The 115,343-nt window shown below is 46.0% G+C and carries 111 protein-coding genes, 1 pseudogene and 1 riboswitch (2 of these 113 cut by a window edge); of the genes and pseudogenes, 77 read left to right on the forward strand and 35 right to left on the reverse strand.

Annotation, left to right across the window (positions count from 1 at the left end):
* The 4 genes in view from FQV26_RS03300 to mbcS are tightly spaced (at most 24 nt apart) and all read left to right on the forward strand, a layout consistent with a single transcriptional unit that may run on beyond the window.
* Positions 1 to 131: the 3' portion of a hypothetical protein gene (locus FQV26_RS03300; RefSeq protein WP_146555944.1), read on the forward strand. The gene continues 139 nt to the left of window position 1, outside the view; 131 of the gene's 270 nt are visible here — the last part of the coding sequence; its start codon lies beyond the left edge, outside the window; its stop codon occupies positions 129 to 131.
* Positions 132 to 134: 3 nt separating this feature from the next.
* On the forward strand, positions 135 to 1,784 hold the full coding sequence (locus FQV26_RS03305) for a solute symporter family protein (protein WP_146557753.1): 1,650 nt from the start codon (positions 135 to 137) through the stop codon (positions 1,782 to 1,784).
* Between the two features lie 3 nt (positions 1,785 to 1,787).
* A complete protein-coding gene (locus FQV26_RS03310) occupies positions 1,788 to 2,354 on the forward strand; it encodes a YIP1 family protein (protein WP_146555945.1) in 567 nt (188 codons plus the stop codon).
* 24 nt (positions 2,355 to 2,378) lie between these two features.
* Positions 2,379 to 3,956 (forward strand): acyl-CoA synthetase MbcS, encoded by a 1,578-nt coding sequence (gene mbcS, locus FQV26_RS03315; protein ID WP_146555946.1) that lies wholly within the window; start codon positions 2,379 to 2,381, stop codon positions 3,954 to 3,956.
* 449 nt (positions 3,957 to 4,405) lie between these two features.
* Here the strand turns inward: mbcS and FQV26_RS03320 are convergent, their stop codons facing one another.
* From FQV26_RS03320 to FQV26_RS03340, 5 genes are all read right to left on the reverse strand, one after another.
* Positions 4,406 to 5,041: a response regulator transcription factor gene (locus FQV26_RS03320; RefSeq protein ID WP_146555947.1), complete on the reverse strand. Its 636-nt coding sequence runs from the start codon at positions 5,039 to 5,041 to the stop codon at positions 4,406 to 4,408.
* Positions 5,016 to 6,062, reverse strand: a complete 1,047-nt coding sequence (locus tag FQV26_RS03325; RefSeq protein WP_146555948.1) for a sensor histidine kinase — start codon at positions 6,060 to 6,062, stop codon at positions 5,016 to 5,018. Before FQV26_RS03325 ends, FQV26_RS03320 begins: the two co-directional genes overlap by 26 nt.
* Complete coding sequence (liaF, locus tag FQV26_RS03330; protein ID WP_146555949.1) at positions 6,059 to 6,757, reverse strand: cell wall-active antibiotics response protein LiaF; 699 nt, start codon at positions 6,755 to 6,757, stop codon at positions 6,059 to 6,061. The genes FQV26_RS03325 and liaF overlap by 4 nt, the downstream gene beginning before the upstream one ends.
* A gap of 64 nt (positions 6,758 to 6,821) precedes the next feature.
* Entirely contained in the window at positions 6,822 to 7,460 is a 639-nt protein-coding gene (locus FQV26_RS03335; protein WP_146555950.1) for a PspA/IM30 family protein, read from the reverse strand.
* Positions 7,461 to 7,473: 13 nt separating this feature from the next.
* On the reverse strand, positions 7,474 to 7,821 hold the full coding sequence (locus tag FQV26_RS03340) for a lmo0954 family membrane protein (RefSeq protein WP_146555951.1): 348 nt from the start codon (positions 7,819 to 7,821) through the stop codon (positions 7,474 to 7,476).
* 245 nt (positions 7,822 to 8,066) lie between these two features.
* Here FQV26_RS03340 and FQV26_RS03345 point away from each other — a divergent pair, with 245 nt between their 5' ends.
* From FQV26_RS03345 to trhO, 4 genes are all read left to right on the forward strand, one after another.
* Entirely contained in the window at positions 8,067 to 9,155 is a 1,089-nt protein-coding gene (locus tag FQV26_RS03345) for a metallophosphoesterase (protein ID WP_146555952.1), read from the forward strand.
* Between the two features lie 13 nt (positions 9,156 to 9,168).
* Complete coding sequence (locus FQV26_RS03350; RefSeq protein WP_146555953.1) at positions 9,169 to 9,780, forward strand: DedA family protein; 612 nt, start codon at positions 9,169 to 9,171, stop codon at positions 9,778 to 9,780.
* A gap of 204 nt (positions 9,781 to 9,984) precedes the next feature.
* A complete protein-coding gene (locus FQV26_RS03355) occupies positions 9,985 to 10,935 on the forward strand; it encodes a 2-hydroxyacid dehydrogenase (protein ID WP_146555954.1) in 951 nt (316 codons plus the stop codon).
* Positions 10,936 to 11,177: 242 nt separating this feature from the next.
* Positions 11,178 to 12,140, forward strand: a complete 963-nt coding sequence (gene trhO / locus FQV26_RS03360) for an oxygen-dependent tRNA uridine(34) hydroxylase TrhO (RefSeq protein ID WP_146555955.1) — start codon at positions 11,178 to 11,180, stop codon at positions 12,138 to 12,140.
* 59 nt (positions 12,141 to 12,199) lie between these two features.
* On the opposite strand, the gene FQV26_RS03365 is transcribed toward trhO, so the two are convergent.
* The 7 genes from FQV26_RS03365 to FQV26_RS03390 all read right to left on the reverse strand — a co-directional run bounded on the left by FQV26_RS03365 (position 12,200) and on the right by FQV26_RS03390 (position 18,771).
* The gene (locus FQV26_RS03365; protein WP_146555956.1) at positions 12,200 to 13,726 is read right to left on the reverse strand and encodes a tripartite tricarboxylate transporter permease; all 1,527 of its coding nucleotides are present in this window, start codon (positions 13,724 to 13,726) and stop codon (positions 12,200 to 12,202) included.
* A gap of 18 nt (positions 13,727 to 13,744) precedes the next feature.
* Complete coding sequence (locus tag FQV26_RS03370) at positions 13,745 to 14,194, reverse strand: tripartite tricarboxylate transporter TctB family protein (protein WP_146555957.1); 450 nt, start codon at positions 14,192 to 14,194, stop codon at positions 13,745 to 13,747.
* Between the two features lie 49 nt (positions 14,195 to 14,243).
* Positions 14,244 to 15,263: a Bug family tripartite tricarboxylate transporter substrate binding protein gene (locus FQV26_RS03375; RefSeq protein WP_146555958.1), complete on the reverse strand. Its 1,020-nt coding sequence runs from the start codon at positions 15,261 to 15,263 to the stop codon at positions 14,244 to 14,246.
* A 136-nt stretch (positions 15,264 to 15,399) separates the two neighbouring features.
* Entirely contained in the window at positions 15,400 to 16,077 is a 678-nt protein-coding gene (locus tag FQV26_RS03380) for a response regulator (RefSeq protein WP_146555959.1), read from the reverse strand.
* Positions 16,070 to 17,620, reverse strand: a complete 1,551-nt coding sequence (locus FQV26_RS03385; RefSeq protein WP_261384255.1) for an ATP-binding protein — start codon at positions 17,618 to 17,620, stop codon at positions 16,070 to 16,072. Before FQV26_RS03385 ends, FQV26_RS03380 begins: the two co-directional genes overlap by 8 nt.
* A 148-nt stretch (positions 17,621 to 17,768) precedes the next feature.
* Positions 17,769 to 17,909, reverse strand: coding sequence for a hypothetical protein (locus tag FQV26_RS18675; RefSeq protein WP_186759607.1), 141 nt, complete (start codon positions 17,907 to 17,909; stop codon positions 17,769 to 17,771).
* Positions 17,902 to 18,771, reverse strand: coding sequence for a MerR family transcriptional regulator (locus FQV26_RS03390; protein WP_146555961.1), 870 nt, complete (start codon positions 18,769 to 18,771; stop codon positions 17,902 to 17,904). Before FQV26_RS03390 ends, FQV26_RS18675 begins: the two co-directional genes overlap by 8 nt.
* 288 nt (positions 18,772 to 19,059) lie before the next feature.
* Between FQV26_RS03390 and FQV26_RS03395 the strand changes: the two genes are divergently transcribed.
* Together FQV26_RS03395 and FQV26_RS03400 are read left to right on the forward strand one after the other, a co-directional pair.
* Positions 19,060 to 20,541, forward strand: a complete 1,482-nt coding sequence (locus FQV26_RS03395; protein ID WP_146555962.1) for an aldehyde dehydrogenase family protein — start codon at positions 19,060 to 19,062, stop codon at positions 20,539 to 20,541.
* 21 nt (positions 20,542 to 20,562) lie between these two features.
* Complete coding sequence (locus FQV26_RS03400; protein ID WP_146557754.1) at positions 20,563 to 21,729, forward strand: saccharopine dehydrogenase family protein; 1,167 nt, start codon at positions 20,563 to 20,565, stop codon at positions 21,727 to 21,729.
* 84 nt (positions 21,730 to 21,813) lie between these two features.
* Here the strand turns inward: FQV26_RS03400 and FQV26_RS03405 are convergent, their stop codons facing one another.
* Positions 21,814 to 22,725, reverse strand: coding sequence for a diacylglycerol/lipid kinase family protein (locus FQV26_RS03405; protein WP_146555963.1), 912 nt, complete (start codon positions 22,723 to 22,725; stop codon positions 21,814 to 21,816).
* A 102-nt stretch (positions 22,726 to 22,827) separates the two neighbouring features.
* On the opposite strand from FQV26_RS03405, the gene FQV26_RS03410 reads away from it, so the two are divergent.
* The 5 genes from FQV26_RS03410 to FQV26_RS03430 all read left to right on the forward strand — a co-directional run bounded on the left by FQV26_RS03410 (position 22,828) and on the right by FQV26_RS03430 (position 28,834).
* A complete protein-coding gene (locus tag FQV26_RS03410; RefSeq protein ID WP_146555964.1) occupies positions 22,828 to 24,009 on the forward strand; it encodes an alanyl-tRNA editing protein in 1,182 nt (393 codons plus the stop codon).
* 68 nt (positions 24,010 to 24,077) lie between these two features.
* Positions 24,078 to 26,237, forward strand: coding sequence for a beta-propeller domain-containing protein (locus FQV26_RS03415; RefSeq protein ID WP_146555965.1), 2,160 nt, complete (start codon positions 24,078 to 24,080; stop codon positions 26,235 to 26,237).
* Positions 26,238 to 26,342: 105 nt separating this feature from the next.
* Complete coding sequence (locus FQV26_RS03420; protein ID WP_146555966.1) at positions 26,343 to 27,482, forward strand: zinc-dependent alcohol dehydrogenase; 1,140 nt, start codon at positions 26,343 to 26,345, stop codon at positions 27,480 to 27,482.
* A gap of 116 nt (positions 27,483 to 27,598) precedes the next feature.
* Entirely contained in the window at positions 27,599 to 28,354 is a 756-nt protein-coding gene (locus FQV26_RS03425) for a threonine/serine exporter family protein (RefSeq protein WP_146555967.1), read from the forward strand.
* Between the two features lie 12 nt (positions 28,355 to 28,366).
* Entirely contained in the window at positions 28,367 to 28,834 is a 468-nt protein-coding gene (locus FQV26_RS03430; protein ID WP_146555968.1) for a threonine/serine exporter family protein, read from the forward strand.
* Positions 28,835 to 28,884: 50 nt separating this feature from the next.
* On the opposite strand, the gene FQV26_RS03435 is transcribed toward FQV26_RS03430, so the two are convergent.
* Together FQV26_RS03435 and FQV26_RS03440 are read right to left on the reverse strand one after the other, a co-directional pair.
* Positions 28,885 to 29,115 (reverse strand): hypothetical protein, encoded by a 231-nt coding sequence (locus tag FQV26_RS03435; protein WP_146555969.1) that lies wholly within the window; start codon positions 29,113 to 29,115, stop codon positions 28,885 to 28,887.
* Positions 29,103 to 31,109: a sensor domain-containing protein gene (locus tag FQV26_RS03440; protein WP_146555970.1), complete on the reverse strand. Its 2,007-nt coding sequence runs from the start codon at positions 31,107 to 31,109 to the stop codon at positions 29,103 to 29,105. Before FQV26_RS03440 ends, FQV26_RS03435 begins: the two co-directional genes overlap by 13 nt.
* A 166-nt stretch (positions 31,110 to 31,275) precedes the next feature.
* On the opposite strand from FQV26_RS03440, the gene FQV26_RS03445 reads away from it, so the two are divergent.
* From FQV26_RS03445 to FQV26_RS03470, 6 genes are all read left to right on the forward strand, one after another.
* A complete protein-coding gene (locus tag FQV26_RS03445; protein ID WP_146555971.1) occupies positions 31,276 to 31,821 on the forward strand; it encodes a copper resistance CopC family protein in 546 nt (181 codons plus the stop codon).
* Positions 31,818 to 32,879: a copper resistance D family protein gene (locus FQV26_RS03450; RefSeq protein WP_146555972.1), complete on the forward strand. Its 1,062-nt coding sequence runs from the start codon at positions 31,818 to 31,820 to the stop codon at positions 32,877 to 32,879. The genes FQV26_RS03445 and FQV26_RS03450 overlap by 4 nt, the downstream gene beginning before the upstream one ends.
* A 54-nt stretch (positions 32,880 to 32,933) precedes the next feature.
* The gene (locus FQV26_RS03455; protein ID WP_146555973.1) at positions 32,934 to 33,848 is read left to right on the forward strand and encodes a DMT family transporter; all 915 of its coding nucleotides are present in this window, start codon (positions 32,934 to 32,936) and stop codon (positions 33,846 to 33,848) included.
* Positions 33,849 to 34,054: 206 nt separating this feature from the next.
* The gene (locus FQV26_RS03460; RefSeq protein WP_146555974.1) at positions 34,055 to 35,782 is read left to right on the forward strand and encodes an ABC transporter ATP-binding protein; all 1,728 of its coding nucleotides are present in this window, start codon (positions 34,055 to 34,057) and stop codon (positions 35,780 to 35,782) included.
* On the forward strand, positions 35,775 to 37,598 hold the full coding sequence (locus FQV26_RS03465; protein WP_146555975.1) for an ABC transporter ATP-binding protein: 1,824 nt from the start codon (positions 35,775 to 35,777) through the stop codon (positions 37,596 to 37,598). The genes FQV26_RS03460 and FQV26_RS03465 overlap by 8 nt, the downstream gene beginning before the upstream one ends.
* Positions 37,599 to 38,034: 436 nt before the next feature.
* Complete coding sequence (locus FQV26_RS03470) at positions 38,035 to 38,883, forward strand: GNAT family N-acetyltransferase (RefSeq protein ID WP_146555976.1); 849 nt, start codon at positions 38,035 to 38,037, stop codon at positions 38,881 to 38,883.
* 165 nt (positions 38,884 to 39,048) lie between these two features.
* On the opposite strand, the gene FQV26_RS03475 is transcribed toward FQV26_RS03470, so the two are convergent.
* Entirely contained in the window at positions 39,049 to 39,567 is a 519-nt protein-coding gene (locus FQV26_RS03475; RefSeq protein ID WP_146555977.1) for a YusW family protein, read from the reverse strand.
* Between the two features lie 76 nt (positions 39,568 to 39,643).
* Here FQV26_RS03475 and FQV26_RS18960 point away from each other — a divergent pair.
* A pseudogene (locus FQV26_RS18960) lies at positions 39,644 to 39,742 on the forward strand (tryptophan 2,3-dioxygenase); the annotation flags it as partial.
* A gap of 10 nt (positions 39,743 to 39,752) precedes the next feature.
* The gene (locus tag FQV26_RS03485) at positions 39,753 to 40,466 is read left to right on the forward strand and encodes a glycerophosphodiester phosphodiesterase family protein (protein WP_146555978.1); all 714 of its coding nucleotides are present in this window, start codon (positions 39,753 to 39,755) and stop codon (positions 40,464 to 40,466) included.
* Between the two features lie 119 nt (positions 40,467 to 40,585).
* Here the strand turns inward: FQV26_RS03485 and FQV26_RS03490 are convergent, their stop codons facing one another.
* The 4 genes from FQV26_RS03490 to FQV26_RS03505 form a co-directional block, all read right to left on the reverse strand.
* On the reverse strand, positions 40,586 to 41,605 hold the full coding sequence (locus tag FQV26_RS03490) for a DUF2804 domain-containing protein (RefSeq protein ID WP_146555979.1): 1,020 nt from the start codon (positions 41,603 to 41,605) through the stop codon (positions 40,586 to 40,588).
* A 135-nt stretch (positions 41,606 to 41,740) separates the two neighbouring features.
* Positions 41,741 to 42,598 (reverse strand): DegV family protein, encoded by an 858-nt coding sequence (locus FQV26_RS03495; protein WP_146555980.1) that lies wholly within the window; start codon positions 42,596 to 42,598, stop codon positions 41,741 to 41,743.
* An 86-nt stretch (positions 42,599 to 42,684) separates the two neighbouring features.
* Positions 42,685 to 43,266 carry a glycerol-3-phosphate acyltransferase gene (locus FQV26_RS03500; protein WP_146555981.1) on the reverse strand — a complete coding sequence of 194 codons (582 nt, stop codon included), beginning with the start codon at positions 43,264 to 43,266 and terminating at the stop codon, positions 42,685 to 42,687.
* Positions 43,267 to 43,344: 78 nt separating this feature from the next.
* On the reverse strand, positions 43,345 to 44,721 hold the full coding sequence (locus tag FQV26_RS03505) for a dipeptidase (protein WP_146555982.1): 1,377 nt from the start codon (positions 44,719 to 44,721) through the stop codon (positions 43,345 to 43,347).
* Between the two features lie 149 nt (positions 44,722 to 44,870).
* Here FQV26_RS03505 and FQV26_RS03510 point away from each other — a divergent pair, with 149 nt between their 5' ends.
* The 3 genes from FQV26_RS03510 to FQV26_RS03520 all read left to right on the forward strand — a co-directional run bounded on the left by FQV26_RS03510 (position 44,871) and on the right by FQV26_RS03520 (position 48,467).
* Positions 44,871 to 46,115 carry a CNNM domain-containing protein gene (locus FQV26_RS03510; protein ID WP_146555983.1) on the forward strand — a complete coding sequence of 415 codons (1,245 nt, stop codon included), beginning with the start codon at positions 44,871 to 44,873 and terminating at the stop codon, positions 46,113 to 46,115.
* Positions 46,116 to 46,356: 241 nt separating this feature from the next.
* Positions 46,357 to 46,893 (forward strand): RNA polymerase sigma factor, encoded by a 537-nt coding sequence (locus FQV26_RS03515; RefSeq protein WP_146555984.1) that lies wholly within the window; start codon positions 46,357 to 46,359, stop codon positions 46,891 to 46,893.
* Positions 46,894 to 47,012: 119 nt separating this feature from the next.
* Entirely contained in the window at positions 47,013 to 48,467 is a 1,455-nt protein-coding gene (locus tag FQV26_RS03520) for a phospholipase D-like domain-containing protein (RefSeq protein ID WP_146555985.1), read from the forward strand.
* A 39-nt stretch (positions 48,468 to 48,506) separates the two neighbouring features.
* Here the strand turns inward: FQV26_RS03520 and FQV26_RS03525 are convergent, their stop codons facing one another.
* On the reverse strand, positions 48,507 to 50,075 hold the full coding sequence (locus FQV26_RS03525; protein ID WP_146555986.1) for an ABC-F family ATP-binding cassette domain-containing protein: 1,569 nt from the start codon (positions 50,073 to 50,075) through the stop codon (positions 48,507 to 48,509).
* 37 nt (positions 50,076 to 50,112) lie between these two features.
* The gene (locus tag FQV26_RS03530) at positions 50,113 to 50,295 is read right to left on the reverse strand and encodes an SE1832 family protein (protein ID WP_142827060.1); all 183 of its coding nucleotides are present in this window, start codon (positions 50,293 to 50,295) and stop codon (positions 50,113 to 50,115) included.
* 145 nt (positions 50,296 to 50,440) lie between these two features.
* Between FQV26_RS03530 and FQV26_RS03535 the strand changes: the two genes are divergently transcribed.
* Positions 50,441 to 52,264, forward strand: coding sequence for a cation:proton antiporter (locus FQV26_RS03535; RefSeq protein ID WP_146555987.1), 1,824 nt, complete (start codon positions 50,441 to 50,443; stop codon positions 52,262 to 52,264).
* 153 nt (positions 52,265 to 52,417) lie between these two features.
* Complete coding sequence (locus FQV26_RS03540) at positions 52,418 to 52,981, forward strand: NADPH-dependent FMN reductase (protein ID WP_146555988.1); 564 nt, start codon at positions 52,418 to 52,420, stop codon at positions 52,979 to 52,981.
* Between the two features lie 162 nt (positions 52,982 to 53,143).
* On the opposite strand, the gene FQV26_RS03545 is transcribed toward FQV26_RS03540, so the two are convergent.
* The gene (locus FQV26_RS03545; protein ID WP_146555989.1) at positions 53,144 to 54,109 is read right to left on the reverse strand and encodes a nuclease-related domain-containing protein; all 966 of its coding nucleotides are present in this window, start codon (positions 54,107 to 54,109) and stop codon (positions 53,144 to 53,146) included.
* Positions 54,110 to 54,375: 266 nt separating this feature from the next.
* Between FQV26_RS03545 and FQV26_RS03550 the strand changes: the two genes are divergently transcribed.
* The 9 genes from FQV26_RS03550 (at position 54,376) to FQV26_RS03590 (ending at position 64,730) form a co-directional block, all read left to right on the forward strand.
* Complete coding sequence (locus tag FQV26_RS03550; protein ID WP_146555990.1) at positions 54,376 to 56,535, forward strand: DNA topoisomerase III; 2,160 nt, start codon at positions 54,376 to 54,378, stop codon at positions 56,533 to 56,535.
* 57 nt (positions 56,536 to 56,592) lie between these two features.
* Positions 56,593 to 57,084: a Cys-tRNA(Pro) deacylase gene (gene ybaK, locus FQV26_RS03555; protein WP_146555991.1), complete on the forward strand. Its 492-nt coding sequence runs from the start codon at positions 56,593 to 56,595 to the stop codon at positions 57,082 to 57,084.
* A 67-nt stretch (positions 57,085 to 57,151) separates the two neighbouring features.
* Complete coding sequence (locus tag FQV26_RS03560) at positions 57,152 to 57,793, forward strand: YczE/YyaS/YitT family protein (RefSeq protein WP_146555992.1); 642 nt, start codon at positions 57,152 to 57,154, stop codon at positions 57,791 to 57,793.
* 137 nt (positions 57,794 to 57,930) lie between these two features.
* A complete protein-coding gene (locus tag FQV26_RS03565; RefSeq protein ID WP_146555993.1) occupies positions 57,931 to 58,566 on the forward strand; it encodes a class I SAM-dependent DNA methyltransferase in 636 nt (211 codons plus the stop codon).
* 12 nt (positions 58,567 to 58,578) lie between these two features.
* Positions 58,579 to 59,052 carry an S-ribosylhomocysteine lyase gene (locus tag FQV26_RS03570; protein ID WP_146555994.1) on the forward strand — a complete coding sequence of 158 codons (474 nt, stop codon included), beginning with the start codon at positions 58,579 to 58,581 and terminating at the stop codon, positions 59,050 to 59,052.
* A 12-nt stretch (positions 59,053 to 59,064) separates the two neighbouring features.
* Positions 59,065 to 59,997: a PLP-dependent cysteine synthase family protein gene (locus FQV26_RS03575; RefSeq protein WP_146555995.1), complete on the forward strand. Its 933-nt coding sequence runs from the start codon at positions 59,065 to 59,067 to the stop codon at positions 59,995 to 59,997.
* Positions 59,997 to 61,130, forward strand: a complete 1,134-nt coding sequence (locus tag FQV26_RS03580) for a bifunctional cystathionine gamma-lyase/homocysteine desulfhydrase (RefSeq protein ID WP_146555996.1) — start codon at positions 59,997 to 59,999, stop codon at positions 61,128 to 61,130. Before FQV26_RS03575 ends, FQV26_RS03580 begins: the two co-directional genes overlap by 1 nt.
* A 206-nt stretch (positions 61,131 to 61,336) precedes the next feature.
* Positions 61,337 to 63,445, forward strand: coding sequence for an immune inhibitor A domain-containing protein (locus FQV26_RS03585; protein WP_146555997.1), 2,109 nt, complete (start codon positions 61,337 to 61,339; stop codon positions 63,443 to 63,445).
* A 94-nt stretch (positions 63,446 to 63,539) separates the two neighbouring features.
* Positions 63,540 to 64,730, forward strand: a complete 1,191-nt coding sequence (locus FQV26_RS03590) for a glycine C-acetyltransferase (RefSeq protein ID WP_146555998.1) — start codon at positions 63,540 to 63,542, stop codon at positions 64,728 to 64,730.
* A gap of 118 nt (positions 64,731 to 64,848) precedes the next feature.
* On the opposite strand, the gene FQV26_RS03595 is transcribed toward FQV26_RS03590, so the two are convergent.
* A complete protein-coding gene (locus tag FQV26_RS03595; RefSeq protein ID WP_146555999.1) occupies positions 64,849 to 66,054 on the reverse strand; it encodes a M20 metallopeptidase family protein in 1,206 nt (401 codons plus the stop codon).
* A gap of 99 nt (positions 66,055 to 66,153) precedes the next feature.
* Here FQV26_RS03595 and FQV26_RS03600 point away from each other — a divergent pair, with 99 nt between their 5' ends.
* Positions 66,154 to 67,269 carry a mandelate racemase/muconate lactonizing enzyme family protein gene (locus FQV26_RS03600; RefSeq protein ID WP_146556000.1) on the forward strand — a complete coding sequence of 372 codons (1,116 nt, stop codon included), beginning with the start codon at positions 66,154 to 66,156 and terminating at the stop codon, positions 67,267 to 67,269.
* An 84-nt stretch (positions 67,270 to 67,353) separates the two neighbouring features.
* On the opposite strand, the gene FQV26_RS03605 is transcribed toward FQV26_RS03600, so the two are convergent.
* From FQV26_RS03605 to FQV26_RS03615, 3 genes are read right to left on the reverse strand one after another with little or no spacing between them, the layout of a single operon-like run.
* Complete coding sequence (locus FQV26_RS03605; protein ID WP_146556001.1) at positions 67,354 to 68,103, reverse strand: amino acid ABC transporter ATP-binding protein; 750 nt, start codon at positions 68,101 to 68,103, stop codon at positions 67,354 to 67,356.
* A 36-nt stretch (positions 68,104 to 68,139) separates the two neighbouring features.
* Positions 68,140 to 68,841 (reverse strand): amino acid ABC transporter permease, encoded by a 702-nt coding sequence (locus tag FQV26_RS03610; protein WP_146557755.1) that lies wholly within the window; start codon positions 68,839 to 68,841, stop codon positions 68,140 to 68,142.
* The gene (locus tag FQV26_RS03615; RefSeq protein WP_146556002.1) at positions 68,828 to 69,655 is read right to left on the reverse strand and encodes an amino acid ABC transporter substrate-binding protein; all 828 of its coding nucleotides are present in this window, start codon (positions 69,653 to 69,655) and stop codon (positions 68,828 to 68,830) included. The genes FQV26_RS03610 and FQV26_RS03615 overlap by 14 nt, the downstream gene beginning before the upstream one ends.
* Positions 69,656 to 70,118: 463 nt before the next feature.
* On the opposite strand from FQV26_RS03615, the gene FQV26_RS03620 reads away from it, so the two are divergent.
* Complete coding sequence (locus tag FQV26_RS03620) at positions 70,119 to 71,063, forward strand: L-threonine 3-dehydrogenase (RefSeq protein ID WP_146556003.1); 945 nt, start codon at positions 70,119 to 70,121, stop codon at positions 71,061 to 71,063.
* A 69-nt stretch (positions 71,064 to 71,132) separates the two neighbouring features.
* On the opposite strand, the gene FQV26_RS03625 is transcribed toward FQV26_RS03620, so the two are convergent.
* The 5 genes from FQV26_RS03625 to FQV26_RS03645 all read right to left on the reverse strand — a co-directional run bounded on the left by FQV26_RS03625 (position 71,133) and on the right by FQV26_RS03645 (position 75,002).
* Positions 71,133 to 72,485, reverse strand: a complete 1,353-nt coding sequence (locus tag FQV26_RS03625) for a YjiH family protein (RefSeq protein ID WP_146556004.1) — start codon at positions 72,483 to 72,485, stop codon at positions 71,133 to 71,135.
* Positions 72,486 to 72,641: 156 nt separating this feature from the next.
* Complete coding sequence (bshB2, locus tag FQV26_RS03630; protein ID WP_146556005.1) at positions 72,642 to 73,331, reverse strand: bacillithiol biosynthesis deacetylase BshB2; 690 nt, start codon at positions 73,329 to 73,331, stop codon at positions 72,642 to 72,644.
* Positions 73,332 to 73,345: 14 nt separating this feature from the next.
* A complete protein-coding gene (locus FQV26_RS03635) occupies positions 73,346 to 73,696 on the reverse strand; it encodes a YojF family protein (protein WP_146556006.1) in 351 nt (116 codons plus the stop codon).
* Positions 73,697 to 73,853: 157 nt separating this feature from the next.
* Entirely contained in the window at positions 73,854 to 74,687 is an 834-nt protein-coding gene (gene pdxK / locus FQV26_RS03640) for a pyridoxine/pyridoxal/pyridoxamine kinase (RefSeq protein WP_146556007.1), read from the reverse strand.
* A 60-nt stretch (positions 74,688 to 74,747) separates the two neighbouring features.
* Positions 74,748 to 75,002: a hypothetical protein gene (locus FQV26_RS03645; RefSeq protein ID WP_146556008.1), complete on the reverse strand. Its 255-nt coding sequence runs from the start codon at positions 75,000 to 75,002 to the stop codon at positions 74,748 to 74,750.
* Between the two features lie 70 nt (positions 75,003 to 75,072).
* Here FQV26_RS03645 and FQV26_RS03650 point away from each other — a divergent pair, with 70 nt between their 5' ends.
* The 4 genes from FQV26_RS03650 to FQV26_RS03665 are packed head-to-tail and all read left to right on the forward strand — an operon-like array spanning position 75,073 to position 77,196.
* Positions 75,073 to 75,792, forward strand: a complete 720-nt coding sequence (locus FQV26_RS03650; RefSeq protein ID WP_146556009.1) for a DUF4230 domain-containing protein — start codon at positions 75,073 to 75,075, stop codon at positions 75,790 to 75,792.
* A 5-nt stretch (positions 75,793 to 75,797) separates the two neighbouring features.
* The gene (locus FQV26_RS03655) at positions 75,798 to 76,472 is read left to right on the forward strand and encodes a uracil-DNA glycosylase (protein WP_146556010.1); all 675 of its coding nucleotides are present in this window, start codon (positions 75,798 to 75,800) and stop codon (positions 76,470 to 76,472) included.
* A gap of 59 nt (positions 76,473 to 76,531) precedes the next feature.
* A complete protein-coding gene (locus FQV26_RS03660; protein ID WP_146556011.1) occupies positions 76,532 to 76,798 on the forward strand; it encodes a YwdI family protein in 267 nt (88 codons plus the stop codon).
* A 20-nt stretch (positions 76,799 to 76,818) separates the two neighbouring features.
* Positions 76,819 to 77,196, forward strand: a complete 378-nt coding sequence (locus tag FQV26_RS03665; RefSeq protein WP_146556012.1) for a DUF423 domain-containing protein — start codon at positions 76,819 to 76,821, stop codon at positions 77,194 to 77,196.
* A gap of 266 nt (positions 77,197 to 77,462) precedes the next feature.
* Here the strand turns inward: FQV26_RS03665 and hemQ are convergent, their stop codons facing one another.
* Positions 77,463 to 78,212 (reverse strand): hydrogen peroxide-dependent heme synthase, encoded by a 750-nt coding sequence (gene hemQ / locus FQV26_RS03670; protein ID WP_146556013.1) that lies wholly within the window; start codon positions 78,210 to 78,212, stop codon positions 77,463 to 77,465.
* Between the two features lie 175 nt (positions 78,213 to 78,387).
* Here hemQ and lipL point away from each other — a divergent pair, with 175 nt between their 5' ends.
* Genes lipL through FQV26_RS03685 form a run of 3 tightly spaced genes read left to right on the forward strand, consistent with a single transcriptional unit; the run spans position 78,388 to position 81,063 of the window.
* Positions 78,388 to 79,209: an octanoyl-[GcvH]:protein N-octanoyltransferase gene (gene lipL / locus FQV26_RS03675; RefSeq protein WP_146556014.1), complete on the forward strand. Its 822-nt coding sequence runs from the start codon at positions 78,388 to 78,390 to the stop codon at positions 79,207 to 79,209.
* A 54-nt stretch (positions 79,210 to 79,263) separates the two neighbouring features.
* Positions 79,264 to 80,568, forward strand: coding sequence for an HD domain-containing protein (locus tag FQV26_RS03680; RefSeq protein WP_146556015.1), 1,305 nt, complete (start codon positions 79,264 to 79,266; stop codon positions 80,566 to 80,568).
* A complete protein-coding gene (locus tag FQV26_RS03685; RefSeq protein WP_146556016.1) occupies positions 80,569 to 81,063 on the forward strand; it encodes a YwgA family protein in 495 nt (164 codons plus the stop codon). It begins immediately after the preceding gene.
* Between the two features lie 52 nt (positions 81,064 to 81,115).
* Here FQV26_RS03685 and FQV26_RS03690 read toward each other — a convergent pair whose 3' ends face one another.
* The gene (locus tag FQV26_RS03690) at positions 81,116 to 81,301 is read right to left on the reverse strand and encodes a 2-hydroxymuconate tautomerase (RefSeq protein ID WP_038704761.1); all 186 of its coding nucleotides are present in this window, start codon (positions 81,299 to 81,301) and stop codon (positions 81,116 to 81,118) included.
* A gap of 61 nt (positions 81,302 to 81,362) precedes the next feature.
* Here FQV26_RS03690 and FQV26_RS03695 point away from each other — a divergent pair, with 61 nt between their 5' ends.
* The 30 genes from FQV26_RS03695 (at position 81,363) to FQV26_RS03835 (ending at position 114,680) form a co-directional block, all read left to right on the forward strand.
* The gene (locus FQV26_RS03695) at positions 81,363 to 81,881 is read left to right on the forward strand and encodes a YwhD family protein (protein ID WP_146556017.1); all 519 of its coding nucleotides are present in this window, start codon (positions 81,363 to 81,365) and stop codon (positions 81,879 to 81,881) included.
* A 428-nt stretch (positions 81,882 to 82,309) separates the two neighbouring features.
* Positions 82,310 to 83,143 carry a spermidine synthase gene (gene speE / locus FQV26_RS03700; RefSeq protein WP_065525486.1) on the forward strand — a complete coding sequence of 278 codons (834 nt, stop codon included), beginning with the start codon at positions 82,310 to 82,312 and terminating at the stop codon, positions 83,141 to 83,143.
* Between the two features lie 3 nt (positions 83,144 to 83,146).
* Entirely contained in the window at positions 83,147 to 84,019 is an 873-nt protein-coding gene (gene speB, locus FQV26_RS03705; protein ID WP_146556018.1) for an agmatinase, read from the forward strand.
* 436 nt (positions 84,020 to 84,455) lie between these two features.
* Positions 84,456 to 84,953 (forward strand): antibiotic biosynthesis monooxygenase family protein, encoded by a 498-nt coding sequence (locus FQV26_RS03710; protein WP_146556019.1) that lies wholly within the window; start codon positions 84,456 to 84,458, stop codon positions 84,951 to 84,953.
* Positions 84,954 to 85,257: 304 nt separating this feature from the next.
* Positions 85,258 to 86,481 carry a cation:proton antiporter gene (locus FQV26_RS03715; RefSeq protein ID WP_146556020.1) on the forward strand — a complete coding sequence of 408 codons (1,224 nt, stop codon included), beginning with the start codon at positions 85,258 to 85,260 and terminating at the stop codon, positions 86,479 to 86,481.
* A 221-nt stretch (positions 86,482 to 86,702) separates the two neighbouring features.
* Complete coding sequence (locus FQV26_RS03720) at positions 86,703 to 87,110, forward strand: YwiB family protein (RefSeq protein WP_146556021.1); 408 nt, start codon at positions 86,703 to 86,705, stop codon at positions 87,108 to 87,110.
* Positions 87,110 to 88,771 carry an arginine--tRNA ligase gene (gene argS / locus FQV26_RS03725; protein WP_146556022.1) on the forward strand — a complete coding sequence of 554 codons (1,662 nt, stop codon included), beginning with the start codon at positions 87,110 to 87,112 and terminating at the stop codon, positions 88,769 to 88,771. The genes FQV26_RS03720 and argS overlap by 1 nt, the downstream gene beginning before the upstream one ends.
* 46 nt (positions 88,772 to 88,817) lie before the next feature.
* Positions 88,818 to 89,004, forward strand: a riboswitch (cobalamin riboswitch).
* Positions 89,005 to 89,199: 195 nt separating this feature from the next.
* The gene (locus FQV26_RS03730; RefSeq protein ID WP_146556023.1) at positions 89,200 to 90,177 is read left to right on the forward strand and encodes an ABC transporter substrate-binding protein; all 978 of its coding nucleotides are present in this window, start codon (positions 89,200 to 89,202) and stop codon (positions 90,175 to 90,177) included.
* Between the two features lie 7 nt (positions 90,178 to 90,184).
* Positions 90,185 to 91,162 (forward strand): FecCD family ABC transporter permease, encoded by a 978-nt coding sequence (locus FQV26_RS03735; RefSeq protein WP_397431002.1) that lies wholly within the window; start codon positions 90,185 to 90,187, stop codon positions 91,160 to 91,162.
* 2 nt (positions 91,163 to 91,164) lie between these two features.
* Positions 91,165 to 92,631 carry an adenosylcobinamide amidohydrolase gene (locus FQV26_RS03740; protein WP_146556025.1) on the forward strand — a complete coding sequence of 489 codons (1,467 nt, stop codon included), beginning with the start codon at positions 91,165 to 91,167 and terminating at the stop codon, positions 92,629 to 92,631.
* A complete protein-coding gene (gene cbiB, locus FQV26_RS03745; protein WP_146557756.1) occupies positions 92,628 to 93,581 on the forward strand; it encodes an adenosylcobinamide-phosphate synthase CbiB in 954 nt (317 codons plus the stop codon). Before FQV26_RS03740 ends, cbiB begins: the two co-directional genes overlap by 4 nt.
* Positions 93,568 to 94,647 (forward strand): pyridoxal phosphate-dependent aminotransferase, encoded by a 1,080-nt coding sequence (locus tag FQV26_RS03750; RefSeq protein WP_146556026.1) that lies wholly within the window; start codon positions 93,568 to 93,570, stop codon positions 94,645 to 94,647. The genes cbiB and FQV26_RS03750 overlap by 14 nt, the downstream gene beginning before the upstream one ends.
* Positions 94,629 to 95,177 carry a bifunctional adenosylcobinamide kinase/adenosylcobinamide-phosphate guanylyltransferase gene (locus FQV26_RS03755; protein WP_146556027.1) on the forward strand — a complete coding sequence of 183 codons (549 nt, stop codon included), beginning with the start codon at positions 94,629 to 94,631 and terminating at the stop codon, positions 95,175 to 95,177. Before FQV26_RS03750 ends, FQV26_RS03755 begins: the two co-directional genes overlap by 19 nt.
* Before the next feature lie 4 nt (positions 95,178 to 95,181).
* Positions 95,182 to 96,639 carry a cobyric acid synthase gene (locus FQV26_RS03760; protein WP_146556028.1) on the forward strand — a complete coding sequence of 486 codons (1,458 nt, stop codon included), beginning with the start codon at positions 95,182 to 95,184 and terminating at the stop codon, positions 96,637 to 96,639.
* Positions 96,636 to 97,406 carry an adenosylcobinamide-GDP ribazoletransferase gene (gene cobS, locus FQV26_RS03765; protein WP_146556029.1) on the forward strand — a complete coding sequence of 257 codons (771 nt, stop codon included), beginning with the start codon at positions 96,636 to 96,638 and terminating at the stop codon, positions 97,404 to 97,406. Before FQV26_RS03760 ends, cobS begins: the two co-directional genes overlap by 4 nt.
* On the forward strand, positions 97,379 to 97,963 hold the full coding sequence (locus FQV26_RS03770) for a histidine phosphatase family protein (RefSeq protein WP_146556030.1): 585 nt from the start codon (positions 97,379 to 97,381) through the stop codon (positions 97,961 to 97,963). Before cobS ends, FQV26_RS03770 begins: the two co-directional genes overlap by 28 nt.
* The gene (locus tag FQV26_RS03775) at positions 97,915 to 98,307 is read left to right on the forward strand and encodes a bifunctional adenosylcobinamide kinase/adenosylcobinamide-phosphate guanylyltransferase (RefSeq protein ID WP_146556031.1); all 393 of its coding nucleotides are present in this window, start codon (positions 97,915 to 97,917) and stop codon (positions 98,305 to 98,307) included. The genes FQV26_RS03770 and FQV26_RS03775 overlap by 49 nt, the downstream gene beginning before the upstream one ends.
* Before the next feature lie 115 nt (positions 98,308 to 98,422).
* Positions 98,423 to 99,013, forward strand: coding sequence for a cob(I)yrinic acid a,c-diamide adenosyltransferase (locus FQV26_RS03780; RefSeq protein ID WP_146556032.1), 591 nt, complete (start codon positions 98,423 to 98,425; stop codon positions 99,011 to 99,013).
* Position 99,014: 1 nt separating this feature from the next.
* Positions 99,015 to 99,497, forward strand: a complete 483-nt coding sequence (locus tag FQV26_RS03785; protein WP_146556033.1) for an ECF transporter S component — start codon at positions 99,015 to 99,017, stop codon at positions 99,495 to 99,497.
* The gene (locus FQV26_RS03790; protein ID WP_146556034.1) at positions 99,487 to 100,164 is read left to right on the forward strand and encodes an alpha-ribazole-5-phosphate synthase; all 678 of its coding nucleotides are present in this window, start codon (positions 99,487 to 99,489) and stop codon (positions 100,162 to 100,164) included. The genes FQV26_RS03785 and FQV26_RS03790 overlap by 11 nt, the downstream gene beginning before the upstream one ends.
* Positions 100,165 to 100,428: 264 nt before the next feature.
* The gene (locus tag FQV26_RS03795; protein WP_146556035.1) at positions 100,429 to 102,564 is read left to right on the forward strand and encodes a (Fe-S)-binding protein; all 2,136 of its coding nucleotides are present in this window, start codon (positions 100,429 to 100,431) and stop codon (positions 102,562 to 102,564) included.
* Between the two features lie 262 nt (positions 102,565 to 102,826).
* Positions 102,827 to 104,020, forward strand: coding sequence for an acetyl-CoA C-acetyltransferase (locus FQV26_RS03800; RefSeq protein ID WP_146556036.1), 1,194 nt, complete (start codon positions 102,827 to 102,829; stop codon positions 104,018 to 104,020).
* Positions 104,021 to 104,022: 2 nt separating this feature from the next.
* The gene (locus FQV26_RS03805; RefSeq protein ID WP_146556037.1) at positions 104,023 to 104,874 is read left to right on the forward strand and encodes a 3-hydroxybutyryl-CoA dehydrogenase; all 852 of its coding nucleotides are present in this window, start codon (positions 104,023 to 104,025) and stop codon (positions 104,872 to 104,874) included.
* Between the two features lie 18 nt (positions 104,875 to 104,892).
* Positions 104,893 to 106,029 carry an acyl-CoA dehydrogenase gene (locus FQV26_RS03810; protein ID WP_146556038.1) on the forward strand — a complete coding sequence of 379 codons (1,137 nt, stop codon included), beginning with the start codon at positions 104,893 to 104,895 and terminating at the stop codon, positions 106,027 to 106,029.
* Between the two features lie 15 nt (positions 106,030 to 106,044).
* Positions 106,045 to 107,184 (forward strand): acyl-CoA dehydrogenase, encoded by a 1,140-nt coding sequence (locus FQV26_RS03815; protein ID WP_146556039.1) that lies wholly within the window; start codon positions 106,045 to 106,047, stop codon positions 107,182 to 107,184.
* Positions 107,185 to 107,199: 15 nt separating this feature from the next.
* On the forward strand, positions 107,200 to 107,841 hold the full coding sequence (locus FQV26_RS03820; protein WP_146556040.1) for a TetR/AcrR family transcriptional regulator: 642 nt from the start codon (positions 107,200 to 107,202) through the stop codon (positions 107,839 to 107,841).
* Between the two features lie 5 nt (positions 107,842 to 107,846).
* On the forward strand, positions 107,847 to 111,098 hold the full coding sequence (gene icmF / locus FQV26_RS03825; protein ID WP_146556041.1) for a fused isobutyryl-CoA mutase/GTPase IcmF: 3,252 nt from the start codon (positions 107,847 to 107,849) through the stop codon (positions 111,096 to 111,098).
* 1,031 nt (positions 111,099 to 112,129) lie between these two features.
* Entirely contained in the window at positions 112,130 to 112,291 is a 162-nt protein-coding gene (locus tag FQV26_RS18680; protein WP_186759608.1) for a hypothetical protein, read from the forward strand.
* Between the two features lie 62 nt (positions 112,292 to 112,353).
* Entirely contained in the window at positions 112,354 to 112,923 is a 570-nt protein-coding gene (gene rpoE / locus FQV26_RS03830; RefSeq protein WP_146556042.1) for a DNA-directed RNA polymerase subunit delta, read from the forward strand.
* A 158-nt stretch (positions 112,924 to 113,081) separates the two neighbouring features.
* Entirely contained in the window at positions 113,082 to 114,680 is a 1,599-nt protein-coding gene (locus FQV26_RS03835) for a CTP synthase (RefSeq protein ID WP_146556043.1), read from the forward strand.
* Between the two features lie 53 nt (positions 114,681 to 114,733).
* Here FQV26_RS03835 and FQV26_RS03840 read toward each other — a convergent pair whose 3' ends face one another.
* Positions 114,734 to 115,216: a DUF2529 family protein gene (locus FQV26_RS03840; RefSeq protein ID WP_146556044.1), complete on the reverse strand. Its 483-nt coding sequence runs from the start codon at positions 115,214 to 115,216 to the stop codon at positions 114,734 to 114,736.
* A 48-nt stretch (positions 115,217 to 115,264) separates the two neighbouring features.
* Between FQV26_RS03840 and FQV26_RS03845 the strand changes: the two genes are divergently transcribed.
* A protein-coding gene (locus FQV26_RS03845; protein ID WP_146556045.1) for a response regulator crosses the window boundary here: on the forward strand, positions 115,265 to 115,343 show its 5' end (the start). The gene runs 281 nt beyond the window's last position; only the first 79 of its 360 coding nucleotides appear in the window; its start codon is at positions 115,265 to 115,267; the stop codon falls past the right edge of the window.

The following is a 115,343-nucleotide window of genomic DNA, read 5'->3' on the forward strand; positions in this document are numbered from 1 at the left end:
CGATTCTTATGGGTTGGTTCGGGGTATTCTTTCTAACGATTGTAGCCGGCAAAATCGGCAATCGCATTGATGATGAAATTGATAGCGAAAACAGTGCGCTCGGAGTTTCCGACGAAGTAAAGGATGTGTAGATGATGGAAGCACAAAACTGGCAATTATCCAATCCAATTCTTGGTTTAGCAGTTGTAGGAGCGACTTTTTTATTGTTTTATATCGTTGGGTACATATCGAATCGGAAAAGTGCATCAGCTAAGGAACTTTACATAGGCGGAGGAAATGTTGGGGCTTTCACCAATGGTCTCGCGATGGCGGCAACTTATATGAGTTTGGCGACATTCCTTGGCATCACAGCGCTGATTCTTCAACTGCAAGTACCTTTCATCATGCTGTGGATTCAGCTGATTCTGGCAATTCCATTGATTACCATCATTTACGGAACAAGCCTTCGCAGAATGGGTGCTTTTTCTCCGACTCACTTTATTCGCGACAGGTATGGGGTGACGGCTTCCATCATTGCGGCTCTTTTCATGATTTTGGTTTCTATCATGTATGCATTGGGACAGATGATTGGAATCGCTATTACGTTTGAAACCTTATTGGGTATTCCTTATTTAACCGGACTTTTTGTATTCGGAATCCTTATTGTTGGATATATCACCATCGGTGGCATGGCGGGAGCGACGAACAATGCCGCGATTCAAATGGTCATTATCGCTTTGATGTTCATCATTCCGCTTGGCGCAATTATGAAAGCGGTTGGAGCGGAAGGCTGGTATTTCCCGCCTTTGTTCTATTCGGATATGGTTCCGGCGATGCTGGAGTCTTTGCCGACATTCTTTGATTACCAATTCTCGCCAAAATGGTATTTCTCCATTATTCCAGCTTTGACTATAGGCGCTTTGGGCCTTCCGCACTTAGCAATGCGCGTCTATACGGCTTCCAATTTGAAAAGTGCGCGTTCAGCAATGGTCTGGTTCGCCTTTATACTGGGATTGGTGTTTTCAGCGACCTATGCAATGGGCTTTGTCGGGGTCTATGCGACAGCTACGCAAGGGCTGACAATTTCAGAGGGCGATGCTGATAAATTAACTATTATCCTCAATCTAGTTTATAACCCTGAATGGGTGACGGCACTTGTTATCGCTGGAGCAATCTCAGCGGGACTTTCAACTTTAAGCGGAAATTTACTGGCGATCGGTGCATTGATTTCACAAGACATCATCGCTACCTTGAAGCCAAATATCCCTCAGCGCTTAAGCCTTCGTATCGGCTTTGTCGCTATCTTTGCAGGTGGACTGATCAGTATCCTTCTGGCCATTGAACCACCGGCATTCCTGGTTGTCAGTATTTTATGGGCATTCGGTTTAGCGGGAGTTACGAATGCACCGTTGATCATTGTCGGTGTCTGGTGGAAAGAAGCCAATAAATTTGGAGCCATCGCGGCTTCAGTCGTCGGTGGGGCGATCTACATCATCGTGTCGCCATTCGTGTTCCCAAGTATTGTCTTGACCGGCCATGGAGTTACTGATGGAATGGGCCTATCCGGTGCAATGCTCGCTGTACCGATCAGTTTTATTCTGCTGATTGTTGTTTCTTATATTACAAACCGTATGCCGGGCCTTGAGAAAAAATTGACTAAGCAATCGGATATAGAGTTAATTGAACGCATCCATGGATGGAAAGACATTAAATCATATCGCTATAACAGTACAGTAGGTGCCGGAGTTACGGTAATCGTTTCTGCTGCTATTGCCGTATGGGCTCTAATGCCTTGGGGGATGTAGGAAATGAAAGAAAGGGTGAGTAAAATGGTCGGAAAAATGGTTGCTTTGAATGATTCATCTTTTCGGTCATTTTTAGAGTTGCCGAAAACCCAATTGATGAGCAATCTAGTATTGCTCATCGTTGGTTTGGGCTATGGCGCGATTTCAATCGCGTCAAATGCCTCATACATAGCGAGTTTTGATTCGGCTTTGCTGCAGAACTTCATTGTTCCGGCAATCTTCATCCTATTTGGGCTGTTAATGGCTTTTATTACAAAAATCGGTTTGGCTTTACTGCTTTGGGCAGGTTCGAAGGGACTTGGTGGAAAAGGCCTGCTCAGGGACATCAATAGAGCAGCACCGGTTGCTTTATTGCCAGGTCTTCTGGGTGCGCCGTACCTGGCAGGTGCAGGAAATGGTCACCCGATGATTTATTTGTTGTTGGCAGCCGGGATTGTATGGATGTATCTGGTTTGCGTCAAAATCATTAAAACAACTCAAAACTTCACAGCTAAAAAAGCTTATTTGGCGGCGTTAATAGCATTCGTTTTCTTAGCGAGCGTTTATTACCTGATGACACCGCCAGCGTGAAGAAACTAGATTGGAGGCTATGTCATGGAATTTAAAGATTTAATTGCACCCGAACAGTACAATATCACTTCGGAGCTGGAAAAATATAAAGAAGAAAGCGACCGACTGGCGATTCGCTGGCTGGACAGCGAAGGCAACCGGGAAGATATGTCGTATAAAGAGCTGGTAGGAAAAATGAATCAGTACGCTCAAGCCTTGCTGAAATTAGGGATTGAAAAAGGTGATCGGATGCTGATCATTCTTCCTCGGATTCCGGAAGCTTATATTACTTACTTGGCTTGTCTGCGTGCAGGAATCGTCGCCATTCCATGTTCCGAGATGCTACGGAAAAAGGATTTGGTTTACCGGATGCATCATTCAGGCGCTAAAGGAATTGTAGCCCATTACAAAACCACAGCAGAAACCAATTCCATCGATGAAGACTTGGATGCATTGAAAAATAAGTTGATCATTGGTGGAACAGAAGAAGGCTGGCAGTCTTTCGAAGAGCTGGCAGAAAAAGAGGCGCCAGAATTTGAAGCGGTGCCGACCCATCGTGAAGATATGGCTTTTCTTTCCTATACATCGGGGACTACCGGCAATCCAAAAGGAGTAGTGCATGTCCATGGGTGGGGCTATGCGCACGTTCGGACAGCAGCGACGAAATGGCTGGGTGTCCAAAGCGGCGATATGGTGTGGGCAACCGCGGCTCCCGGCTGGCAAAAATGGATCTGGAGCCCGTTTCTCTCGACAATTACGCTTGGAGCGACAGCCTTTGTTTACAATGGGCCGTTTGACGCTTTGAAATATTTAGACTTATTGAAGGATGAAAATATCAGTGTCCTCTGCTGTACGCCGACTGAATACCGGATCATGGCGAAAGTGGAAAATCTGGCTTCCTATAAACTGCCGTCTTTAAGATCCGCAGTCTCTGCAGGAGAACCCTTAAATCGGCAGGTAATTGAAGCATTCCAGCAGGCATTTAACATCAATGTCCGGGATGGCTATGGTCAAACTGAAAATACCTTGCTCGTTGGGATTCTTCAAGACATGGAAGTGAAAGCTGGCTCGATGGGCAAACCGACGCCAGGCAACCCGGTTGATATTATCAACGATGAAGGAAAACCGGCAGCTGTCGGGGAAGTGGGGGATATTGCTGTACACCGCGAGTGTCCGGCATTGTTCAGGGAATATTACCGAGACCCAGAACGGACGAAAGCGGCGTTTCGGGGTGATTGGTATCTGACAGGCGACCAGGCAACGCGTGATGAAGAAGGTTATTTCTGGTTTGAAGGACGAAGTGATGACATCATCATCAGTTCAGGCTATACGATAGGGCCGTTCGAAGTCGAGGATGCACTGATGAAGCACGAAGCGATACAGGAATGTGCTGTCGTAGCCGCTCCGGATGAAATTCGCGGCAATATTGTTAAAGCCTATGTCGTGCTCCGCAATCCAGATGGGTTTGCTGACAAAGAATCTTTGGTGAAGCAGCTGCAGGATCATGTTAAAGGAATTACTGCTCCATACAAGTATCCACGCGTCATCGAGTTCTTGGACGAATTGCCAAAGACTGCGTCAGGCAAAATTCGCCGCGTAGAACTGCGGAAACTAAATGCGTAACAAGAAAAGCGGAAGCGCCCGGGTAGCTCTGCCGGGCATAAGACAGACCAGCGAAGCGGCGCTCTTTGCCGCATAGTTGGGTTGGCTTATGACCCAAAGAGCTGGGCGCTGGAGTCTGGACAACAAGAAAAGCGGAAGCGCCCGGGTAGCTCTGCCGGGCATAAGACAGACCAGCGAAGCGGCGCTCTTTGCCGCATAGCGCGAAAAGTGGAAGGGCCTGTCCAGCTCTGACAGGTGTAAGACGATCTGGCGAAGTGGCATGTTCTCAGCCACACAGTCAGAGTGGCTTACATCCCGAAGAGCTAGGCACTGCAACTGAACAGGGGTTGGCTTATGACCCAAAGAGCTGGGCGCTGGAGTCTGGACACTAAATGAAGAGCTGAAAAATTAATGCTTTCTTAAGTAAAAATGCTGGGCAGCATAAGAGCTGTCCAGCATTTTTTGTGCGTTCATTTAGGTGGGGAGATCAGTTTATGTTGAAATGCATAGATGACCGCCTGTGTCCGGTCATGGACTTCCAGCTTCGCCAGAATATTGCTGACATGCGTCTTGACTGTCTTCAAAGCGATGAACAACCGGTCGGCGATTTCCTGATTGGTCAAACCGCAGGCCAGCAGCAGCAGGATTTCCATTTCACGTTCGGTCAAATCGTCATGAAGAACTCGCTCGTGGCGCATCTGTTTCATCATTTTGCTCATTACTTCAGGTTCAAGAACGGGCGTGCCATTCATGGTTTCACGAATGGAGTCGGCAATCCGTGAAGCTTTCGAAGTCTTCAATATGTAACTGACAGCTCCCGCCTGAAGAGCGGGATAAACTTTGTCATCATCGAGAAAGCTGGTGACAATCATAATTTTGGCTTCCGGCCATTGGTCAATGATAGCTTTTGTCGCTTCTGCCCCATTCATGACAGGCATCACCATATCCATTAAGATCAAATCTGGACGAAGTTCCAAAGCCATTTGGACGGCCTCCTGACCATTTGCGGCTTCACCGGCAACCTCCATATCTTTTTGGGATTGAAGATAGGCTGAGACGCCAATGCGCACCATTTCATGGTCATCCACTAATAAGATTCGAATCATGGGTTATCTTCCTTTCGATCGGAACTTTTACTTCCACAATGGTGCCTTCTGAAGGCACGGAAACGATTTTGCTGGTTGCGCCAATTTCAATGGCGCGTTCTTCAATATGTTTTAAACCGTAGGAAGTCGATTTGGATTGCTCACTTTCAAAACCGACGCCGTTATCTTGAATGCGCAAAATTGCAAAATTGTCACGCTCAATAAACAGGATATGAACCTCGGTCGCTTTTGAGTGGCGCAGCGTATTCGATAAAGTTTCCTGGGCGATGCGGAACAAATGGTCTTCTGCTCCTTTTTGCAAAGGCACTTCCTCCAACTTATGTTCGATTGTAAAATAAACTTTTTCTTTCAACTCGCTGACCAATTCAAACAGACCTTGGCGCAAGCTCTTGTCATGCAAGGCAGCAGGGCGCAAATGCAGCAGCAATGCCCGCATTTCCAGTTGTGCCTGCTGCACCATCTTTTCAGTCTGCAGCAGTCCTGGCTGCACATTTCCATTTTCAGTCATGGAAGATAGCAGCATTGAAGCGGCGAATAATTGCTGAGACACGGAATCATGCAATTCCCGGGCCAGCCGCTGGCGTTCCATGATCAGGCGTTCCTGGATGATCTGATCCTGTGTTTCTGCCCGTTCGTTGGAAATGCGGGTTAAGCTTTTTCGCTGTGATTCCAAAAGTTTCTGCAATTTTAAAATGGAGCTGGATAAATTACGAGGCAGGGTCTTCATTTGAGCAGCCTGAACGACTGTATTGTCTTCATTTCGCAGAAGCGCCTGGAAAATCTCTTCGATTTCCTGTACTTTTGAACGTGACAAGGATTCGGTCCACCATGAAATGCCGACGGACAAAGTGAGCATTAGGACAACGAGCCATATGCCCAAAGGCAGGCCGGCGATAAAATCTTCCCACAGGACGGACCAGCTGTTGACTGTCGGCAAGCCGAGCAGCGCAAAAAGAATACTGAACACGATCAAGGCGAAAAGCAGAATGAAAAACAGGCTGCGCGGCAGAATTTGTCTCATCTGCGGATCACCTCGACATCTCCCATCCAGGTGGTAATGGACACAATCAATTCGGCTTTATTGCCTTCGTCCGAAGGATAACCGTCTTCAGCGTGAATAGTGCCATTAAGAATGCGTTGGCTGTCCCCATTGAAAAAACGGGCTTCTCCTAAAAGCGTCGAATAGAAGACGCGTACGGGAACTTCGTATGGCACCACAACCTGAACTTTGCCAAAGCCCTGCCGAATGGAAATCAGTGAAGTTTTTTTCGGTAAAACAGTGTGGGTGGTATCTATCAGGAGGTCGCCGATAAACCCTTGCACGTGAACGTCCTTCCATTCATAGGATTCGATTGGTGTACTTTGTGCGGCCATCACTTTGTTCTGGATCAGTCCTTTATCTACAGGAGCGTATAAAGGAGCAGTCTGCACCCATTCTGCCCCTTTCCATAAACGCAGCAGGAGGTAGAGGGCAAGGCCGAAAACCATCAGCCTCAGACTCCACATAGACAGAATGGAGACACCGATCAAAAAGACGCCAGTCCAGAAATAAGATCTCCGGTATTTGCTTTTATTTTTAAATGCATAGTAAATCGTTCCGATACCAAGAAGGATCAAAAACACACTGCCGTTTCCGAAAAAGGCAGCTTCCACAAATATCAATAATAAAGCGCTCAGCAGAAAAAATGCTTGTCTGTTGGTTGTAAAGTGCTGCATGGTTTTTGCCTCCTTCTTTGTATCGGAAAAAAATGAGAAGAAGAAAACTTCTTCTCATTCCAGTTTAAACAATTTCTTTTTGATTTGCGTTATTTTTTTCTAAAGATTCCAGCCGGCGTTCCATTGCCGACCGCTCATGCCGCTCTTCAACTTTAGCACCCAATGTTGTGATATAGGAAGCCATATCGTCAAATGAACCGATCCGTTCAGCGACGAGTTCAGGGCTCAGCACCTTGTCCATCTGGTGATGTGCGCGAGTCGCGTTTTCTTTGCCCATCAATTGCAGCTGCTTTACTTTCATATCTTTTACTTTATGCTTCATTTCTTCGTAGCGATGTTCCAGACCCGTGAGTTCAGCAATGTTTTCATCCAGGTTACTCTGCAGCGTTTTGACGCGGTCACTATAAGCCTGCACTTCCATTGCGGCAAAGTCCGCAAGATCGGCTTCGCCTGAAGTCTCTGCCAATTCCAATTGGTTTTGGCGTTTGTCGAGCATAGCGGAAGCCTCAGCCAATTCTTTCTCCAGTTTACCATTCAGTTGAGACTGGCGCTCAACCCATTTTCCTGTAGCGGTTGTTTGGTTTTCTGCTTCTGTGATGTAGCGGTTCAATAATGCGAGTGGATTTTTTTCCTCTTTTTTTGCAACGACGGCATCCAAATCGGTTGCGACGGCAAATTTGAAACGGTCCCATAAAGTTGTCATAGTCATTTCCTCCTTATTTGTTTAATTTGTTCCATTGCTGTTCAAAGTTCGTAAATGGATCGCTTTCTTTTACAGCTGCTACAGAAACGCTTTGGCCATTCCATTGGCGATAGATCATCCACAAAGCAGCAAGAGCGGCAACGCCGATCAAAGCCGGCACATTCGAGATGGCTGCGAGTCCCCCAAGGACTCCGACAAATGCCCACCAAACTTTTGCCAATGTCGAGATGCTTCTTAAGTAGTAATGCACCCCTGCGTATACGACTAGCAGGGATACTGCCAATCCAATGATGGGTCCCAGATTGGAAAGGGCGACGATTCCGGCAATGATGCCGAGGGTGATTAACCAAAATTTGTTCATCTTTTTTCCTCCTCTCAATTTCTAACCTAATCATACTAAGCCGGCACATTTTTCAATACGGTCTCTGACTGCATCTTTTACTAGGTCCTGAGGCGTAGAAACATCTAAACTTTTGGAGATGGGTTAGTTCAGGAGTTCTTCTGCGAAATAGTGACAGCTAAAATGCTATAATGTTTTTTGCCACATTGAAAATAATGAACTTATTACATACGGTCCATCTTATAAAGAAGAAAGAGGCGTTTTTTATGAAAATACTGACTGGCATCGGTGGTGCTTTATTTATATATACAGGGATTATCGGGTATCTTGGCTGGGCTGTCTATACTTGGCTAGATAGTTTCACAGATGGAATGAATCCTTGGATTTTCGCGATTTTTTGGGTGATTTTTGCTTATAGCTATATCATTGGGAGGCTCGGCCATAAATGGCTTGGCTTTACGATTCTCGGTTCTTATTGGTTTGCTTTTCTGCAGTATGCAATTCTTCTGATTCCTGCCGCAAATGTGATTGTGCTATTGGTGAACTTCACCAATGATGTGTTTATAATCGGTTCAGTAACAGCGGTTATTTTACTGCTGATCTTCATTGCTGGCACTTATTTAGCCTACAGTCCGGTCGTCCGAACTTTAGAGATTACGGTGGATGGAGAAGAGAAAGAGCCTCTTCATATGGTGGTCGGTTCTGATTTTCATTTAGGTGTTTTATCGGGGAAAAGACATTTGAAACGTTTTGTTGAAAAGGCCAATTCGCTCAATCCAGATGTCGTATTTTTAGCAGGAGACCTGGTGGATGATGATCCAATCTGGTATGCGCGATATGGCATGTCAGAGGTGATGGAACAATTGAATCCTTCCCTTGGGGTTTACGGCGTGTTAGGGAATCATGAGTATTATGGCAAGAAAATTCCGTTATTGGTTCGGATCATGGAAAAATCGGGAGTGAATATCCTGAGAGATGAAACTATTCTGGTGGCAAATCGTTTTTATTTGACGGGGCGTGAAGACCGGACAAACGGCAAACGGCATCCATTGTCTCAGCTCAAGCCAGATAAAGGAAGCCTGCCCTGGATTGTTATGGACCATACGCCGTCCGACTTGAAAGCACCGTCTCAATTAGGGGCAGATTTTCATATGTCAGGACACACCCATAAAGGCCAGATGTGGCCCAATCATTTATTAACGAAGAGGATTTTTGAACTGGATTACGGATACCGGTTAATAGAGAAGACACATTTTTTGGTATCTTCAGGATTCGGATTCTGGGGACCTCCTTTGCGTATCGGAAGCCGCTCAGAATTATGGTCGGTAACGATGAATTTCCGCCCAACTTCTTAAGAGGAGTGTTTAAATGGAAGAATGGATTACGTCGGTCATGTCGGATTACGGTTATTTCGGTATCTTTTTGCTTATTATGTTAGAGAATATTTTCCCTCCCATTCCATCTGAAGTAATTTTGACGGTCGGCGGCTTTATGACAACGACTACTGCAATGACTATACCAGGCGTGATTTTGGCATCGACTGCCGGTTCGGTTATTGGGGCGGTCTTGTTATATGGTGTCGGGTTGCTGCTGGATGTGGAGCGGCTGGAAAAAATAGTAGACAAGTACGGCAATTGGCTGCGTGTGAAAAGGGAAGATATACATAAAGCAGATGCCTGGTTCGATCGTTTCGGAATCTGGACGGTGTTTTTTGGCCGGCTGATTCCGGTGGTTCGCAGCTTGATCTCTATTCCGGCTGGCATGTCGAATATGAGGTTCTGGCTGTTCATTACTTTCACCACCATTGGCACACTTCTTTGGAATACGGTGTTGGTATTTGTAGGTGAAGCGGTGGGCGATAACCGAGAACAGATCATGCGCCAATTGGAGCTGTATTCCAATGTGGTTTATGCTTTAATCGGGATTGCGGTCATTGCCGCTGTCTGGTATTACATCAAAAAAATCCGAGCACGGAACTAACAGGAAACTGCTGGCAATTGCCCGCAGTTTTTTTAATTGTTATAATTATGGAATAATAAAGGAGAGCTTCAATTAGCGAAGAGTCTGTAGTCCTTCGCTAATTGAAAGTCGATCTAATCGGACTTTTGTGGTCAGTGGATTTTCCGTTTTCTAATAGCGGGGTCATACTGTTCATTAAAGCAAGATAAAGGATGGAGGATTCTAATGAAGCCAATCGTATTTATCACGCAAAAGTTACCGGATCAAGCAGTAGCCGGATTGGTAGAACAGTATGAAGTCCGGATGTGGCCGGAAGAAGAGACCCATGCACCGCGCGAGAAATTACTCGAAGAAGCGAAAGAGGCACACGCCCTTTGGACGATGTTGTCTGATCAGGTGGACAGTGAAGTGTTCGAAACGGCACCTAACCTGAAGATTGTCAGCAATCTGGCAGTCGGCTATAACAACATCGACTTGGAGGCAGCGAGGAAGCATGGAGTGACGATTACCAATACACCAGACGTTTTGACTGAATCCACTGCTGATCTGACATTTGCTTTATTGCTGGCAACAGCCCGCCGAATCATTGAAGCGGAAAAAACAGTACGCTCCGGCGAATGGAAATCATGGACGCCGATGGGAATGACTGGACAGAACGTAGGGGGCGCTATGCTTGGAATTATCGGGATGGGCCGAATCGGTGAAGCGGTGGCTCAGCGTGCCAAGGGCTTTGGTATGGATATCTTATACCACAACCGGACACGCAGAAGCCTGGAGGATGTTCGCTATGCCGAGTTTGAGGAATTATTGAAGGTCTCGGATTATGTAGTGATCATGACACCGCTGACTCCGGAAACCAAAGGGATGATTGGTGCAGATGAATTGGCATTGATGAAAGAGACGGCCTGTCTGATTAATGTAGCCAGAGGCGGAATCGTCGATGAGATGGCTTTATACGAAGCGCTGAAGGCGAAAAAAATCTGGGGAGCAGGCCTTGATGTATTCGAGCAGGAACCGGTGCCGTTGGACCATCCGTTGCTGACGCTGCCGAATGTGACAGTATTGCCGCATATTGGCAGTGCAACGGTTCAGACCCGGTTGGAAATGATGGCATTAAATGCCGAAGCGATTCAGGCCTGCCTGGAAAATCGATCAGTGAAAAATAGGGTCTGCTGATCAAAAGTATTAAGAAAGGCAGCTGCCATGCAGCTGTCTTTTTTTGAAACTCAGAAACGGATAGATGCAATACATAAGATGGGCTTGCAGAAAAATTCAATATTTGCAAAAGGCTGCTCGCAGCGGTCCTGCTTTTCTGATTCGGCAAAAGTTGAAGTTTGCCGTTATTTATTGTAAAATGATTGAGGTTTTTACTGCCTTTTTGGTACGAGAACAAATTGAAGAAATAGGAGGTATGATTCATGCAAAATCATACACACAACGTTCTGCTTTACTACTTATATACACCAATTGAAAATCCTGAGGCGTTTGCGGCTGAACATTTGGCAGCATGCAAAGAGCTTGAGTTGAAAGGCCGTATTCTCGTTTCTGAAGAAGGCATCAATGGCACATGTTCAGGAACAATTGAACAGACGGAAGCTTATATGGAACTGTTAAAAAACGACACGCGCTTCTCAGATATCGTTTTTAAAATCGATGCTGCTGAAGGACATGCGTTTAAAAAAATGCACGTCCGAGCGAAAAAAGAAATCGTTCATCTTGGACTGGAAGAAGACATCAACCCGAACGAACTGACGGGTACTTATTTGGAGCCAGTTGAATTCTATAAGCAAATGCAAGAACAGGATACCATCGTTTTGGATGCCCGCAATGATTACGAATACGATCTTGGCCATTTCCGCAACTCGGTCCGTCCGGATATCGAAAACTTCCGGGATCTGCCGGAATGGATCCGTGACAATAAAGAACAATTTGAAGGCAAGAAAATTTTGACGTATTGCACAGGCGGCATTCGCTGCGAAAAATTCTCGGGCTGGCTGAAAAAAGAAGGCTTCGAGGACGTTGCCCAGTTACACGGCGGCATCGTTACGTACGGCAAAGACCCTGAAGTAAAAGGGGATCTTTGGGACGGACAATTATACGTGTTTGATGAGCGTATCGCTGTGCCGGTAAACCAACTGGAACACACGATTGTTGGAAAAGATCATTTTACAGGCGAGCCTTGCGAACGCTACGTAAACTGCGCAAACCCGGATTGCAATGCGAAGATTTTGGCTTCTGAGGAAAATGAACATAAATACATGCGTTCATGTTCAGATGAATGCCGAGAGCATCCGCGCAACCGCTATGCTTTTGAACACGGCTTGACCGGGGAACAGGTACAGGCGCGTTTGGATGCATTGAAGGAAACCACAACCAGCTAATGCAAAAACGCCTCCATTTTCTAGGAGGCGTTTTTATATTGGCTAAAAGCTACTAACTATTAATCTTCTTCATTCAACACAATCGTGCGGCCTTTCAATTTAAGCATCAATGGAATCAGCAGCCAAGCGGCAGCCACAATAAGCAGAATTAAAGACAAGGGCTTAGTGAAGAAAATCATAAACTCGCCATTTGAAATAGTCAAAGCTCTGCGAAGATTATTTTCAATCATTGGTCCCAGCACTAGAGCCAAAACGAGAGGCGCCACAGGAAAATCATTCTTAACCAGCAAGTAGCCTAAAATTCCGCAAGCAAGCAAAAGTAAAAGATCGAATGTGGTGTATTGGACCGCATATACGCCAAAGAAAGAAATCGCGATAATGATCGGCAGTAAATATTTTTTGGGTGTTTCAATAATTTTGGCGAATACTTTGACAAGCGGCATGTTCAAGATCAACAGCATCAAGTTCCCGACAAACATACTGGCGATAAGGCCCCATGCCACTTCTGGGTGATCATCAAACAATAATGGGCCAGGTTGAATATTGTACATAATAAGTGCGCCCATTAAGATTGCAGTAGTCCCAGAACCAGGAATTCCCAATGTCAGAAGGGGAATCATAGCGCCGCCTGATGCAGCATTATTGGCTGATTCTGGACCTGCAACCCCGGCAATTGCGCCTGTTCCGAATTTTTCAGGTGTTTTGCTGAATTTTTTTTCAGCAATATACGAGAAGAAAGAGGCAAGAGTAGCGCCAGCGCCTGGAAGTACGCCAATAAAAAATCCAAGAAGAGAACCCCGCATGATCGGTTTAGCACTTTCTTTCAAGTCTTGTCTGGTAGGGAGGATCCGGCCGATCTTGGCAATAGTCCCATCTTCGTGTTCACGTTCTAAAATGGTTTTGAAAACCTCCCCCAATGCAAACAGTCCGACTGCGATTGTCAAAAATTCAAGACCGGAATACAGAATTGGCAGGTCGTAAGTAAATCGCGCAATTCCGGAAACAGCATCAATGCCGATTGTTCCAAGCATCAACCCGAACACGGTCATCATCAATGCCTTAGTCATGGACTTCCCGGCTAATCCGCTTACGGCAGCAAGACCGAGCAGCATAAGCGAGAAGTATTCGGCTGGACCGAACTGAAGTGCCACATTGGACAGCGGTTCTGCCAATAATACGAGACCGATCAAAGATACGATCCCCGCGGCAAATGAACCGATTGCGGCAATCGATAAAGCCGCTCCGGCTCGTCCCTGACGCGCCATCTGGTAGCCATCAAGGGTTGTCACAACGGAAGACGATTCTCCGGGTGTGTTCAACAGGATAGAGGTAGTTGAGCCGCCATACATAGCGCCATAGTAGACGCCAGCCAACAAGATGATGGAACTTGCAGCTGCAGCTTCTGTCGGCATGCCTGAAGTGATGGTTGCTGTTACGGGAATAAGGAGAGCAACACCGCTCATCGGCCCGATGCCCGGCAATACGCCGACCGCCGTTCCAATAAGCACGCCTACGAAGGCAAAAAGAATGTTTTGCCACTGGAATGCGATGCTGAACCCATCCATTAAAAATTGTAATGTACTCATGGCCATCCGCCTTTCGTTTTAAAATTCTGGGAATCCCGGGAGTGAACCGCCGAGAAACTCGGCAAAAAGATAATAGACACCGAATGAAAATGCAGTGGCAATGACCAATGTTTGAAGCCATTTTCCGCTTTCCATCGTTTGAAATGCGATGACCAAAAACAAGAATGTAGTAATAACATAGCCAAGCGGCTCTAAGAGGGCTGCATACAAAACAGCGCTAGAGAAAATGATGAAGAACTTTTTGTATTTAACCGGACCTTCATTTTTTGTACCGGCTTCATAACGAAAAGTTTCGTATAAGAGTCGAGCGCTTAAGAGAATCAATATAGAGCCTAACCCAATCGGAAAAATGTCCGGACCAACTTCTGAACCATAAGAACTTTCGGATATTCGCTGGCTCTCTATGACAAATAAAAGGCCAATCAGTAAAAAAATAATGCCGGCTGATCGATCAAAGGTTTTACTCATAGTCTTTCACTCCTTTTAAATTAGAAAACGGCCGAAGCCGTTTTTCTAATTATTTTTGCATGTCAAGTGCTGTCAACAGTTCAACAATCAGTTGTTCCTGATTTTTCAAATATTCTTCAAAGTCTTCGCCGTTTTTATATTCACTTTGCCAACCATTCCGTTCAAGCTCTTGCTTCCATTCCTCACTGTTAGACAGTTCTTCCAGCTTTTCTGACCAGTAGTTGTAAGCAGTGTCTGACATGTTCTTAGGGCCAAAAATGCCCCGCCAGATAGTGAATTCAGTATCGATGCCTTCTTCTTTGAACGTCGGGATTTCGCTAAGCTCGCCTTCTAAGCGTTCAGGAGCGCTCACTGCCAATACGCGAACATCGCCGGATTTCATGTATTCCCCAATTGTAGAGGCATCTGTTGCAATGACATCCGCGTTGTCTCCAAGCAATGCAGCAACAGCTTCCCCTCCGCCGTCATAAGAAACGTACTTTACTGATTTTGGGTCGATGCCGTATTCAAATGCCGGTAAAATACCCACCAGGTGATCCATTGAACCGGGAGCAGAACCGCCGGCAAATGTGACGGCTGTAGGATCCGCTTTTACAGCATCAAGCACATCAGTCAAGGTCTGAAATTCAGAATCTGCACGAACAACAATCGCGCCGTAATCGCGTGTCAATTGTGCAAGTGGGGTGGTGTCTTTATAGCCAAATGGGCTGTTTCCTTCAGCTTTATTGTTGTTGATGAGAATTGGTGGAGACTTTACTAGGAGCATGTGGTCATTATCGACTTCTTTTGTTGCGTATTCCGCCATATAAACAGCTCCGCCACCGCCAGGTTTGTTTTCGACCATAATCGGTTCTTCGATCAATCCTGTATTATTCATCGTTTTTGCAATTGCCCGTGCCGTTAAATCCCATCCGCCTCCAGCTCCAGAAGGTGCTACGATGGTTAATCCGCGTTCAGGGTAATCCGCTGCGGCAGTTTCACCAGCTTGCGAACTTTCTTCAGAAGAACAAGCAGCAAGACCCATCGCTAAAATCCCGGCAAGAGAAACAGAAATCCATTTTTTAAACATACAATTCATCCCCTTTTATGATAGTAAAAAGACAGCGCTTTCAGCGCTGTCTTAAACTTATCAGAATAGGTGCTAAATCCAATGTTTATAGTCATAAGGTGGATAATGCACATAATGTTAATACTGTTCATAAAACTCATGGGCTTGGGAAGTAGCGTCTTTCAGGTCGGCCAATTGTGCCATACAGCAATTCTACGCGTGCCATTTGGTCTGCAGTCAGGTGTTCCAAGTAACGTCGGGCAGTTGACCGGCTCATTCCGCAAGCAATTCCCATTTCTTCAGCAGTAATGCCAGTCAATGAATCATTCAGTTTTTCTTTTATTTTAATCATCGTGCTTCGGTCAATCCCTTTTGGTGTATTCAGTTGATCTGTAACTGCTTCATGACTTTTATTCCACAATTGCTCAATGGACTGCTCATTCAAAGATCCTGATTTTTCAAGGTAAACTCTTTTTAATTGATAGGCGAGAAGGCTGCTTTTAAAACGGTCAAAAGTTAAGGGCTTCAACATGTAGTCAGAAACCCCCGCTCTGAAGGCTTTTTTGACAACAGCAGTTTCAGAAGCGGCGGTAATAAAAATGATGTCGGATTCAGGACTTTCAAGCTTGATATAAGGCAAAAGGTCAGTACCTTTCATATCTGGAAGAAAGACGTCCAGTAAAATCAGCTGCGGTTTTAACAGCTGAATCCAGTCTTTTGCTTCTGCTCCGTTATGGGCGGCCCCCACCACTTGAAAACCTTCGATTTTTTCGATAAATCGTTTATGAATATCCGCAACTCGTTTATCATCTTCAATAATCAAGATTTCAATCATAATCATTTCCTCCAGTCGCTATAGAAACAATAAACAAAGCTCCACCCAAATCGCCGTTTTCCATAGTTATTTCTCCTTGTAAATCGTGAACATTCTCTCGAACTTTTACTAAGCCATACCCGCGATCATCGCCGTTTTTGGTGGAAATACGCTCTTTAAAAACAGTGGAAAGGATTGCAGAATCTACTCCTTTTCCAGTATCTTCGACTTCAATCAAGATTTCATAGCCAGTATCAACAAATAGGAGCCTAACCAAACGTTCATGCTCTGGAAGGTGTTCAACTGCCTCAAAAGCATTCGTTACTAAGTTGCCGATAATGGATATAAATAAACTTTTTTCAAGGTAAGAAGGCAGTTTTTCTAAGTAACTCTCCTCATCAAGAAGAAACTTTACTTTTAATTCCCGTGCTCGGTTAAAAAGGCCGATGACGATGCCGCCAAGCAGTGGATCTTGCAGTCTAGTGGCAACGAATTGAACAAGTGACTGCTGTTCTTTCGTTTCAGTATGGATCAGTTCCATTGCTTCATCGAGTGAATTTAATTGAATCAGTCCGGAAATCGTGTAGAGGAAGTTATGATTTTCATGGGTCTGCGAACGTAGTAAATCTGCATATTGCCTGATTTGGGTCAGCTCGTTACGCAAGCCATCCAAGTCTGACTGCAGTCGGAAGCTGGAAACTGCCCCCGCAATTTCATTATTGATAACAATCGGAATGCGATTGACTATTGTTTTTTTGCCGCGGATTGTCATGGGGCGGTCGAATTGCTGTTCGCCTGTGACCATTACTTGGGGAAGCAATGTATTGGGCAGCACTTCATCGATAAGTTTGCCAACCAGGTTGTTGCCTTTAGGCAATGAAAATACTTCGTAGGCTGCCGCATTGGCCATAGTAATTTCACCGCTTTTGTTGACCATGATGATGCCTTCTCTTACCGATTCGATCAAGGTGTTTCTTTCTATAAACAAACTGGCTATTTCAGCAGGTTCTAAACCGAATAATGTTTTTTTAATATTTTTGGAAAGGATCATTGAAGCAATTCCGCCAATGACAATCGCAATTAACACGATTGCAATGATCGAGTCTGCATATTGCATGAAAATAAACGTCATATCTGTTTTCAAAAAGCCGACTGAAATAACGCCGATTGTATTATTTTGCTCATCCACAATTGGCGCTTTTCCTCGCAGCGCAGGACCCAGCGAACCGACAGCTTCCGAAATATAGGATTCACCTTTTAAAACCGCCCGTTCGTTATCATCGCCTACCATTTTCTGGCCGATGCGGTCTTCTATAGGGTGAGTATAGCGAATGCCTTCCGCATTGCCGATTACGACATATTCAGCTCCTGTTTGCAGTTGAATTTCATCAGCAATCGGCTGAAGTGCTGCGTGTGGATCCTCAGCAGCAAAGCCCTGCAGTATATCGGGACGATCGGCAGTAGTGACAGCAATATTTAAAGCGCGTTTTCCTACTTGTTCTTCAACGGCTTCTGAAATCGTAAAATAAAATGATAATCCAGCCGATATCATAATAAAAGCCACGAATAGAGCCCCGTAAAAAAAAATCCTTTGTTGCAAAGGCATGCAGTTATCACTCGTTTCCTGTTCATTGTCATAGTTGATGGGCTAATTATATAGTCAATAATATGATAACTCTATATTTTTTAGAAAAAGAAAAGCGCAAAAGATTTTACTTTTGCGCCAGCTCTTCTTGTTGTTCTTCGCACTCAAAGCAGACCAGTTCCCCGTCCACATAGACGCCATCGAGAAAACCATCACGGCAATAGATGTCTTTGCCGCAATTGCTGCAAGGTCCGATGAGTTCACGCATCTTGTAAGCCTTCAGCATAGACATACATCGCTTCTTTTAAATATTTAGCCAAACCTTGTCCATGCTGATCAATATTATTCGCGAAACGGCTGTCCGATGCGTACAAGTCGCCGAGACCGCGGAACATTTTCGGTGAACAGTCATAGAAGCGGTTCAAAAGCGTGTAGTAAGCCTTCATCTCCTCTTGGACAGCATCCGTCTGTGGAGGCAGATGCATCAAATTAGCGACCGTGTTATAGATGCGGTCCCCTTCACGGTTGATTTCATCAAGATCTTCTTCTTCTTTTTGAGCTTGGACCGGTTCGCTGTATGTTTCTACAAATTCTTCAGATAAAGCTGTTTCAACTGGAGCGACTGCAACGGCAACGGCAGAATCCCCCTTGTCGTAACTAGGCACTGCTTGATAGACTTCCATCGGTGGCTCAATCTGCTCCAAGACAGGACCATCCACGTCAGGCTTTTGATATTTCTTGATTAAGTCTTCCTGTTTTTGGCTGGAGAAAGCCGAAAAACGTTCTTTATCCGTCAGGCTCTCCAGTCCCTGTAATTCCTGCTGTGTCAGTTGGGCATTCTGAATTAAGTTTTCAATACGCTGTTTTTTCTGTTCAAGCAATTCGATATGCTGTGCAAGTGCATATTCCCGGTCAAAGCCATCGGCCACAAGCTCTTGAATTTTCTTGAGTGAAAAATCCAGCTCTTTCAAGAATAAAATCTGTTGGAGTAATTTTAAATCTTCCCCATTGTAGTAGCGGTAACGGTTAGTTCCGATATTTGACGGTTTCAATAACCCGATGCTGTCGTAGTGATGGAGTGTCCGTACACTGACGCCCGCTATTTTTGCTACTTCTTGTACTTTGTACAATCTAATCACCTCTATCTCTAAAATACACTATAACGCACCGTCAGTGTCAATAGTTTGAAGAAAAAGAAGTAAAAATGTATTATTTCTGTCTTAAAACGATGAATATCTACTAAAACTTTGCTTATAGGGGCTGTATCCGTGAACCGGCACTTGAATAAGTTGTAAACACATTTTTATTTGCCTTAAATAAAAACAGATATTTCAGATATCTCCTAGGATTTACTGGATATCTATGGAATAATAAGGATGAAAGCGCTATCAATATTGGTTGTGGAAGGGGTAGTTGCAATGAGATTAACTAATTTTGTTAATGGCAAATGGCAGCAGACAGAGCAGGCAGAATTTAGACCTGTCTTGAATCCAGCGAACGGAGAAGAATTGGCTCAAGTCCGTATGTCTACCGCACAAGATGTTGACCTAGCTGTAAAAGCAGCACAGGCAGCGCAAAAAAAATGGGCGAAAGTACCGGCACCCAAACGTGCGGATTATTTGTATGAAATCGGCCGGTTAATGAAAGCGCGCAAAGAGCAGCTCGCTCAAGTGTTGACGAAAGAAATGGGGAAGGTCATCGAAGAAGGCCGTGGTGAAGTCCAGGAAGGAATCGATATGGCTTATTATATGGCTGGTGAAGGAAGACGGTTATTTGGTGAAACGACACCGTCAGAACTGGCTGACAAATTTGCCATGAGCATACGATCGCCGATTGGCGTAGTTGGGCTAATTACTCCGTGGAACTTTCCTGTAGCGATTGCGACCTGGAAGTCCTTCCCGGCAATAGTGGCCGGCAATACCTTTATCTGGAAGCCGGCAACTGAAACGCCTATGATGGCTTATGAAATGGCAAAAATTTTCGAAGAGGTTGGGCTTCCTGAAGGTGTAGCAAATATTGTCTTCGGATCCGGTTCAGATGTCGGAACAGCGCTCATTGAACATGATGGAGTTCGTGTTATTTCCTTTACCGGTTCAACAGAGACCGGCCGCAAAGTAGCGGAAGCAGGAGGACGCAACCTGAAAAAGGTGTCATTAGAAATGGGTGGAAAAAATGCTGTCATCGTTATGGATGACGCAGATTTAGACCTGGCCGTAGAAGGGATATTGTGGAGTGCATTCGGCACCGCAGGTCAGCGCTGCACAGCATGCAGCCGGGTGATTGTCCAGAAAGATGTCAAAGAGGATTTGCAGAAGCGCCTATTGTCGAAGATGGAAAAGTTAACCATTGGGGACGGAATGGATGAGTCCATCAAAGTAGGGCCGGTCATCAACAAAAAAGCACTTGAAAAAATCCATTCTTATATCGAGATTGGCCAACAGGAAGGAGCCACTCTGCTGGTAGGCGGGGAAGTTCTGACAGGCGGCATCTATGATAAAGGGAACTATTACGCTCCGACATTGTTTACAGATGTGACGGCGGATATGCGTATTGCGCAGGAAGAAATATTTGGTCCTGTCGTATCAATAATCGAAGTAACAAGTTTTGAAGAAGCGATTGAAGTGAACAATGGAGTGATTTATGGCTTGTCCAGTTCAATTTATACCGGGGACGTCAATCGGGCATTTAAAGCACAACGTGATCTGGATACCGGAATCGTCTATATTAATGCCGGAACGACAGGAGCGGAAATCCATCTGCCCTTCGGTGGGACAAAAGGGACAGGCAATGGACATCGGGATTCCGGTGTCGCGGCATTGGACGTTTTTACCGAGTGGAAAAGTGTCTATGTCGATTACAGCGGAAAATTGCAGCGTGCACAGATCGATAATGAAGTTTGATGAGGAAAGGGGATGAAGGAAATGAAAGTCGTCGTATTAGGAGCCGGATTGATGGGCAAGCAGGCGGCTCGTGACCTGGTTGCCGACGAAGCGGTGGAACGTGTATTTTTAGCAGACCGCAATATTGTTCAGGCAGAGTTTTTCAGCAAACAGCTGAACAGCAGCAAGCTGGAAATAGTGAAATTGGATGCCAGCGATGACGAGGCCCTGGCGGCTGCTATTTCAAAAGGTGATGTCGTGATCAATGCGCTGTTTTATACCTTCAATGAAAAAGTCGCTGCTACTGCGCTTAAATACGGCGTTCATTCCGTTGATTTGGGAGGGCATATCGGAGGAGCGACGAACGCAGTGTTAAATCTGCATGAGAAAGCCCAGCAAAAGGGCATTACACTGATTCCAGACTTGGGCGTCGCTCCCGGAATGATCAATATTCTAGCGGGCTATGGAGCGAGTAAACTGGACCAAGTATCGGATATCCGTCTTTTCGTCGGCGGAATTCCCGTGCATCCGGAACCTCCGCTCGAATACAATCATGTCTTTTCGCTTGAAGGAGTCTTTGATCATTACACAGACAAATCACTTGTCATCCGTGGGGGAGAATTACTGGAGGTTGAATCCCTATCCGAAATTGAACATATTGAATTTGAAGGGTTTGGGGAGTTGGAAGCTTTCCATACTTCAGGAGGCACATCAACCTTGACCGACACCTTCAGCGACGTCAATTCATTGGAGTATAAGACATTGCGCTATAAAGGCCATGCTGAGAAGTTCAAGCTTCTGGTTGATCTGGGTTTTACGGACCGGGAGAAAACTGTGGAAGTGGAAGGCTATAAAGTAAAGCTGCGCTCCGTCTTAAAAGCTGTACTCGAACCGATAACAGAACTTGGAGACAAGCAGGATGCCGTAGTTTTGCGGGTGCTGGTATCAGGTGTGAAAGAAAACGAAGAAATCAGCTATGAGTATAATATGGTGACGGTCAAAGATGCTGAAACGGGGGTTACCGCAATGGCCCGTGCAACCGCTTATACCATTTCAGTTGTGGCACAGATGATCGGCAAGGGCATAATTGATAGACGAGGTGCCTATCCTCCGGAAATGATTGTTCCAGGAGATGAATATATAGCAGAGATGGCAAAGCGCGGTGTTGGCATTAAAGAAACTGTCCATCGCTCGGCGTTTCAAAATTAGCTGATTTTAAACGCCTATTAAAGACGGACTTTTCATTAGAAAGAAAAAAAGGGTGGTTCCAACAGGACCATCCTTTTTTGTGGTTCAAATCAATTCTTCCGTTTTTTTAGGTACGAGCATTTTTAGGCTGCCTGGCTGAATTTCGATGTCTAAAGGCGTTTTCAAATAAATTTCCCCATCGGTATCGACATCCAGCTCTTCTTCAGTACGTATTGAAATGGATTGGCCTTGGTAATGTGCTATGTGTTCGAGTTCTTCTGTCACAACTTCAGGTTGGGCCAGGGAAAACCATTCACGCAAAGCCGCCAAAGAAGAAGTTTGGATGACAAAAAGGTCCAGAAGGCCGTCTGCGGGATCAATTGTGGCCATTGGAAAGTTGTGTGTGCCAATTGACTTGCCGTTCATCACAAGCACCAGCACGCCTTCCTCAGCATAGGTGATTCCATCAATCTTTAAATGAACCGAAAACGGCGTTGCCTGCCGCATCGATTGCAGAGCGCTCATAAAATAACTAATTTTACCGTAACGCTCTTTTAAATGAGGATCGATATTAGATGAAGCATCAGTGATCAAACCGATTCCTGCAAAGTTGAGGAAAGACCCGCCATTGATTTTGCCTATATCAATTTTGTTTATTTCCCCATTGACCAATTCTGAAGCCGCTAAATTCAAATCCAATGGAATATTCAGGGTGCGGGCAAAATCATTGCAGGTGCCACTCGGAATGATAGCCATTGGAGGTGGTGCAGGAAGACTGGATAATGCCCGGACAGCAGAATGGACAGTTCCATCGCCTCCGGCAATAAACAAAATATCTGCGTGGGTTGCAGCAGTCTGACAAGCATTTTCGAATTCTTCGGGAGATTCGGTCTGAATCAGCTCGAGCGATTTGGATGCCCCAGCCAAGTGAGGAACGGCCAATCTCAGCACGGAGTCTATCGTAGACGCTCCTGCATTGCCGTTATACAATAATACGGAACGATTGAACTTAGGCATTAGTGTGCCCTCCTGTAATCTATTTGCTTATATAATTCCACTAAGACAGATTCCCTAAACAAGTGAGCCAGAAAAAACAATTATAGAAAATGAGGTGGCGATATGACAGTGCAATTATACTATAGAGATTCAGAAATTGCCGAAGCAGGCGTACAGGTAATCGACAATGGGAAAGATGAAACCGGCTATTATGCCATTTTAGATCAAACCTGCTTTTATCCAGAAGGCGGAGGACAGCCAGCCGATATCGGAGAAATCGGCTCCGCCCAAGTAGTGGATGTTCAGAAGGTTAGAGGTGAAATCAGGCATTATACAGATATTAAGTTGCCGAAAGAAAATTTCTCCGCCAAAGTAGATTGGCAGAGAAGATGGGATCATATGCAGCAGCATGCAGGACAGCATCTATTGAGTGCTTTGTTTGAAGATATATATGGCTTGAAGACACAAAGTTTTCATTTGGGCAAAGAACGGGTGTCCATCGATCTGGATTTAGATACGGCTACTAAGGAACAGCTTAAGGACATTGAAAAAAAGGCCAATCAGCTTATCCGTCAGGGTATAAAGATTTCCACGCAGTGGGTCACTTCAGCGGAAGCAAAAGAACTGAAGCTGAGAAAGCCGCCAGCAGTGGAAGAAAATATTCGCTTGGTTGAAATAGAGGGCGTCGATATGAACGCCTGTGGAGGAACACATCCGAAAAATACGGGAGATATCGGCCTGTTGAAAATCATTTCTACAGAAAAAGCCAAAGGCGGAATGCGGGTTTATTTTTTGTGCGGCAACCGTGCTCTTCAGTATTTTGACTTTCTTATGAAGACCACTGATAAATTGGTCGCTCAACTGAATGCACCGGCTGCTGAATTGCCGGAAGCGGCAAAAGCCTTGCTGTCTGACAAAGCGGCAGCTGATAAAACGATAAAAAATCTTCAGGATCAGCTGTTGAATTTGGAAGCAGAAGCAATGCTGCCAGATAAAGATATTTTAGAAAAAGTCTTTGAAGGGCGTCCGGTCAAAGAGCTGCAGCAGCTTGCCCGCCTCGTGATCGGCAAGCACCCTTCGGCAACAGTTTTGTTCATTAGCAATTCGGAGAGCGAGGTTCGCTTTGTCTGTGCGAAAGGGGAGCAAGCACCCGGAGATATGAAAGAAGTACTGCAGCAGCTTTTGGCATTGACCAAAGGCAAGGGCGGGGGGAATGCACAATTTGCCCAAGGAGGCGGAAGTACAATTGAATCACCGGAAATCTTCAAAGCAGTTTTTCGAGCCGCTTTGAAAAATTTCAGTTGAAATGTGTAACTTTTCCAGTACTTCACTGTCTAATGGGGAAAGGACTATCTGAAAGGGCGTGAAGCGTCATGAAGAAGAAAAAGTTCTGGATCATTGCGGCTATTGCGGCTGCAGCGATTGGTCTGGTGTTTGTTTTTTTCGATGACAAAGTGTCGGTAAGCGCTACCCCTGTCGCATTAGCAGAACAGGGATGGAAAGCCAATTTCTCTTCATCGCTCCAGCAAGAAGCCATCGATAAGGGAGATATATACATTACAGATGCCCAAGGAGAACGTGTTGAGGTTGAAATGTTCATTCACAAAAATGGTAAGACACTCGAAGTCCCGGCGATACCTCCGGGTGAATATCAATTGCATGTTAAAAGAGCAGCATTGAAAAACAATTTCGTAAAAAGTTTTGTGAATCCGGAAATTTCGTTTGTTGTTCAGGAACAATTGGAGAATCTGGCTAATGAAGAAGAGCTGCGTAGTTATTTTGCGCAATTATTGGAAATGCAGCAGAATAATCAACGGTACGGCGGGGTTGTTGCAGAAAATGGGGAGGAAACAGCAGAATCCGCTGACTCTGCAGCTGGTGGAGAGTCAGGAACGGATGGCAGCCACTCAACTACGAACAACCAAGTAGAAGGTGTGGATGAAGCCGATTTGGTGAAAACGGATGGTTCTTATATCTATTCCATCAGTGAGTCGCGTGTTGTGATTTCGGATGTGCGAAATCCACAGGAAATGGTCGTCGCAGCGGAGCTGCCTTTCACAGAAGAGACGTATCCACAGCAACTGTTCTTATCGGGAGAGACGCTTGTCGTCATGGGCAGTCGTATTTCTGCCATGCCGATTGAGAATTTTCAACTGCCGAACAGCCAACGGCCGCATTTGGGCATAACTTCTGTTTACTTATACGATGTCAGTGATCCGGCATCTCCTGAGCTGATCCGTGAATTTGGAGCGGAAGGAAATTTAAACAGCGCAAGGCTGACCAACAATATCCTTTACTTTGTCACGAATGTTTATCCGGATTATTGGATTTTGGAAAAGCAGGACGAGCCTGAACTGCGTCCGCATCAGTATGATTCAAATGATGGCGGTGATCTTCAGCCACTGCCGTATGACAGCATCGCAGTGTTGCCGGGTACTATGGAAGGCAGTTACAGCGTCATCACGTCTGTTGATTTAACGGTGCCTGAAACCAATGAAATTTCGACAAAAGGATTTTTAGGAGGCAGTGAGCAGCTTTACATGAATGAAGATTATCTTTATTTGACTGCCCCTGCATACGTTCCTTTAGATGATGATGAAATGCGCAGCGGAAGCGAAACGGCAATTTGGATTCCCGAACAGGCCAACACTGAGATTTTCAAATTTGGTTTGAACGGTACAGTTGTTGAATTCCTGGCTTCCACTGAAATAACGGGCTCTTTGCTCAACCAGTTTTCAATGGATGAGTACAATGGTTATTTCCGGGCGGTGACGACAGAAGGAATTACATGGGATTTAAATTCACCGTCGAAAAATCATCTGTTTATTCTCGATGGGCAAATGAAGCAAGTAGGATCAGTGGAAGATCTGGCTCCTGGAGAGCGTATTTATTCGGCACGCTTTATGAAAGACAAGGCTTATATGGTGACATTTAAAGAAACGGATCCGCTTTTCGTCATCGATGTTTCGGCACCTTCTTCTCCGCAAGTGCTCGGAGAACTGAAAATCCCAGGTTTTTCAAATTATTTGCACCCATTAGATGACAATCATTTGATCGGCTTTGGCTATGACACCAAGCTGGTGCCTGTAAAGAATGGAGAGCCTCGTGTAGTCACAGGCGGCATGAAGATTTCTTTGTTTGATGTCAGTGACTTTACTGCTCCGGTGGAAAAAGACACCGAGATTATAGGCGGACCAGGAACCTATTCTGCACTTCAATATGATCACAAAGCTTTGTTTACGCATCAGGAAAGAAATCTGTTTGGATTTCCAGCTGCGTTATATGAAGAAACCACGGGTGAGTATGTGGAATTTAAAGGCGAAGGCGCGCTGATTTATACCATTACACCAGACGGGATTTCACAAGCTGCCAGCCTGGTTAAAGAATCAGACGAGCAGTATGAGAATTGGAACACCGCCACTCAGCGAATTCTCTATATTGGTGAAGAGCTGTACACGGTAGCAAACGGTGAAATCAAAAGCTATGGATTGGAAACGTTCGAGCCAATCAGCAGTTTACTATTCAATAAATAGCAGGAAGAGGTCAGTTTTCATTTGCCTCTTCTTTTTTAATGTTTTTAATTAGCAGAAAAAGGGAAGTTGAGAAGTATTCTAAAAACTACAACTGGAGGGATAAAGATGAAAGCAGTAACGTTTCAAGGAACAAAAGATATGCAGGTGAAAAATGTCAAAGATCCTGAAATCCAGAAAAAAGAAGATATCATTGTGAAAATAACTTCAACCGCTATCTGTGGTACAGATTTGCATATTTATCAAGGTGCATTGCCAACTACTAAAGACACGGTCATTGGCCATGAGCCAATGGGCATCGTTGAAGAAGTAGGGCCGGATGTCACTAAAGTGAAAAAAGGAGATCGCATTGTACTTCCTTTTAATGTAAGCTGTGGCCATTGTTTTTATTGCAGCAACGAATTGGAGAGCCAATGCGATAATTCAAATGGCAATCCTCACTTTGACACTGGCGGATATTTTGGTTTGACGGAACGTTATGGCGACTATTCAGGAGGACAAGCCGAGTATTTGCGCGTACCTTACGGCAACTTTATGCCTCTTGTTATTCCTGAATCCTCTGAATTGGAAGATGAATCGTTGCTATTCCTATCAGATGTCCTCCCGACTGCATGGTGGAGTGTAGAAAATGCCGGAGTCAAAAAAGGCGATACGGTTGTTGTTCTTGGATGTGGTCCTATTGGACTCATGACACAAAAGTTTGCCTGGATGCAAGGGGCCAGCCGTGTTATTGCGGTGGATGAAATCCCGTACCGGATGGAACTTGCAAAAAAAATGAACAACGTAGAAATTGTTGATTTCAGCAAACACGACAATACAGGTGCTTTAATTCATGAGATCACACAAGGTGGAGCAAATGTCGTGATTGATTGTGTTGGTATGGATGGCAAAAAGTCGCCGGCAGAAGCTGTTCAGCAAAAACTGATGCTGCAAGGCGGCACGCTCAGTGCAATTGATATTGCCAAAGATGCGGTCAGCAAATTCGGAACGATTCAATTGACAGGAGTTTATGGATTGACTTATAATCAGTTCCCACTCGGAAATATGTTCGAGCGTAATGTTACATTGAAGATGGGGCAGGCTCCGGTCATCCACTTGATGCCGATGCTGTACAAGAAAATTGAAAATGGTGAATTTGATCCGCGTGAAATCATTTCACACATTGTGCCATTGGAAAGTGCAAGCGACGCTTACCAAATCTTTAATGATCATCAGGACAATTGTACGAAAGTCGTATTGAAACCATAATTGCGAATGTGTTTAAAGTAAGGTATGTTAAACGTCCCGACTTGTCGGGACGTTTAATTTTTTGTCTATGTGAGTTATGATAAATAGAGAAATTGACTGCGAGAGGGGAGAAACAATTGACACAACTAGGAGAGACCAGGCGTGAACTCGCGTTGGATTGTTTTTTGCTGGCTGGCAGAATCATGATGGAGAGCGGAGCGGAAACCTATCGTGTCGAAGATACTATGATCCGAATGGCTGTTTCGCAAAATATGGTGAACTCCCATTGTTTTGTAACACCGACAGGAATCATGTTTTCCCCAAGCGAAGAACTCGCTACGCGATTTGTCCGTGTCAATAACCGAGGCACCGACCTGGAGCGGGTAGCTTTAATCAACTCCGTTTCACGAAAATTGGTGGCTGGTGAATATACCTTGCAGCAGGCTTACGATGAAATGCTGATTATTGATCAAACCAATTATCGATTTAATACATGGCTGCAGATTTTGGCGGCTTCAGTAGCAAGCGGCTGTTTTCTGATTTTGTTGGGAGGCAGTTGGATTGATCTGCCTTATGCATTCATATTCGGAGGAACCGGTTATATTATTGTGGAAACCATACTTGAAGAAACACGGGTAAAGATTTTTGCTGAATTCATTGGTGCTTTTATTATCGCGATATTGGCTTCTCTTGCGGTCTATGCTGGACTGGCGAAAAATTTGGATACACTGATTATTGGCTCTATCATGCCGCTGGTTCCGGGATTGCTGATCACCAATGCGGTACGGGATTTAATGGCAGGATATTTCGTATCCGGGTTGTCCAAAGGGGCAGAGGCTTTTTTAACAGCATTTGCAATTGGAGCCGGAGTGGCGGTCGTACTATCATTTTAAGGAGGAGATCAGATGAACTGGCCATTGGAAGCATTTCTTAGCTTTTTGGCTGCAGGTGCATTCGGCGTCATTTTCAATACCCCGCGCAGAACTTTGCTCAGCTGTGGCTTGGTCGGAATGAGCGGCTGGCTCATTTACCGTACATTCTTCCTGGCTTTCGATGATTCAGTTCAGGCTTCTTTTGCAGGGGCATTCGCTGTTTCGATCGTTGCGCATTTGCTGGCTAAGAAATTTCGGATGCCGATGATTATTTTCAGTATTGCTGGAATCATTCCACTGGTTCCGGGAAGCAAAGCATACAATGCCATGCGGAATATCGTTGAAAATAACTACCTGGAAGCTATTGCCTATGCATCCGAGGCATTGATGATCTCCGGAGCTGTTGCAATGGGGCTGGTTTTTGCGGAAGTGCTGATGCAGCTGTTCTTTAAGCGCCAGGCAAAAAGAATACAAAGAAAAATGGGCCTGACACAAGAGTGATTCTTGTGCGGACCCATTTTTATTTTTGTGAATTTATAGGTATAGGCGCTTCAGCTCTTCGGGTCATAAGCCAACCCGGCTGTGTGGCAAAGGACGCCACTTCGCCGGTCTGTCTTATGCCCGTCAGAGCTACACGGACGCTTGCGCTTTTCTTTGTGTCCAGCTCCAGCAGCCAGTCCCTCGAGTCGCTTCAGCCCTCCCAGCAATGGCTGAAGAGCGCCATTACCGGAAAGGCTTCCAGCGCTTGTCAAGACTAAACGACTGCTAATTAACCCAGCCATTTTTCGAGGTCTGCAGCTGTCATTGGGTGTCCGATGAGGTAGCCTTGCAGGCTGTCGCAGCCCATGGCGCGCAACAGTTCAAATTGCTCGTTTGTCTCGACGCCTTCCGCGGTTACTTGGAAATCAAGTGATTTGCCGAATTGAATCATACCATTGATTAATTTTTGTATTTTTTCTTGTTTCGTGATGGATTGTATGATCATTTGGTCTATTTTTAATGAAGATATTGGCAGCAAAAGCATATAGCGGAACGAAGCATAGCCAGTTCCGAAGTCATCTAATGCGAAGCTTATGCCTTCTTGATGAAGGGACTTCATCTGTGCCATGATTGAACGTTCAGCCTCGGCTTCAAGAGCAAACTTTTCGGTGATTTCGATCATTAGTGAACCCGCATCGCAATTATTGATTTTCAGTTGCTCAAGAAGCATCTTCGCCATGTCTTTATCTCTAAACTCACGGATGGATGAGTTGATGCTGATCTGCAAATCGATGTCTTTTGATTTCCAGTCTTTTAACTGCCGACAAGCTGTTTCAATGACAAAGCTGCCGATTTCATTAATCAAGCCATTCTCTTCAGCAATTGGTATCAATTCATCAGGTGTGACCACTCCGATTTCTGAATCGGTCCAACGCACTAAAGCTTCTACACGTTCGACTTTACCGTTGTTCAAGTTGACTTGAGGCTGATACAAAAGCTGTAGATTCTTACGGTCCAATGCATAAATCAGGCGTTTTTCGATAAGCGCTTTGCGGTTCAACCGTTCATGATCATCGGATGTCAGTGCAGCAATGGCGCTGCCTCCACGATCTTTCACTTTTTTAATTGTTGCATAGGAAGCTTTGATCAGATGCATGAAACTTTGCTGATCTTCAGGGTATCTGGTGATGGCTCCACTTACGGTTAGTGGCACCGCCGTACCATTCAAGTAAATTGGATGCTGCTGCAAGTAATGGAGAAATCCTTCGATAAACCAATTGCTTAATGGTGTCACTAAGGCAAATTCATGTAAGCCGGCGCGCGTAATGATGGAATCTGAAAAGTACATCCGCAGTCGCTTCGTAAATTCTATAAGCAACTCGTTTTCGGTATCGGTATTCGATACGTCACGCAAAGTATAAAAACGGTCAATGTCCAAGAATATGAAGGAGAAATGCCGATCTTCCTCTATGTATTCATTGACCATCTGTTCAAGTCGATGGCGGTTTGCTAATCCTGTTATAGGATCGATGAATGCGATTTCCTCAAGATGCTGCTGCGCTTTCTTGTTTTCTGTTATGTCTTTTTCCAGGAAGATATAATAAGTATCTTCACTGGAAAGCTGCATCGGAATCGCAGTCAGATCAACCCAGTAAATCTCACCATCTTTTTTCACTTTTTTCGCTTCGCCGTTCCAGACCTCTCCTTGCCTCAATGTCGCTAAGATGGAGTCGACAAATTGGACACCTTCTTCACCGTCTTCGAACATGTGCCAGACGGGCTTTCCTAAAATCCGTTTAGGTGTCCACTTGCTCAATTTTAAGAATAAAGGATTCGCATAAGTAATCAAAAATTCCTGGTCAAAATATAGCATCATGAACGAATCGTCCAAACCACTTCGTAAATGGTTCAATTCTTTAGGGGCTGATCCTTCTTCATCCGCTTCATTCAGTTCATAAATAGTCATAACGAACTGTTCGTTGTTGAAAGTGTAGGATTTGGCCACTACTGTCGTATATGCTTTTATTCCATCGCTCAATTCGATTTCCACATCTTCAAATCTAACCGGTTCCTCAGTATGTAATAGTTTCTCCCATGAATGCTTGCTTAATGCTGCTTTTTCGGGATTCATATAAGGAGAAAGCTGTCCTTTAACCGCTTCGGATTCTATTTGAAAAACGCGTTCAGCATGCTGGTTGCACCAAGCAATCGAACCGTCTTTATCGATAATGATGATGGGAAAAGGGATATGGTTAAAAACGAGGGTGTCGGCTAGTTTTCCTTGCAATTCACTCATTCTTTGACGCTCCTTAACCGTAGTTTAGTTTCATTATAGAGAAGAAAAGCTCTATCGTCATCCTTTTCAAAATAATCTCTGCAGGAAATTCACGGATTTTTCACTATCCTTTCCCAGTTAATCGTGAGAGAATAGGCATAAATCATATGAAAATAGAGGTAAGACAATGTATAAGAAATTTTTTGTATTATTATTCCTGATTTTAATTATACCTTTTTCGGTTCAAGCACATACAACTTTGTTGTCTTCTACTCCTGCTGAAGGAGAAAATGTGACAGAACCTTTAAAAGAAGTGGCACTGCTTTTTGGAACGAAAATTGAAGAAGGCAGCACGATGACCATTGAAGGAGAAAACGGTTCTTTTGAATTCGATACGATTGCCATTGAAGGAGACTCAATGGTTGGCACATTTACTGAGTCTTTAACAAATGGATCTTACCATATTCTTTGGAATATCATCGGAGAAGATGGACACCCGATTGAAGGAGTAATCGCATTCGGTGTCTCCATTGAAACTGAAGAAGAAGCAGCGGCAGTACCGGCTGCAACTGAAAAAGCTGAAGAGCCGGAAGAACAAGTCATTGTGTCTTCAGAAGAAGCGGCAGAAGCCCAAACTGGAAACGATAATAATTTGCTTGTGACGGTGCTTTTAGTTTTTGCTGCTGTATTGATCGTCTATGGAATCTATAGATTGCTCATGAAGAAAAAATGACTTTTTTCACAGCCATTGCTGATGTCTTGCTGTATATCGCCTTTTCTTATCTTGCAGGTTATGTCGTGCTGCAATTTGTGCCGGAAAACCGCAAACCTCCGGTCGCTGCATCAAATGTTCTGCTGCTGCTTAGTACCGTGGGAATCGTTTTCTTATCGTTCGTGCCTGTTTATGAATTGGTGGTCTTTCTCCAGAGCAGCCAAGGCTGGGGAGATGCATTGGTAAATGCCATCACCGGGTTTCGTATAGGACAAGGGTGGCTGATCACATTGCTGCTCAGCATCATCTTGGCAATCGCCATCTATTTTGGCGGCAGCCGGTATATTCAAGGGTTGTATTTGTTTCTGCTAATATTGACAGTCGGTTTCTACAGCCATATTTCAACGCTTGATTTGTGGACTGGGTTTGCTCTTCATTCTATCCATATCCTATTCCTGTCGATGTGGACTGGAGTCCTGTTGCATGTAGCTTGGTTTGCAAAAGATGGGGCAAATTGGCGCCGATTTTTAGCGTGGTTTACGCCGTTTGCATTTTTCAGTGTAGCAGCGGTTATTGCCAGTGGAATTATTATTATGTTCTACTTCGTAGCTCCATCCGATTACGCAAATTCCTGGGCTTTGCCTTATGGCCAGTTGCTGTTGCTGAAGCACATTAGTATCATCCCCGTGCTGCTGGCAGCGCTGATCAATGGCTTTCTTAACAAACAGCAGGTATTTCAGCAAGCTTGGCTAAAAGTCGAAACTAGCCTGCTGCTCATCGTCTTTGTTTTTACAGCATTTATGAGCAAGCAGGCACCGCCTCATGATGTCAATGATACGCTGCGGATTGAAGGCGGGGGATGGTTAGTTGAAAAGTTGGTGGGTCCGTTATACATTCCACTTACTGCAGGGCTGGAATGGACGCTAAACGGCTCACTTTTGATGGGTGTGAGCTTGCTCTTATTGGCGATGATGCTTTTAAGCTTTTTCCGTCAGTTGAATGCCTGGCTATCTCTGCTCTTCAGTATCGGGTTTATCATCTGTTTTTATGCAGGGTTAATGCTGAATATTTCATTTTAATTAATGGCCAGCCAATCTTTCGGGATTGGCTTTTCTGTGGAAAGGAGTGGGCGAATGGAGCGTTTAAAAGGAATTTCCATGATATTGATCGGAGCGATGCTATGGGGAGCCACAGGTCCTTTGATGGAATGGGCAATGGAGATTTATGGTATTTCAGTACCGTTTTTTTTAACGATTAGATTGACGGTGGCGGGCCTTTTATTGCTCCTTTTCCTAAAGATGAAAAAAGTCCGAATCACTGCTATCTTTCGCACCAAATATTGGATCAGGCCTTTACTAATTTTCTCTATATTGGGAATGCTTGGTGTCCAATACAGTTTTGTCGCAGCTATTGAAGCAAGCAATGCAGTAGTGGCCACTTTGATGCAGTTTCTGGCTCCTGTATACATTATTCTCTTCGTTTCCATAACCCATAAAAAAATGCCCCCAAGCTATCAGGTTGTCGGAATGGCGGGAACTTTAGCTGGATTGTTTCTGCTGCTGACTAACGGCAGACCCGATCAGCTGATCATCAGTGGTGAAGCGTTTATCTGGGGAATACTGGTGGGACTTGCTTTTACTTTCTACACACTTTATCCAGCCCGGCTGATGCAGGAATGGGGGGTGCTGGTTGTGGTAGGCTGGTCAATGCTTTTCGGCGGCATTTTCTTGGGGCTGATAAACCCGATTTTCCTTTCAGATGAATGGCCAATTTTAGCTGAACCGCCTGTTATTGGAGTCATACTCACCATTATTGTTATTGGTACTGTCGCTTTTGTGCTGTTTCTCAGCAGCATGCGTTATATTACTGCCGTTGAAACCAGCATCCTTTCTTCACTCGAACCTTTAACAGCAATGGTTATTTCTATGTTTTGGTTCGGCCAGGTGCTGTCACCTATTCAGTTATTTGGAGCACTTGCCATGCTGGTATTTGTCACTTGGCTGTCGCTGGCGGGCAGTCCTAAAAAGAAGGCGGGGCAGACTGAGTAGTTCCGGATTTTTGTTTATTCGGATCCCCAAAGCAGCTGGTGAAAGCCAATTTTTTAAACTTGTATCTATAAAGTTTTTCAAGCGATGCCGCTGGAAGAGGCATCGTTTTTTTGGTTTAAAATAGAAATTCCTATTCGATATCTGAAAATTATGGCATACTATTCTATACAAAGGTTCGAGCTTCGAAACGTTTAGGAGGCACTTTCATGAAAACAGTATTTTCCTATGCAAAACCATATAAATTTTACATCGTTATTGCCTTGATTTTGATGCTTCTTGAATTGACAGTTGAATTGATGCAGCCACTGGTTATTGCGAGTATTATCGACAAAGGAATTGTCGCCAGAGATCAAGACGTCATCATCCAGCTGGGGATTGTGCTCATGGCCTTATCGGTCATCGCCTTTATTTCAGGCATTGTCAATTCGTATTTCGCTTCACACGCCTCGCAAAGCTTTTCTTTCGATCTTCGCCAAGCCGTTTATGGACGGATCCAGTCATTTTCGCTGGCAATGTTCAATAAATTCCCGGCTTCTGGCTTGATCACACGATTGACCAGTGATGTAACTTTGGTTCAACAGGTTCTCTACATGGGATTGCGGATTATGCTGCGTGCGCCTTTGCTTGTAGTGGGAAGCATGGTCATGGCGTTTGTAGTCAATCCGAAACTGGCCTTCTATTTAGTGATCGTTTTTCCGTTTTTGCTCATTTTTCTGTATATTATGGTCAAAAAAGGTGTCAGCTATTTTGGGTTTGTCCAAAAACGGTTGGATCGTGTCAACCGCATTGTTCAGGAGAATCTGCAGGCAGTACGTCTTATTAAAGCCTATCTGCGTGGGAAATATGAAACCAATCGCTTTTCTGAAGTGGCAGGGTCTTTAAAAGTTGATACGGTAAAAGCATTCAGGATTATGGAAATTATTTTGCCGGTTTTATTATTCGGCATGAATATTTCTTTATTGGCGGTTTTGTGGTTCGGAGCATTCGAAATCCAGAGCGGTGGAGCACAGATTGGGGAATTAGTGGCCATTGTCAATTACGCTATGCGAATGACAGGTGCTTTCACAATGTTCTCTTTCATCATCATGATTTTTGCGCGAGCAAAAGCTTCTTCGGAACGGCTTGAAGAAGTACTGTTGGCAGAAGATGTCCGTGAAAAAGAGGATGTCGGTGAAAGCGGACTGCTCCAACGCGGGGAAGTGTTGTTTGACAATGTATCCTTCGCGTATCCCGAGACTTCGCAGCCGGTCCTGCAAAACGTTTCCTTCCATTTAAAAGCTAATGAAAAGCTGGCAATCATGGGTGCAACAGGCTCCGGGAAATCTTCTTTGCTGCAGCTGATTCCACGTTTTTATGATGCAACCGAAGGAACTGTATCGGTGCATGGCCGAAATATTAAAGATTGGTCTCTACGTGAACTGCGGAAAACAATTGGGATTGTGCCTCAGCAGTCGCTTCTTTTTACAGGAACAATTTCCAATAATCTGTCCTGGGGAAAAGATGAGGTCATGCAGAAGGAATTGGCTGATGCAGCTATTAAAGCTCAAATACATGAAACGGTTGAACGTTTTCCAAAAGGCTATTATACCCGCGTGGGCCAAAAAGGGGTTAATTTGTCAGGCGGACAAAAACAGCGGTTGTCGATCGCACGTGCATTGGTGCGCGAGCCATCGGTTTTGATTTTGGATGACAGCACCAGTGCGCTGGATGTCAAAACGGAAGCTGCATTATGGGAAGAATTGGACCGGGAAGAAACGACAATGCTTGTGGTCACGCAAAAGATCCGGACGGCGATGAAAGCTGATCGAATTCTGCTGCTGGAAGACGGCAGCGTATCCGGCTACGGCACACATGAAGAACTCTTGAAAGAATCCGAATTGTATCGCCAAATCGCGATGTCTCAGCAGGAAGAGGAGGTTGATGAATATGTTTGATGCCATTCGCCGCCCTTTTGGCCATGAGCCGATTCTTACGAAGGAAGATTTGAAAAAACAGAAAGACAAGAAAAACGAGCGCGCAGAAAATTGGAAATCGACGCTGCTGCAGATCTGGAAGCTGGTGGACGAACAGCGAATTCTGTTGATTGTGGTGCTGGCACTCGTATTCGTCAGCTCCGCTTTGGCTTTGCTTGGACCTTATTTGATCGGCTTTATCATCGATGAATACATTGTTCCGCAAAGCTTTGAGGGCATGAGCCTTGTGGTAATGTGGTTGATTTTAGTATATATCGGACACTCGGTCTCTTTGTATCTGCAGAATTTCTGGATGGTAGGTATTGCGCAGCAAGTGATTTACCGTATGCGGACACGGCTTTTTTCTCATCTTCAGCGGTTGCCTGTCACTTTTTTTGATAAACGGCAGCATGGTGAATTGATGAGCCGCATGACAAATGATATTGAAAACGTCTCTTCTACATTGAATACGTCTTTTATTCAAGTGTTCTCGAGTATATTGACGTTGACCGGTACAGCCATAGTCATGCTGACGCTCAGTCCATTATTGACCTTATTGACGTTAATCATCATTCCGCTCATGTACATCTCCATTCAATGGATCACCAAACGTACAGGACGGCTGTACAAAGAGCAGCAAAAAGCAATCGGAGAACTGAACGGCATGATTGAAGAAACAATTTCGGGACAAAAAATCGTTAAGGCCTTTTCACAAGAACCCCGTGTCATGGAGGAGTTTCGAGAAAAGAGCGAGCGGCTGCGGCGCGCAGGATTCTGGGCCTGGACCTATGCCGGATTCATTCCAAAAGTCATGAACTTCCTGAATAACGGGAGCTTTGCGATCGTCGCAGGTGTTGGTGGGATTCTGGCTCTCAACGGCTCCGTATCGATTGGCGTCATTGTTATTTTTACCGAGTATTCGCGTCAATTCACACGTCCGTTGAATGATTTGGCCAACCAGTTCAACACGGTATTATCTGCAATAGCTGGAGCTGAGCGTGTCTTCTCGATTATGGACGAGACAGAAGAAAAAGACGACCTGGTCTTCAACTTGGAAAAGGAACTGGAAGGCGAAGTGGTCTTCGACCGTGTTTCCTTTAAATATGAAGGGGCGGAAGAAGACTGGACCATACGCGACGTCAGCTTTACCGTTGGGATTGGCCAAACGGCAGCGCTTGTCGGAGCAACCGGCGCTGGTAAGACGACAGTCATGCAATTATTGGCGCGTTTCTATGATGCCAATGAAGGCGAAATTCGGCTGGACGGCACACCGATTGCTGCGATGCCGCGCGAAACCTTGCGCAAACAAATTGCATTCGTGCTGCAAGATCCGTTCCTGTTCGAAGCGACAGTCACCGAGAATATCCGATACGGTAAATTGAATGCAACAGATGAAGAAGTGGTGGAGGCAGCAAAAGGCGCCAACGCACACGACTTTATCGAAAAGCTGCCCAATGGCTATGACACTGTATTGACCGGAGACGGTTTAATGATCAGTCAAGGGCAGAAACAACTGCTGTCGATTGCCCGTGCATTGATTGCTGATCCGGTCATTTTGCTGCTGGACGAAGCGACGAGCAGTATCGATACTGTCACTGAATTAAGAATTCAAGAAGCATTGGAGCGGCTCATGGCGGGCAGGACCAGTTTTGTCATCGCCCACCGGTTGAATACGGTACGAAAAGCCGATTTGGTGCTGGTCATGGAGATGGGAGAATTGGTGGAATTCGGTACACAAGAGCAGTTATTAAATAGCGACGGTATTTATGCTAATATGCTGGCAGATGCAAAATTATAAAAAAAGGCCTGTTCCGGTAAAACGGGAGCGGGCCTTTTGCTCTTTTGGCCGCTTCCGCTTTTCTTATTGTCTAAACTTCAGCGGCTAGCTCTTTAGGTCATAAGTCAACCCAGCTGTGCGGCAAAGAGCGCCGCTTCACTGGTCTGCCTTATGCCCGTCAGAGCTGGACAGCCGCTTCCGCTTTTCTTATTGTCCAGAATTCAGTGCCCAGCTCTTTGGGTCATAAGCTCCACCGACTTTGCGGCAAAGAGCGCCGCTGTGCCGGTGTTTCTTATGCCCGTCAGAGCTAAATGGGCACTTTCGCTTTTCTTTGTTCACGAGCCTCAATTTTCAGCTGCTGTATGATAGGATAAAAAGATAAAGGACGATCATGCAATGGGAAGTTTTCTTTTCCATTGGCCGTTAAATTAAGAAAATGTTTATGGGAGGTTGCAAGATGGATTTATCATTATCAATCGTTTCATTTCCGGTAGATGATCAAACCGCCATTGAAATGGCGAAATTGTTGGAGGAATTGCCGCCTGCCCATAAAATGGTCCTTCATCCTTCTTTATGGAGAGCAACTGATGCGAGGGGATTTGCTGTAGTTGCCTATACGGACGAAGAGGAATTGATCGGCTTTGCGGCAGCGGCGGATATAGTAGGGCTGCATCATTATGAATGGTCACTATTTGTCCACCCGGATTACCGGCGACTTTCGCTTGGGACGGCACTTGCAGATGGTATTTCTTATGCGTTGGTTCAGCGCCAATCGGAAAGCGAATTGGCGGCTTTTGTAGACGAGGCGGATATTTCTGCATTTATGGAAAGCGTCGGTTTCCATCCGGATTTCAAGGAAATCCTTCTTTCTGCACAGCCATTGCCAGACAGTGAATTGCCTGAAGGGATGACTATTACTCCTTATGCCAAACAAGCTGAAGCGCTGACCGAGCTGCTGACTGCAGCATTCAACGACACGATTGTGCCGATTCTGCAGCACAACATGGTGGACCCGGAAAGGGAGATTTGGCTGCTTTATAAAGAGCAGCAGTTGGTTGCTACTGCCACGCTGGTGGTTGAAGAGCAGGCATTGTGGGTGACAGCATTTGCTGTCGATCCCCGCTGGCAGGGCAAGGGCTATGGCAAACTGTTTTTGAAATGGTGCCGGACGATGGCTTTCGAGCGTGGATTGGAAGAAGTCCTGCTGGATGTAGAAACGGACAATGAGGCATTGCATGTCTATGAGAATTCAGGATTCCGCAGGATACAGACCGTCTCCTATTGGAAACGTACTATAGCTCAATAAAAGAAAAAGACCAGTGCTCAAAGAAAAAATACTAAGTGGCGATAAAAAATCCCCACTTAGTATGAGTTGATCCAATCGGAATTCTTAATTACTTATCCATTAGAAAGCATAAAGTCTTGTTTGGCTATGGCGATAGCCAACTATTGATTTTGTATAAAGCAAAATTTAGTTGCCGGATTGTTTGTATTCTTTGTCTGTACCGTCAGGGTATCTGACTTCAACTTCAATCTCAGTAAAGCCAGATTCAATGCCAAATGCTTCGACAATTTGTGTAATGGCTTCGTCATCGGGGGTGTCTGGCGTCAACTCCAATTGGCTAAGTCCTGGTTCGATTTCATCCATTGCATAATTTCCTGATAATTCTGTTTCATTCATCTGGTTCTTATACTCAGCTTCGACTTTGTCGCGATCTTCTTCGTAGCTGATTTCAATCATGTCATCCATATCAGGGAAGTCGACATTCACATCGAGTTCAGTAAAACCGAATGTTTCCCCACCGATATCATTTTGGTCTAAACCGCCTTCAGTAGAAGCATCTTCTGTGCCGCCACCCGGCTCGGCAGGCTCCGTCTGGTTTTCGTTATTCACAGGTTCAGTTACCTGTTCATCATTGCCACAGGCAGCAAGCAGTAAGGCGGAAGAAAAAAGCAGAGGCATTATTGTGTTTTTTTTATTGAAGATCATCTGATTTCACCCTTTCAGATAGCTTATACTTATAGTATGAACATTCCCGTTTTTTCTGGATTTAATCAATCTTTCTAGAAAGGGAACCGGAGGATCATCAGGAGTCAATTATTTGAAGAAAGTACTAGATCAATACTTCTTCCCTGAACTTTGGGAAATACGGACAGATATTTAGGAGGGTTTTTGTGAAGATATATGCACATAGAGGCTGCTCAGGCGCCTATCCGGAAAATACAGTGGCTGCCTTCCGTGCAGCAGCTGAACTGCCAATTACTGGCGTTGAAATTGATGTCCATTTAAGCAGAGATGGAGAAATTGTCGTCATTCACGATGAAAAAGTAAACCGCACAACAAATGGTAAAGGATACGTAAAAGAAATGACGTTGAAAGAATTGAAGGAGCTGGATTGTGGTTCCTGGTATTCGGAAGAATGGAGCCAGGAACAAATCCCGACTCTCGATGAAATCTTTGATATTTTTGAACATACAAATCACAGGCTGAATATTGAATTGAAGACTGATGTTTTTCCTTATGATGGTTTAGCCGATAAGGTGGTTGACCTGGCCGCTAAACGTGGATTCATGGATCGTGTGCTGATTTCTTCTTTTAACCATGAAGATGTTCAGTCAATCGTACAAGGGAAACAAGTGGAAAGCGCCATTTTGACCTTTGAAGTGCTAGTGGATGTCTATGACTATGCACGTGTCATTGGGACGAAGCGGATCCACGTTTCCCTGCCATCGGCTTTTAGAAGAATGACCACTGATGCATTGCGAAAAGGAGCCATTGTCTACGTCTATACAGTCAATGATTTGAATTATGCAGAAGAACTGCAGAAAATTGGGATTCACGGAATTTTTACGGATTATCCCGAAAAGATGCTGGCACATTTTGGTTGAAAAAGCAGCTACCCAAATGAGTTTCAATAAAGAGTCAGCCTTTTTGATGAAAGGCGACGACCATATTTAAAATCACGAAAAAAAGACGAATTGGAATCTCCAATTCGTCTTTTTTTTTATTACCATTTTGCATAATGCTCCTCAATGGAACCGAGAAGCTGCGTGATTTTCAGTTTTTTGCCATCAGGATATCGAACATAACCATTATAATAGCCGAATAATTGATGGACTTCTGATTTGACGAGACGCGCATCAGTTTTGGAAACACGTTCAAAAAACGGGGAGAACGTCAATCTGACGTCATCGGAGAATTTAGTATGAACCAGCCAGGGCTTTTTAAAATCTTCCCGGTCGTAATGAAACAGCACGTCCTCATGGATTTTCGTCATCTTGCCATTAACAAAAAAAGCATTTTCTGTCATTCCAGTGCCATCAGTCCATTTGCCGCCTAAATTCAAGCCAATCACTTTTCCAAGCGACCGTTGAGAAGCCATTCCCCAATTCCAAAGAGATTCCCTTGGCCAAATACCGCGGCCGTAATCCAATACGGCGAAGCTGTCGAGTTTTTCAAATTCGAATTGTTGGCTGCCGATTTTCACCATGCCAGTGACCGGAAGGGATGTATGTTTTCCGGTGAACTGGAAGGTTTGGCGATTCCAGGGGATGACGACATTGAGGGATTCATAATCTTCAGGATGTGATATGACCAGAATGGCTTCCAAATCTTCTCCATCAAAGTCTTTAACGCTGACAGTCAGGTGCGTTGCATTTTGGCTGTACACGGATTCAACCGTCATAGAATCACTGCGAAAATGGCAGGGTCCTAATGCATTTTCAGATAACTTTACATGCCGTGTAAATGGAACAACGACCGTTTTCTCATAAAAACGCTGGGTTTCGTAATTGAGAAAGTAAACAAAACAAACGGTCGCGTAATCCAGATGGGAAATTGTGGCCGAAAACAGAATTTCATCTCCGAATACGCACCAGTAATTCCATTTCTTTTTTCGCATGAAATTACCGCGTAAATTACTTTCCACCAAAGGTTGCTTTGCATATCCAATGGCTTTCGGATTTAATTGGCCTCTTGCATCACAAAGTTTTACAAATTCAGTAAGTTCTCGTTCTACATGTTGCATTAAATCCACCTCACCATCATTCTTCTACTCTTATTGTAGCAGAACAATAGGGGAATAGCCGTTTAGGAATGGTTGATTCGGTCGAAAAGTCTGAAAAGTGAAACGAGCTGGCATGCCGTTAGTCGCAGACAGGTTCTACACGTCTTCACGTCTCCATAGGAAAGCGAGCGTTCCTTCACCTGCATGAACGGCAAGCGACGAACTTAAATCACCAATCAATATATCCGCATCCGGGATTTCTTTAAGCACTTCCTGCTTCAGACTTTCGGCTTCTTTTAAAACGTAGCCGTGCATTATCTGGAATCGGCGAACCCCGAACTCTTCGTGATCTTTCTTGGCATGATTAATTAAGTACTGAATGGCTTTTTTGTGTGAACGGACTTTATCGATCGGCTGCAGTTCGCCTTCAGCAGTAAGCTGGACGATCGGCTTAATTTGCAGCAGGCTTCCCAAATAATACTGGGCTCCGCTCATGCGTCCGCCTTTGTATAGTTGGGTTAAATTACCTATTAAAATGTAATTGCGGAAATTAGCGGTTTCCTTTTCAAGCCGTTTTGCGATATCCTCTGCTTCGAGTCCTTGCTCCTGCAGTTGAAGGCCGCGTTCGATTAATCCTGAAAGACCATATGACAGAGCCAGTGAATCGACAGCGTAAACTTTGAATTCACTCATTTCGGCACCGGCAGTAGATGAGGCAATTGTACCGCTGAGCTTAGCGGAAGCATGAACAGCAATTGCGCATTCGTATTCTTCTTTCAGTTTGTCATACAGCTCCGCAAATTTCCCGGCAGAAGGCTGTGAGGTTTTTGGGAAGTCAGCTGAATCCTTGATGCGCTGATAAAGCTCGTCATTCGTCAAGTCGACTCCGTCATCAATAAATTCCTCAGTTCCAAAGTGAATATTAAGTGGAACAATATAGACATCCGGATGAGATTTAAATTCCTCCGTCACGAATCCGGTCGTATCCATAACCCAGGCTATCGGCTTCTTCATACAAAAAACCCCCATCTTTTTAGAATAATTAGAATACAAAAACTATAACACGGATAATATTTCTGCGGTAGTAATAGCTAAATAAACTACTTTTCCTGCAGAGAAGACGGCCGGAATCTGGCCTTGTAAGACTCTTTAATATCAGATTTGTGTTTAATTACAATAATAATAATGGCTCCAAACAATGGCCATACTACCGGCCATACCTGAATAATGATTGCCATTGCAATAAAGCCCGAAAAGCTGGCCAGCATCGATAAAGTCGCGCTTTTAAACCACGGGATAAATGCCAGGAACAGAATAAGCATTGCCAAAAACAGATCCGGCGTTAACCAAAAGGTGACTCCAATGAAAGTTGCGATGCCTTTGCCGCCACGATATTTGAGCCAGAATGGAAACAAATGTCCTACGGTGACGGCCAGACCCGCTATCGCTATGGTCCAAATGGGAAAGTTGAAGAAGAATCCAATCCAGACGACCAGAGCGCCTTTTCCAGCATCGCCAAGAAAGGTCAAAACAAAGGCGGATTTCCCAAGGATGGCTCCAGCGTTTCTAGCCCCCAGGTTGCCGCTGCGCTGTTTCCGCAAATCGACACCCTTCCACTTGCCAATCCACCAGGCTGTCAGAAAATTACCGATAAAATAAGATAATAGCCAATAGACAATCATTAGGAAGCCCCCAAATTCAAAATATAAGCAGAGTTTAAAGGCCTTCCCGATATGGAGGGAAGGCCTTTATGGATAAGTTCAGTTTAAATCCGCTGCTTCAAAAAGATAGTCGCTGATGACGCGAAGCCCTTTGTCAAAGTTTTCAAGATGGAAATGTTCATTTGGCGCATGGAAATTTTCAGACGCAAGTCCGAAGCCCATCAAGACAACTGGCAAACCGAGAATTTCATCGAAGGCGGCCACAATTGGAATAGATCCGCCCATGCGTGTAAACGCCGTCGGTACGCCATAGACTTTTTCATAGGAGCGTCCTGCTGCCTGAATGGCAGGGTGATCAAAAGGCGTCAGGAAAGGTTTGCCTTTATCAAACTCAGAAATCTCAACGGTCACGCCTGCAGGCTTATGGGATTCTACATGTGCTTTCAGTTTTGCAACGATATCGTCCGGGTCTTGATTTGGCACCAAACGGCAGGTGATTTTGGTACTTGCTTCCGCAGGCAGCACGGTTTTGATGCCTTCACCCGAAAACCCGCCGGTAATGCCATTGACTTCAAGAGTTGGGCGAATCCATGTACGTTCAACGAAAGAATAACCCTTTTCGCCGAAATCCTCGGAAATGCCGATTTCCTGTTTCTCGTGTTCAAGATCGAACTCAAGTGCTGCGAATTCCTCGCGCTCTTTGTCAGAGACTTCAAGTACGTCGTCATAAAAGCCTTCCACTTGAATCAAGCCTTCTTTATCGCGGAACGATTGCAGGATTTCAACAATAGCATGCAGTGGATTTTGTACAGCACCGCCGTATAATCCAGAGTGCAGATCGCCTTTTGGTCCTTTCACATCGATTTGAATGCCGGCAAGCCCACGCAGTCCGTAGCAGACTGCTGGGCGTCCTGGCCCTTGCATGCCGGTATCAGAGATAACGATGATGTCAGCCTTCAAGAGTTCCTGATTTTCTTCCACATATTTCGGCAAGTTCGGACTGCCGATTTCTTCTTCGCCTTCAATGATGAACTTGATGTTGACCGGCAACTCGCCGTTCAGCTTCAACAGGGCTTCGACAGCTTTGACATGCATGAAAACCTGGCCTTTGTCGTCACTCGCACCACGAGCATAAAGTTTGTTGCCGCGAACTTGCGGGTCAAAAGGAGCTGTCTCCCACAGTTCAAGTGGATCCACTGGCTGGACATCGTAATGGCCATATACCAGCACCGTCGGTTTGCCTTCTGCATGGAGCCAGTCGGCGTAAACGACTGGATGGCCGTCAGTCTCATCAATTTTCGCGTTTTCCAGCCCTGCACTTTCCAGCGCGGTAATCAGCCACTCTGCACCTTTTTGCATGTCTGCTTTATGCTCGGATAAAGAGCTGACAGAAGGGATGCGCAAAAACGTTTTTAATTCGTCCAGGTGTGCTTCCCGGTTGTCTTTAAAGTATTGGTCTACAGCTTGAGCGTTCATCAGGATCCCTCGATTCGTTTAATTTAAGTATGAAAAAATTATAACATACCAGGTTTTGGTTTTCGACAAGTGGAAATTGCCTGTGGTATAGTGTTTTATACGGAAAGAGTTCGTAAAATTATGTGTTTATGACACTGGAGGAAATAAAATTGTTTATAGCATTGGGTATCTTTTTAATGATGTCGTTCTTCCTATCTGGAAGCGAAACGGCATTGACCGCAGTTAATAGGATGAAGGTCCATCTTCGCGCGGAGCAGGGAGACGTCAAGTCGCAGAAACTGCAGAAGTTAATTGCGAAGCCGGACCGAATGATCACGACCATCTTAATCGGCAATAATATCGCCAACATCATGCTGCCGACATTAGTTACAACAATTGCTATTACACGAGGATGGGAAGTTGGACTTGCTACAGCGATTCTGACTGTTGTCCTTATCATTTTCGGAGAAGTGCTGCCGAAAACAATTGCCGCAACGTTCTCGGACAAAGTAGCTTACATTGTGTTTCCTGTCATCAGTTTCATGGTAGTTGTCTTGTTGCCATTAACCTGGTTGTTGTCACAATTTACAAATATTTTTATTCGCATCATTTCCAAAGGCTCTGTGAAAGAAGCGACCATGACAAAAGAAGAACTGCGGACGATGGTTGATATTGCATCGACTGAAGGTACCTTTGAAGAAGATGAGTCCGAGCGTATCAAAGGCGTTCTGGATTTCCCTCATAAAGACGTTTCAGATGTCATGTCGACGCACCGAACAGATACAGTAGGGATTGCTATCGGTTCAACCTATGAAGAGGTTCGCGATCTGATCCTGGATTCTTCCTACACCCGCTATCCTGTATATGAGGAAAGCATGGATAACGTCGTCGGCTTGTTTTATTCGAAGAAATTAATCGAATGGTCGATGAACCCGAACCTGACACTGGAAGAACTGATGGATGATAATCCGTTGTTTGTGGTCCAATCAGTCAGCGTTGAAAAAGTATTTAAGATGATGATGGCGAAAAAGAAGCACATGGCTGTCATTTTGGATGAATACGGTGGAACACTTGGAATTGTCACGCACGAAGACATTATCGAAGAAATGATCGGCCAGGATATCGAAGATGAAACAGATGTAGAAGATGATGAACTGGTCTTTGAAATGACAGACACCTTGTTGTCTTGCCATGGCCGCCTAGAAATTGAAGATGTTAATGACATGTTCAAAGTTGATGTGCCAAATGACCACGATACGATCGCTGGATTTGTTATGCAGCAGCTTGGGCATGTTCCCGATGAAGGCGAGCAGTTCACATATGAAAACCTACACGTTGAAATCAACGAAATGGACCGTAACCGTATTGTGCGCTTAACGATTATAAAAACTGACGAAGAAGAAGTTTTGGCATAACTGGAAATCTCCTGTCCGCGGACAGGAGGTTTCTTTTTTAATGGACAGAAATAGATAAAGGTGCAAACGTATAGAAGAAAAAACGGCTATTGATAAAAAGTTCCCTTTATTACACCTTTGTAAGGGAAATGAAAGTACAAGCGATAGAGTGAAAGGTAAACTTCCGTCAATATAAGGGTATAAGAGAAAGCGAAAACAAAGAAGGATTCGCTGGACAAGCAGAACGGACGGGGGCACGATCATGGAAACGCTATACACAGAATACAATCGGTACATTTATCATTTATGTTTGAAGCTGACACGCAATAAAGCAGAAGCAGAAGATTTAATGCAGGAAGTTTGGCTGAAAGTCGTACGCTACGAATCTTCGATTGCGGAAGTGGATCATGTAAAGGCTTGGTTGACTACAATCTGCATGAATACGTTCCGTGATCGTTACCGCAAAAACGTAAGACGCAGCAAGCACCTGATTCAGCAGCCGGAAGGCCTGGACATCTCGTTGCTGGATCTGATTCCTTCCGATTCAGCAGGTGCCGCTGAATTATTGGAAAAACAAGATGTATCGGTGATGATCCGTCACAAAATATCTGAACTGGATGCCATTTACCGCACAACTATCCTCTATTTTTATGTTCATCAATACTCCTTGATTGAAATTGCTGATGCGATGAAAGTATCGATCGGTACAGTCAAATCCCGTCTATTCCGAGGAAAGCAGCGATTGAAAGATATGCTGATGGAAGACGACCGGACCCGTGAATATGTAGTGGTTGTTTAAAATTTATAAAAAAGCTTAAAAAGCATTGAAATCGCTAATGATTTTGATGCTTTTTTATGGAAAATATTAAAAGAATTTTACTCTCTTACTGGTTATAATAAACAGGAGGGGGAAAGTTCATGAATAAGAGAAAGTTTAAGGACTGGAGCAGAAGAAGGCGGATTGTCATGGGCAGCGCCGGCATTCTGGTCTTCCTGTATATCCTGGTGATCGTCTGGCATACATTTAAGCCTTTGCCAGAAGGCATTTCGATTGCCGGCGACCTCCATAAAGTTGAACAGATTGAGATGATTTACGATTTATCTTATGCGCAAGATAAAGAAGGGAAAAAAACGGAAAGTGAGTTGCGGATATTCAATGAAATTTATGACATGATTGATGAGGCAGAAGAATTTATAGTTATCGATCTTTTCCTCTTTGATAATTACAATGACCAAGATATCGAGTTTCCAGCAGTAGCGGAAACCTTAACAGATCATTTACTGGATAAAAAAGAAGAAGATCCGGATTTCCCCATCTACTTTATTACCGACCCCTTGAATTATGGATATGGATCTTATGAAAGCCAGTTTTTAGGAACATTGGAAGACGAAGGTGTCGAAGTCATCACTACAGACCTGGATAAACTACGCGATTCCACACCACTGTATTCTGGGTTTTACCGGGTGATTTTCCAATGGTTTGACGCTGGTGGCAAGGGTTGGGTGCCGAATGGAATGTCGAGTGATGCTCCTGACTTAACGGTATCATCCTATTTGAAGATGATGAACATCAAAGCGAACCACCGAAAAGCGGTGATTACCGAAAATGAAGCATTGATCAGTTCAGCAAATCCTCATAACGCCAGTGGACTGCATGGCAATATGGCTTTTAAAGTGAGCGGCCCGGTATTGAACGATATCCTCGAAGCAGAAGAAGCCGTATCCCGGTTTTCAGGCGGACCCGAATTGCCGAGAGTCGAAGTGGCTGAACAACAGGGAGAATATCAGGTTCAATATGTGACGGAACGAAAAGTGCTGGATGCCTTGCTTTCGGATATTGAAAAAACGGCACGAGGTGATTCTGTTCAATTGGCTATGTTCTATATCTCAGAAAGCAGCGTAGTCAAGGCCTTGACGGATGCTGCTAATCGAGGGGTCAATGTCCGGCTTGTCCTGGACGCCAACGAGAATGCTTTCGGGACGGAGAAGACCGGCCTGCCGAATCGGCCGGTAGTTCATGAAATGCTGTCGAATGCTGATGACCATCTGCAGGTTCGTTGGTATAATGCGGTAGTTGGGCAATTTCACACAAAATCCATTATGATCCAAACTGCTGATAAAACGGTCATCTCAGGCGGCTCCACCAATTATACGGAACGGGCTTTCAATGATTACAATCTGGAAAGCAATATTCGCATCGTCGCTCCGAATGACAGTGAGCTGACTGGAGATATGGAAGCTTATTTTGACCGGCTATGGGATAATGAAGACGGCCTTTATACTTTAGATACTGAAGAATATCAGGACAACTTTACATTTTGGCAACGCGGAATCTATGGGTTCCAACGATTGTTCAAATTAACGACCTATTAAAAAATGCCTCTTCTGATTTTCCAGAAGAGGCATTTTGATTTATTTTGGCTGAACCTGTTGGCCCGCTGAAATCCATTCTTCGACATTCCAGACTTTTGTTGCCAAGCCTTCGTAAAAGTCCGGTTCGTGGCTTACCAAGACGATGGTGCCTTTATAGGCTTGCATCGCACGTTTCAACTCGGCTTTTGCATTGATATCCAAGTGGTTGGTCGGCTCATCGAAAATCAACCAATTGCTTTCTTCCATCATCAATTTGCAAAGACGGACTTTGGCTTGTTCGCCACCGCTCAACTGGGTCATCGGACGTGAGATGTGCTCATTTTTCAGTCCTGTACGGGCAAGGGCACCACGCACTTGGCCTTGGTCCATACTTGGATAAGCGGCCCAGATTTCATCAAGCGGCGTATGTGTCGGCGCTTTAACTTCCTGCTCGAAATAGCTTGGAGTCAAATATTCACCGCGAAGCACATCGCCGTCCAGTGGTTTGATTTTGCCGAGCATGGTTTTCAACAGTGTCGATTTACCGACGCCGTTCATGCCGACAAGTGCAATTTTTTCACCGCGTTCAATCATGAAAGTCAAAGGCGGAAGAAGCGGCTTTTCATAGCCGATGGAAAGAGCTTCCGCTTCAACGACATAGCGGCTCGGACTGCGTGTTTCTTTGAAGGCGAATTGCGGATTTGCCGCAACTTCCGGCTTGTCAATACGTTCCATGCGATCCAATTGCTTCTGGCGGGACTTGGCGCGGCCGGTTGTAGAAGCACGTGCTTTGTTTTTCGCAATGAACGTTTCGGTTTTCTTGATCATGTCTTCCTGTCTTTCATAGGCATCCAAATGCTGCTGCTTGCTCAGTTCGGCAAGTTCGATGAACTTTTCATAAGTGGCTGTATAACGCGTCAAACGTGAAAATTCCAAGTGGAAAATGACGCTGGTGACGCTGCTCATGAATTCTGTATCATGCGAGATCAACAAGAACGCATGCGGATAGTTCTTCAAATAATTGACGAGCCATTGAATATGCTCTTCGTCCAGGTAGTTGGTCGGCTCATCCAAAAGCAAGACTTTCGGTTTTTCAAGAAGCAGTTTCGCCAAAAGCAGCTTTGTCCGCTGTCCGCCTGATAGGGCTTCGACATTGCGTTCAAGTCCAATGGCATCAAGGCCCAATCCGCGTGCTATCTCTTCCACTTTGCCATCCAACGTATAAAAGTCGCCAGCATCCAAAGCGTCCTGGGCTTCAGCCATCTGCTCAAGCAGTACTTCCAGCCGTTCAGGATCTGCATCGCCCATTTGCATGGCAATGTCATTTAACTCCTCTTCTTTTTTGTAAAGAGGGAGGAATGCGTCCTGCAAGGTTTCACGGATTGTCCGTCCAGGCTGCAATTGTGTATGCTGATCCAAATAACCGTAATGCGTCCGCGGCTGCCATTCAACGCGTCCGTCATCGTGTATGATTTTTCCTGTTAAAATGTTCATCATCGTCGATTTCCCGACCCCATTGGCTCCAACCAATCCGACATGTTCACCTTCGACCAATCGGAAAGATACATCGTTGAAAAGGGTCCGGTCACCGAAAGTGTGGCTTAAATTTTCTACTGTCAATAAACTCATTTAATAAATTCCTCCATTATCATAAAAAAAATCGCGGTTACAGATCCGCGAGTTTTTGGTTTAATTCCGCAAGTTGTAGTTCCATTTTCTCCAAACGCAATTCTGCCTTCTCTACCATACCGGCATGTCCAGTCGTTTCCAGCTTTTCAATATCGCCTTGATGGCGAACGTAATCCATCTTTAGCTCAGCAATCGCGTATTCCAATTCCTGTTTGTTCACAAAATCACCCTTATTTTTCTATCATTGTAACACAAAATCACAAAAGTTGAATGTTTTACGATTTTCATTCATTATATAAAACCTGTATAATTCCAAAAAAATTAAAAGGAAGTGACAAGCCATCGATACTTTATTATTTGATTTGATGCTCATTATTTTTCTCGGAGTGCTCTCTCAATGGATCGCCTGGCGTCTTCAGCTTCCTGCCATTGTGCTCATGTCGATTGCGGGTTTGCTCGTGGGACCAATTTTTGAAGTGATTCATCCCGCTGACAGTTTCGGAGAACTGTTCAATCCTTTCATTTCATTGGCAGTAGCCATTATCCTGTTTGAAGGCAGTTTGAATTTGAACTTCAAGGAAATCCGAACCTTTGGCAAACCGATTTTACGAATCGTCACACTCGGGGCCTTCATCGCCTGGATTGTCGGCTCGCTGGCGGCACATTATATTGCTGGTTTGTCTTGGGCAGTGGCATTCGTCATTGGCGGCCTGTTCATCGTAACCGGACCGACTGTTATTTTGCCGCTGCTTCGGCAGGCAAAGCTAAAATCGCGCCCTGCTGCGATCCTCAAGTGGGAAGGCATCGTAGTAGATCCATTCGGTGCATTACTGGCTTTATTCGCCTTTCAATTTGTGTTATTTGCCATCGGTGATGAAACAGCGGCTGCTTTTGGCCTGTTCTTCCTGGCATCCTTGTTTGCGGTGGCAATAGGGGCCGGTGCAGGTGCCCTGATGGGGCTGATGTTCGAGAAGGGGCAAGTGCCTGAATTTCTGAAAGCACCGATGGTTTTCGGAGTGGTCCTGCTGACTTTTGTTGTGTCGGATATGATTATGCATGAAACTGGTCTTTTGGCGGTGACTGCTATGGGTATGATGATGGCGAATATGAATATTGCTTCGATCAATGACATGCGCCATTTCAAGGAGAACATCTCCGTGTTATTGATTTCCGGAATTTTTGTCATGTTGACCGCTTCTTTAAGCCTCGACGTATTGATTGAAATCTTCAATTGGCGAATCATTTCCTTCGTTTTAGCGACGCTGTTCGTCGTTCGTCCGTTGTCCATCTGGCTGTCGACGATTGGCACCGACTTAACGACTCAGGAAAAAACATTGGTCGGCTGGATTGCGCCGCGCGGCATTGTGGCATTGACGGTTTCCGGGTATTTTGCGGGCGTCTTGCTCGATGCCGGATTTGAAGATGCAGAATTGCTGACGGCCTTAACTTTTGCGCTGGTCTTTTCCACTGTAGTTGCTCATGGCTTCACTATCGGCTGGGTAGGCCGAAAGCTAGGCCTTGCTACAGCGGACGATCCTGGCATCATCATTGTGGGTGCCAGCCGATTCGCAACAAAACTGGGGAAAGAACTGAATGACCTCAATAAAAACGTGCTGATTATGGATCCGTCTTGGGGTCGACTTCAAGGAGCACGCCAGGTCGGATTGAAAACCTATGCTGGTGAGATTTTATCGGAGCATACCGATTATGAAGTGGAATTGACACCGTACGAGACGATGATTGTCGCCACTGAAACCGACTCCTATAATGCACTTGTCGTCAATAACTATGTGCCGGAACTCGGCCGGACAAACCTTTACCAAACGGCTATCCATCAAGGCGATCCAGCCGACTTTCATTCTTCCTTAAGTGGACGGACTTTATTCGGAGAAGATTGGAACATCCACGAATTAGAGAAGAAAGCGGAAGAAGGCTACACGATGCGCAAGACGCAATTGACGGAGCAATTCACTTACGAGAATTTCAAGGAAAAGTGGAAAGCAGATACGATTCCGCTCTTCGTTCAGCGTCCGCAAGGGAAAATTGAATTTTTCTCTGACAGCATTAAGCTTGAACCGAAGCCTGGAGATACAGTGGTCAGCTTCACCTCACCAACCCGCCAGTCAGACCGGACACAAGAGCGGCTGGAGAACAAGCGCTACAAAATCGCCACTCAGACTAAAGCATGAAATCGTCCGCTTCTAAGCTTTTCGATGCGTATTGTGAAACAGGGTTTGTTATGATGAAAACAAACCAATTGTTGCAGATTTGACTGCAATGATACGGATTGGCACATAAAGAACAACCCGCTATTTTTCGCATTTTGAGGAGGACACAGAATTATGAAGGTTTTATTAGTAGACGGAACGATCATTGGCAGCAAAACGGGTGCCATCTTGGAACAGGTACAGATTTATATCAAGGAATTCAATCCGGAGATGGAATTAAAAATTCTGAAGCTGGCCGATTATGACCACCAGTTTGTTGACGGCCGCCCTTTTGGCGAATACAACGACAGCATGCAGGAAATCGTCCGCCGCTTTGAAGACGCTGACGGCTACATCATCGCGTCGCCAATTTTTCAAGGTTCGATTCCCGGTGTGCTGAAAAACACATTCGATATGCTGCATCCGCGTACGATGCGCTACAAGCCGGTATCGATTGTGGCAAACGGCGGCACCTATCAGCATCACCTGGTCATCGAAAACCAGTTGAAGCCGATCCTCGATTATTTCCGCTGCCTGGTGACGCCGAACTATGTCTACACACACAGCAGCCATTTCGACGAAACCAACACCATCACAAGCGAAGACGTCCACAACCGCTTGCGCGAATTGGCGCGCGTCTTCGTGCAGTATGCCGAGATGAGCAAGCATTTGTCGAAAGAAACGCTGGATAATCATTGAGTGATGAGCAAAACCTCCCTGCCTGGGAGGTTTTTTTGGATTTTATTTGAAAAGAGAAATTGTTTTATTCCATTAATAGAGCTTACTTTCTAATAAGAGTGAAATACTTTCTGTTTGAATGCAAATACTTTCCGTAACCGGATGAATACTTTCTAATGAGCTCTAAATACTTTCCGTACTCTCAAAAAGTTCAGGAATGGAATAAATCCGATCTTTATAACTGCCGGCAAATGGCATATTGGCCGATTTCAATAGCTTTGATGCGGTGGTGGAAGAGTGGATCCCAGTAAATTCCCGGAATTCCCGATTGCTGATGGTTGGTTTAACCAAGGTCCGGTATTGCAACAAAGCATCAAGATGAGCGATTGGATCACAATAGGTGCAAGCATCGCAGCGCCATTTGCCACGGCGGTAATTCAAGTGAAGGACAAGACAGTGAGGACAAAAAATACCTTTCATAAATGAAGTGGAAAGACCTAAAGGCGCAAGCGGTTTTATTGTAGAGAGCTCCAGCAATTTATAAGCCAGCGATTCTGTTTTTTTCTTCGATAGAATCTCTCTGGAATGCTTCTCCAAAAGTTTCTCCATCAAGTGTGGGAGGCCGGAAGCCTGGATCATAATGCGGTTGCCAGCACGTGATTGGACGACAGATGAAGGGTAGGTGAAGACAATGGCACCGATGACCGGCAGCTTTATCCGCTGCTGGAATAAAAATTGTTCCAGCCATTTCTCGTGGCGACGCAATTGGTCATCCGGATTGTTCATGCCATCAATGCTGCCGTCTTTATTGGTGCGGGAAAATTGCCGTAATTGTGGATCGAAATTGAGCAAGCCGGAAATACTTTTGATTTCCAGCGCCAACACAAAATGGCTGGTGACAAGGACGCTGTCGATTTGGTGGGAAGATCTCTCTTTTTGAATGAATAGGTCGTGGAAAAAGTAATGCGGCAAGGGAAGGTCGATTTCGTGCCAAAGGGAGTCGACACGCAGTTCTCCGTTATAACCGGCAGTGATGCGGCGGAGTTTTTCGGTCCAGTAGAGAAATTGGGGATGGACGGTTGGGGTGCGATGGAGCAAACTTTCAAGTTGGAAGATTTCTGGTGGCTTAATGCGGTTTTTTACAATCAATCTATCCTCTCCTTTTTTATAAACCTGTTCCAAATATAGCGCAAATTATTAGCGGCAGCAATACTATTTCAAGACATCTGGAAGTGATTTGGAAATACTTTCTGTTTGGACCAAAATACTTTCCGAAAAGCTATAAATACTTTTCAATAAAATGAATTTACTTTCCATTAAACACTAAATACTTTCCAACCGACAAAACCCATTCCAAAAGCCAGCATCAGCAGAAAATGTTACAATAATCACATCAGAAATGAGGGTGAATCCAAATGAAATCAATCGTTTTAGCAGAAAAGCCGTCCGTGGCGCGTGATATTGCGCGTGTTCTCGGATGCGAACAAAAAGGCAACGGGTACTTGGAAGGCAAGCAGTATATCGTCACTTGGGCGCTTGGCCACTTGGTGACGCATGCGCAGCCGGAGCAATACGACAACGACTTTAAGGAATGGAAGATGGACACGCTGCCAATCATTCCAAAACCTTTCAAGCTAGTTCCAATCAAGCAGTCAATGAAACAATTTAATGCCGTCAAATCACAGCTGCAACGCGGCGATGTCAAGGATGTCATCATCGCAACAGATGCCGGACGCGAAGGCGAGCTCGTGGCGCGCTGGATTCTGGAGAAAACCAATACGCGCAAACCGGTCAAGCGATTGTGGATTTCCTCGGTTACCGACAAAGCCATCAAAGACGGCTTCAACAACCTGAAAGACGGCCGCGCCTATGAGAATCTCTACGCAGCAGCTGTGGCTCGTGCAGAAGCGGATTGGGTCGTCGGCATCAACGCGACACGCGCACTGACCGTCAAATACAATGCGCAATTGTCAACCGGCCGCGTGCAGACGCCGACATTGGCAATGATTGCTGAACGTGAAAAGCAGATTCGCAATTTCCAGCCGAAGCCGTATTACGGCATGCAGGCGGTTACGGATCAGGCAGCGTTCACCTGGACGGACGGCAACTCGACACAATCCTTCGATAAAGATAAAGTCGACCGTCTATTCAATAAACTTCAGAATACGCACGAAGGCACCGTAACGGATATTAAAATTACGCCGAAACGCCAGCCGGCACCGCCTTTATTCGACTTGACTGAACTGCAGAAAGAAGCCTACAAGCGCTATAGCTGGTCGGCGAAAGAGACGCTCAACACGTTGCAGAACCTGTATGAGCGCTACAAAATTGTTACCTATCCACGGACCGATTCGAAGCATCTGACGAGCGATATGCGCGACACCTTGAAAGACCGCGTCAAAGCGGTGCAGATGGGACCTTACCGCAGCCTGGCCGCAATGATCCTGAAAAATCCGGTAGCGCCGCAAAAAGGTGTTATTGACGATGCCAAAGTTTCCGATCACCATGCCATCATTCCGACGGAAGAAACGCCGCCGTTGCATGATCTGTCTGATAAAGAGCATAAATTATACGACATGATCGTCAAACGGTTTCTTGCGGTATTCTATCCGCAATATGAATATGATCAGACGACCGTCAAGCTGACTGCCGGCGGGGAAACCTTCCAGGCCAAAGGCAATACGATCCGCAATGAAGGATGGAAACGCATCTACAAAGATGAAGACGATGATAACGATACAACATTGCCACCGTTTGAAACGGGCCAAAAGCTGACGATTAAAGGGATCGCCTTGACCGACGGCAAAACCAAGCCGCCTGCTTTCTTCAATGAAGGAACACTGCTTGGCGCCATGGAAAATCCGGCACAGTTCATGAGCGGCGAATCAAAAGAATTGATTCAGACGCTCGGTGAAACAGGCGGCCTCGGTACGGTTGCGACGCGTGCTGATGTCATTGATAAGTTATTCAACACGTTCCTAATCGAGAAAAAAGGCAAGGACCTGACGATCACATCCAAAGGCCGCCAGTTGCTGGAGCTTGTTCCGGAAGACTTGAAGTCGCCGAAGCTGACAGCTGACTGGGAGCAGCAATTGACCAAAATCGCTAAAGGGCAATTGAAAAAAGAGGAATTTATTAAAGAAATGATCGTTTTCGCCGAGAAATCCGTATCGGATATCAAGAAAAGCGACAAGAAATTCAAGCACGACAACATCACCGGCAAAATGTGCCCGGACTGCGGCAAGCCGCTTCTTGAAGTCAACGGCAAGCGCGGCAAGATGAATGTCTGCCAGGACCGTGACTGCGGCTACAAAAAACAGGTGGCAATGCAAACCAATGCCCGCTGCCCGAACTGCCACAAAAAGCTGGAAATGCAGGGCGAAGGAGACGGCAAGATTTTCGTATGCAAATGCGGACATCGTGAAAAGCTGTCGGCCTTCGAAAAGCGCAAAAAATCCGGCCAGTCAAAAGCCAATAAAAAAGACGTCAATAAATACTTGAACCAGCAGGATGAAGCACCTCAAAATACGGCGATGGCTGATGCATTGAAAAAATTACTGGGCCAGACCGATTAAAAATGCTGAGGATGGTATGCTGTAGATAACTAAGTTTTTAGGCGAGGAGAAGACGCCATGGCGAAGAAAATCGCAAAAACCAATGCAGCACGCATGCTCGACAAAGAGAATATTCATTATGAACTGCTTCATTATAGTGCAGAAGATGGAAAGGTGGATGGTGTTTCCGTCGCAGCGAAAATCGGTTTTCCTGCAAAGCTTGTTTATAAGACATTAGTGGCGATCGGTGCGTCGAAGCAGACTTATGTCTTCGTCATTCCGGTTGCGGAAGAACTGGACTTGAAAAAAGCGGCTAAGGCAACCGGCGAAAAGAAAATGGAGATGGTGCCGGTCAAGGATATTTTGGCGCTGACCGGCTATGTTCGGGGCGGCTGTTCTCCTGTGGGAATGAAAAAGTCGTTTCCGACCTTTATATCGGCCGAGGCACAGCAATTGCCTGAAATAATTGTATCCGCCGGCAAAATCGGCATGCAGCTGAAATTGGCTCCCGCAGAGCTAACGGCTGCGACAAACGGCCAGTTCGCCGATTTGTCAGCATCAGTTCAATAAAGTTTCCATCCATTCGCTTTGAATGGATGGATTTTTCATAACATATATAGAAGAAAGAAGGATTTGAATGAAGCGTTCGCTGGTTTACCGCTGGTTGTTTTTTCTTGTCGGATTGATTGTTCTTGCCCTTGGTTTTACTATGACCATCAAAGGCAGCAAGCTGGGCATTGGACCCTGGGATGTCCTGCATGTCGGACTTTACCTGAACTTTGGATTGACTATCGGCACCTGGTCGGTCATCGCCGGTTTTGCGCTGATTGCCAGTACGGCTTTATTTACACGGAAAATACCGCAGATCGGTACATTTTTGAATATGTTACTGGTCGGTATATTTATCGACATTTTTAACTTTTTGATTCCGGATATCCATACGTTGGTCGGACAAATCTTGATTTTATCAGCCGGCATTGTCGTTTCGGGCTATGGAGTCGGTCTTTATGTATCGCCAAAGATTGGTGCAGGGCCGCGGGACAGTTTGATGATGATGCTTGTTGAAAAAACTGGGCTCAGCATCAGTGTTGTGCGGGCAGGGATCGAAGTGAGTGTTGCCTTGCTCGGATGGCTGCTTGGTGGACCGGTCGGAGTCGGTACGATTGCAGTCGCTTTATTGACCGGCAGAATTGTCCAAGTCTCCTTGCCGCAATTTGAAAAATTGTTGGTGACGCTCATTGGTGAAAAAGAAAAGGTACCGCCAATCCTTAAGATTTGAGCGATGACTTTGAAAGCTCGTTTAGATTGGATTTTTTACCCTAAACCCTATAGTTGAAACCTCCATTCTGATATGATATAAATAAAGCCGAGTAACTCTATTGGTTTTATTGACTATGCAAGAAAAGGGGCATTATTATGGGACGGGAATTTGTAGAAATATTTGATGAGTGGGTTCATACTTACGATGATTCAGTCAGTGGAAAAGATGAGGAATACAAAGATGTATTCGTGAAATATAATGAAATTTTACAGGCGGTGGCGGATGCAGCAATTGGTCCGGTTATAGAATTCGGAGTAGGTACCGGCAATTTGACAGAAAAATTGCTAAGCCACGGTTTGGAAGTAGTAGGCGTTGAGCCGAACGAAGCCATGCGAAAGGTTACAGCAGAAAAAATTGCCGGTTTGACTCTTGTCGACGGCGATTTTTTGGAGTTTGAAACTGATCTTGCACCACAAAGTTTTGTCAGCTCTTATGCGTTTCACCATTTGACAGATGCAGAAAAAGCGCGCGCATTTCAAATTTATGCTGAGCAATTGCCTTCAGGCGGAAAAGTGGTATTTGCAGATACGCTGTTTGAATCTCAAGCAGCTAAAAATGAAATAATTGCATTTGAACAAACAAGAGGTCATGCTAATCTAGTAGAGGACTTGAACCGTGAATATTATACGACGGTTCCTGTCATGGAAAAACTGATCACGGATGCTGGGTTTACGGTAGAATTGTTGAAGATGAACAATTACGTATTTCTGATTGAGGCAACTAAAAAATAAGGAGCGATTTTCATGAAAAAAATGAATGTTGAAAGCTTTAACTTGGACCATACAAAAGTAGTGGCGCCATACGTGCGTTTAGCAGGAGAAAAAACGGGAGCAAAAGGCGACACCATCCGCAAGTACGATATCCGTTTCAAGCAGCCGAACAAAGAACATATGGATATGCCTGGACTTCATTCGCTTGAGCACATGATGGCTGAACATAGCCGCAACCATTCGGATGATATTGTAGACATCGGACCAATGGGATGCCAAACCGGCTTTTACCTGTCATTGATCAACCACGATGACTATGAAGATGTTCTCCGTATCTTGGAAAGTACATTGGAAGATGTCATTGAAGCGGACGAAGTGCCAGCCTGCAACGAAGTGCAATGCGGCTGGGCTGCAAGCCATAGCTTAGAAGGCGCAAAAGAACTGGCGCGTGAAATGCTGTCGAAAAAAGACCAATGGCGTCAAGTTTTCGCGGATGAAGCGATCTAAGGAGAAATTACAATGAACTATGTTACCGAAATTCAGCAGTTAATCGGCAATACTCCATTGCTGGAACTGACACACAGCGAAATTCCGAATGAATGCCGCATTTTTGCCAAGTTGGAGTATTTCAATCCAGGAGGCAGTGTCAAAGATCGTTTGGGTGTATCGCTGATTGAAGATGCTGAAAAACGTGGATTGCTCAAACCAGGTGGTACGATGATCGAGCCGACAGCCGGCAATACAGGCATCGGCTTGGCCATTGCAGCCATTGGCAAGGGCTACCATGTGAAATTTATAGTGCCTGAGAAATTCAGCCAGGAAAAACAAGGATTGATGCGTGCTTTGGGAGCGGAAGTCATTAATACACCGACCGAGAAAGGCATTAAAGGCGCAATTGAAAAAGCCAAGGAATTGGTTGAACAGGAAGGGGCGTTTTCACCTTCCCAATTCTCTAACCCTGCGAATCCGGAAACCTATGTCCGGACACTTGGACCTGAAGTCTGGGAAGCACTGGATGGAAAAATCGACCTTTTTGTTGCCGGTGCAGGATCAGGCGGTACTTTCATGGGCACTGCGCGCTACTTGAAATCTAAAAATGATGCGATTAAAACCGTCATCGTGGAACCGGAAGGCTCGATCTTAAATGGCGGGCCGTCCGGGCCTCATTTGACGGAAGGCATCGGCATGGAGTTTTTGCCGGATTATATGGATGAACGTTATTTTGAAGCAATCCACACCATCACTGACAAAGAAGCTTTTATGGCTGTCCGGGAATTGGCGAAGAATGAAGGATTATTGGTCGGAAGCTCTTCCGGCGCAGCTTATGTGGCAGCGCTCCGGGAAGCGGAAACCGCCAAGCCAGGAAGTCATATTGTAACCGTGTTCGCGGACTCAAGTGAACGTTATATGAGCCAAAATATTTATGGCAGAAGTTTTAAGGAGGATTATTGATGAAACCTAAAACAAGATTGATTCATGGCGGCATTTTTGGAGACGAAGCAACAGGCGCCGTTTCCACACCGATCTACCAGGTCAGCACTTATAAGCAGGAAGCAGTCGGCAAATTCAAGGGCTATGAATATTCCCGTACAGGAAATCCGACACGCCACGCACTTGAAGAATTGATTGCGGATGTGGAGTTCGGCCATGCCGGATTTGCATTCGGTTCAGGAATGGCAGCAATTTCGTCTATTATGATGCTGTTTTCAGCAGGAGACCATGTTGTACTGACAGATGATGTATATGGCGGGACTTACCGCGTCATGAACAAAGTGCTGAACCGTTTTGGATTGGAATTCACATTTGTCGATACGGGCAACTTAGCGGAAGTGGAAGCGGCAGTCAAAGAAAATACAAAAGCGATTTTCATTGAGACACCGACCAATCCTTTGCTGAAAGTGACAGATATCGAAGCGGTCGCAGCTTTTGCCAAATCGAAGGATTTGTTGACGATTGTCGACAATACATTCATGACACCTTATTTGCAGAACCCGATTACATTGGGTGCCGATATCGTGGTCCATAGTGCGACAAAATACATCGGCGGACATAGTGATGTTGTCGCTGGACTGGTCGTTGTCAATTCAGCAGAATTGGCCGAACAAGTTCATTTTGTCCAAAATTCCATCGGCGCCATTTTAGGGCCACAGGATTCCTGGTTGTTGATCCGTGGACTGAAGACATTGGGCTTGCGCATGGAAGAAACAAACGCCAATGCACAGAAAATCGCTGAATTCCTGGAAGCGCATGAAACGGTCGGAAAGGTCATCTATCCAGGCCTTGAGAGCCACCCAGGACGCGAATTAATGCAGAAGCAGGCTGCCGGTTTTGGCGGCATGATTTCATTTGATGTAGGGAGCAAAGAAAAAGCGGGGGAACTGTTGGCTAAGCTGAAATATTTTACCTTAGCGGAAAGTCTTGGAGCTGTAGAAAGCCTCATATCTGTCCCGGCACAAATGACACATGCTTCAATTCCTATCGAGCGCCGGGGTGAATTGGGCATTGTCGAAGGACTTGTTCGAATTTCAGTTGGCATCGAAGATGTGGAAGATTTAATAGAAGATCTGGAAAATGCATTAAAATGAGTGACAAACCGCCTATCTTGGGCGGTTTTTTTTATGCGTTTCCAGATTGGGAACCTCTTTTAGCTTATTGATAGGAATTTTTTATCACTCTTATTGCCTGTAATTTCGTAACTCGAAATATACCTTCTTCCCTATTCTTCTGATTATTCTGTCATGGTAAGATTTCCAAAGAAATAATATTCTGACAGTTCGAAAGGGGATGCAACATGAAGAACAGCAAATGGGTATCGATTTTATCGGCTAGTGCGCTCACCTTGTCTTTATTCGCGCCAGCAGCTGCAGCGGCACCAACCGAAGCAGTGCCATCAATGAACGACTGGAACAGTGAACGATACGGGGACCGGATCGATATCGATCAAAGCCTGAATGAGTTAACGCAGGATGCAAATTTCAAAAAAGAAGCGGATAAAAAGATAAAAGCGCAGGCGGATGAAGTGGACGGCGGAGAGTCGGATGCACAAGCCGATGCACCATTTACATACGATGGCGGTACTAAAAAGTTCTTGAACCGTAATTTGAAATTTAAAGATTTCACATTGCGCAGCGAAGGCGAAAATGTAGAAATTTGGGTTGCGAACGACTTGGCATATGGACCGAACAATCCCAAGCCGGCTGACGTGGTGACACAGGATCAGGTAGATAAATTAACGGCTGAGTTTGACAGCAACATATATCCGGTAGCAACAGATTTCTTTGGTACACCGGATGAACTGGACGGCTCCAACTCGCCTCTGCCAGGAATGGTCGGATTGCCTGAAGGATATTACGAGGGGTCAGATAAAGTCATCATGTTAGTAGATAACGTGCAGGATGAAGGCTGGAACAATCCATCGTATCCATTCTTCGTAGCCGGTTTCTTCTGGCAGACACTTGAAAACTATACAGACCGCAACATCATCACAATCGATACAAATTCGTGGGAAACCCGACTTGAATCCACTTTCTTTGGAACAACCATCCATGAACTTCAGCATTTGATTCAAGCGGATAACGACCCTTCTGAAGAAACGTGGTTGAATGAAGGGATGTCGACATTCTCTGAATTCCTTGGCGGTTATGGCCATGGCGAAGGTTCGATCAACTTCTATTTGGATCACCCCGAAAACTCGTTAGTCAACTGGGATGAGCACGGAACAGCTGCAACGGGTCCTGAAACCATCGCAGATTATGGACAGGTCTACTTGTTCACGCTTTATATGTACGATAAGTTCGGCCAGGAGTTTATCCGTGAACTTGCAACGGATGGCGACAGCCAGGGGATGGCAAGTGTAGACAAAGTCCTTCAGGATTATGGAACCAATAAAACATTCACAGAAGTCTACCAGAACTTCATGACAGCATTAACATTGGACAATTCAAACGTCAGCAGCGATTACAATTTTGACAGCATCGACCTTCGTGAATTGCCGGTTGGTGATGGTGTCCGCGGCAAAACTGTCGACTTTGAAAAAGCAAAAACCTTTGAAAAAGAAGGCGTTCCGGCATGGGGCGGCGATTTTAAAGAATTCAATTTCGGCAAAGATGTCCGCGGTCTGGAATTTGACGGCGTCGACTTCCTGCCATTGCAATGGAGCACAGTAGCAGATCCAAAAGGTTCAGGTGCACAGGTACTGCATGCCAATAATGGCGACGAAGCAGACCAGGCATTGATTTTTGGAGCAACGGTGCCTGCTGACAAGGCAGAATTGACGTTTGAACATTACTACAATATCGAAGAGCAATGGGACTTCGGCATGGTTCAGGTTTCAACTGACAACGGCGAAACGTGGAAATCACTCCAAAACGACAATACGCGCAGTGATGTAGTTGAAGAAGGTTATCCGACAATCAAAGAAAATGTCCCTGGATTTACTGGCACGAATGGGGACTGGACGACTGAAACCTTCGATTTATCTGCTTATGCAGGACAGGATGTATTGGTTTCATTCCGTAACTTGACTGACTGGGGTTCAAATGAAGCAGGCTGGTTTATCAAGAATGTTCAATTAGGCGATTTCACAGCTGATGGGACTTCAATAGAGGCTTTCCAATCACTGGGCCAATTGAAAGGCGAGTATGTCAATTTCACAACAACATTCATCCAAACAAAGAAAAATGGCAAAGAACGCGTCTTCCACGTGGATCCGTACAACGTCACGGCCAAGCAGGCACTTGATCTTCAACAAGTTCTTCGTGAAGGCAATGTCAAGATGATTACTTCGTACGCAGCTGAAGAAGGGCAACGTGAAGCGAAAGAATTCACGTATGAAGTAATCTACAAACAGGACAACCCAAATAAAGGCAAAGGCAAGAACAAAGCTAAAACGAATAAATAAAGCGAAAGCGGACCTCGGTCCGCTTTTTTCTTTTGGAGAAAATTGCCGTTATGGTAAGATGGAAACTGAAATCGTTTGTGAAAGGAAGAGGACATTGTCAAAAAAATTAGATGCATTTTTAGATGAAAACTTAACAGAATTAAAAGAACAGGGTCTATACAATGAAATTGATCCGGTTGAAGGACCGAACGGCGCGACGATCAAAGTGCGCGGCAAAGAATTGATCAATCTGTCTTCAAATAATTACTTAGGTCTTGCAACCAATGAAGACCTGAAGCAAGTAGCTAAAGATGCCATCGATAAATACGGTGTCGGTGCAGGTGCAGTCCGCACAATCAACGGGACACTTGACCTGCATGTGAAATTGGAAGAGAAGTTGGCTGAGTTCAAAGGGACAGAAGCGGCGATTTCCTACCAGTCCGGCTTTAACTGCAACATGGCCGCGATTTCGGCTGTAATGGACAAGAACGATGCGATTCTGTCGGATCAATTAAACCATGCATCAATCATTGATGGCTGCCGCTTGTCAAAAGCGAAAATCATTGCGTACAAGCATTCCGATATGGAAGACTTGCGCTTAAGAGCGAAAGAAGCAACGGAATCTGGTTTGTACAATAAAGTCATGGTCATTACAGACGGCGTTTTCTCAATGGATGGCGACATTGCCAAACTTCCTGAAATCGTGGAAATCGCCAAAGAATTCGACTTAATCACATACGTTGACGATGCACACGGCTCAGGTGTTACCGGTAAAGGAAAAGGGACCGTTAAACATTTCGGACTTGAAAAAGAGATCGATATGCAAATGGGTACTTTATCCAAAGCAGTAGGCGTTGTTGGCGGTTATGTAGCCGGCAAGAAAAACTTGATCGACTGGTTGAAAGTCCGTTCGCGTCCATTCTTGTTCTCGACGGCAGTAACACCTGGTGACGTTGCAGCCATCACAGCAGCGGTCCAAATGATCATCGACTCTACAGAACTACATGATAAGCTGTGGGACAACGGCGACTACTTGAAAAAAGGCCTGGATGCATTAGGTTTTGATATTGGCCATTCAGAAACACCAATCACTCCTTGCATCATCGGTGACGAAAAACTGACGCAGGAATTTTCGAAGCGTTTATTTGAAGAAGGCGTCTATGCCAAATCAATCGTCTTCCCGACCGTTCCAAAAGGCACTGGCCGCGTACGCAACATGCCAACAGCTGCCCATACGAAAGAAATGCTGGATGAAGCCATTGCGACTTACGAAAAAGTCGGCAAAGAATTAGGCGTTATCAAGTAATAGACGAAAACACGCCCGGCTTTACGCTGCCGGGCGTGTTTTTATTTCCAGGTATAGGATATACAGTCCGAATGTTGCAATATACAGTCCAAACGGCGGGAAATACTGTCCAAACTTCTCAAATACTGTCCAAACCAGCCGAAATACTGTCCGCAGACAATCCTTGCGCTTCAAAATAAATCCCGGCAAAAAGTTTCGCCGTTACCAGCATTGCGGTTTCATTAAAATCGAAGTTTTCATGATGATGGGGGAAAACAGACTGGCTGTCCGCCATTTTTGCACCGACGAAAAAGTAAGCTCCAGGCTTCGCCTGTGTGAAATAAGTGAAGTCTTCAACCGGCATGACCGGATCGATTTCCACAACGTTTTCTTCGCCTAAAACTTCCCGTCCGGCAATGCGGACTACATCAGCTTCTGCCGCGTGGTTCCAAAGTGAATCGTAGCCTGTTTCGATAATCACTTCAGCTGTGGCGCCCATAGCGATAGCCACATTCTCCACAATCGTCCGGAGGCGCTGGCTGGCAAGCTTCCGAAGCTCAGGATCAAATACACGAATCGTGCCTTCCAGCACAGCTTTGCTTGGAATGACGTTGTCGGCATCGCCGGCATGGAATTTCCCAATGGAAACGACCAATTCTTTCAGTGGATCGGCGCTGCGGCTGACGATGGATTGCATGGCCACCATAATGTGGCTGGCGGCAAGAATTGGATCGACGCCAGTATGCGGTTCTGCGCCGTGGGTCCCAGAGCCATGGACAATAATTTTGATTGCATCTTCAGAAGCCTGCAGAAAGCCGTCACGCAAATAAATACGGCCGCTTTCCATTTTACTTTGCAGGTGAGCACCGTAAACAGCATCGACACCGTCCAGGCAGCCATCCTCAATCATCGCCCGGGCACCGCCAGGCGACAGCTCTTCACCAAATTGATGGATCAACACAATCGTGCCCGGCAGCTCCTTCTGAACGGCCATCATCGCTTTGGCGAAACCCAGCAAAGCGGCAGTATGCCCGTCGTGGCCGCAAGCATGCATGACACCGGGAATGGTAGATTTGTAAGTGACGTCTTTCTGATCGTCAATCGGCAAGGCGTCGAAATCAGCACGGAAAGCAATGGTCTTTCCAGGCTTTCCGCCGCGAATGGTGCCGACGACTCCGCGCCCGCCAACTCCCCGGCGAACTTCTACACCCATTTCTTCCAATCGGTCTGCGATAAAAGCGGGAGTCGCGATTTCCTGATGCGACAGCTCAGGATGCATGTGCAAATGTCTTCTTGTTTCTACCATTTCAGGATACAGCAATTCAATTCGTTGAGTTAATTCCATCTGCAAAACTCCTTTGTATGTAAAATAAAATACCAATCATTGTTTAATTTCACTATAGTAGTAAGTATACAACAAGTTAAATCTACTGGAGGCTGTCAAATGAAAATCACAAAAGCGTCATTGCATGCGGTCCGATTTCCACTCAACGAACCATTCATCATTTCCTATGCGACTTATCCCGATATGCCGGCTTTGATTGTGGTGTTGGAAACGGATACCGGATTGACAGGGTACGGAGAAGCCGTTCCGGACGAGCACGTGACAGGAGAGTATTTCACCGCAGCGTTTGAAATATTGAAAGAGTTGTTCCTCCCTGCAATTATTGGAATGAGCCCATTTGATATCGAAGCCATCCATTCGAAGATGAATGCGCTGATGGCAAAGAATTCAGCTGCCAAAGCCGCTGTGGATATCGCTTGTTACGATTTGATGGGGAAGGCGACGGGTCAGCCTGTTTATAACCTGATCGGGGGGCAGGCGACGGCTCATTTAGACTACCCGAGAGTCCTTAGTATTGAAGCGCCGGAAATCATGGCGGAAAAAGCTAAACAAGCTGTTGAAAGGGGCTATGCCTCCCTTAAGCTGAAAGTGGGGAAAGGGCAGGCTCAGGAAGACGTGGATCGAATTTTAGCGGTTCGTGCGGCGGTCGGTAAAGAAATGCCGATCCGTGTGGACGTCAATCAAGGCTGGAAGTCTTCGGGAATTGCAGTAGCGGCGATTAAGCAGTTGGAAGGAGCCGATATCGCCTGGATCGAACAGCCCATTCGTATGGGGGATATTCGAGGATTAGCTGAGATTCGTTCGAAGACCGCAGTCCCGATTATGGCGGATGAAAGCATCCAGTCCATGGAAGACTTGCTCGAAATCATCCGATTGCAGGCCGCTGACGTCATCAATATCAAATTGATGAAGTGTGCAGGCATTTTTCATGCTGTGCAAATGGCGAAAGTTGCCGAAGCAGCCGGCATGCTGTGCCAAATTGGCTCCATGGTCGAATCATCCGTTGGTTCAGCAGCAGGCTATCATGTGGCCATGTCGCGCATCAATATTGAAAGCACTGAGTTGACCGGACCCTTGCTCTTCAGTGAAGAAATCGGGGATCTGGTTTATGAGCATCCTTATGTCTTGCTATCCGGAAAGCCAGGCCTCGGTGTGGAAGTAGATCAGGCGCAGCTGAAAAAGCTGACTGTCAAATCGCATATTATTGAAAAATGACAAAAAAACTCGCGAATCCCAAAGGGTCGCGAGTTTTTTTGTTCTTTATGCCCGTCAAATCTACACGGGCGCTTGCGCTTTTCTTTAAATAGTCTCCGCTTTTTGAATGAGGCTCAAAAAGCGCTGTGTGCGTTCTTCTGTCGGGTGGTTGAAAATATCTTCCGGCTTGCCGCGTTCGACGATGCGGCCTTCGTCCATGAATAGCACTTCGTCAGCCACACCTTTCGCAAAACGCATTTCATGTGTCACCACAACCATTGTCATGCCTTCGGCAGCCAGATCTTTCATGACCTGCAGCACTTCACCGACTAATTCGGGATCGAGTGCGGATGTCGGTTCGTCGAAGAGCATTACTTTCGGCTCCAGCGCCAGCGCACGCGCGATGCCGACACGTTGCTGCTGTCCACCGCTTAGCTGGAAGGGATATTCATTGATCTTTTCACCAAGTCCGACTTTTGTCAGGAGCTGTTCGGCCTTTTTTCTAGCCAGTTTTTTGTCCTGCTTCTGGACGGTGACTGGCCCTTCCATGACGTTTTCAAGAGCCGTCATGTGAGGGAATAGATTGTAATGCTGAAAGACCATAGCCGATTGCTTGCGAAAAGCCATGATTTGCTTTTTCGACAACGGTTTTGAAAAGTCGACAGTTTGTTCGTCAATCGTCACGGAACCGGAAGTGGGGGTTTCCAAAGTATTGAGGCAGCGCAGGAAAGTCGTTTTCCCGGAACCTGAAGGCCCGATGACCACAATGGCCTGACCTTTTTGGACATCTGCATCAATGCCTTTCAATACTTCAAGATCACCAAATTTTTTATGCAAATTTTTGATTGAAATCATAGTGTGCTCCTTACTGCAATCAGTGAACTGCTTTTATTATCTGGAAACATAGCGGTCAAAGCGATTTTCGAGCCTACCTTGAACCAGTGACAAGGCAAAGCAGATAATCCAGTATAGCAATGCCGCCTGTCCATACAATAATAGGAACTCATAATTGGTCGCGGCAATTTGCTGTGCAACTCTGAACATCTCGGTAACCAGAATAAGAGATGCGAGTGACGTATCTTTAATTAAACTGATGAACGTATTAGACAAGGGAGGCAAGGAAACACGTGATGCCTGCGGCAAAATGACGCGCCGAAGAGACTGCGTGTAAGACATGCCGATTGTATCAGCTGCTTCCCATTGGCCTTTTGGAATGGACAGGATGGCTGCCCGGATAACTTCGGAAGCATAAGCCCCGACGTTCAAGGAGAAACCGATCACTGCCGCCGGAAATGGATCGATGGTAATGCCAAGTGTCGGCAATCCATAAAACAAGATAAACAACTGAACCAACAAAGGTGTCCCGCGAATAATTGATACATAGATGCGGGCGATGATTTGAAAAATCTTAACCGTTGAAATTCGAGCCAATGCTGTCAAAATCGCCAGTACCAATCCTAAAATAAACGAAATGATTGATAGAGGCAGAGTAAATTGAAGCGTTGCCTCGATTAATGGAACAAATGAGGATTGTGCAATATCCACAAGCCGCTCCATTCTGACGGGATCTGAGAAAATACTATTCAAGTACATTTTCACCAAACCATTTTTCGGAAATTTCGTCGTATGTTCCATCTTCGATCATGTCAGCCAAGGCCTGATTCACTTCGTCCACAATTGCGCCGCTGTCTTGACGGAACAATAATCCACTTTGTGCAGCATCCTCAGACTCATCAACCACTTTTACATTAGCATCAGGACGTTGGTTCAAGAAATCCAAAACAGTTAAATTGTCATTGACTGTTGCATCCACGCGTCCTGAGTTCAATAATTCAATTGCCTGGTTGAATCCTTCGACGCCTTCAAGTTCAGCACCAAATGAAGTTGCTGTTTCAGCGTAATTGCTTGTCAGTGACTGAGCAGACAATTTTCCTTCCAAATCTTCAAAGCTTTGAATTTCAGTATTGTCTTCTGCAACTACAAGTACTGCAGTAGAAGTGATGTATGGATCTGAAAACTCATAGCTTTCCTGACGTTCCGGATTGATCCCAACTTGGTTGGCAACCATATCAAAGCGACCAGCATCCAATCCTGCAAACATAGCATCCCATTGTGTTTCAAGGAATTCCGCTTCGACGCCAAGACGCTCCGCCACTTCACGTGCAATTTCAACATCAAAGCCAGTCAGCTCTCCTGAAGCATCGTGGAAAGTGAAAGGAGGGTAAGTTCCTTCCGTACCGATAACCAAGGTTCCTTCTTCTTGCACCTTAGCCAGTAAATCTTCTCCTGAACCGCTGTTCTCCGCTGCGTCATCTGTAGTTGGATCTTCTTCTGTAGATCCACCGCCGCAAGCCGCTAAAACCAGCATTGCTACTAATAATAAAAACGCTAAACTAAATTTCTTCATAAAAATTCTCCTCTACTCTTTTATAATTTTTTGTTTTGCGATTCCTTCATGAATGTCTATACCCCTTATTTTTATTCCTTAAATAATTAATTTTAATAATAAAGCCTGTTTTACCAACTGGAATAGTAGGTTTAAAAATAAAAAAAAGGAAAAAGAGCCGTTCAATCTCAGCGGAATCCCGAAGCTGATTTATTATAGCATGCTTATCCAACAGTCTCAAATGAAGTGAACGCAAAATGAGGGGAGTATTATCCTTACGTGGGCATCCACTGTTTATACACGAATATGGAAGTCTCTGCCAAATGAAATACAGCTCTTTTTAATCTTTCTTTAAAAATTAATTGTGTTTTTAAAGAGAACATCTTATAATAGCTTAATATTAAAGGTTAAATCAACAAGGTTTATAAGCTGTTTTTTGTGTTTTTAGACAGGACAAATGTTTTGAGGAAAAGGAGTGTTGAAAATGGAACGAATTATGATTACAGGTGCTTTGGGACAGATAGGGTCTGAGCTTGTCGGGAAAATGCGTGGTATTTACGGCAACGACAATGTATTGGCGACAGATATTCGCCAGACTGATGATCAATCCGGTCCTTTTGAAATTTTGGATGTTACCGATGCACAGAGAATGCATGATTTAGCAAAGGATTTTGGAGCGGATACAATGGTTCATATGGCAGCTTTGCTGTCAGCGACTGCTGAAGAAAACCCGCTGCTTGCCTGGAACCTGAATATGGGCGGTTTGGTAAATGCGCTCGAAGCATCTCGTGAGCTTGGCATGCAATTTTTCACACCCAGTTCCATTGGAGCTTTTGGTCCTTCAACACCTAAGAAAAATACGCCGCAGGACACCTTGCAGCGTCCAACCACCATGTACGGTGTCAACAAAGTAGCAGGCGAACTGCTGTGTGACTATTACTTTACGAAATTTGGCGTCGATACGCGCGGTGTCCGTTTCCCGGGCTTGATTTCAAATGTAGCACAGCCGGGCGGAGGCACGACCGATTATGCAGTTGACATCTATTACAAAGCGATCGAGCAGGGCAGCTACACGTCCTATATTGCAGAAGGTACTTATATGGATATGATGTATATGCCGGATGCACTGCAGGCCATCGTTGACTTGATGGAAGCAGATCCTGCCAAATTGATTCACCGGAATGCTTTTAATGTGACGGCGATGAGCTTTGAGCCTGAACAAATTGCGGCATCAATTCGCAAGCATATTCCTGATTTTAAAATGTCTTACGCTGTCGATCCTGCAAGACAGGAAATTGCAGACAGCTGGCCGGATCATATTGATGCTTCAGCCGCCAAAACGGAGTGGGGTTTTAAAGCTTCATACGATTTGGATGGGATGACTTTCGATATGCTGGAAAAATTAAAAAAAAAGCTGCAGTTCGTTTAAAGAGATCCCGATAAAAAATATGCTGTAAAAAAATGCCATCCGCATAACGCGGATGGCATTTTGTATTTCTTAGAATAAGAGATGTGCAACTCCCACAACAATCGGCAAAGCGATGATTGTGCGAAGCAAGAAGATGATGATCAGATCAAGAATATTGACAGGGATCTTAGAACCGAGCAGTAATCCACCAACTTCAGACATATAAATTAATTGAGTGACGGACATGGTAGCAACGACAAATCGTGTCATTTCAGACTCGATATCAGCACCAAGAATAGCTGGCAGGAACATATCGGCAAAACCGACGACCATCAATTGTGCAGCTTCAGCTGCTTCTGGAACACCCAGCAATCGCAAGTACGGTTCAAATGGCGTGCCAAGTATGGAGAATATAGGAGTGTATTCCGCTAAGATCAATGCGACCGTACCGAACGCCATGACTACTGGCGCAACGCCGATCCACATATCAAGCACATTCTTAAAGCCATCCTTGAAGAACTTGCTGATCGAGCGGTTATCTTCCGCTTTTGTCAATGCATTTTCAATTCCGTGGGAAGCAACGCTATAGCCTTTTGGAACATCCTCAGACTGGGATTCCTGTGGCGAACCGTCCATGAAAGTAGTTGGTTTTTTTGATAACGGGTAAAGGCGCGGCATAATGAGTGCCAAAATGATGCCTGCTAAGATGACAGTAGCATAATAAGGCAGGAAGTAAGTTCCAAGACCGATTTCCTGAATGACGACAATAGCGAACGTGATGGATACAACTGAGAAGGTCGTTCCGATGATCGCCGCTTCACGCTGTGTGTATTTATTCGCTTCGTACTGCTTGCTTGTCAATAATACGCCGATGGTGCCATCTCCGACCCATGAAGCCAAAGCATCAATAGATGAACGGCCAGGTAAACGGAAAAGCGGACGCATGATTTTGACCATCATCGTTCCAAAGAATTCCAATAAGCCGAAGTTCATCAGAAGCGGCAGGAACAATCCGGCAAATAGGAAAATAGTAAACAGGAAGGACAAGAGCCCGTCCCCTGATAGAAGAAGTCCGCCGGTATTTTCACTCCAGATTGGCTCAGGACCGATTTGGAACAAGACCATAACTGCAAAAACTGCTCCAAGAATCCGGACAATGGTCCAGAAAAGACTAACATTAAAGAGCTTATCGATAAATGACACATGTTCTGTTTCGTTAACTTTCTTCGTAATAAAAACTAAAGAGCCTAATGCTGCCACAATCAAAATGACCATCATGATCCACGGTACAATGGATTCGATGGATCCCGCCATGAGATTGGCAAGAACGGCAATGGTTACCATCCAGCCATCTTCGGTTGGAATTGGAACCAGGAACAGCAGGATTCCGAGTAAAGAAGGAATCAAAAATAATAGCCAGGTTGAAGTAGAAAACTTTTTCACAAATAATTCCCCTTTTCTTCGTGCATGAATACACATGATTGGTATTGATTATACAGCGCTTTCCCCTTTGAAAACGCTTTACTGCCAATGTTTATATTATCTGAAAACGTCCATAAAAAATACCCCTCAAAAAATAAAAAATTGAGGGGTTGTTTTTTAAAAGGATTTTTCAAAATCCTCATGCCATCGATAATTGTAGAACCGTTCTTTTGTCAGCCAGTTTTCAGTCTCGGTATCTCCTTGTTGAAGCTTGTGTTCCATTTCTTCAAGCATCCAAGCAGTTTGGGAAATATGGGCTTTCATGGAATTCATTTTTTGGTCGCGGACTTCACGGATGTCATAGACCACATCAGGTTGGCCCAGCATCTCCAATGTATTGTTCGCAAAAGCGACGCAATGCAAAGTTGGCCGATCCTTCATGCGGCGAACAGCACGGACAACTGCACGCGCCGTTGCCTCATGGTCTGGGTGAACAGCAAAGTCCGGATAGAAGGTGATGATTTTCGAAGGATTCAGTTCTTCGATTAAATCCGTCATTAGCCCGACCATCTTCTCGTCGTCTTCAAACTCAATGGTTTTATCACGCAGTCCCATCATGCGAAGATCTGTCAGTCCCATCGCATCTGCAGAGGCTTGAAGTTCCTTCTTGCGGATTACCGGCAAGGATTCTCTTGTAGCGAATGGGGGATTGCCGAGGTTTCGGCCCATCTCGCCAAGTGTTAGACACGCGTATGTAACCGGGGTGCCTTGCTGAATATGTGTGGTGATCGTTCCTGAAACTCCGAACGCTTCATCGTCCGGGTGAGGGAAGACGACCAGCACATGGCGTTCTTGTGGAATTGTCATAATGAGTCCCTCCCTTAATAACTGAACGGTGTTTCGCTGATTTGCAGCGCCACCGCCAATTTTCCAGTGCCGTCATGTCCTGCAAGCAAGAGTCGGCCCTGGTCATCCAATTCATAATGTGTAATGCCTTGCGCATAGACCCAGCCATGCGGCAATTTCAATCCGACACGATGCGGACTGTCGCCGACCACTTTTCCGAGTTCGTAATTGATGACGACGTTTCGAATAAAAGCGCCGGCATTAAAAAAGCCTTCGTTGAAATGTGTAGCGTACGAGCCGTTTGTCGTTTCCAAATGAAGGTAGACATCTTTGCCTGCAAATGCATCCAGCTCAACTTGCAATTTTTTTACTTCGACTAGTTCCATGATGTTCCTCCTATTGAATCGGTATTCTATCAGTATAGGGAATTATGCGCGAGAATGCGATTAGGATGCTTTATAAGAGAAGACATTCCCAATCGTCAAAAAAAGCTGCCGCGTATAGCCATTTTATGACTTTACGCGGCAGTTAATTTTAGACATCTTATAATTCAGTTACTTCAACTTCCGGTTTTGTGAACTTAGAAGCAGCTCCGTGCATAACCGGGCCGACGTATTCGTTCAGCTTCCAACCGTGCTGGATTGCTGTTGCCACGAAGATTTTTGCGTTCAATACAGCGTCTTTGACTGATTGGCCGTTTGCCAGGTTAGCAGTGATGGCCGCTGCGAATGTGCAGCCTGCGCCGTGGTTATAGGTGGTGTCTGTTTTTTCGGATGTCAGCAGGTAATGCGTCTTGCCGTCAAATAGCAAATCCGCTGCTTTTTCATGTTTTAGTTGCTTGCCGCCTTTAATGACAACGAACTCCGCACCATGTGCGTGGATTTTTTCAGCAGCTGTCTGCATATCTTCGACTGTTTGCAATGAGCCTTGTCCTGATAATTGTCCTGCTTCTACCAGGTTCGGTGTAACAACTTTTGCATTCGGCAACAAATACTTGATCATCGCATCGACATTTTCAGGGAAGAGAACTTCGTCTTCACCTTTGCATGCCATTACCGGATCGATGACCACGTCTTTAATTCCGGAACCGGCGATCGCTTTTCCTGCCATTTCGATAATATCGACAGTCGGCAGCATCCCAGTTTTCAATGCGTCAACGCCTGTAGAGAATGCTGTTTTCAATTGGGCATCGAGTGTATCCAAAGCAATCGGGTGAATGCCGTGGCTCCAGCCGTTTTCAGGATCCATCGTGACGATGACAGTCAGTGCATTCATGCCGTATGTTCCGTGTTCCTGGAAAGTTTTTAAGTCTGCTTGTATGCCTGCTCCGCCAGAAGTGTCTGAACCGGCGATGGTTAGGGTTTTTTTGAGTGTCATTCGTAAAACTCCTTTAAGTGGATTGTGTCATTGCTCCCATTTTAACAAAAATTCGAACATTTACAATGGATTGCGCTTATTCGGCACAAGCAGAAGTGCTGATGTAGCAATGCAGATAAGCAAAAAGATGGTGGTGAAAACCCCCATTAAGGCAAAGCCGCTTTTGAAAAGACCAATCGCAATAAGTAATGTTAGAATGGAAACAGCTACTATGATCAGGCCGAGACAGCCCAATCCGGCGCGTTTCGCGCCTTCTGGAGCCGTCGTGCCTTTGGTTTTTGAGACATTGGTAATTTTTTCGCGCCAATCCGCCATGCTGATCGCTCCTTTAGATAATCGTAACATGAAGCAAGGATGAATAGAATATAAGAAAGTAGGGGTTTTATTGGCGAAAGATCCGAAATTGACGGAGATCGAGCGTTTATTGGAAGAAATGAAAGAACAAGGAGAAACGAAGGAATCCGGCTTCTGGAAAAGCGCCAAATTAATGATGAGTGTCTGGCGAAATTCTTTTTTGGTGCTGATTGCGATATTGCTGTTGCTGTTAGTAGCTTTGCCACTGGGAACATTTTGGATGATCAAAGGCAGTACCGCAACAGAAAGTAAAGGCGCTTTCCTGGAGCAGATTCAGGAATTGAACCAATTGTCCACAGCGGAAGCTTTTTCCAAAGTCATTATTGAACGGCAGGATAACGCGGTGTTCGGCCAGGAAATCGGGCTTGACCTGCCTGGTACGAAACGCCAATTGCTTGTTGTCATTCCGGGTTCGGTCCGGGCAGGCATCGACTTTTCCAAAGTGACGGAAGATGATATCGTTCTTGATGAAGAAGCGCAGACTGCAACTCTGACTTTACCGTCCGCAGAATTTTTAGGCGGACCGGAATTGTTCATGGATCAGGTTGAAGTTTATTCGTATGAAGGGTTGTTCCGCAGCGGCGCCGACATCTCGGAAGCCTACGAGCTTGCCGAAGAGGCAAAGAATTTAATGATGCAAGAGGCGGAAGGTCAAGGTGTATTGCAGACTGCAGAAAACAATGCAGCCCGTTCTGTGCAAGAAATGTTCGGACTGGTCGATTATGATGTAACAGTAGAATTCGAGGAGTGATGGGTATGGGGAAACAGATTTTTCAAAACGATTGGCAAGATGTCGTGGGTGAAGAGTTCGAGAAACCGTATTATTTGGAACTGCGCGAGTTTTTGAAAGAAGAATACGCCAATAAAACAATCTACCCAGCTAAAGAAAATATCTGGTCGGCTTTTGAACATACGGCGTATAAAGATGTCAAAGTCGTCATTTTGGGACAGGATCCGTATCACGGACCCAATCAGGCGCATGGCCTGAGTTTTTCGGTTCAACCGGGAGTTCCGCATCCGCCGAGTTTGCGCAATATGTTCAAAGAATTGAAGGAAGACCTTGGCTGCGACAAGCCGAAAGACGGCACGTTGACAAAATGGGCCGATCAAGGCGTGCTGATGATGAACACGGTGTTGACGGTAAGAGCCGGAGAAGCGAATTCCCATCGCAATAAAGGCTGGGAAACCTTTACAGACGAAGTCATCCGGAAATTGTCTGAACGCAACGAACCAATCATTTTTGTGCTTTGGGGTAAGCCAGCTCAAACGAAAAAACGGCTCATCGATCTGGATAAGCATGCCATACTCGAAGCGCCTCACCCAAGTCCGCTTAGTGCAAGCCGTGGATTTTTTGGCAGTCGGCCGTATTCAAAAGTGAACAGTCTGTTACAAAGCCGTGGACAAGAGCCCATCGATTTCTGTTTGGACTGACCTGCAGCAAAGTGGCGTGGTAAACTGGAAGTAATTCAAAACGGAGAGGGGGCTGTAACATGGCCATCGACACCATGCGTATTTTAAATGAAATCGATAAGCACACAACACGCGCGCGAAGCGGCGATCCTGCGAAAGTCCGCGAATCTGTCTCGGCAATCCGCGCCTTATGTGATTTGCTGCTGGAAGACGATCAACCGATGACCGACAATAAACCACCGCGTGCTGTGCCGCTTGCTTCCCCTCAGCCGCAGACGCAGACGGTAACTGCTGTCAACAAGCTGAAAGAAGAAGACGCAAACGGCGATTCGCTGTTTGAATTTTAAATGGAAAGAGGAAGTCGAATATGAAGTTTTTCTTGATTGCCGGAGCGATTAACGCCTTGTTATCTGTGGCATTTGGTGCGTTCGGCGCGCATATGCTGGAAGGGCGCGTTGCGGACAAGTATTTGGATACGTGGCAGACTGCCGTGCAGTATCAAATGTTCCATGCAGTCGGCTTGATGGTCATCGCGATTCTGATGAGTTCGTCTCTGCTCGGGCTACTTGGATCATTGAACTGGGCAGGCTATTTGATGCTTGCCGGAATTGTCATTTTTTCAGGAAGCCTATACGTCTTGAGCTTGACAGGTATCAGCATTCTCGGTGCCATCACGCCAATCGGCGGCGTTGCATTTCTCGCCGCCTGGGTAATGGTCATTATTTCTGCAGTAAAAGCATTGTAATAATAGGCAAAAAGGCAATCCGTTTTATGCGGATTGCCCTTTTTTAGGGTGCGGAAAGTAAATAAGGTGATTTGGAAAGTAAACCCGTTGCTTTGGAAAGTATTTATGCTGCAATAGAAAGTATTTCACTTGAAACAGAAAGTATATCCAAATAAATGGGAAATTCCAGCTGAAAAACGGCGCTGATTTCATGATGAGGTGCATTCCAAATAAAATTAAAACAAAAAGCCGCCTAAAAAGGCGGCTTTTCATCATGCATAAATTAATTAAACTTCCAAAAATTTAGCGGTTCTTTCGGCATCCAGGCGTGTGCCCACATAGAATGAACCGAATTCTGCGTAGCGCGCGCTGACTTCGTCAAAACGCATTTCGTAGATCAATTTCTTGAATTGAAGAACGTCGTCTGCGAACAAAGTAACGCCCCATTCGTAGTCGTCAAAGCCGACAGATCCAGAAATGATCTGTTTTACTTTGCCGGCATAGCTGCGGCCGATTTTGCCGTGTGACAGCATCAACTCTTTGCGAGTGTCCATCGGTAGCATATACCAGTTGTCGTCGCCATCGCGGCGTTTGTCCATCGGGTAGAAGCAGATGTACTGTGAACGCTGAAGCTCTGGGTATAGGCGCGCGCGGATATGCGGGTTCTGGTATGGATCTTCGTCTGATTTTCCAGCCAGGTAGTTGGAAAGCTCGACAACAGAAACGTAAGAATAAGTAGGAACGGTATAAGCGATCAATGTCAGCTTATTGTATTCTGTTTCCAGTTCGTTTAATTCGTCCATTGTTTCACGTAGCATCATCAGCATCAAGTCAGCTTTTTGGCCAACAATTGAATACAATGCGTGTGCACCGGTTTTATTTTCATCGGCTTGGTTTATTTTGTCCATAAATGCTTGGAATTCGTCGATCGCGAATTGGCGTTCTTCGTCCGTCAGCATTTTCCATGATACCCAATCCATCGAGCGGAAATCGTGGAGGACGTACCAGCCGTCTAATGTAATCGCTGCTTCATTCATTACTCAAACACTCCTTTTAATGTAAATCTCTCATCATCCAGTTTATCACAACGCCCATCCAACTTCCTTTAAAACTAATGGCTGTCACCAATTTGACATGTCGGCCATGGGTTTTCAGCGACTGCTGAAAAGGGTAAACTGAAGACAAGGAATTGCAGGAAGAGGAGAAATAGGCATGCCATTATTTTTTGAAGAAACATCCTGGCGTTTCTGGGACCAGTCCCTGAGCGCCAAAGGCCGTTCCGCACTCGAATCATTTGCTGCGGACGATACCTTATGTGAATTGGTCGGATCTGGGAAAAGCGCCCCGACTGTCCGCACCTGGGTCCATGATGACACGGTGGTATTGGGCATCCAAGACCACCGGCTGCCGCATATCAATGAAGGCATGGAAGTCTTGAGAGCACATGGCTTTACGCCAATTGTCCGGAATTCAGGCGGGCTGGCGGTTGTGCTGGATGCCGGTGTCTTGAATATTTCCTTGGTACTATCGGAAAAAGACAAGGCCATCGACATTTCGGCAGGCTATGAATTGATGCTTGAATTGGTGCAGGAACTGTTTCCTGAAGCCGCAATCGAGGCCTATGAAATCGTCGGCTCCTATTGCCCGGGTTCCTACGACCTCAGCATTGGCGGTAAAAAATTCGCCGGCATTTCGCAGCGCCGAATCCGCCGCGGCATTGCGGTGCAGGTGTATCTATGCATTGAGGGCAGCGGATCGGAACGCGCAGAAGTTATCCGCGATTTCTACGAAGCAGGACTGCAAGGAAAAGAAACAAAATTCAACTATCCAGAAATAAAACCCGAAACGATGGCGTCACTCAGTGAACTGCTGGAAAGAAAGATCACAGTCCAGGAAGTGGTATTGGATCTTCATGCATTGATAGGTGCACCCGCACCGATGCCGCTGCAGCCCGATGAGACGGAATTGTACGGATTTTATTTAGAGCGTGTGGTTGAGCGCAACGGGAAAATGCTTGAACGTCCTCTTGAATAGAGGAGAGGCGCTGGTGTAGAATAGCTGTTACATGAAAAATTCGGAGGTGCGCGAGTGAGCTACGCAACGCAAAAATTAGCTGAGGAAAAAGTTTTCAAAGATCCGGTTCACCGGTATATTCATGTGCGCGACCAAGTGATTTGGGATCTGATCAATTCGCGTGAAGTTCAGCGTTTGCGCAGGATCAAGCAATTGGGCACCTCGTATTTAGTGTTTCACGGGGCGGAACATAGCCGTTTCAACCACTCGCTCGGTGTTTATGAAATTGTCCGCAGAATTTCGGATGACATTTTCCATGGCCGACCGGAGTGGGATGAAAGCGAACGGCTCGTGGTATTATGCGCGGCGCTTCTTCATGACTTGGGGCACGGACCATTTTCGCATTCGTTTGAAAAGGTCTTTTCAGTCGACCATGAAATGTTCACACGGGAAATCCTGCTGGGAGACACAGAGGTCAATGAAATCCTTTTGAGAGTATCTTCAGAATTTCCGAAGAAAGTGGCAGAAGTCATTGCCAAAACCTATTCCAATAAACAAGTCGTGTCCCTGATTTCCAGTCAGATTGATGCTGACCGCATGGATTATCTCCAGCGAGATGCTTATTATACAGGGGTTTCTTATGGCCATTTTGACATGGAGCGGATTCTTCGCGTCATGCGGCCGCTTGATGACCAGGTTGTCATCAAGTCGAGCGGCATGCACGCGGTCGAAGATTACATCATGAGCCGCTACCAGATGTACTGGCAGGTCTATTTCCATCCTGTTGCACGCAGCGCGGAAGTGATTTTGCGCAAGATTTTGCAACGCGCGAAGGAGTTGAGCGGGAGCGGCTATAAATTCGAGCAGCCGCCGACGCATTTCCTGGCGTTTTTCGACCGCAGCTTTACATTGAAAGAGTACTTGGCGCTGGATGAAGGAGTCCTGATGACCTATTTCCAATTATGGATGACCGAACGCGATCCAATTTTGTCAGACCTTTGCGACCGTTTCGTCAACCGCCGCCTGTTCCAATATGTCGATTTTGATCCAGGCAAGGATTACAAAAAGCTTGGCGAACTGGCGCAGCTATTTCATTCTGCCGGCATCGACCCGGAATATTATTTGATTGATGACTCGACTTCCGACCTGCCCTACGATTTCTATCGCCCGGGAGAGGAAGAAGAGCGTCTACCGATCCACTTGCTGATGCCAAGCGGCGACATCAAGGAATTATCGCGTTTGTCCCAAATTGTAGATGCTATTTCAGGCAAACGCAGAACCGATTACAAATTGTATTTTCCGGCTGAACTGCTGATCGACGGCAAGAAAAAAGCCATCAAGCAGCAAATTTTGGAAATGCTTCGAGAAGGAGGGCTCTAGTTGCTCCAGGAACACGCAAAAATCGTGGACTTTATTGCCACAGCGGAAGGTGTTACCGGCCGCAAGAAATTGCAGAAAATGATTTACATAATGAAAAAGATGGACATGCCATTTCAGGAAAAATACGAGTTTCATATATACGGACCGTATTCAGAGGAATTGACTGCTCGTGTAGAGGAATTATGCGATATGGGGTTTTTGTCAGAAGCATTGGAAGACAAAGGCTCGTACGTTCAATATAAATACAGCGTGACAGAAGAAGGCATGGAATTCCGCAAAGTGTTGGGCAAATCAATTTTGGATAACCCATTGACTGCTGGAAAGTTAAATGCCAAAAGTGGCCGTTTTTTGGAATTGACTGCGACCTTGCTGTATTTTGACAATTTAAACCGCCAAGAACAAATTGAAAAGCTGCATGTCGTCAAAGGGAAACTGAACTTTACTGCTGAGGAAATAGATGAGGCTTTTGCTTTTATTGAGGATTTGCGTTCATAGAAAAAGGTGGAAATGTAAAAAACTCCCACTACGGGAGTTTTTGAGTAGTTTTTTACTGATCTGAAAAAAGTTTGCCTTTTGTTCCATAATCGGTTTTCTTCATGTCTTCGATAAAGACGGTGACATTTTCGATTGGTGCGCCTGTTGTTTCAGAAACAGCTTCGGATACCTTCTCGACAAGTGCACGTTTTTGGTCTTCTGTGCGGCCTTCAAGCATTTTTACAGTGACGTATGGCATAATGGATACAGCTCCTTTTCTTCAGAATACTATCATCATAGCAGAACGGAGGATTCAGACAATGGCGAACGAAGAAAAACCAAAACAAAAAGTAGGCTTTACTATTATAAAAAATGACCCGACCGGCGGCCATAAAGGCTATGGCATCGGTTCTTTGTCTTTGGAGAACGTCTCTCCACTGTTTATCGACGTGGCGGAGCAAGAAGCATTTATTGATATCGGTGCGATGCACGCCCGCAGTGAAGTAGAGCGCGGCATCAAGTTCACCACCAACCGGGAGGATTCAGCTGGCGGAAAAGATTATTGGCTTGTTTGGATCACCATTGATTTTAATCCAGAGGGTCCTTATTACGCAGGCGTAGCAGCGTGCGAAATGGTCGTTAACCGTGAAAAGCGCCGTGGCTACAAAATTCTGGCCGATCATGTCAACCGCATGGACAAATCGATGAAACGCAAAATCCTTGTCGACCATATGGATGAACCATCGAAAAAGGTTTTAGCCGAGTACTTGGAGACGCATAATCCAGAAATGTGGCAGCGCAGTGCTGAACAGCTGCATCAGGATCTTGGACGGAAGTAAGAAAATCCGCTTGGCCAATAAAGAAGGACTTTGTCAAAGCGAAATAAGTATCAAAATGCAGTTTTTTGAACAGAATGTGACATTTCAATTTGCTCCCAACGGATGGTTGAAGTTGTCTATAAAAGGCAGTACACTAGAACTATAGCTTTTCAATAGAAAGCTAGGACACCTGACAGCGAGCAAGTGCCGTGAGCCATTGCGATCAAACCCAAGCCCAATGCCTCATGTCTCTTTCTCCGCTCCATCAGGCTTTAAAAAGGTTTTCTGTGAAGGGAAAAAGATTCCCTGTACAGGAAACCTTTTTATTTGAGTGTAGCGGCACTTCCAGCGGGTAAAGAGGAAGAGGAAAAAAATATTGCACTTTTATTGAAAACACTTATACTTTTTTAAGTGGATTTGATTCAGAATGAAAAGGAGTTTGATTATAGATGGCAGGATTTTGGTATACAGAAAAACAGACAGAGAATTTCGGGATTACAATGAAGATTAACAAGACGCTTCACACGGAACAAACAGATTTTCAATATTTGGAAATGGCGGAAACAGCAGAATGGGGCAATATGCTGTTTTTGGACGGCATGGTCATGACTTCTGAAAAAGACGAATTCGTTTATCATGAAATGGTTGCGCACGTTCCATTGTTTACGCATCCAAACCCGGAAAACGTGCTGGTTGTCGGCGGCGGCGATGGCGGCGTCATCCGTGAAATCCTAAAGCACCCATCCGTCAAAAAAGCGACGCTTGTCGACATTGATGGAAAAGTGATTGAGTACTCGAAGAAATTCCTGCCAAGCATCGCTTCAGGCTTGGAAGATTCACGTGTGGAAGTGATTGTCGGCGACGGTTTCATGCACATTGCAGAATCTGACAACGAATTTGATGTCATCATGGTGGATTCCACTGAACCGGTTGGACCGGCAGTGAACTTATTCTCAAAAGGCTTCTATGCAGGCATTTCGAAAGCCTTGAAAGAAGATGGTATTTTTGTTGCTCAATCCGATAACCCATGGTTTAAAGCGGATTTGATCAAGCAGGTACAAAGCGATGTTAAAGAGATTTTCCCAATCACGAACTTGTACTTGGCGAATATCCCTACTTACCCAAGCGGCCTATGGGCATTCACGATCGGCTCAAAAAAATACAACCCGCTGGAAGTTCCGGCTGAGCGTTTCCACGAAATCGACACGAAATACTACACGCCTGAGCTGCATAACGCTGCTTTCGTATTGCCGAAATTCGTGAAAGACCTGACAGGAGAATAAGCGATGAGATTTGACGAGACTTACTCAGGAAAAGTATTCATCAAAAGCCATCCGAATTATGAAGAATCAAAAGCCGTTCTTTACGGTATGCCAATGGACTGGACAGTCAGCTACCGTCCGGGATCCCGTTTTGGCCCAAATAAAATTCGTGAAGTCTCCATCGGGCTTGAAGAATATAGCCCGTATCTTGACCGCGAGCTGGAAGACGTAAAGTTTTTTGATGCAGGCGACATTCCATTGCCATTCGGTAATCCGGAAAAAAGCCTGATTGAAATCGAAACTTACGTCCATACGCTTTTGGCTGATAACAAAATCCCTATGGGCATGGGCGGCGAACATTTAGTGTCCTTGCCGGTCATGAAAGCAGTCGCCAGCAAATACGAAGATTTGGCGATCATCCATTTTGATGCACACACGGATCTTCGTGAAAACTACGAAGGTGAGGAGTATTCACACTCGACACCAATCCGTAAGATTGCAGACCATATCGGACCGAAGAACGTGTATTCGTTCGGTATCCGTTCTGGAATGAAAGAAGAATTCGAATGGGCAAAAGAACAAGGCATGCACATTTCTAAATTTGAAGTGCTCGAGCCGTTAAAAGAAATTTTGCCGACACTTGAAGGACGCAATGTCTACGTGACGATCGATATGGACGTATTGGACCCTGCACACGCACCGGGCACGGGGACCGTCGACGCAGGCGGCATCACGTCCCGCGAATTGCTGGCGTCTATCCACGCAATCGCGGCATCAGGCGTCAACGTCGTCGGCTTTGACCTCGTGGAACTTGCGCCTGTCTACGACCATTCCGACCAAACCGCAAACACAGCCAGCAAGCTGATGCGCGAAATGATTTTGGGTTGGGTTAAGTAAAGAAAAGCGGAAACGGCCGTTCAGCTCTGAAAGGCATAAGACGATCTGACGAAGCGGCGTCCTTTGCCGCATAGTCAGGGTGGCTTATGACCCGAGGAGTTGGCCGTTGGAGTCTGGACAATGAAGAAAAGCGGAGGCAGCCATGTAGATTCGACGGGCATAAGACAGACCAGGAGTGTGGCGTACTGTGCCACGCAACTGGGTTGGCTTATGACCCTAGAATCTGGGCGCTGGAGCTGGACAGTAAAGAAAAGCGGAGGCAGCCGTCTAGCCGCGACAAGCGCTGGGCTCTGCTTTAAAGAATAGTATTAATGAAAAACCGGTCTGAGAAACTTTCAGATCGGTTTTTGCGTTTGATGAAGAATGGTCTGAATAGATTCTTTTCATCGGAAACGATAAGATAAAAGGGTAGAAATAGTGGGAAGAGGTGCTGGCAATGGAATTGTATAAATGGACAGGCCACCGCGACCAGGCAATGATGCTGATGGCGAACTTGGCGAATGCGCGACTGATTTATCTAGTGAATGACGAAGAGGCCGTATTGCTTTACGAAGCGGAAGGCGGACCTGGGCTGCAGGGAGCAGAAGCATATAAAGTGCTGAATGCTGTAGGCGACATCAACGATGGCTACTACGCGGTATTCAATAACATTCCGGTGACGGAAGAAGGACGCGAGCTTTTCGAGTCGCGCTTTCAGAACAGAGCGGGAATGGTTGAAAAAGAACCTGGCTTTGCGGCAATCCGCGTACTGCGTCCACTGAATTCGGATACTTATACCATCCTGACGCTATGGCAAGATGAGCAATCGTTCAAAGATTGGCAGGAATCACAAGCTTATGGTCATGCCCACGCGAAGCGTGGCACGGAGGAAGGCATCGACAAGCGTCCAAATATTTTCCCGCGTCCATCTTTTGTGACGATTTATACGAGGTAAGTAAATTTTCATTTTTAAAGTAGAGGGTATCAAAAAATCGTATCTATCAGTTCTATCGGATATTCTCTCTGTCTTAATCTGGCTAGGTTGTTCCAGCTAACAAGCGAAGCTAGCAAGACGACTAATAGGAAATCTGATTTTTATGGGACAAAATAGAGAAATGGACAGTCTCCTTAATTGGAGGCTGTTTTTATTTGGTTATTTATTTAAGTCAAAGGCTAAGACTTTTAGAGGAATGCGTTTACTTATGGCGGGTGGGAGGATATAGATAAAATAAGTAATCAAATAGAAAGGAAAGTGGCTCATGCATGAATTCGATGAAGTATTCATCCAAATACTGGTGTTACTAGCCATTGCAATAGCAGTTGTTGGGATAGCAAGAAAAATTAATCAGCCCGATACAATTGCTCTGGTTTTAGTAGGTCTTTTATTGGGAACCATCACCTTGCCTTTTCCTTTCATTGACCAGGCGGAAGAATTCATTACCCAGTCAGAGGTTTTTCAAGTCATCATCATTTCTTTATTTCTCCCCATCCTACTGGGTGATGCTACGTTAAAACTGCCGTTTCATCATTTGTACAAGCGGAGAGGAACAATTATTGGGCTTGCTTTGGGTGGTACGTTTTTGTCGTTTGTCTTAATCGGTTTCTCGACCCACCTGTTGATCGGTTTGCCCTTGGCAGTGGCTTTTACATTTGCTGCTTTAATGAGTGCAACCGATCCCATCAGTGTATTGTCCATATTTAAAACAGCTGGAGTTTCAGAGAAAATTTCAACGATTATGGAAGGCGAATCTTTATTCAATGATGGAATCGCCATCGTCCTTTTTCAAATATCGTCTGTCTATTTACTGACTTACATTGAAATGGGATGGCTGGGTTTAGGGAGCGGAATTTGGCTGTTTCTTCGTTTTGCTATAGGAGGAATATTAGTTGGAATTATTCTTGGCTTCCTCTTTTCACAAGTTATCCGTTTTTACGATGACTATCCTTTTGAAATCGCCATTTCGGCTTTAATGTTTTTCGGCAGTTATTTCATAGCTGAACATCTTCATGTATCAGGAGTAATCGCTGTAGTGGCAGGCGGCTTCGTCTTTAATGATTACGGCGGCAAAATTGGGATGTCAGAGACAACGAAACGCAATATTAATTCATTTTGGGATGTCATTACACTTATCGCCAATTCACTTATCTTTTTGATTGTCGGTTTGGAAATCCGCAATATCGATTTTTCTGGGCAATGGTCGATTATCTTCTTGGCAATCTTCATCGTTATTGCGGCCAGAGTCATTGCTCTTTTCTTCAGCACAATGCCAGCCAAATCCCTGAATCGTAAAGAACGGATTTTATTGAATTGGGGCGGGTTGAAAGGAAGTTTGTCAATTGCTTTAGCCCTCAGTCTCCCCGCAAATTTCGAGGGGCGTGAAACAATCTTGCTGCTGACTTTTGCTGTTGTCCTTTTTTCCTTACTGATTCAAGGTTTGACCATCAAACCACTGATTAAAAAATTAGGATTGCAGGAAAAATAAAACACAGCCAATCACCTTGAAAATATGAATGAGCATCAACAAGCCGGCCCTAAAAAGTAGGGGCCGGCTTTTAACATGGAGTTGTGTCTTAGTTTGTCTTATTTGAAAGAATAGCCAGCTCAGCCAAAGAACTGTGGCAAACAATAGGGTACTGTATTGAAAAAGCCGGGTGAATCGGGCTATAATGAAAAGGTTATTATTTGACGGGGAGGCGGAGAACCATGCAAAAGACAGTGACGATCAAACTGACGACGACGATCCGCCAACCGGATATGGAAGAGCAAGTGATGGTGCTGCAATCTCACGGGACGTTGACGGAAAAAAACCAGCTGCGCTATCTGCAATATGCGGAACAGCAGGATGATCTTGAAATTCGGACAACGGTTAAAATCCGGGAAGATGAAGCAGTGATTATGAGAAGCGGCGGCCTGCAGATGCGGCTACCTTTTTTATTACATAAAGAACAAACCGGCAATCTGACAAATGAGCAAGGGTCGTTCATGCTGACGACAAAGGCGCATGAGCTGTCGATCAGCGACACACGGTTTATGGTCCGATATGATCTTGCGCTGGGCTCGGATCATGTCGGTGAATATGAAATGGAAATACAGTTTATGGAGGCTAAATGATGAATGCAGTAGAACAAGTTCAACATGCGATTAAAACAGCGTTTACGGCAGCGATTGAAAAGGCGGAATTGACGACCGAGCCGGTTGAAATCCAGCTTGAATCACCAAGAGACAAAACAAATGGCGATTACGCTACAAATATCGCGATGCAATTGACGCGTTTGGCGAAAAAACCGCCCCGTGCAATTGCTGAGGCGATTGTAGCGAACCTTGACAAAGATGCAGCGAATATCCAAACAGTGGATATTGCCGGACCGGGATTCATCAACATCACCATCAAAAAGGATTACTTGCTGGATGTCATCAAAACCGTCCTGGCACAAAACGCTGATTACGGCCGTTCAACAGCGGGCGGCGGAGAACGCATCCAGGTGGAATTTGTATCAGCCAACCCGACAGGCGATTTGCATTTGGGCCATGCCCGCGGATCATCAGTCGGCGATTCGCTGTGCAATGTCTTGGATTTTGCAGGCTATGACGTGTCCCGCGAATACTACATCAACGATGCCGGCAATCAAATCAATAATTTGGCTTTGTCGATCGAAGCACGTTATTTTGAAGCACTCGGTAAAGGAGACAGCATGCCGGAAGATGGCTACCGCGGACAGGACATTAAAGATATCGCTGATGATCTGGTCAAAGAACATGGTGACAAATTTGTCAGCTTGACCCACGAAGAACGCTTTGAAGCATTCCGCCAGCACGGCTTGAAAGTCGAATTGGCCAAACTGCAGCAGGACCTTGCGGATTTCCGCGTAGAATTTGATGTCTGGTATCCGGAATCGTCCCTGTACAAGAACGGCAAAATCGATGACGCAATAGCGAAACTGCGCGCGAACGGGCATGTCTATGAAGAAGACGGAGCGACTTGGTTCCGTTCTACAACATTCGGTGACGACAAAGATCGCGTGCTCATTAAAAACGATGGCACTTACACATACTTAATGCCGGACATTGCCTACCATGAAGACAAATTACAGCGTGGCTTTGAAAAGCTCATCAACGTCTGGGGTGCCGACCATCACGGTTACATTCCGCGTATGAAAGCAGCAATCGAAGCACTCGGCTACGACCGTGAAACGCTTGAAGTCAGCATTATCCAAATGGTGCAATTGTACAAAGACGGCGAAAAGATGAAGATGAGCAAACGTACGGGTAAAGCCGTAACGATGCGCGAACTGGTTGAATTGGTCGGCTTGGATGCCGTGCGTTATTTCTTCGCAATGCGTTCAGGCGATACTCATATGGACTTTGATTTGGATTTGGCGGTTTCTCAGTCTAATGAAAACCCAGTTTATTACTCCCAATACGCTCATGCCCGCATCTCTTCAATTCTGCGCCAGGCACAAGAGCAAGGTTTGATGGCTTCAGAGGAATCGTTGAACTTATTGACTTCTGAAAAAGAAATCGATGTCCTGAAGAAAATCGGAGATTTCCCGCAGATGATCGCCGATGCAGCCAAGCAGCGCGCGCCTCATAGAGTAACTACTTACATCCATGAGTTGGCATCTCATTTCCATAGCTTCTATAATGCCAATAAAGTATTGGATGCATCGAATCCTGAATTGACTGGAGCCCGTCTGGCATTGATTACGGCAGTGAAAACGACTTTGGCGAACGCATTGAAAACAGTCGGCGTCGCAGCTCCAGAAAAAATGTAAGAGACAGCTATTCGATTATGTGTATAATGGAGACAAGAAACAGAACTTGATAGCAATTCATAAAGGTGCTTATGTCTAAGAACATGAGTTAAAAGGGAAGCCGGTTCAACTCCGGCGCGGTCCCGCCACTGTATGTGAGAGGAATCTGCGAAATGCCACTGAAGCAACGCTTTGGGAAGGTGCAGATAACGATAATCACAAGCCAGGAGACCTGCCTTTATGACAACACACCCACACGCCTGCGAGGAAAGGCTGGATGCGCATGCTTTTTTATGTCGTCCTTCCAATCCCTCGCAGAATGCTGCGGGGGATTTATTTTATGGAAAGAAAGCGAAGCGATTGTGTAGAGCCGACGGACATAAATGGTCCGGCGAAGTGGCGTTTTTTCATTCGTTTTGAATGGTACAACCAACAAGGGGGATTACTCGATGAAAAAGTTTTGGAAATTTGGAGCAACAGCCGGATTGGCCGCGGTTTTAATGGCAGGATGCGGAGATACAGCAACACCGGTGGAAGAAGAGGGTGTTGAAACGCCGGCGGAACCGCCGACAGAAGTAGCGGAAGTGGAATTTCCGGTGACTTTGAACGATGCAGTCGGAGAAGAAGTTGTCATTGAAGAAGAACCGGAAGCCATCGTCTCGATGCTGCCATCAAATACAGAAATCGCTTATGAATTAGGACTCGGAGACAAAATGGTTGGCGTCTCGGATTTTGACAATTATCCGGAAGAAGCAGCAGAAGTTGAAAAAATCGGTGGACAGGAATTCAATGTAGAGAAAATCATCAGCCTTCAGCCAGACTTGGTGCTGGCGCATGAATCTGGACTGGGTGTCGGAGAGGCAGGCTTACAGCAGCTGCGTGATGCGGGCCTTGATGTGTTCGTCGTCAACAATGCGGCAAGTTTCGAAGAAGTCTATGATTCCATCACTGTAGTTGGACAAGCAACAGGCACAATGGAAGAAGCGGAAAAAATCATTTCGGAAATGGAAGTCCAAGTGGCTGAAATCGAGGAATTGGCAAGTACGATCGAAGAGCCGAAGACCGTCTTTCTGGAAGTCGGCAGCCAGCCGGATATCTATACAACAGGAAGCGGAACGTTCATGGATGAGATGCTGACGCTCATCAATGCTGAAAACGTAGCCGGCGATTTGGAAGGCTGGGTCATCATGGACCCGGAAGCCATTGTTGAGGCTAATCCCGATGTCATTATCACCACTGAAGGCGCTTATGTCGAAAACGCTGTAGAACAAATTAAATCACGCAGTGGTTTTGCAGAAGTAACAGCTGTCCAAGAAGATGCTGTCTATAACCTGGATTCAGATATGCTCACCCGTTCAGGTCCACGTTTGTCGGAAGGGCTGATGGAAATGGCGCAGGCTGTTTATCCTGAGGTTTTCAGTGAGTAAGAATCTTTTGGCATACAGTGTCTCGCTGCTGATTTTAGCAGGCGCTGTATTGCTTGGGGTGACGGTTGGAACGGTGTCCATTTCACCGGTCGTGCTGTGGAATCCATCATCGGATGAAGCGGCGGCCAATATTTTATGGAATATCCGCATGCCACGTGTAATTTTGGCTGGGCTTGTCGGTGCGGCACTGGCTATTGCCGGTGCTGCTTTCCAAGGGCTTCTGAAGAATCCATTGGCTGATCCATACACCCTGGGAGTGTCTTCCGGTGCCTCAGTCGGCGCCGTGATGACACTCTTTTTTGGTATATCAATCCCGTTTCTTGGACCATTCACCTTGCCGGTTATGAGCATGATCGGTGCGTTGCTGACCATGATTGCGGTCATGAGTTTCGCAAAACTGGTGGATCGTTCCATGAAAATGGAAACTGTCATTTTGACAGGCATCATTTTCAGTTCGTTTCTCGGTTCCATCATCTCCTTGATGATTGCCTTGACAGGAGAAGAGCTGCGCCAAATCATCGGTTGGCTGCTCGGCAGTGTGTCGATGCGCGGATGGCCATACGTACGGATGGCCTTGCCATTTGTATTAATTGGATCTTTCGTATTGTGGTTGAAGCGCCGTGAACTGAACGCGATGCTGTTCGGCGAAGAACGTGCGCAGCATCTGGGAGTGGATGTCAGAAGGAGCAAAATGGTTATTTTGATTGGCGGCTCCGTACTGACGGGAGCAGCTGTTTCGGTTTCCGGGACGATCGGCTTTGTCGGTTTGGTGGTTCCGCACATGACCCGGTTGCTATGGGGATCGGACCATCGCCACGTGCTTCCTTTATCATTCATTAACGGTGCGGCTCTTTTAATCGTCTGTGATTTGGTATCGCGAACCATCATTTCACCGACAGAATTGCCAATTGGGGTCATTACTGCGTTTATCGGTGCGCCGGTATTTGCATTCATCTTTTTCCGACAGCGCAAAGGAGGGGCTTAATTATGCTTGAAATCATCGGACTTACAGGCGGCTATGGCGATAAGAACATCGTAAAAGACGTCTCGTTTACAGTCAATAAAGGCTCGATTCTCGGTATTTTGGGACCGAATGGCAGCGGCAAATCGACTTTAATGAAATTGATCAGCGGAGTACTGCCGGCTGCAGCTGGCGAAGTCAATATAGATGGCGTATCGATTGCCGATTTTCCTCAAAAAGAACTGGCCAGAAAAATGGCGGTTCTGCCTCAATTGCATGCCCATGCTTTTGCCCATACGGTTCGGGAAACAATATCACTTGGCCGATATCCGCATCAAAGCGGTTGGTTTTCTTCCTGGTCGCAAGAAGACGAACATGCAGTCGTAGAAGCGATGCGTTTAATGAATATAAGCCAATATGAAGATACTCAGATTGACCGGATGTCAGGCGGTGAACAGCAGCGTGTCTTTGTGGCACAAGCCCTCGCACAGAATGCCGGCATTTTGCTATTAGATGAGCCCACCAACCACCTGGATATCAATCACCAGAAAGAATTGCTGGATACCATTAAAAAGCAGGCTATTGAGAAAGAATTGACGATTGTCTCCATTTTTCACGACATCAACTTGGCCTCTATGTATTGCGATCAATTGCTGCTGCTCGACCAGGGACAGATCGTTCGGACCGGGGAACCGCATGAAGTCGTTCGGGAAGAAGATATCGAGGCGGTCTACAATACACGCGTCAGCAATCATCCGCATCCGGAATTGCCAAAGCCCCAAATCACTTTATTGCCCGGTGTTAAACGCAAGTCCGCCATCAACAGCATCCGTGCGGAAGAATTTCGAATTTCCAATGATATGGTGCTGTACCAAAGTCCGATTCCGTTAAAGACTGTTTCTTCAGCGGTCGTCAATGCAGGATCAGGGTGGTTCCGCAACTTTATGAATCGTCATGTGGATGCTTTTTACAACATCAGCAATAGTGTCGAAGAGATGTCCGAGTTTATCGAACAAAGGGGATTGAAGACGACAGATACCGTTGGGATGATGACAGCAGTCCAAACACAAGATGCAATTGTCAAAGAGTACGAAGGTCCGTTTGGATCAGTGGTGATTGCTGTGACTGCCGGTGTTGGCAATGGCGTGGATGTCTCAAAAGCGGTTGAACGCTCGCTGCGTGTCGGCACCATCAACACGTGGATCATGGTCAACGGCATCTTGTCGGATGAAGCCTTTATCCAGGCGATGATTACCGCGACAGAAGCCAAGACAAAAGCTCTTCAGCAGGAACAGGTCAAAGATCCACTGACCGGCACAATTGCAACGGGAACGTCTACAGACAGCTGTCTGGTAGCGGCAACCCAGCAAGGGGAGCTGCTTCCTTATGCAGGACCGATTACTGAACTTGGAAAATTGATCGGCGTCGGTGTTTTTGAATGCACTGTCGAAGCACTCAAATTATACGAGCTGGCGAAAGCGAAGAGTTTATAATGTCCCATCTCATCGCAATAGCTCTTGGCTTGGCCATCGACCGCCTCATCGGAGACCCACCGAATTGGCCGCATCCGGTTCGCTGGATCGGTACGGCGATACAAAGACTGGCCGTTCGCTGGAATCGGGGGCCGAACGCTTTCCGAAATGGCTTTTTGCTGCTTGGAACGGTGGCATTAACAGTTTTTTTGATTGTTTACTCGATTGTTTTTCTGGCTTATTCGTTGAATAATTACATTGGAATTTTGGTGGAGGCGCTGTTGATTGCATCCGGTTTGGCTCAGAAAAGCTTAAAAGAGGCTGCAGTGGACGTCTATAAACCGCTCATAGCTAAAAACATGGATTTGGCGCGCGAAAAATTGTCATGGATTGTCGGCAGGGATACAGATGGATTAGATGAAAGTGAAATTACGCGAGGTGTTGTCGAAACAGTTTCAGAAAATACCAGTGATGGCGTGACAGCACCGCTGTTCTGGGCGTTTCTGTTCGGGGCACCGGGCTTATGGTTTTATAAATCTGTTAATACACTCGATTCGATGGTGGGCTATCGAAACGAGGAATTTGAACAATTTGGCTATGCGTCAGCAAAAGCGGATGATGTTTTGAACTTTATTCCGAGCCGGCTGACCGGTTTATTGATTTTGGTGATGACGAAAAACAAACGGTCATTGACCATGCGTCAGCGTTTTGCAGAATGGCTGCGGGATGCGCCGAAGCACCCAAGTCCGAACAGTGGCTGGCTGGAAGCTGCTACCGCCGTGCAATTGGGCATTCAATTGGGCGGCCTGAACCGTTACCGCGGTGTAGCGTCCCAACGAGCACGCATGGGGACACCGGTTTATCCGTTAGAAGCGCACCACATTCAAGAAGCTGTAAAACATATGCAAGCGGTTACCATCGGCTTTTTTATTTTATTTGCATTGGGAGGAATTTTGTTTGGACTTGCCTAATCATGGAGCCAATCCTCAGCGTTTATACAAACAGGCAGGAATCAGTCTGCCGCAACAGATTCTGGATTTTAGTGAAAATGTCCACCCTTTAGGGCCGCCGTCATTTTTGGCGGAACGCTGGCCGGAAATGTTGGAATTAGTCGGTTCGTACCCCGATCCGGACGGTGAGCCATTCCGGACAGCAGCTGCAAAATTCCATGAAGTTGAACCTAGCCAAGTGGCTGCGGGAAACGGAGCTGCTGAAGTCTTCACTTGGCTCGCCAGAAGGTACCGCAGCCAGCGGGTTGTGCTGGTGGAACCGGCCTTTTCTGAGTACCGCCAGACACTGGAAGCGGAAAATGTTCAAATTAGAGCGATTCAGCTAAAGGCCGAAAATAATTGGCATTTACCCATTCAGAATGTGCGGTCCGCAATTCCAGGCTGTGCAGCCTTGTATATCTGCAATCCTCACAATCCCACAGGTGTTCTGCTCGATATAAAAACTTTGCGTGAAATAGCAGGTGCTTGTCTGGAAAACAAGTGCGAACTGGTGCTTGATGAAGCTTTTATTGATTTTATTGGAGAACTGGCTTCTTTTATGCCGTTTCTAAAAAATTTTCCGAATGTCATTATCGTTCGTTCAATGACTAAAATGTACGCCATACCCGGCTTGCGCCTTGGTTATGCAGTTAGCCAAGCCGCAATGATAGAGCAATTAAAACAAGGGGCGGCACATTGGAACGTCAATGCACTGTCTGCTGCAATCGGTGCAGACTGCCTGTGGGCATCGGCTTACCGCGGCCAGGTAATTAGAGCCGCCGCCGAACAACGCCGGAAAATGCAGCAGTTTTTGGCCGAAAAGAATTGCACAACAAGCAATTCCGAAGCCAATTTCCTGACATTTCAGCTGCCGGATCCTGGCATGTCGGACAAGTTCTTTAGAGACCTTCTGAAAGCAGGGATTGTCTTGCGGCATACCGAATCTTTTCGTGGAATGGATGGAAAGTGGTTCCGGATCGGCATGAAATCAGCAGAAAGCATGGAAAAACTGCGGGAGGCGATTGCAGGATGGCTCGAGGCCAATTAGTATTCATCAGCGGCGGCGTCCGCAGCGGCAAAAGTGCCTATGCGGAATCTCTTGTGCGGACATTCGCCCGCAACCGGAAAATTTACTTGGCAAGCGGACAGCCACACGATGAGGAAATGAAAGAACGTATTGAACGCCACCGGCAAGATCGTTGGCAAGACGGCTGGCTGACAATTGAACAAGCTTACCGTATGGAGAATGTGTTGGAGAAGCTGCATTCAGGAGACCTTGTGCTATGGGATTGTGTGACCACTTGGCTCGCTAATGAACTTTATGAAGGTTGGGAGACCGGCAAGATGTGTGCCGATATTCCAGGATGCATGGAACAAAAATGGACCGGATTGCAGGAGACGGTTCTGCAGATGCTGGAAACAGTGGATCTGCTGACGGTCGTCTCGAACGAAGTGCTGGACGACTTCGTGCGCGACGAACTTTACCAAAGTTGGCTCGGACGCATCCACTTATGGCTTGTGAAGCAGGCTGACCAGGCAATCGAAATGGAAAACGGCATGGCATTCAGAAGGAAGTGAAAAAATGCGGGGAATTATGATTCAAGGTACCGCTTCAGATGTCGGCAAGAGCATCATTTGTACAGCTTTCTGCCGGATTTTATCAGATCAAGGCATTAAAGTAGCACCATTCAAATCGCAGAACATGTCGAATAATTCCTACGTGACAGTAGGAGGCGAGGAAATCGGCCGTTCCCAAGGAGTCCAAGCAGAAGCGGCACGGGCCATGGCGACTGCAGATATGAATCCGATTCTATTGAAACCGGAAAGTGGAATGAAATCGCAAGTGGTTCTTTTTGGCAAAAAACTTGAAACGATGGATGGCATGGATTACCGTACACAGTTTTACGAAAGAGGCCTGGCTGCAATCGACCAGGCGCTGGCCAACTTGGAAAAGGACTTTACCCATCTGGTCATTGAAGGAGCCGGCAGTCCGGCCGAAGTCAATTTGAATGATCGGGAACTTGTCAATATGACCGTTGCAAAACGCGCGGATGTGCCGGTAATTCTGGTTGCTGACATTGAACGCGGAGGCGTGTTCGCGTCGATTGTAGGTACGCTCGCCCTCGTGCCGGAACCGGAACGAATCAAAGGCCTGATCATCAATAAATTCCGGGGGGATGCCCGACTGTTTGATGAAGGCGTCCGTTTTCTGGAATCGTACACCGGCATTCCGGTGCTTGGAGTTATTCCCTATATGGCCAGCCATGAAATCGAGCAGGAGGATTCGCTCGGTGTACAGGCTACAGAACGTCTATCTGCTAGTGAAAATGCTATAGAGCTGGTTATTTGCAGACATCCCTATCTCTCAAACTTTACCGATATTGAACCGTTTCTTACCGAGCCGGATGTATCCGTCCGCTGGGTCGAGACCGTCGATGAAATCGGCCAGCCGGATATTCTCTTATTGCCGGGTACGAAAAGCACCATTGCGGACCTGCGCTATTGGAAAAAGCAAGGATTAAAAAACAAACTGAAGGCGTTGGAAGGGCACACTTGGATTATTGGCTTATGCGGTGGGTTTCAAATGTTCGCTGAAACCTTGTCCGATCCCAATGGCCATGACGGCACCCGAGCAGAAAATGAAGAAGGATTCGGCTTAGTGGAGAATATGCACGTTGATTTTGTGAAACAAAAAGTGGTCCAGCGGCAGAACGGCATAGTGAATTTTTCAGATGAGGAAATTAACGTGGAAGGCTACGAAATTCATCATGGCAAAGTGAACAGGTCCGCTCACCCTCTTTTAACATGCGGGACTGAGTCAGAAGGGCATTTCCAAGGGCAGCTGCTGGGAACCCATCTGCATGGATTTTTCAGGAATGCTCGTTGCCGTGCTGGATTCCTGGCGCCGATCCGGAAACGGAAAAACTTGCCGACGCCTTTTCTGGAAGAGCTGGGCGATCCGCTTGACCGCTGGGCTGCACATGTCAAATCACATGTGGATTGGCAGAAAATTGAACAGCTCATGGAGGTGACTCCATGAGCCGGCAATGGGGGACAGGTTTTCTGTTGGCGCTCCAATTTTTCTCAGTGATTCCGGTGAAAAAACAATTGCCGATGGAAAAATCGCATATTACGGCAATGTATGCCATGCTACCTGTATTGGGTCTGATTTTTGGAAGCATGCTGGCTGGATCGGTATGGCTGCTGCGTGATATGACCGATTCCAGTCCGCTTTTGATCGGATTTGCGGTAGTGGCAATTAGCCTCGTACTGACGGGCGGGCTGCATATGGACGGGTTGGCAGATACGGGAGATGCTTATTTTTCCTATCAGGACAGAGACAAGCGCCTGGCAATTATGGGCGATCCAAGAATCGGCGCTTTCGGCACCATGGTGCTGCTGTTTTCGATTATCGGAAAAATTATTATCGTGTCAGAATTGATTCAAACCATATCCCTTATGCTGGTTTTTTTAGTTCCTGTATTCTCGAGAATCGGCTTGTTGGCGCTGTTCAGTTCCACTATTTCTGCAAAGCCGAAAGGTCTGGCGGCTTTTTTTCAGCAGCAGGCTGATCACGGGAAACTTCGGATTACAGCTGGCTGTTTTATTGCCATCAGCTTGGCTGTTCTGATCTGGAGCACCGGAATTTGGACTGCGCTGATCCTTCTGGTTCTGCTGCTTGTTTCTTTTTGGCTTTACCGCGCCTGGTGCCTGCGTAATTTTGGTGGTGTGACAGGTGACCTGTTTGGCGCGTATGTGGAAGGAGTGGAGATTTTGTTATGGATCAGTCTTTTGTTCTTCGTTTAATACGCCATGCCCCAACTAGAGGCAATCAGCAAAAGCGCTATATCGGCTGGACGGACGAATCGATTTTGCCGTTTCAAGCGAAGCCGGACCTAAACTTGAAGACAGTGGTCGGCAGCGACTTGAAGCGATGCCGTGAGACGGCAGCTGTACTGTTTCCGAATGCACGTTACCGGGCAAATCGCGAGTTGCGGGAATGCCATTTCGGCCAGTGGGAAATGAAAACTTATGATGAGCTGAAAGACAACCAGCTTTACCGCAGCTGGATAGACGAACCATGGAGTATACGTCCGCCCGGCGGTGAAAGTCTTGCGGATATGGCAGAACGAGTCGAACGCGGGATTCGGAAACTGCCAGAAGGCAAGGACGTGACATTGGTTCTCCACGGCGGTCCAATCCGTTACCTGATAGCGCAAGCTTTAGGTGAAAAATTTCAAAATCAAATTGCGCTGCACGACGGCTGCCACATATTAACCTGGAAAAGCCGCCAAGCGTTCGAGGAGCGGGCATTATGCACATCGTTTTCGGTGGAGCCTTTAATGGCAAACGACAGTATGTAAAAGACCGGTTAAATGGCCATGAGGTTTATTGGAGTGAAGGCGAACTTCCCGAATCAACAGCTTCAGAGGCCACAATTGTCATTGCTGGTTTAGAAAATTGGATAAAACAGCAACTCGGTAAAGGCTTGACAGAAGGTCAGATGATGGAACAAATAAGAAGGATCATGGACAGCGGACAATCGCGGCAAATTTGGATTTTGACGGATTTGAACCGAGGCATCGTGCCGACTGAGCGCATCGAACGGGAAATGCGGGATCTTGTCGGGCGTCTGTATCAGCATTTATTTGCCGAAGCCGAGAAGATTACACGGATTTGGTACGGTATACCGGAAAAGATAAAGTGAAGTTCGCTCTGTTGGCGAAGGTGAATATTTCCAACGGAGTGCTAGTTGAATCCATTAAACTTTTACGAGCAGTTGATTTCCTGTTTGTGAAAGTAAATCAAAGGGGCGGATAAGGATGAAGATTTACACGAAAACCGGGGATAAAGGGCAAACCAGTCTGATCGGAGCACGCACGGATAAAGATGCGCCGCGCGTCGAAGCTTATGGCACGATAGACGAAGTAAATTCATTTATCGGCAAAGCGATGACAGAATTGGCACCGGAAACATATGCTGATCTGCTGGAAGACCTGGAAGCGATCCAAAATGAGCTATTTGATTGCGGCGGCGACTTGGCCGATGTCCGCAAGGAGCCTCAATACAAAATGACAGAAGCGCCTGTTGAAGTTTTGGAAAAGCGCATCGATGAATTGATGGAAGAACCGCCATTACTTGAACGATTTATCCTGCCGGGAGGTTCTCCTGCAGCAGCGACTTTGCATATTGCACGTACCATTACGCGTCGTGCCGAACGCCAGACGGTGACATTGATGAGGTCGGGAGAAGATTTTCCGCTTGTCGTGCAGCGATACTTGAACCGGTTGTCCGATTACCTGTTCGCTGCATCACGTGTAGTCAATTCGCGTGCAGGTGTGCCGGATAACGAATACGTGCGCAGCGCCAAAGTATTCAAGAACGGCGGACGCAGCAAAAAGTCGGTGGACTGAGATGACCACAAGAAAATTGGCGCTAGCGGCTTTGTTCATCAGCTTGTCCGCAATTGGCGGCATGATCAAAATTCCGCTCGGCATCGCGTCCATCGCGCTTGATTCCATGCCCGCACTGGTCGCCGTGCTGTTCTTTTCGGCGCCGCTGGCCGGAACCATTGCGGCATTCGGGCATTTGATTTCGGCATTGTTCGGCGGCATACCACTCGGGCCGTTGCATCTGATCATCGCATTTGAGATGTGGGCTGTGGTGTGGCTGTTTGCAAAACTGCATCAGGCAGGCAAAAGCTGGCTAAAATGGGCAGCCTTTATCATTGGCAATGGAGTGCTCGCTGCCTTGCCGTTCTACTTTTTGTTGTCGCCGGCATTTTTTTACGCATCGGTGCCCGGCTTAGTAATTGCCGCTTCCATCAACGCCGGAGTGGCGGCTTTGCTAATGCCTTATGTTCTGAAGGTCCATGGGGTTTCGTTTCATGCGTCATGAGATTTTAATCGATGGCTTTGTCATCACTTCAGATAATTCAGCAGGAATCGGGGAAAAAGAACAGGATGTTGTTAAAGCTCCTGATGCCATCACGGCTAAATTCGCAGGACGGGTCGCGCTGCTCGAGCAATGGGCTGCCGGCAGTCAACCGCAAGCCGTACTGCTTCACAATTTCAGCGGAGCTGCTCAATGGACTGCTTACATGGAAGGCATCAAAGAGCTGTTCGATGAAGCCGAAACAGCTTTGCCGCAAATTTCAGGAAGTACGGAAACCAATATGCCGACACTGCAATCCGGCATCGCAGTAACGATGATCGGCAAACAATGCAGACAGCTGCCAGCTGCTGAATTACTGTGCTGGTTCGTCTATGGCATTCCGCTGGTTGGTGAGGAAGTGCTGACCCAGTGGAATAAAACCGCTGATCTCGCTCTGATTGGAAAAGGCATCGATGCCGGCTTGATCGAGCGCGTCTGGCCGGTCGGTTCACAAGGAATCGCACGTGAAGCCGAACTGCTGATGGGACGGCAAGTTGAAATTACTACTGAGCTTGACCAGCATCGCTCAGGCGGCCCGGCAACCTGTGTACTGGTCGGAGTAATGCCATTAAATTATGAGCAGACCCAGCAATTTTTTGGTGAAAATCTTTTCTCGTTGCGATTCGAATAAAGCAGGAGCATCATCCATTTTTGGATGGTGCTCTTTTTCTTAAGCTGAAATAATTTAACGGACAAGACGATGATGTTCATCACAAAACTAGTGCCTACTACTCAAACGCCATACTTTGTGCTTAATTTGAAAACTCTTTCAAATAGTAGTTGACTGAATGCTCATTCATATTTTAATATAGAACATAGTATCGACAAGTTGTACTCATTCACGTAAACTTTGAGTAAGTTATTATTAGAATACACACACAAGGGGGATATTGCGATGGAGCCATTGCTGATTGCAAACTGGGTTTTATTCATAGTTGTAACCGCTTACGCAGTTTATCTCTTCATCTATTTATTGAAGTCGAGATATGATTTCATCAAACTTGGAAAAGAAGTCGAGTTTGAAGAAAACTTTAACGAGCGTTTGCGCAAAGTCATGGTCAATGTTTTTGGACAGAAGAAATTAATGAAAGATAAGAAGAGCGGAACGATTCACGTCATGTTCTTCTATGGCTTCCTGCTGGTTCAGGCGAGTGCCATTGATTTTATTATCAAAGGCCTGTCTCCGGACGCGCATTTGCCGCTAGGACCGCTTTACCCAGCCTTCACTTTCTTCCAGGAAATCGTTACATTGACGATTTTGGTTGCTGTGATCTGGGCATTTTATCGACGTTATATCGAAAAGCTGGTTCGCTTGAAGCGCGGATGGAAATCAGGGCTTGTGCTCATTTTCATCGGTGGTTTAATGGTGACCGTATTAATCGGAAACGGCATGAACATGATCTGGCACGCGCATGAAGGTGCCTGGACAGAACCGGTTGCTTCACTTGTAGCTGGCGCATTTGCATGGCTGCCTGAAGCTGCAGCTGTGACAGTTTTCTACGTCATGTGGTGGGCGCATCTTTTGTTCTTGCTGACGTTCCTGGTTTATGTACCGCAATCCAAGCACGCGCATTTGATCTTCGGACCGGTCAACACTTGGTTCCACCGAGTTGACCATGTTGGCCGCTTAAAGCCAATCAACTTTGAAGAAATGGAAGATGAAGAAGATCCAGACGCCATGCCTTCATTCGGCGTTGGGAAAATCACTGATTTCACTCAAGGCCAGATGATCGATTTCTACGCCTGCGTGGAATGCGGACGCTGTACGAATATGTGTCCGGCTACCGGGACAGGAAAAATGCTGTCGCCGATGGATCTGATTACGAAGCTTCGTGACAACCTGACAAATACAGGGGCCGTCATGACGCAGAAAAAACCTTGGGTGCCGGCAATGGCGTTCAACAATACGCAAGGAAACCAACTGGCGATGGCTGCCGGTGCTGAAGGGGTCAGCATCGACGAACTTTATAGCCCAAGCCTGATCGGGGATGTTATCACAGAAGAAGAAATTTGGGCATGTACGACATGCCGTAACTGTGAAGACCAATGTCCGGTAATGAACGAGCACGTAGATAAAATCATCGACCTTCGCCGCTACCTGGTAATGACCGAAGGGAAAATGGACAAAGATGCTCAGCGCGCAATGACAAACATCGAGAAGCAAGGAAATCCGTGGGGACTTAACCGCAAAGAAAAAGAAAACTGGAGAGATGCACGTCCAGATATCTCAATTCCAACTGTTAAAGAAATGAACAAAGCCGGCGAAGAATTCGAATTCCTGTTCTGGGTGGGCTCGATGGGTTCATTCGACAGCCGCTCACAAAAAATTGCCTTGTCATTTGCACGCTTGATGAATGAGGCTGGTGTGAAGTTCGCGATTCTCGGCAATAAAGAAAAGAATTCAGGCGACACGCCGCGCCGTCTTGGAAACGAATTCCTGTTCCAGGAACTGGCGACAGGCAATATTAAAGAGTTCGAAAAAGCGGACATCAAGAAAATCGTGACAATCGATCCGCACGCTTACAATATCTTTAAAAATGAATACCCGGATTTCGGTTTTAAGGCTGAAGTTTATCACCATACCGAAATGCTGTTCGATCTGGTTCAAGAGGGACGCTTGAAACCGCAATTCCCGGTAAACGAGCGCATTACGTTCCATGATTCCTGCTACCTCGGCCGCTACAATGATGTCTATGACGCACCGCGTGAGATATTGAAAGCGATCGAAGGCGTGGAATTGGTCGAAATGGTCCGCAACCGACAGGACGGCATGTGCTGTGGAGCCGGCGGCGGAATGATGTGGATGGAAGAAGATGCTGGGCACCGTGTCAATGTTGCCCGCACCGAACAGGCGCTGGAAGTCAGCCCGACCATGATTTCTTCCGGTTGTCCGTACTGCTTGACGATGCTGTCAGATGGCACGAAAGCGAAAGAAGTCGAAGACGAGGTTGGCACATACGATGTAGCAGAGCTACTGGAGATGGCTGTCCTTGGCAATGAAACACCAATGCCTGAAGAAATTGTCCAATAAAGCTTCTGGCAATAAATAATTGCTTAATAACAGAAAATTGAGTAGAATACTATCATAAGAAGAAAAAAGAAAGGGAGTAAAGTGCTCCCTTTTCTTTTGCATTAAAACCGAGCGAGCGTTCAGTCAATCGTTTCGCCTGAAAGAGCTTCGTCCGCTTGGAGCGATTTCTTTAACCAAGTTCCACCTATACCAGCCATCACCTATATTTTTTTATCATATTTGAAAACGGTTACAAAGATATGCAAAGGGGAGGAAAATCATCATGGCAAAAACAGTCATTATTGATGGGGCACGCACAGCATTTGGGAAATTCGGAGGGAACTTAAGCACCTTATCCGCAAGCGAACTTGGGGCAGAAGCGATCAAAGCAGCGATGAGTCGTGCAGAAATACAACCGGAAGATGTTCAGGAAGTGATTATGGGCAACGTTCTGCAGGCAGGGCAAGGGCAGATCCCTTCCCGTCAGGCAGCAAAAAAAGCGGGAATTCCGTATAGCGTCAAATCTGAAACAATCAATAAAGTATGTGCTTCCGGCATGCGCAGCATTACATTGGCTGACCAGATTATCCGCTTGGGTGATGAAGAAGTCATCGTCGCAGGCGGCATGGAGTCCATGTCCAACGCACCTTATTATTTGCCGAAAGCACGCTGGGGACATCGCATGGGCGATGCTCAGGTAATCGACGGCATGGTTCATGACGGTTTGTCTTGCTCGTTCCATCCGGATAAGGTCCATATGGGGACTTACGGAAATTCGACAGCTGAAGACTTCAACTTGACACGCGAAGCGCAGGACGAATGGTCAGCCCGTTCACATGAACGCGCAATCAAAGCGAAGGATCTGTTCGCTGAAGAAATTGTCGCTATCGACATTCCACAGCGAAAAGGAGATCCAATCACGGTTGATGTGGACGAAGCGCCACGAGCCAATTCCACCATTGATGCGCTGGCAAAACTGAAGCCGGCATTCGGCAAAGATGGCACGATTACAGCAGGAAATGCGCCTGGCATCAACGATGGTGCTGTAGCATTAGTCTTGATGAGCGAAGAACGTGCACAGACCGAAGGGAAAAACGTATTAGCTCATATTTTAGCTCATACGGAAGTTGCGATCGATCCGCATCGTTTCCCGGAAACGCCTGGCATCGTCATCAACGAATTATTGAAGAAAACCGGCAAATCGCTGGATGACGTCGACCTGTTCGAAATCAACGAAGCATTTGCAGCAGTCGCACTGGCAAGTTCGAAAATTGCCGGCTTGGATGCTGAAAAAGTCAATGTCAACGGCGGTTCTGTAGCACTTGGACATCCAATCGGGGCAAGCGGTGCACGCGTCATCCTGACATTGGCCTACGAATTAAAGCGCCGCGGAGGCGGAATCGGCATCGCAGCCATTTGCTCTGGCGGCGGACAAGGCGATGCGATCATGATTGAAGTTCCTAAGGAGGCAAACTAAGCATGTCGATTGAAAAGGTAATGGTCATTGGTGCCGGACAAATGGGTTCCGGCATCGCGCAAGTTTGCGCGCAAGCAGGCTTGAATGTGAAATTGAATGATATGAAGCAGGAAGCATACGATCGCGGAATCGGAACGATCACGAAAAACCTTTCCCGCAATGTTGAAAAAGGACGCATGACGGAAGAGGAAAAAGCAGCAGTTCTTGGACGGATCACGCCATCACTTGATTTGAAGGATGCGCACGATGTGGATATCGTCATCGAAGCGGCTGTTGAGAATATGGCCATTAAGCACAGTATTTTTAAAACGCTGGATGAAGTGGCGCCAAAGCACGCCATTCTGGCTACGAATACATCATCCTTGCCGATCACGGAAATCGCGGCCGTCACCAACCGGCCGGAGCAAGTTATCGGAATGCACTTTATGAACCCGGTCCCAGTGATGAAGCTGGTGGAAATTATCCGCGGTTTGGCGACTTCGGATGAAGTTTATAAAAAAGTGGAAGAGATGACGGTTGAGCTGTCGAAGACGCCAGTGGAAGTGAACGACTTCCCAGGATTCGTCGCAAACCGCATCTTGATGCCGATGATCAATGAAGCCGTTTTCACGCTTCAAGAAGGTGTCGCTACAAAAGAAGCAATTGATGACATCATGAAACTCGGCATGAACCATCCGATGGGGCCGCTGGAGTTGGCTGATTTTATCGGACTGGATACATGCCTGTATATCATGGAAGTGCTGCATGAGGGATTCGGCGACAGCAAATACCGCCCGAGTCCATTATTGCGCCAATACGTGAAAGCCGGCTGGCTCGGCAAGAAAACCGGACGCGGTTTCTATGACTACACATAACAATTAGGGGGAACCGCAATGGATTTGCACTTTACAGATGAACAACTTATGATGCGCAACATGGTGCGGGATTTCGCGAAAGAAGAAATTACACCGTTTATCGAAAATATGGAAAATGGTGAATTTCCAACAGCCATACTAAAAAAAATGGGCGAACTTGGATTGATGGGAATCACCGCTCCAGAAAAATACGGCGGTTCCGAAATGGATTTCACGTCCTATATCACGGCTATACATGAGTTATCAAAAGCGAGCGGAGTAGTGGGTGTGATCTTGTCGGTCCATACTTCTGTCGGCACCAACCCGATCCTCAATTTCGGCTCTCAGCAGCAAATCGAAAAATACGTACCGAAACTGGCGAGCGGCGAATACCTTGGCGCTTTCTGTTTGACGGAGCCTGCGGCAGGGTCTGACGCGGCGAGCCTTAAGACAAAAGCGGTCCTTGACGGCGATGACTATGTATTGAATGGCTCAAAAGTCTTTATTACCAACGGCGGAGCAGCGGATACTTACATCGTTTTTGCTTCCACAAAACCTTCCTCTGGTTCCCGTGGCATTTCGGCTTTTATTGTTGAAAAAGATACACCGGGCTTGATTATCGGAAAAAACGAAAAGAAAATGGGGCTTCACGGTTCGAAGACGGTCCAATTGACCTTCGACAACATGCGGGTTCCGGCTGAGAACTTACTGGGTGAAGAGAATAAAGGCTTCAGCATCGCAATGGCGAATTTAAATGTGGGACGCATCGGCATCGCAGCACAAGCGCTTGGCATCGCTGAAGCGGCTTGCGAATATGCCGTGGCTTACGCCAAAGAACGCGAACAATTCGGCAAACCGATTGCTCAGCAGCAAGGCATCGGCTTTAAGCTGGCGGACATGGCGACACAAGTGGAAGCAGCAAAACTACTGGTCTACAACGCAGCGGACCTGTATTCAAAAGGCAAGGATTGCAACAAACAAGCTTCCATGGCGAAGCTCTTTGCTTCGAAAGCGGCAATGGATGTCACAATCGAAGCCATTCAAGTATTCGGAGGCTACGGCTACACGAAAGACTACCCGGTCGAGCGCCTGTTCCGCGACGCAAAAGTGACGGAAATCTACGAAGGCACCAGCGAAATCCAACGCATCGTTATCAGCAAACAACTAATCAAGTAATTGGAGGAATAGAAAATGAATTTTCAACTGTCCGAAGAACATGAAATGATCCGCAAAATGGTACGTGATTTTGCTAATAAAGAAGTGGCGCCAACAGCGGAAGAGCGTGACGAAGAAGAACGCTTTGACCGTGAAATTTTCGACAAGATGGCTGAACTTGGCCTAACAGGCATTCCTTGGCCTGAAGAATACGGCGGAATCGGATCGGATTATTTGGCGTATTGCATCGCAGTGGAAGAATTGTCACGTGTCTGCGCATCGACAGGGGTGACTTTGTCAGCTCATACCTCACTTGCCGGGTGGCCGGTTTATACATTTGGAACGGAAGAACAGAAGCAGAAATACCTTCGCCCAATGGCTGAAGGCACAAAAATCGGTGCATACGGCTTAACAGAGCCGGCTTCCGGATCTGACGCAGGTGCAATGCGCACTTCTGCAAAAGAAGACGGCGACCATTACGTGCTGAATGGCTCAAAAATTTTCATTACCAATGGCGGGATTGCCGATATCTATATCGTTTTTGCGGTAACAGATCCGGAATCAAAGCATAAAGGAACAACAGCATTCATCATCGAGAAAGACTTTGAAGGCTTCTCGGTCGGTAAAAAAGAACGCAAGCTCGGCATCCGTTCGAGCCCAACAACAGAAATCATTTTCGACAACTGCCGTGTACCGAAAGAAAACGTCCTGGGTGAACTTGGCCAAGGGTTTAAAATCGCTATGCAAACACTTGATGGCGGACGCAATGGAATCGCAGCACAAGCTGTCGGAATTGCACAAGGTGCGCTGGATGCGTCAATTGATTATGCAAAAGAGCGCGAGCAATTTGGCAAGCCGATCATGGTCAACCAAGGGGTTTCATTCAAATTGGCGGACATGGCGACTTCAATTGAAGCTTCCCGTTTATTGACTTACCAGGCAGCTTGGCTTGAATCGAACAAAATGTCTTACAGCAAAGAGTCAGCGATGGCGAAATTGATGGCTGGCGATACGGCGATGAAAGTGACAGTAGAAGCGGTTCAAGTCTTCGGGGGCTACGGCTATACGAAGGATTACCCGGTGGAACGCTTTATGCGTGACGCGAAAATCACGCAAATTTACGAAGGCACACAGGAAGTGCAGCGTCTGGTCATTTCCCGGATGGTTACGAAATAAGCGGAGGGTTGCCTTATGAACAAAAAGCGTGAAATTGAGTCTTCCGTAAAAGATGAGAGCCTAATTGAAAAGCGCCGCGAACAAATGATTCGCGGGGCTGTCACGCTTTTTAAAGAAAAAGGCTTTCACCGGACGACGACACGGGAAATTGCCAAAGCAGCCGGCTTCAGCATCGGTACCTTATACGAGTACATTCGAACTAAAGAAGATGTGCTCTACCTTGTTTGCGACTCCATCTACGATGAAGTGCATACACGTTTGGACCGGCTTGATATTGAAAAAGGCTCGATCAGCGTTCTGGTAACGGCGCTCGAACATTATTACACGTTAATCGACGAGATGCAGGACGAATTTGTCGTCATGTACCAGGAATCCAAATCACTGCCGAAAGATGCATTAGGCTACGTACTGGATAAAGAGCTTGAAATGGTAGCGATTTTTGAACGTTTGCTGACGCAATGCGTCGACAACAATGAAATCAACATGACGCCGAAAGAAGTAGCCATGGCTTCCCATCATTTATTTGTTCAAGGACAGATGTGGGCTTTTAGGCGTTGGGCATTGAACGAATTCACCATTCAGGAATTTATCGACATGCAAACCAAATTTCTCTTGCAGGGGATGGCAGGGAAAAACATTTCAATACAGGGGGCTTGATCATAATGGCTACAATTGAAGAAACGAAAACCTATCAGCCAAAAAACCATATTCGCTTTGTCACAGCTTCCAGTTTGTTTGACGGCCATGACGCGTCCATCAATATCATGCGCCGGATTTTACAGTCGAGTGGTGCCGAAGTGATTCATTTGGGCCATAACCGTTCAGTGGAAGAAGTGGTCAATGCAGCGATTCAAGAAGACGTCCAAGGCATCTGTATTTCTTCTTATCAGGGCGGACATATGGAATACTTCAAGTACATGCACGATTTGCTGCAGGAAAAAGGCGCTACGCATATCCGTATTTACGGCGGAGGCGGAGGCGTAATTTTGCCGCGTGAAATCAAAGAGCTTGAAGAATACGGCATTGCCGGAATCTTCTCTCCGGAAGATGGACGCAAAAAAGGTCTGCAGGGCATGATCACGGAAATCGTCGAGGAATGTGATTTCTCAACGGTAAAACCGGATCAGAAAATCGAGAATCTGACAACGGACGAACCGGTTGTGCTGGCGAATGTCATCACGGCAGCGGAAGAAGCTCATACACGGGATACCGATACTGCTGACTTGCTGAAAGCAGTCCGGGAACAGTCGAAAAACACGCCGATCCTTGGCATCACCGGAACAGGCGGAGCCGGGAAAAGTTCATTGACCGATGAATTGATTCGCCGTTTCCTGTCTGAACTTCCGGACAAGAAAATCGCGATTCTTTCAATTGACCCGACCAAACAGAAAACCGGTGGCGCACTTCTCGGTGACCGTATCCGCATGAACGCCATCTTCAATAAACGCGTATTTATGCGAAGTCTCGCGACACGTGGGTCACGTTCGGAGTTGTCCGGTGCCATCGGCGATGTTTTAGATGTCGTTAAAGCAGCGGACTTCGATTTAATCATTGTGGAAACGAGCGGGATCGGCCAAGGGGATGCAGAAATTGCTAACTTCTCGGATATTTCCATGTACGTCATGACCAGTGAATTTGGGGCGCCGTCTCAACTTGAGAAAATCGATATGATCGATTACGCGGATTTGATTGTCATTAATAAATTCGAACGCAGCGGTTCGCAGGACGCGCTTCGCCAAGTACAAAAGCAGTATCAGCGCAGCCATTTGCTATGGGACAAAGATTTGGACGAAATGCCGGTTTATGGCACCATTGCCAGCCAGTTCAATGATAAAGGCACCAACTCCCTGTTCGCGGCATTAGTAGCAACGGTCAATGAAAAATGCGGAACCGACTGGGAGACGGATTATGATAAATTCGTCAAAACACAGAAAGAGAACCTTATCATACCAAACGACCGCCGCTATTATTTGCGCGAGCTGACGGATACCGTCCGCGGCTATCACGCTAAGACAAAAGAGCAATCCGCCTTTGCGCGCCGCCTGTTCCAATTGGAAGGGGCGATCGAAGCGGTTAAAGAAAAAGCGCCGGACGATGCATTGGTCGCTTCACTCGAATCGCTGGCTGACGGCGTACGAGATGAGCTGACTGCTGAATCCAAGCGCATTCTTGCCAACTGGAGTGCCTTGAAAGAAATGTATGCCGGTGATGAATTCGTTACATCGGTGCGTGACAAGGAAATCCGCACCATCTTGCGCACAGAAAGTTTGTCCGGCATCAAAGTACCGCGTGTGGTATTGCCAAAATTCGTCGATTACGGTGAAATTTTATCGTGGGTTTATTTGGAGAATGCTCCAGGTTCATTCCCTTACACGGCGGGAGTATTTCCGTTCAAACGTGCAGGAGAAGATCCAAAGCGCCAGTTTGCCGGCGAAGGAACGCCTGAACGCACGAATCGCCGCTTCCATTATTTATCGAAGGACGATGATGCAAAACGCTTGTCTACTGCATTTGACTCGGTAACGCTTTATGGCGAAGACCCGGATCACCGTCCGGATATTTACGGGAAAGTCGGGGAGTCGGGCGTCTCGATCTGTACGCTTGATGACATGAAAAAACTTTATGCAGGCTTTGACCTGTGCGCGCCATCGACTTCGGTTTCGATGACCATCAACGGACCCGCTCCGATCATCCTTGCGATGTTCATGAACACGGCCATTGATCAGCAAGTCAAGTTGAATGAAGAAAAACTGGGCCGCACATTAACAGTCGAGGAATTTACCGAAGTCCGTGAAAGCACACTGCAGGTGGTGCGCGGAACTGTACAGGCCGATATTTTGAAAGAAGACCAAGGGCAAAACACTTGTATCTTCTCGACTGAATTCGCGCTTCGTATGATGGGCGATATCCAGCAATACTTTATCGACCACAAAGTGCGCAATTATTACTCTGTGTCGATTTCGGGCTACCATATTGCCGAAGCGGGCGCGAACCCGATTTCGCAATTGGCGTTCACGCTTTCGAACGGCTTCACTTACGTGGAGTATTACTTGAGCCGCGGCATGCACATCGATGACTTTGCACCGAACCTATCGTTCTTCTTCTCGAACGGACTGGATCCGGAATATACCGTCATCGGCCGTGTGGCACGCCGCATTTGGGCAGTCGTCATGCGCGATAAATACGGCGCCAATGAACGCAGCCAGAAACTGAAATACCATGTCCAGACTTCAGGGCGCAGCCTTCACGCGCAGGAAATCGACTTTAACGATATCCGCACGACACTGCAAGCCTTGATGGCGCTGCAGGATAACTGCAACTCACTGCACACCAATGCCTATGATGAGGCAATCACCACGCCGACGGAAGAATCCGTTCGCCGCGCGATGGCGATTCAAATGATCATCACCAAAGAGCATGGTTTGTCGAAAAATGAGAACCCGCTGCAAGGTGCTTTTATTATTGAAGAAATGACACAATTGGTGGAAGAAGCGGTATTGACTGAATTCGACCGCATCAACGATCGCGGAGGCGTCCTGGGCGCGATGGAAACACAATACCAACGCGGCAAGATCCAGGAAGAATCCATGCATTACGAAATGAAGAAACACACAGGCGAATTGCCGATTATCGGAGTCAATACTTACCTGAATCCGAATCCGCAATCGGACGACGACATCAACGCGATGGAAATCGCCCGCGCCACAGTAGAAGAAAAAGAAACACAAATCAACAACTTGCGTGCCTTCCAGGAACGCAACGATTCAACTGAAGCTCTGGAACGCCTAAAGCAGGCAGCAAAAACAGGCGGCAACATCTTCGAAGAATTAATGGAAACCGTAAAAGTCGCAAGCCTCGGCCAAATCACTACTGCTTTGTATGAAGTCGGCGGGCAGTACAGACGGAATATGTAGGTAGAAAAGTGAAAGTGCCTGTTCAGCTCTGAAAGGCATAAGGCGAACCGGCGAAGTGGCGTTCTTTGCCACACAGCCGGTTTGACTTATGACCTGAAGAGCTAGGCACTTGCAACTGGACAAGGAAAAGCGGAAGCGGCCGTTTTGCTTCGACAGGCGTAAGAGGGTTTGGCGAAGCGGCATGTTTTTAGCCGCACAGCCAAAGCAGCTTACGACCCGAGGAGCAGGCTGGTGGAGCTGGACAAGGGAAAGCGGATCCGTCCACGAAAGGCCCGAAAGGCAAGAGATGGCTCAAAAGTAGTTTGAGCCATCTCTTTGCGACGAAGCACGTAGTGCTGCAGGAGCAGTAAGCTTTAAAGAGACCAGCATAGTATTACGCTTTTTGTCGCAACGGTCAGCTGACCCACATCCTGTGGGTCTCCGCCCATGAAATTGAAGTTCGGGTAAAGAAAAGCTTAATGAATTACGAAAAAGTAAGCGTAATCCGTCTTCCAATGGATTTCGCTTACTTTTTTTGGGTGAGAAAGCGAGCTGGATTTAATTTGTGGGCGTTCAAAAAGATTTGTGGTCGCTCAGAGGGATTTGTGGGCGTTCAAAAAAATTTATGGTCGCTCACAGGAATTTGCAGTCGTTCAGAAAGATTTATGGTCGTTCGGCTGAGTTAAGACCTAAGAACCAGATGGATGAAAGTACAAAAAAAGGCGCCAACCTGTCAAAGTCCGGGTTTGGCACCTTTTTTGAGAAGAAAAAGTAAAGAGAAATATAACTAGCAGGTTGAGACAGGGATTTTTCATTGTTTTAAAATATGTTATGCACGTTCAAAAGAAAATACACAAAGCAGTAAAGTAAAAGGGAAATATGACGAAAAGAAGTCAAATCCACTATTATATTTTAAAAAGAAAATATTCCCAAAAGGATATCCCATGTAAATCGGATAACATTCTCTTTCCAATCCCGTCAAGTCGATTTCCCTGCTCTTTTTCTGTATAATATAATAATACACATTGCATAAACCAAGAAGGATGGATCCTATGCGCAAAGCTATCCACTACATAATCATCACAATCTGTGTCATACTGATTTTCTTCCTGTACAATAAAGCTTTGGGATCGATTCCGTTCATGATTCTGGCGCTCTATTTGTTTTATTTTGGGTGGAAGCAATTAGATCCGAGAAAAAAGAAAACACGGTAGCGGAGACTAGTTAGTTTGTATATAATGGATTAAGTTACGTAAGAAGAAGGGACGTGCACGGAATGAAAATTCGTGAATTATCGAAAGAAGAACTAATAGAAGAGTCATTCGTTGACTTGACATATGCAATGTTGGAAGAGACACATGAAACCAAAACCTATGCAGAATTGGTAGAAGAAATTGAAAAATTATTGAACCTGTCTAAAGAGGATATGAAAGAACGCTTGGTTCAATTCTACACAGACTTGAACATTGACGGCCGCTTTTTGATCTTGGGCGAAAACCGTTGGGGTCTTCGTGAATGGTACCCAGTTGAACAGATTGAAGAAGAATCTGCACCGACTGTTAAAGCACGCAAGAAAAAAGCCAAAGTATCTGATGACGAAGGCTTCGACGATTTGGATGACTTGGCATTGGAAGACGAATTGGAGTTTGAGGACTTCGGTGAAGACGACGATGACGATGACGACGATGATGAAGTCATCAAATCACCTGTGGAAGTGGAAGTCCTTGATTTCGATGCAGACGATGATGATGAAGAAGACGTCGATGTGCTGGTCGAAGATTTGGACGGCAACATCATTGATGAAGAAGATGATGAAGACGACGACGAAGAAGATGATTTGAAGTAATCTGAACATTTTTTCACCTTGACTTATGAGGCCAGACTGGATAAGATTTTACTGGGCTCCTTAAAATAGGAGAGATGATTCGTACAGTTTACGCGCTCCCCCTGCATATGCAGCAGGTGGAGCGCTTTTTATTTTTACCATTCGAGGAGGAAACAGGCATGACGAAGTATATATTTGTAACCGGTGGCGTTGTATCATCACTGGGTAAAGGGATTGTAGCCGCATCATTAGGGCGTTTATTGAAAAACAGGGGCTTGAATGTAACGATTCAAAAATTTGACCCGTACATCAATATTGACCCAGGAACGATGAGCCCATACCAACACGGAGAAGTTTTTGTGACGGATGACGGCGCAGAAACGGATTTGGATCTTGGCCATTACGAGCGTTTCATTGACATCAACTTGAACAAATACTCTAACGTAACAACAGGGAAAGTCTACTCGACTGTTATCCAAAAAGAACGCCGCGGCGATTATTTGGGTGGAACGGTTCAAGTTATTCCGCACATCACCAATGAAATCAAAGACCGTCTATTGCGTGCTGCGAAAACAGCCAACGCGGACGTCGTTATTACAGAAATCGGCGGAACAGTCGGCGACATCGAATCATTGCCATTCCTCGAAGCAATCCGCCAAATGCGTTCAGATCTTGGGCGCGACGAAGTCATGTACGTCCACTGTACGTTGATTCCGTATCTTGGAGCAGCTAAAGAAATGAAAACAAAACCGACGCAGCATAGCGTAAAAGAACTTCGCAGCCTTGGCATTCAGCCGAACCTGATTGTTGTGCGCACAGAACACCCAGTGCCACAGGACATGAAGGACAAGATTGCGTTGTTCTGCGACATCAAGCCTGAAGAAGTGATCGAATCGCGTGATGTTGACGTGATCTACGAAATGCCGCTTCGCCTTCAAGAACAGCATATGGACCAGATTGTTTTGGATCATTTCGGAATCGAAGCGCCAGAAGCAGACATGACGGAATTGAGTACGCTTGTTGATAAAGTGAAGTCGCTTAAAAACACTGTGCGCATCGGCCTTGTCGGGAAATATGTGGAATTGCAGGATGCTTATATTTCTGTAGTGGAATCTTTAAAGCACGCCGGTTTCGCATTCGATTCTGAAATCGAAGTGAATTGGATCAACGCAGAGCATATCAATGCTGACAATGTAGCTGAACAATTGAAAGATTGCGACGGCATCCTGGTTCCTGGTGGCTTCGGTGACCGTGGAGTGGAAGGGAAAATTGCAGCAACTCAATTCGCACGCGAAAACAACATCCCATTCTTCGGGATTTGCCTGGGCATGCAATTGGCATCTGTAGAATTTGCCCGCAGCATCATGAATATGGAAGGCGCACATTCTTCTGAATTGAACGCCAAAACGCCTTTCCCAGTCATCGATCTTTTGCCTGAGCAAAAAGATATTGAAGATTTGGGCGGGACACTTCGTCTGGGCCTATACCCTGCGAAACTTGAAAGAGGATCAAAAGCTCACGAGGCTTATGGCGAAGAATTGGTTTACGAAAGACATCGCCATCGTTATGAGTTCAATAACGAATACCGCGAAGCTTTCGAAAAAGCCGGATTCAAATTTACGGGTACTAGCCCGGATGGCCGTCTAGTGGAAATCATTGAAGTTGCTGATCATCCTTGGTTCGTGGCTTGCCAATTCCACCCAGAGTTTATTTCCCGTCCAAACCGTCCGCAGCCTTTGTTCCGTGAGTTTGTTAAAGCATCCATTGCCAATAAATAAATGGCAAAAGCCTTCCCTTGGAAATAAGGGAAGGCTTTTGTGTACCATTGTATTCATCCGGCCATCAGTTCGTCGATGCTTAGCTTGACGGCATAATACACATAGAGTGCTGCTAAGGCATACGGAACTAACGCAGGCATGCTATCGTCCTGTAACAGACCCTTCTGATCGTTCAATAGAAGGAAGGCGTCAGCTAACTCACTTTCATCCGATTGGGACGCAACAAACGCGAAGGGGATGCCCGCATCTGAGAGTCTTCTGGCAAGGTCATCGCCTTCTTTACCCGGTGCCAAGATCCAGACCCGATCGGTGCCGGTGACGATGCTTTCAGGCGACCATTCAGCTGCAGCCGTCAATGGATCCTTGCTATATAAGGCCACAGCGGATACAGCTTTCATTTCACCAAACGCTGCAATAAAAATGGTTCCTTCAGCAATGGCAGCTTGCGCTAAAATACCGGCCATGCTGTCGAAGACGGTCTGCCGCTCTGATAGACTCTCAAATAATCGGGTAAATCGTGCAGTTAATGGATTCATGAAATTCACCTCGTGAAAAAAGTATAGCAGATAAAGGAGTGGCTCTTCTTGAAAACAATTTTGATTGTAGATGATCAACCCGGCATCCGACTATTGCTGAAAGAAGTTTTCAGTAAAGAAGGATACC

The sequence above is a fragment of the Planococcus sp. CPCC 101016 genome, from assembly GCF_007859295.1.
In the GTDB taxonomy this organism is placed as follows: domain Bacteria; phylum Bacillota; class Bacilli; order Bacillales_A; family Planococcaceae; genus Planococcus.

Coding starts and splice junctions, on each gene's coding strand:
- FQV26_RS03305 (WP_146557753.1), top strand. CDS start 135: ATGGAAGCACAAAACTGGCAATTATCCAATCCAATTCTTGGTTTAGCA.
- FQV26_RS03310 (WP_146555945.1), top strand. CDS start 1,788: ATGAAAGAAAGGGTGAGTAAAATGGTCGGAAAAATGGTTGCTTTGAAT.
- mbcS (WP_146555946.1), top strand. CDS start 2,379: ATGGAATTTAAAGATTTAATTGCACCCGAACAGTACAATATCACTTCG.
- FQV26_RS03320 (WP_146555947.1), bottom strand. CDS start 5,041: ATGATTCGAATCTTATTAGTGGATGACCATGAAATGGTGCGCATTGGC.
- FQV26_RS03325 (WP_146555948.1), bottom strand. CDS start 6,062: ATGAGACAAATTCTGCCGCGCAGCCTGTTTTTCATTCTGCTTTTCGCC.
- liaF (WP_146555949.1), bottom strand. CDS start 6,757: ATGCAGCACTTTACAACCAACAGACAAGCATTTTTTCTGCTGAGCGCT.
- FQV26_RS03335 (WP_146555950.1), bottom strand. CDS start 7,460: ATGACAACTTTATGGGACCGTTTCAAATTTGCCGTCGCAACCGATTTG.
- FQV26_RS03340 (WP_146555951.1), bottom strand. CDS start 7,821: ATGAACAAATTTTGGTTAATCACCCTCGGCATCATTGCCGGAATCGTC.
- FQV26_RS03345 (WP_146555952.1), top strand. CDS start 8,067: ATGAAAATACTGACTGGCATCGGTGGTGCTTTATTTATATATACAGGG.
- FQV26_RS03350 (WP_146555953.1), top strand. CDS start 9,169: ATGGAAGAATGGATTACGTCGGTCATGTCGGATTACGGTTATTTCGGT.
- FQV26_RS03355 (WP_146555954.1), top strand. CDS start 9,985: ATGAAGCCAATCGTATTTATCACGCAAAAGTTACCGGATCAAGCAGTA.
- trhO (WP_146555955.1), top strand. CDS start 11,178: ATGCAAAATCATACACACAACGTTCTGCTTTACTACTTATATACACCA.
- FQV26_RS03365 (WP_146555956.1), bottom strand. CDS start 13,726: ATGAGTACATTACAATTTTTAATGGATGGGTTCAGCATCGCATTCCAG.
- FQV26_RS03370 (WP_146555957.1), bottom strand. CDS start 14,194: ATGAGTAAAACCTTTGATCGATCAGCCGGCATTATTTTTTTACTGATT.
- FQV26_RS03375 (WP_146555958.1), bottom strand. CDS start 15,263: ATGTTTAAAAAATGGATTTCTGTTTCTCTTGCCGGGATTTTAGCGATG.
- FQV26_RS03380 (WP_146555959.1), bottom strand. CDS start 16,077: ATGATTGAAATCTTGATTATTGAAGATGATAAACGAGTTGCGGATATT.
- FQV26_RS18675 (WP_186759607.1), bottom strand. CDS start 17,909: ATGCGTGAACTCATCGGACCTTGCAGCAATTGCGGCAAAGACATCTAT.
- FQV26_RS03395 (WP_146555962.1), top strand. CDS start 19,060: ATGAGATTAACTAATTTTGTTAATGGCAAATGGCAGCAGACAGAGCAG.
- FQV26_RS03400 (WP_146557754.1), top strand. CDS start 20,563: ATGAAAGTCGTCGTATTAGGAGCCGGATTGATGGGCAAGCAGGCGGCT.
- FQV26_RS03405 (WP_146555963.1), bottom strand. CDS start 22,725: ATGCCTAAGTTCAATCGTTCCGTATTATTGTATAACGGCAATGCAGGA.
- FQV26_RS03410 (WP_146555964.1), top strand. CDS start 22,828: ATGACAGTGCAATTATACTATAGAGATTCAGAAATTGCCGAAGCAGGC.
- FQV26_RS03415 (WP_146555965.1), top strand. CDS start 24,078: ATGAAGAAGAAAAAGTTCTGGATCATTGCGGCTATTGCGGCTGCAGCG.
- FQV26_RS03420 (WP_146555966.1), top strand. CDS start 26,343: ATGAAAGCAGTAACGTTTCAAGGAACAAAAGATATGCAGGTGAAAAAT.
- FQV26_RS03430 (WP_146555968.1), top strand. CDS start 28,367: ATGAACTGGCCATTGGAAGCATTTCTTAGCTTTTTGGCTGCAGGTGCA.
- FQV26_RS03435 (WP_146555969.1), bottom strand. CDS start 29,115: ATGGCTGGGTTAATTAGCAGTCGTTTAGTCTTGACAAGCGCTGGAAGC.
- FQV26_RS03440 (WP_146555970.1), bottom strand. CDS start 31,109: ATGAGTGAATTGCAAGGAAAACTAGCCGACACCCTCGTTTTTAACCAT.
- FQV26_RS03445 (WP_146555971.1), top strand. CDS start 31,276: ATGTATAAGAAATTTTTTGTATTATTATTCCTGATTTTAATTATACCT.
- FQV26_RS03450 (WP_146555972.1), top strand. CDS start 31,818: ATGACTTTTTTCACAGCCATTGCTGATGTCTTGCTGTATATCGCCTTT.
- FQV26_RS03455 (WP_146555973.1), top strand. CDS start 32,934: ATGGAGCGTTTAAAAGGAATTTCCATGATATTGATCGGAGCGATGCTA.
- FQV26_RS03460 (WP_146555974.1), top strand. CDS start 34,055: ATGAAAACAGTATTTTCCTATGCAAAACCATATAAATTTTACATCGTT.
- FQV26_RS03465 (WP_146555975.1), top strand. CDS start 35,775: ATGTTTGATGCCATTCGCCGCCCTTTTGGCCATGAGCCGATTCTTACG.
- FQV26_RS03470 (WP_146555976.1), top strand. CDS start 38,035: ATGGATTTATCATTATCAATCGTTTCATTTCCGGTAGATGATCAAACC.
- FQV26_RS03475 (WP_146555977.1), bottom strand. CDS start 39,567: ATGATCTTCAATAAAAAAAACACAATAATGCCTCTGCTTTTTTCTTCC.
- FQV26_RS03490 (WP_146555979.1), bottom strand. CDS start 41,605: ATGCAACATGTAGAACGAGAACTTACTGAATTTGTAAAACTTTGTGAT.
- FQV26_RS03495 (WP_146555980.1), bottom strand. CDS start 42,598: ATGAAGAAGCCGATAGCCTGGGTTATGGATACGACCGGATTCGTGACG.
- FQV26_RS03500 (WP_146555981.1), bottom strand. CDS start 43,266: ATGATTGTCTATTGGCTATTATCTTATTTTATCGGTAATTTTCTGACA.
- FQV26_RS03505 (WP_146555982.1), bottom strand. CDS start 44,721: ATGAACGCTCAAGCTGTAGACCAATACTTTAAAGACAACCGGGAAGCA.
- FQV26_RS03515 (WP_146555984.1), top strand. CDS start 46,357: ATGGAAACGCTATACACAGAATACAATCGGTACATTTATCATTTATGT.
- FQV26_RS03520 (WP_146555985.1), top strand. CDS start 47,013: ATGAATAAGAGAAAGTTTAAGGACTGGAGCAGAAGAAGGCGGATTGTC.
- FQV26_RS03525 (WP_146555986.1), bottom strand. CDS start 50,075: ATGAGTTTATTGACAGTAGAAAATTTAAGCCACACTTTCGGTGACCGG.
- FQV26_RS03535 (WP_146555987.1), top strand. CDS start 50,441: ATGCTCATTATTTTTCTCGGAGTGCTCTCTCAATGGATCGCCTGGCGT.
- FQV26_RS03540 (WP_146555988.1), top strand. CDS start 52,418: ATGAAGGTTTTATTAGTAGACGGAACGATCATTGGCAGCAAAACGGGT.
- FQV26_RS03550 (WP_146555990.1), top strand. CDS start 54,376: ATGAAATCAATCGTTTTAGCAGAAAAGCCGTCCGTGGCGCGTGATATT.
- ybaK (WP_146555991.1), top strand. CDS start 56,593: ATGGCGAAGAAAATCGCAAAAACCAATGCAGCACGCATGCTCGACAAA.
- FQV26_RS03560 (WP_146555992.1), top strand. CDS start 57,152: ATGAAGCGTTCGCTGGTTTACCGCTGGTTGTTTTTTCTTGTCGGATTG.
- FQV26_RS03565 (WP_146555993.1), top strand. CDS start 57,931: ATGGGACGGGAATTTGTAGAAATATTTGATGAGTGGGTTCATACTTAC.
- FQV26_RS03570 (WP_146555994.1), top strand. CDS start 58,579: ATGAAAAAAATGAATGTTGAAAGCTTTAACTTGGACCATACAAAAGTA.
- FQV26_RS03575 (WP_146555995.1), top strand. CDS start 59,065: ATGAACTATGTTACCGAAATTCAGCAGTTAATCGGCAATACTCCATTG.
- FQV26_RS03580 (WP_146555996.1), top strand. CDS start 59,997: ATGAAACCTAAAACAAGATTGATTCATGGCGGCATTTTTGGAGACGAA.
- FQV26_RS03585 (WP_146555997.1), top strand. CDS start 61,337: ATGAAGAACAGCAAATGGGTATCGATTTTATCGGCTAGTGCGCTCACC.
- FQV26_RS03595 (WP_146555999.1), bottom strand. CDS start 66,054: ATGGAATTAACTCAACGAATTGAATTGCTGTATCCTGAAATGGTAGAA.
- FQV26_RS03600 (WP_146556000.1), top strand. CDS start 66,154: ATGAAAATCACAAAAGCGTCATTGCATGCGGTCCGATTTCCACTCAAC.
- FQV26_RS03605 (WP_146556001.1), bottom strand. CDS start 68,103: ATGATTTCAATCAAAAATTTGCATAAAAAATTTGGTGATCTTGAAGTA.
- FQV26_RS03610 (WP_146557755.1), bottom strand. CDS start 68,841: ATGTACTTGAATAGTATTTTCTCAGATCCCGTCAGAATGGAGCGGCTT.
- FQV26_RS03615 (WP_146556002.1), bottom strand. CDS start 69,655: ATGAAGAAATTTAGTTTAGCGTTTTTATTATTAGTAGCAATGCTGGTT.
- FQV26_RS03620 (WP_146556003.1), top strand. CDS start 70,119: ATGGAACGAATTATGATTACAGGTGCTTTGGGACAGATAGGGTCTGAG.
- bshB2 (WP_146556005.1), bottom strand. CDS start 73,331: ATGACAATTCCACAAGAACGCCATGTGCTGGTCGTCTTCCCTCACCCG.
- FQV26_RS03635 (WP_146556006.1), bottom strand. CDS start 73,696: ATGGAACTAGTCGAAGTAAAAAAATTGCAAGTTGAGCTGGATGCATTT.
- pdxK (WP_146556007.1), bottom strand. CDS start 74,687: ATGACACTCAAAAAAACCCTAACCATCGCCGGTTCAGACACTTCTGGC.
- FQV26_RS03645 (WP_146556008.1), bottom strand. CDS start 75,002: ATGGCGGATTGGCGCGAAAAAATTACCAATGTCTCAAAAACCAAAGGC.
- FQV26_RS03655 (WP_146556010.1), top strand. CDS start 75,798: ATGGGGAAACAGATTTTTCAAAACGATTGGCAAGATGTCGTGGGTGAA.
- FQV26_RS03660 (WP_146556011.1), top strand. CDS start 76,532: ATGGCCATCGACACCATGCGTATTTTAAATGAAATCGATAAGCACACA.
- FQV26_RS03665 (WP_146556012.1), top strand. CDS start 76,819: ATGAAGTTTTTCTTGATTGCCGGAGCGATTAACGCCTTGTTATCTGTG.
- hemQ (WP_146556013.1), bottom strand. CDS start 78,212: ATGAATGAAGCAGCGATTACATTAGACGGCTGGTACGTCCTCCACGAT.
- lipL (WP_146556014.1), top strand. CDS start 78,388: ATGCCATTATTTTTTGAAGAAACATCCTGGCGTTTCTGGGACCAGTCC.
- FQV26_RS03690 (WP_038704761.1), bottom strand. CDS start 81,301: ATGCCATACGTCACTGTAAAAATGCTTGAAGGCCGCACAGAAGACCAA.
- FQV26_RS03695 (WP_146556017.1), top strand. CDS start 81,363: ATGGCGAACGAAGAAAAACCAAAACAAAAAGTAGGCTTTACTATTATA.
- speE (WP_065525486.1), top strand. CDS start 82,310: ATGGCAGGATTTTGGTATACAGAAAAACAGACAGAGAATTTCGGGATT.
- speB (WP_146556018.1), top strand. CDS start 83,147: ATGAGATTTGACGAGACTTACTCAGGAAAAGTATTCATCAAAAGCCAT.
- FQV26_RS03710 (WP_146556019.1), top strand. CDS start 84,456: ATGGAATTGTATAAATGGACAGGCCACCGCGACCAGGCAATGATGCTG.
- FQV26_RS03715 (WP_146556020.1), top strand. CDS start 85,258: ATGCATGAATTCGATGAAGTATTCATCCAAATACTGGTGTTACTAGCC.
- FQV26_RS03720 (WP_146556021.1), top strand. CDS start 86,703: ATGCAAAAGACAGTGACGATCAAACTGACGACGACGATCCGCCAACCG.
- argS (WP_146556022.1), top strand. CDS start 87,110: ATGAATGCAGTAGAACAAGTTCAACATGCGATTAAAACAGCGTTTACG.
- FQV26_RS03730 (WP_146556023.1), top strand. CDS start 89,200: ATGAAAAAGTTTTGGAAATTTGGAGCAACAGCCGGATTGGCCGCGGTT.
- FQV26_RS03740 (WP_146556025.1), top strand. CDS start 91,165: ATGCTTGAAATCATCGGACTTACAGGCGGCTATGGCGATAAGAACATC.
- FQV26_RS03755 (WP_146556027.1), top strand. CDS start 94,629: ATGGCTCGAGGCCAATTAGTATTCATCAGCGGCGGCGTCCGCAGCGGC.
- FQV26_RS03760 (WP_146556028.1), top strand. CDS start 95,182: ATGCGGGGAATTATGATTCAAGGTACCGCTTCAGATGTCGGCAAGAGC.
- cobS (WP_146556029.1), top strand. CDS start 96,636: ATGAGCCGGCAATGGGGGACAGGTTTTCTGTTGGCGCTCCAATTTTTC.
- FQV26_RS03770 (WP_146556030.1), top strand. CDS start 97,379: ATGGATCAGTCTTTTGTTCTTCGTTTAATACGCCATGCCCCAACTAGA.
- FQV26_RS03775 (WP_146556031.1), top strand. CDS start 97,915: ATGCACATCGTTTTCGGTGGAGCCTTTAATGGCAAACGACAGTATGTA.
- FQV26_RS03780 (WP_146556032.1), top strand. CDS start 98,423: ATGAAGATTTACACGAAAACCGGGGATAAAGGGCAAACCAGTCTGATC.
- FQV26_RS03785 (WP_146556033.1), top strand. CDS start 99,015: ATGACCACAAGAAAATTGGCGCTAGCGGCTTTGTTCATCAGCTTGTCC.
- FQV26_RS03790 (WP_146556034.1), top strand. CDS start 99,487: ATGCGTCATGAGATTTTAATCGATGGCTTTGTCATCACTTCAGATAAT.
- FQV26_RS03795 (WP_146556035.1), top strand. CDS start 100,429: ATGGAGCCATTGCTGATTGCAAACTGGGTTTTATTCATAGTTGTAACC.
- FQV26_RS03800 (WP_146556036.1), top strand. CDS start 102,827: ATGGCAAAAACAGTCATTATTGATGGGGCACGCACAGCATTTGGGAAA.
- FQV26_RS03805 (WP_146556037.1), top strand. CDS start 104,023: ATGTCGATTGAAAAGGTAATGGTCATTGGTGCCGGACAAATGGGTTCC.
- FQV26_RS03810 (WP_146556038.1), top strand. CDS start 104,893: ATGGATTTGCACTTTACAGATGAACAACTTATGATGCGCAACATGGTG.
- FQV26_RS03815 (WP_146556039.1), top strand. CDS start 106,045: ATGAATTTTCAACTGTCCGAAGAACATGAAATGATCCGCAAAATGGTA.
- FQV26_RS03820 (WP_146556040.1), top strand. CDS start 107,200: ATGAACAAAAAGCGTGAAATTGAGTCTTCCGTAAAAGATGAGAGCCTA.
- icmF (WP_146556041.1), top strand. CDS start 107,847: ATGGCTACAATTGAAGAAACGAAAACCTATCAGCCAAAAAACCATATT.
- FQV26_RS18680 (WP_186759608.1), top strand. CDS start 112,130: ATGCGCAAAGCTATCCACTACATAATCATCACAATCTGTGTCATACTG.
- rpoE (WP_146556042.1), top strand. CDS start 112,354: ATGAAAATTCGTGAATTATCGAAAGAAGAACTAATAGAAGAGTCATTC.
- FQV26_RS03835 (WP_146556043.1), top strand. CDS start 113,082: ATGACGAAGTATATATTTGTAACCGGTGGCGTTGTATCATCACTGGGT.
- FQV26_RS03840 (WP_146556044.1), bottom strand. CDS start 115,216: ATGAATCCATTAACTGCACGATTTACCCGATTATTTGAGAGTCTATCA.